Source organism: Serinibacter arcticus (assembly GCF_003121705.1).
Lineage (GTDB): Bacteria > Actinomycetota > Actinomycetes > Actinomycetales > Beutenbergiaceae > Litorihabitans.
Window position 1 is genome coordinate 2,473,345 of record NZ_PYHR01000002.1, and the last position, 114,169, is coordinate 2,587,513.

Annotated in this window: 105 protein-coding genes, 3 tRNA genes and 1 pseudogene (2 of these 109 running past the window's edge); 55 read left to right on the forward strand and 54 right to left on the reverse strand. The window is 72.7% G+C overall.

Annotated features, from left to right (window positions below; genetic code table 11):
• The 5 genes from trxB to C8046_RS11180 all read left to right on the forward strand — a co-directional run.
• Nucleotides 1-70, forward strand: the end of a protein-coding gene (gene trxB / locus C8046_RS11160) for a thioredoxin-disulfide reductase (RefSeq protein ID WP_109229499.1). 938 nt of this gene lie to the left of the window's left edge; 70 of the gene's 1,008 nt are visible here — the last part of the coding sequence; its start codon lies beyond the left edge, outside the window; its stop codon occupies nt 68-70.
• An 84-nt stretch (nt 71-154) separates the two neighbouring features.
• The gene (locus C8046_RS11165; RefSeq protein ID WP_109229500.1) at nt 155-1,645 is read left to right on the forward strand and encodes a hypothetical protein; all 1,491 of its coding nucleotides are present in this window, start codon (nt 155-157) and stop codon (nt 1,643-1,645) included.
• A gap of 60 nt (nt 1,646-1,705) precedes the next feature.
• Entirely contained in the window at nt 1,706-2,035 is a 330-nt protein-coding gene (gene trxA / locus C8046_RS11170) for a thioredoxin (protein ID WP_109229501.1), read from the forward strand.
• 10 nt (nt 2,036-2,045) lie between these two features.
• Nucleotides 2,046-3,344 (forward strand): PLP-dependent aminotransferase family protein, encoded by a 1,299-nt coding sequence (locus C8046_RS11175; protein ID WP_235866294.1) that lies wholly within the window; start codon nt 2,046-2,048, stop codon nt 3,342-3,344.
• A 5-nt stretch (nt 3,345-3,349) separates the two neighbouring features.
• A complete protein-coding gene (locus C8046_RS11180; RefSeq protein WP_109229502.1) occupies nt 3,350-4,303 on the forward strand; it encodes a D-alanine--D-alanine ligase family protein in 954 nt (317 codons plus the stop codon).
• 98 nt (nt 4,304-4,401) lie between these two features.
• Here C8046_RS11180 and C8046_RS11185 read toward each other — a convergent pair whose 3' ends face one another.
• The 8 genes from C8046_RS11185 to rpmH all read right to left on the reverse strand — a co-directional run bounded on the left by C8046_RS11185 (nt 4,402) and on the right by rpmH (nt 12,254).
• On the reverse strand, nt 4,402-5,517 hold the full coding sequence (locus C8046_RS11185; RefSeq protein ID WP_109229503.1) for a ParB/RepB/Spo0J family partition protein: 1,116 nt from the start codon (nt 5,515-5,517) through the stop codon (nt 4,402-4,404).
• Nucleotides 5,514-6,512 (reverse strand): AAA family ATPase, encoded by a 999-nt coding sequence (locus tag C8046_RS11190; protein ID WP_328587593.1) that lies wholly within the window; start codon nt 6,510-6,512, stop codon nt 5,514-5,516. Before C8046_RS11190 ends, C8046_RS11185 begins: the two co-directional genes overlap by 4 nt.
• Before the next feature lie 2,347 nt (nt 6,513-8,859).
• On the reverse strand, nt 8,860-9,573 hold the full coding sequence (gene rsmG, locus C8046_RS11195; RefSeq protein ID WP_235866295.1) for a 16S rRNA (guanine(527)-N(7))-methyltransferase RsmG: 714 nt from the start codon (nt 9,571-9,573) through the stop codon (nt 8,860-8,862).
• 11 nt (nt 9,574-9,584) lie between these two features.
• A complete protein-coding gene (locus C8046_RS11200; RefSeq protein ID WP_109229505.1) occupies nt 9,585-10,100 on the reverse strand; it encodes a protein jag in 516 nt (171 codons plus the stop codon).
• Between the two features lie 70 nt (nt 10,101-10,170).
• Nucleotides 10,171-11,283: a membrane protein insertase YidC gene (yidC, locus tag C8046_RS11205; protein ID WP_109229506.1), complete on the reverse strand. Its 1,113-nt coding sequence runs from the start codon at nt 11,281-11,283 to the stop codon at nt 10,171-10,173.
• Nucleotides 11,284-11,370: 87 nt separating this feature from the next.
• The gene (gene yidD / locus C8046_RS11210; protein WP_235866296.1) at nt 11,371-11,757 is read right to left on the reverse strand and encodes a membrane protein insertion efficiency factor YidD; all 387 of its coding nucleotides are present in this window, start codon (nt 11,755-11,757) and stop codon (nt 11,371-11,373) included.
• Complete coding sequence (gene rnpA / locus C8046_RS11215; RefSeq protein WP_109229508.1) at nt 11,754-12,113, reverse strand: ribonuclease P protein component; 360 nt, start codon at nt 12,111-12,113, stop codon at nt 11,754-11,756. The genes yidD and rnpA overlap by 4 nt, the downstream gene beginning before the upstream one ends.
• Before the next feature lie 3 nt (nt 12,114-12,116).
• Nucleotides 12,117-12,254, reverse strand: coding sequence for a 50S ribosomal protein L34 (rpmH, locus tag C8046_RS11220; protein ID WP_199224450.1), 138 nt, complete (start codon nt 12,252-12,254; stop codon nt 12,117-12,119).
• 329 nt (nt 12,255-12,583) lie between these two features.
• Between rpmH and dnaA the strand changes: the two genes are divergently transcribed.
• The 10 genes from dnaA (at nt 12,584) to C8046_RS11265 (ending at nt 23,658) form a co-directional block, all read left to right on the forward strand.
• On the forward strand, nt 12,584-14,089 hold the full coding sequence (gene dnaA / locus C8046_RS11225) for a chromosomal replication initiator protein DnaA (protein WP_109229510.1): 1,506 nt from the start codon (nt 12,584-12,586) through the stop codon (nt 14,087-14,089).
• 442 nt (nt 14,090-14,531) lie between these two features.
• On the forward strand, nt 14,532-15,662 hold the full coding sequence (gene dnaN, locus C8046_RS11230) for a DNA polymerase III subunit beta (protein WP_109229511.1): 1,131 nt from the start codon (nt 14,532-14,534) through the stop codon (nt 15,660-15,662).
• 12 nt (nt 15,663-15,674) lie between these two features.
• Nucleotides 15,675-16,928 (forward strand): DNA replication/repair protein RecF, encoded by a 1,254-nt coding sequence (recF, locus tag C8046_RS11235; protein ID WP_109229512.1) that lies wholly within the window; start codon nt 15,675-15,677, stop codon nt 16,926-16,928.
• Complete coding sequence (locus C8046_RS11240) at nt 16,918-17,484, forward strand: DUF721 domain-containing protein (RefSeq protein WP_235866297.1); 567 nt, start codon at nt 16,918-16,920, stop codon at nt 17,482-17,484. Before recF ends, C8046_RS11240 begins: the two co-directional genes overlap by 11 nt.
• 273 nt (nt 17,485-17,757) lie before the next feature.
• Nucleotides 17,758-19,809 carry a DNA topoisomerase (ATP-hydrolyzing) subunit B gene (gene gyrB / locus C8046_RS11245; RefSeq protein ID WP_109229513.1) on the forward strand — a complete coding sequence of 684 codons (2,052 nt, stop codon included), beginning with the start codon at nt 17,758-17,760 and terminating at the stop codon, nt 19,807-19,809.
• A 111-nt stretch (nt 19,810-19,920) separates the two neighbouring features.
• A complete protein-coding gene (gyrA, locus tag C8046_RS11250) occupies nt 19,921-22,605 on the forward strand; it encodes a DNA gyrase subunit A (protein WP_235866463.1) in 2,685 nt (894 codons plus the stop codon).
• Nucleotides 22,602-23,225: a DUF3566 domain-containing protein gene (locus tag C8046_RS11255; protein ID WP_109229515.1), complete on the forward strand. Its 624-nt coding sequence runs from the start codon at nt 22,602-22,604 to the stop codon at nt 23,223-23,225. The genes gyrA and C8046_RS11255 overlap by 4 nt, the downstream gene beginning before the upstream one ends.
• Nucleotides 23,226-23,326: 101 nt before the next feature.
• Nucleotides 23,327-23,400: transfer RNA gene (locus tag C8046_RS11260), tRNA-Ile, on the forward strand.
• A 23-nt stretch (nt 23,401-23,423) separates the two neighbouring features.
• Nucleotides 23,424-23,546, forward strand: coding sequence for a DLW-39 family protein (locus tag C8046_RS18950; protein WP_216628975.1), 123 nt, complete (start codon nt 23,424-23,426; stop codon nt 23,544-23,546).
• 36 nt (nt 23,547-23,582) lie between these two features.
• Nucleotides 23,583-23,658 (forward strand) — tRNA-Ala (locus C8046_RS11265).
• 46 nt (nt 23,659-23,704) lie between these two features.
• On the opposite strand, the gene C8046_RS11270 is transcribed toward C8046_RS11265, so the two are convergent.
• A complete protein-coding gene (locus C8046_RS11270) occupies nt 23,705-24,262 on the reverse strand; it encodes a YaeQ family protein (RefSeq protein WP_109229516.1) in 558 nt (185 codons plus the stop codon).
• A gap of 112 nt (nt 24,263-24,374) precedes the next feature.
• Here C8046_RS11270 and C8046_RS11275 point away from each other — a divergent pair, with 112 nt between their 5' ends.
• On the forward strand, nt 24,375-24,788 hold the full coding sequence (locus C8046_RS11275; protein WP_109229517.1) for a VOC family protein: 414 nt from the start codon (nt 24,375-24,377) through the stop codon (nt 24,786-24,788).
• An 81-nt stretch (nt 24,789-24,869) separates the two neighbouring features.
• On the forward strand, nt 24,870-26,219 hold the full coding sequence (locus C8046_RS11280; RefSeq protein ID WP_109229518.1) for a TY-Chap domain-containing protein: 1,350 nt from the start codon (nt 24,870-24,872) through the stop codon (nt 26,217-26,219).
• A gap of 15 nt (nt 26,220-26,234) precedes the next feature.
• Here the strand turns inward: C8046_RS11280 and C8046_RS11285 are convergent, their stop codons facing one another.
• The 4 genes from C8046_RS11285 to C8046_RS11300 all read right to left on the reverse strand — a co-directional run bounded on the left by C8046_RS11285 (nt 26,235) and on the right by C8046_RS11300 (nt 28,809).
• A complete protein-coding gene (locus tag C8046_RS11285) occupies nt 26,235-26,678 on the reverse strand; it encodes a hypothetical protein (protein WP_109229519.1) in 444 nt (147 codons plus the stop codon).
• The gene (locus C8046_RS11290; protein WP_109229520.1) at nt 26,668-26,859 is read right to left on the reverse strand and encodes a helix-turn-helix transcriptional regulator; all 192 of its coding nucleotides are present in this window, start codon (nt 26,857-26,859) and stop codon (nt 26,668-26,670) included. Before C8046_RS11290 ends, C8046_RS11285 begins: the two co-directional genes overlap by 11 nt.
• Nucleotides 26,856-27,692, reverse strand: a complete 837-nt coding sequence (locus tag C8046_RS11295) for a CPBP family intramembrane glutamic endopeptidase (protein ID WP_109229521.1) — start codon at nt 27,690-27,692, stop codon at nt 26,856-26,858. The genes C8046_RS11290 and C8046_RS11295 overlap by 4 nt, the downstream gene beginning before the upstream one ends.
• A 172-nt stretch (nt 27,693-27,864) precedes the next feature.
• On the reverse strand, nt 27,865-28,809 hold the full coding sequence (locus C8046_RS11300; RefSeq protein WP_109229522.1) for a hypothetical protein: 945 nt from the start codon (nt 28,807-28,809) through the stop codon (nt 27,865-27,867).
• Nucleotides 28,810-28,942: 133 nt separating this feature from the next.
• On the opposite strand from C8046_RS11300, the gene C8046_RS11305 reads away from it, so the two are divergent.
• Together C8046_RS11305 and C8046_RS11310 are read left to right on the forward strand one after the other, a co-directional pair.
• Entirely contained in the window at nt 28,943-29,464 is a 522-nt protein-coding gene (locus C8046_RS11305; protein WP_109229523.1) for a peptidylprolyl isomerase, read from the forward strand.
• A gap of 351 nt (nt 29,465-29,815) precedes the next feature.
• On the forward strand, nt 29,816-30,514 hold the full coding sequence (locus C8046_RS11310; RefSeq protein WP_328587594.1) for a rhomboid family intramembrane serine protease: 699 nt from the start codon (nt 29,816-29,818) through the stop codon (nt 30,512-30,514).
• A 364-nt stretch (nt 30,515-30,878) separates the two neighbouring features.
• On the opposite strand, the gene C8046_RS11315 is transcribed toward C8046_RS11310, so the two are convergent.
• A complete protein-coding gene (locus tag C8046_RS11315) occupies nt 30,879-31,130 on the reverse strand; it encodes a cell division protein CrgA (RefSeq protein WP_109229525.1) in 252 nt (83 codons plus the stop codon).
• 249 nt (nt 31,131-31,379) lie between these two features.
• Between C8046_RS11315 and C8046_RS11320 the strand changes: the two genes are divergently transcribed.
• From C8046_RS11320 to C8046_RS11330, 4 genes are read left to right on the forward strand one after another with little or no spacing between them, the layout of a single operon-like run.
• Nucleotides 31,380-32,021 carry a DUF881 domain-containing protein gene (locus C8046_RS11320; RefSeq protein WP_109230905.1) on the forward strand — a complete coding sequence of 214 codons (642 nt, stop codon included), beginning with the start codon at nt 31,380-31,382 and terminating at the stop codon, nt 32,019-32,021.
• On the forward strand, nt 32,008-32,769 hold the full coding sequence (locus C8046_RS11325; RefSeq protein WP_109229526.1) for a class E sortase: 762 nt from the start codon (nt 32,008-32,010) through the stop codon (nt 32,767-32,769). The genes C8046_RS11320 and C8046_RS11325 overlap by 14 nt, the downstream gene beginning before the upstream one ends.
• Before the next feature lies 1 nt (nt 32,770).
• Nucleotides 32,771-32,932 carry a hypothetical protein gene (locus tag C8046_RS18785; protein WP_199224451.1) on the forward strand — a complete coding sequence of 54 codons (162 nt, stop codon included), beginning with the start codon at nt 32,771-32,773 and terminating at the stop codon, nt 32,930-32,932.
• Entirely contained in the window at nt 32,929-33,591 is a 663-nt protein-coding gene (locus C8046_RS11330) for an anthranilate synthase component II (RefSeq protein WP_109229527.1), read from the forward strand. Before C8046_RS18785 ends, C8046_RS11330 begins: the two co-directional genes overlap by 4 nt.
• A 274-nt stretch (nt 33,592-33,865) precedes the next feature.
• On the opposite strand, the gene pknB is transcribed toward C8046_RS11330, so the two are convergent.
• From pknB to C8046_RS11365, 7 genes are read right to left on the reverse strand one after another with little or no spacing between them, the layout of a single operon-like run.
• Nucleotides 33,866-35,899: a Stk1 family PASTA domain-containing Ser/Thr kinase gene (gene pknB / locus C8046_RS11335; protein ID WP_109229528.1), complete on the reverse strand. Its 2,034-nt coding sequence runs from the start codon at nt 35,897-35,899 to the stop codon at nt 33,866-33,868.
• Entirely contained in the window at nt 35,893-37,137 is a 1,245-nt protein-coding gene (locus tag C8046_RS11340; RefSeq protein WP_109229529.1) for a serine/threonine-protein kinase, read from the reverse strand. The genes pknB and C8046_RS11340 overlap by 7 nt, the downstream gene beginning before the upstream one ends.
• Nucleotides 37,134-38,603: a peptidoglycan D,D-transpeptidase FtsI family protein gene (locus tag C8046_RS11345; protein ID WP_109229530.1), complete on the reverse strand. Its 1,470-nt coding sequence runs from the start codon at nt 38,601-38,603 to the stop codon at nt 37,134-37,136. The genes C8046_RS11340 and C8046_RS11345 overlap by 4 nt, the downstream gene beginning before the upstream one ends.
• Nucleotides 38,600-40,150: an FtsW/RodA/SpoVE family cell cycle protein gene (locus C8046_RS11350; protein ID WP_109229531.1), complete on the reverse strand. Its 1,551-nt coding sequence runs from the start codon at nt 40,148-40,150 to the stop codon at nt 38,600-38,602. Before C8046_RS11350 ends, C8046_RS11345 begins: the two co-directional genes overlap by 4 nt.
• Nucleotides 40,150-41,505: a PP2C family protein-serine/threonine phosphatase gene (locus tag C8046_RS11355; RefSeq protein WP_109229532.1), complete on the reverse strand. Its 1,356-nt coding sequence runs from the start codon at nt 41,503-41,505 to the stop codon at nt 40,150-40,152. Before C8046_RS11355 ends, C8046_RS11350 begins: the two co-directional genes overlap by 1 nt.
• Before the next feature lie 4 nt (nt 41,506-41,509).
• The gene (locus tag C8046_RS11360; protein WP_109229533.1) at nt 41,510-42,010 is read right to left on the reverse strand and encodes an FHA domain-containing protein FhaB/FipA; all 501 of its coding nucleotides are present in this window, start codon (nt 42,008-42,010) and stop codon (nt 41,510-41,512) included.
• Nucleotides 42,007-42,795: an FhaA domain-containing protein gene (locus C8046_RS11365; protein WP_109229534.1), complete on the reverse strand. Its 789-nt coding sequence runs from the start codon at nt 42,793-42,795 to the stop codon at nt 42,007-42,009. The genes C8046_RS11360 and C8046_RS11365 overlap by 4 nt, the downstream gene beginning before the upstream one ends.
• A 603-nt stretch (nt 42,796-43,398) precedes the next feature.
• Between C8046_RS11365 and C8046_RS11370 the strand changes: the two genes are divergently transcribed.
• A tRNA-Leu gene (locus tag C8046_RS11370) sits at nt 43,399-43,482 on the forward strand.
• A gap of 67 nt (nt 43,483-43,549) precedes the next feature.
• Here the strand turns inward: C8046_RS11370 and C8046_RS11375 are convergent.
• From C8046_RS11375 to C8046_RS11395, 5 genes are all read right to left on the reverse strand, one after another.
• Nucleotides 43,550-43,861, reverse strand: a complete 312-nt coding sequence (locus tag C8046_RS11375; protein WP_146197134.1) for a hypothetical protein — start codon at nt 43,859-43,861, stop codon at nt 43,550-43,552.
• A gap of 48 nt (nt 43,862-43,909) precedes the next feature.
• A complete protein-coding gene (locus tag C8046_RS11380) occupies nt 43,910-44,140 on the reverse strand; it encodes a hypothetical protein (RefSeq protein WP_109229536.1) in 231 nt (76 codons plus the stop codon).
• A gap of 48 nt (nt 44,141-44,188) precedes the next feature.
• Nucleotides 44,189-44,593 (reverse strand): DUF1801 domain-containing protein, encoded by a 405-nt coding sequence (locus C8046_RS11385; protein ID WP_109229537.1) that lies wholly within the window; start codon nt 44,591-44,593, stop codon nt 44,189-44,191.
• Complete coding sequence (locus C8046_RS11390) at nt 44,590-44,979, reverse strand: thiamine-binding protein (protein ID WP_109230906.1); 390 nt, start codon at nt 44,977-44,979, stop codon at nt 44,590-44,592. The genes C8046_RS11385 and C8046_RS11390 overlap by 4 nt, the downstream gene beginning before the upstream one ends.
• 460 nt (nt 44,980-45,439) lie before the next feature.
• Nucleotides 45,440-46,312, reverse strand: a complete 873-nt coding sequence (locus C8046_RS11395; RefSeq protein WP_109229538.1) for a helix-turn-helix domain-containing protein — start codon at nt 46,310-46,312, stop codon at nt 45,440-45,442.
• Between the two features lie 38 nt (nt 46,313-46,350).
• Here C8046_RS11395 and C8046_RS11400 point away from each other — a divergent pair, with 38 nt between their 5' ends.
• The gene (locus tag C8046_RS11400; protein ID WP_109229539.1) at nt 46,351-46,923 is read left to right on the forward strand and encodes a TIGR03086 family metal-binding protein; all 573 of its coding nucleotides are present in this window, start codon (nt 46,351-46,353) and stop codon (nt 46,921-46,923) included.
• A 45-nt stretch (nt 46,924-46,968) separates the two neighbouring features.
• The gene (locus tag C8046_RS11405; RefSeq protein ID WP_109229540.1) at nt 46,969-48,852 is read left to right on the forward strand and encodes an FAD/NAD(P)-binding protein; all 1,884 of its coding nucleotides are present in this window, start codon (nt 46,969-46,971) and stop codon (nt 48,850-48,852) included.
• Nucleotides 48,853-48,953: 101 nt separating this feature from the next.
• Here C8046_RS11405 and C8046_RS11410 read toward each other — a convergent pair whose 3' ends face one another.
• The 3 genes from C8046_RS11410 to C8046_RS11420 all read right to left on the reverse strand — a co-directional run bounded on the left by C8046_RS11410 (nt 48,954) and on the right by C8046_RS11420 (nt 54,671).
• On the reverse strand, nt 48,954-51,434 hold the full coding sequence (locus tag C8046_RS11410; protein ID WP_109229541.1) for a glycoside hydrolase family 31 protein: 2,481 nt from the start codon (nt 51,432-51,434) through the stop codon (nt 48,954-48,956).
• A gap of 102 nt (nt 51,435-51,536) precedes the next feature.
• Nucleotides 51,537-54,281 carry an NB-ARC domain-containing protein gene (locus C8046_RS11415; RefSeq protein WP_109229542.1) on the reverse strand — a complete coding sequence of 915 codons (2,745 nt, stop codon included), beginning with the start codon at nt 54,279-54,281 and terminating at the stop codon, nt 51,537-51,539.
• 69 nt (nt 54,282-54,350) lie between these two features.
• On the reverse strand, nt 54,351-54,671 hold the full coding sequence (locus C8046_RS11420; protein ID WP_109229543.1) for a hypothetical protein: 321 nt from the start codon (nt 54,669-54,671) through the stop codon (nt 54,351-54,353).
• 143 nt (nt 54,672-54,814) lie between these two features.
• On the opposite strand from C8046_RS11420, the gene C8046_RS11425 reads away from it, so the two are divergent.
• The 5 genes from C8046_RS11425 to C8046_RS11445 all read left to right on the forward strand — a co-directional run bounded on the left by C8046_RS11425 (nt 54,815) and on the right by C8046_RS11445 (nt 59,776).
• Nucleotides 54,815-55,165, forward strand: coding sequence for a hypothetical protein (locus C8046_RS11425; protein ID WP_146197135.1), 351 nt, complete (start codon nt 54,815-54,817; stop codon nt 55,163-55,165).
• A gap of 383 nt (nt 55,166-55,548) precedes the next feature.
• Nucleotides 55,549-56,373 carry an ABC transporter permease gene (locus C8046_RS11430; RefSeq protein ID WP_158277201.1) on the forward strand — a complete coding sequence of 275 codons (825 nt, stop codon included), beginning with the start codon at nt 55,549-55,551 and terminating at the stop codon, nt 56,371-56,373.
• On the forward strand, nt 56,370-57,113 hold the full coding sequence (locus C8046_RS11435; protein WP_109229546.1) for an ABC transporter ATP-binding protein: 744 nt from the start codon (nt 56,370-56,372) through the stop codon (nt 57,111-57,113). Before C8046_RS11430 ends, C8046_RS11435 begins: the two co-directional genes overlap by 4 nt.
• 76 nt (nt 57,114-57,189) lie before the next feature.
• Complete coding sequence (locus tag C8046_RS11440) at nt 57,190-58,200, forward strand: ABC transporter substrate-binding protein (protein ID WP_109229547.1); 1,011 nt, start codon at nt 57,190-57,192, stop codon at nt 58,198-58,200.
• 43 nt (nt 58,201-58,243) lie between these two features.
• Complete coding sequence (locus C8046_RS11445) at nt 58,244-59,776, forward strand: SidA/IucD/PvdA family monooxygenase (RefSeq protein ID WP_109229548.1); 1,533 nt, start codon at nt 58,244-58,246, stop codon at nt 59,774-59,776.
• Nucleotides 59,777-59,890: 114 nt separating this feature from the next.
• On the opposite strand, the gene C8046_RS11450 is transcribed toward C8046_RS11445, so the two are convergent.
• Together C8046_RS11450 and C8046_RS11455 are read right to left on the reverse strand one after the other, a co-directional pair.
• Complete coding sequence (locus tag C8046_RS11450) at nt 59,891-60,232, reverse strand: hypothetical protein (protein WP_146197136.1); 342 nt, start codon at nt 60,230-60,232, stop codon at nt 59,891-59,893.
• A 320-nt stretch (nt 60,233-60,552) separates the two neighbouring features.
• Nucleotides 60,553-61,524, reverse strand: coding sequence for a LacI family DNA-binding transcriptional regulator (locus tag C8046_RS11455; protein ID WP_235866298.1), 972 nt, complete (start codon nt 61,522-61,524; stop codon nt 60,553-60,555).
• 265 nt (nt 61,525-61,789) lie between these two features.
• On the opposite strand from C8046_RS11455, the gene C8046_RS11460 reads away from it, so the two are divergent.
• The 6 genes from C8046_RS11460 (at nt 61,790) to C8046_RS11485 (ending at nt 70,931) form a co-directional block, all read left to right on the forward strand.
• A complete protein-coding gene (locus tag C8046_RS11460; RefSeq protein ID WP_235866299.1) occupies nt 61,790-63,916 on the forward strand; it encodes a beta-galactosidase in 2,127 nt (708 codons plus the stop codon).
• A 91-nt stretch (nt 63,917-64,007) separates the two neighbouring features.
• The gene (locus C8046_RS11465) at nt 64,008-65,282 is read left to right on the forward strand and encodes a sugar ABC transporter substrate-binding protein (RefSeq protein WP_109229552.1); all 1,275 of its coding nucleotides are present in this window, start codon (nt 64,008-64,010) and stop codon (nt 65,280-65,282) included.
• 70 nt (nt 65,283-65,352) lie between these two features.
• Nucleotides 65,353-66,969 (forward strand): ABC transporter permease subunit, encoded by a 1,617-nt coding sequence (locus C8046_RS11470; protein WP_109229553.1) that lies wholly within the window; start codon nt 65,353-65,355, stop codon nt 66,967-66,969.
• Nucleotides 66,969-67,886: a sugar ABC transporter permease gene (locus C8046_RS11475; protein WP_109229554.1), complete on the forward strand. Its 918-nt coding sequence runs from the start codon at nt 66,969-66,971 to the stop codon at nt 67,884-67,886. Before C8046_RS11470 ends, C8046_RS11475 begins: the two co-directional genes overlap by 1 nt.
• 259 nt (nt 67,887-68,145) lie before the next feature.
• A complete protein-coding gene (locus tag C8046_RS11480) occupies nt 68,146-69,594 on the forward strand; it encodes a glycoside hydrolase family 53 protein (RefSeq protein WP_109229555.1) in 1,449 nt (482 codons plus the stop codon).
• A complete protein-coding gene (locus C8046_RS11485; RefSeq protein WP_235866300.1) occupies nt 69,507-70,931 on the forward strand; it encodes an Ig-like domain-containing protein in 1,425 nt (474 codons plus the stop codon). Before C8046_RS11480 ends, C8046_RS11485 begins: the two co-directional genes overlap by 88 nt.
• A gap of 187 nt (nt 70,932-71,118) precedes the next feature.
• Here the strand turns inward: C8046_RS11485 and C8046_RS11490 are convergent, their stop codons facing one another.
• From C8046_RS11490 to C8046_RS11505, 4 genes are read right to left on the reverse strand one after another with little or no spacing between them, the layout of a single operon-like run.
• Nucleotides 71,119-71,859, reverse strand: a complete 741-nt coding sequence (locus C8046_RS11490; protein ID WP_109229557.1) for an anti-sigma factor — start codon at nt 71,857-71,859, stop codon at nt 71,119-71,121.
• A complete protein-coding gene (locus C8046_RS11495; protein ID WP_235866301.1) occupies nt 71,846-72,391 on the reverse strand; it encodes an RNA polymerase sigma factor in 546 nt (181 codons plus the stop codon). The genes C8046_RS11490 and C8046_RS11495 overlap by 14 nt, the downstream gene beginning before the upstream one ends.
• Before the next feature lie 57 nt (nt 72,392-72,448).
• Nucleotides 72,449-73,186, reverse strand: a complete 738-nt coding sequence (locus C8046_RS11500; protein ID WP_109229559.1) for a class F sortase — start codon at nt 73,184-73,186, stop codon at nt 72,449-72,451.
• A 5-nt stretch (nt 73,187-73,191) separates the two neighbouring features.
• Nucleotides 73,192-74,007 carry a DUF4397 domain-containing protein gene (locus tag C8046_RS11505; protein WP_109229560.1) on the reverse strand — a complete coding sequence of 272 codons (816 nt, stop codon included), beginning with the start codon at nt 74,005-74,007 and terminating at the stop codon, nt 73,192-73,194.
• Between the two features lie 210 nt (nt 74,008-74,217).
• Between C8046_RS11505 and C8046_RS20215 the strand changes: the two are divergent.
• Nucleotides 74,218-74,502, forward strand: a pseudogene (locus C8046_RS20215) (sugar diacid recognition domain-containing protein); the annotation flags it as partial.
• A gap of 259 nt (nt 74,503-74,761) precedes the next feature.
• Nucleotides 74,762-75,238, forward strand: coding sequence for a helix-turn-helix domain-containing protein (locus C8046_RS19460; RefSeq protein ID WP_235866303.1), 477 nt, complete (start codon nt 74,762-74,764; stop codon nt 75,236-75,238).
• 15 nt (nt 75,239-75,253) lie between these two features.
• Here C8046_RS19460 and C8046_RS11515 read toward each other — a convergent pair whose 3' ends face one another.
• Genes C8046_RS11515 through C8046_RS11525 form a run of 3 tightly spaced genes read right to left on the reverse strand, consistent with a single transcriptional unit; the run spans nt 75,254 to nt 77,852 of the window.
• Nucleotides 75,254-75,811, reverse strand: coding sequence for a hypothetical protein (locus C8046_RS11515; protein WP_109229561.1), 558 nt, complete (start codon nt 75,809-75,811; stop codon nt 75,254-75,256).
• 2 nt (nt 75,812-75,813) lie between these two features.
• Nucleotides 75,814-76,467, reverse strand: a complete 654-nt coding sequence (locus tag C8046_RS11520; RefSeq protein WP_109229562.1) for a tetratricopeptide repeat protein — start codon at nt 76,465-76,467, stop codon at nt 75,814-75,816.
• Nucleotides 76,467-77,852 (reverse strand): hypothetical protein, encoded by a 1,386-nt coding sequence (locus C8046_RS11525; protein ID WP_109229563.1) that lies wholly within the window; start codon nt 77,850-77,852, stop codon nt 76,467-76,469. Before C8046_RS11525 ends, C8046_RS11520 begins: the two co-directional genes overlap by 1 nt.
• A 203-nt stretch (nt 77,853-78,055) precedes the next feature.
• Between C8046_RS11525 and C8046_RS11530 the strand changes: the two genes are divergently transcribed.
• Together C8046_RS11530 and C8046_RS11535 are read left to right on the forward strand one after the other, a co-directional pair.
• Nucleotides 78,056-79,213 carry a glycerate kinase gene (locus C8046_RS11530; protein WP_109229564.1) on the forward strand — a complete coding sequence of 386 codons (1,158 nt, stop codon included), beginning with the start codon at nt 78,056-78,058 and terminating at the stop codon, nt 79,211-79,213.
• Nucleotides 79,214-79,270: 57 nt separating this feature from the next.
• Nucleotides 79,271-80,626 carry a GntP family permease gene (locus C8046_RS11535; protein ID WP_109229565.1) on the forward strand — a complete coding sequence of 452 codons (1,356 nt, stop codon included), beginning with the start codon at nt 79,271-79,273 and terminating at the stop codon, nt 80,624-80,626.
• A 44-nt stretch (nt 80,627-80,670) separates the two neighbouring features.
• On the opposite strand, the gene C8046_RS11540 is transcribed toward C8046_RS11535, so the two are convergent.
• Nucleotides 80,671-81,714, reverse strand: coding sequence for an ImmA/IrrE family metallo-endopeptidase (locus tag C8046_RS11540; RefSeq protein WP_109229566.1), 1,044 nt, complete (start codon nt 81,712-81,714; stop codon nt 80,671-80,673).
• A 105-nt stretch (nt 81,715-81,819) separates the two neighbouring features.
• Between C8046_RS11540 and C8046_RS11545 the strand changes: the two genes are divergently transcribed.
• The 3 genes from C8046_RS11545 (at nt 81,820) to C8046_RS11555 (ending at nt 83,776) form a co-directional block, all read left to right on the forward strand.
• A complete protein-coding gene (locus tag C8046_RS11545; RefSeq protein WP_109229567.1) occupies nt 81,820-82,572 on the forward strand; it encodes a hypothetical protein in 753 nt (250 codons plus the stop codon).
• Nucleotides 82,573-82,635: 63 nt separating this feature from the next.
• Nucleotides 82,636-82,947, forward strand: a complete 312-nt coding sequence (locus tag C8046_RS11550) for a hypothetical protein (protein ID WP_109229568.1) — start codon at nt 82,636-82,638, stop codon at nt 82,945-82,947.
• A gap of 4 nt (nt 82,948-82,951) precedes the next feature.
• Nucleotides 82,952-83,776 (forward strand): hypothetical protein, encoded by an 825-nt coding sequence (locus C8046_RS11555; RefSeq protein ID WP_109229569.1) that lies wholly within the window; start codon nt 82,952-82,954, stop codon nt 83,774-83,776.
• 13 nt (nt 83,777-83,789) lie between these two features.
• On the opposite strand, the gene C8046_RS11560 is transcribed toward C8046_RS11555, so the two are convergent.
• Entirely contained in the window at nt 83,790-84,077 is a 288-nt protein-coding gene (locus C8046_RS11560) for a hypothetical protein (RefSeq protein WP_199224454.1), read from the reverse strand.
• A gap of 39 nt (nt 84,078-84,116) precedes the next feature.
• Between C8046_RS11560 and C8046_RS20005 the strand changes: the two genes are divergently transcribed.
• From C8046_RS20005 to C8046_RS11580, 3 genes are read left to right on the forward strand one after another with little or no spacing between them, the layout of a single operon-like run.
• Entirely contained in the window at nt 84,117-85,016 is a 900-nt protein-coding gene (locus tag C8046_RS20005) for a cupin domain-containing protein (protein ID WP_328587595.1), read from the forward strand.
• A 32-nt stretch (nt 85,017-85,048) separates the two neighbouring features.
• Nucleotides 85,049-86,101 carry an RDD family protein gene (locus C8046_RS11575; RefSeq protein ID WP_158277202.1) on the forward strand — a complete coding sequence of 351 codons (1,053 nt, stop codon included), beginning with the start codon at nt 85,049-85,051 and terminating at the stop codon, nt 86,099-86,101.
• Between the two features lie 48 nt (nt 86,102-86,149).
• The gene (locus tag C8046_RS11580; RefSeq protein WP_109229571.1) at nt 86,150-86,506 is read left to right on the forward strand and encodes a hypothetical protein; all 357 of its coding nucleotides are present in this window, start codon (nt 86,150-86,152) and stop codon (nt 86,504-86,506) included.
• Nucleotides 86,507-86,516: 10 nt separating this feature from the next.
• Here C8046_RS11580 and C8046_RS11585 read toward each other — a convergent pair whose 3' ends face one another.
• From C8046_RS11585 to C8046_RS11645, 13 genes are all read right to left on the reverse strand, one after another.
• Entirely contained in the window at nt 86,517-87,419 is a 903-nt protein-coding gene (locus C8046_RS11585; protein ID WP_109229572.1) for a T3SS (YopN, CesT) and YbjN peptide-binding chaperone 1, read from the reverse strand.
• Between the two features lie 63 nt (nt 87,420-87,482).
• On the reverse strand, nt 87,483-88,046 hold the full coding sequence (locus C8046_RS11590) for a DUF7010 family protein (protein ID WP_109229573.1): 564 nt from the start codon (nt 88,044-88,046) through the stop codon (nt 87,483-87,485).
• Between the two features lie 5 nt (nt 88,047-88,051).
• Nucleotides 88,052-88,525, reverse strand: a complete 474-nt coding sequence (locus C8046_RS11595) for a cupin domain-containing protein (RefSeq protein WP_109229574.1) — start codon at nt 88,523-88,525, stop codon at nt 88,052-88,054.
• 56 nt (nt 88,526-88,581) lie between these two features.
• Nucleotides 88,582-89,043, reverse strand: coding sequence for a hypothetical protein (locus tag C8046_RS11600; RefSeq protein ID WP_146197137.1), 462 nt, complete (start codon nt 89,041-89,043; stop codon nt 88,582-88,584).
• 224 nt (nt 89,044-89,267) lie between these two features.
• Nucleotides 89,268-90,218, reverse strand: a complete 951-nt coding sequence (locus tag C8046_RS11605; RefSeq protein WP_109229576.1) for a 3-hydroxyacyl-CoA dehydrogenase family protein — start codon at nt 90,216-90,218, stop codon at nt 89,268-89,270.
• Nucleotides 90,215-90,727, reverse strand: a complete 513-nt coding sequence (locus tag C8046_RS11610; protein ID WP_109229577.1) for a ribose-5-phosphate isomerase — start codon at nt 90,725-90,727, stop codon at nt 90,215-90,217. Before C8046_RS11610 ends, C8046_RS11605 begins: the two co-directional genes overlap by 4 nt.
• A complete protein-coding gene (locus C8046_RS11615; RefSeq protein ID WP_109229578.1) occupies nt 90,720-92,462 on the reverse strand; it encodes a dihydroxyacetone kinase family protein in 1,743 nt (580 codons plus the stop codon). Before C8046_RS11615 ends, C8046_RS11610 begins: the two co-directional genes overlap by 8 nt.
• Complete coding sequence (locus C8046_RS11620) at nt 92,459-93,508, reverse strand: sugar phosphate isomerase/epimerase family protein (RefSeq protein ID WP_109229579.1); 1,050 nt, start codon at nt 93,506-93,508, stop codon at nt 92,459-92,461. The genes C8046_RS11615 and C8046_RS11620 overlap by 4 nt, the downstream gene beginning before the upstream one ends.
• Nucleotides 93,495-95,864: a glycoside hydrolase family 3 N-terminal domain-containing protein gene (locus C8046_RS11625; RefSeq protein ID WP_109229580.1), complete on the reverse strand. Its 2,370-nt coding sequence runs from the start codon at nt 95,862-95,864 to the stop codon at nt 93,495-93,497. Before C8046_RS11625 ends, C8046_RS11620 begins: the two co-directional genes overlap by 14 nt.
• Before the next feature lie 35 nt (nt 95,865-95,899).
• Nucleotides 95,900-96,970 (reverse strand): LacI family DNA-binding transcriptional regulator, encoded by a 1,071-nt coding sequence (locus tag C8046_RS11630; protein ID WP_109229581.1) that lies wholly within the window; start codon nt 96,968-96,970, stop codon nt 95,900-95,902.
• 193 nt (nt 96,971-97,163) lie between these two features.
• Nucleotides 97,164-98,123 carry a trypsin-like serine peptidase gene (locus tag C8046_RS11635; RefSeq protein ID WP_109229582.1) on the reverse strand — a complete coding sequence of 320 codons (960 nt, stop codon included), beginning with the start codon at nt 98,121-98,123 and terminating at the stop codon, nt 97,164-97,166.
• Between the two features lie 100 nt (nt 98,124-98,223).
• A complete protein-coding gene (locus C8046_RS11640) occupies nt 98,224-99,039 on the reverse strand; it encodes an excalibur calcium-binding domain-containing protein (RefSeq protein WP_109229583.1) in 816 nt (271 codons plus the stop codon).
• A 173-nt stretch (nt 99,040-99,212) separates the two neighbouring features.
• Nucleotides 99,213-99,632, reverse strand: coding sequence for a helix-turn-helix domain-containing protein (locus tag C8046_RS11645; RefSeq protein ID WP_158277203.1), 420 nt, complete (start codon nt 99,630-99,632; stop codon nt 99,213-99,215).
• Nucleotides 99,633-99,765: 133 nt separating this feature from the next.
• Between C8046_RS11645 and C8046_RS11650 the strand changes: the two genes are divergently transcribed.
• Nucleotides 99,766-101,229 (forward strand): ADP-ribosylglycohydrolase family protein, encoded by a 1,464-nt coding sequence (locus tag C8046_RS11650; protein WP_109229585.1) that lies wholly within the window; start codon nt 99,766-99,768, stop codon nt 101,227-101,229.
• Nucleotides 101,222-102,028, forward strand: a complete 807-nt coding sequence (locus C8046_RS11655; protein WP_199224455.1) for an N-formylglutamate amidohydrolase — start codon at nt 101,222-101,224, stop codon at nt 102,026-102,028. The genes C8046_RS11650 and C8046_RS11655 overlap by 8 nt, the downstream gene beginning before the upstream one ends.
• 12 nt (nt 102,029-102,040) lie before the next feature.
• Here C8046_RS11655 and C8046_RS11660 read toward each other — a convergent pair whose 3' ends face one another.
• Nucleotides 102,041-104,680 (reverse strand): SIR2 family protein, encoded by a 2,640-nt coding sequence (locus C8046_RS11660; protein ID WP_109229587.1) that lies wholly within the window; start codon nt 104,678-104,680, stop codon nt 102,041-102,043.
• 281 nt (nt 104,681-104,961) lie between these two features.
• Here C8046_RS11660 and C8046_RS11665 point away from each other — a divergent pair, with 281 nt between their 5' ends.
• From C8046_RS11665 to C8046_RS11695, 6 genes are all read left to right on the forward strand, one after another.
• The gene (locus C8046_RS11665) at nt 104,962-105,393 is read left to right on the forward strand and encodes a hypothetical protein (RefSeq protein WP_109229588.1); all 432 of its coding nucleotides are present in this window, start codon (nt 104,962-104,964) and stop codon (nt 105,391-105,393) included.
• Nucleotides 105,390-108,062: a VWA domain-containing protein gene (locus C8046_RS11670; RefSeq protein ID WP_146197138.1), complete on the forward strand. Its 2,673-nt coding sequence runs from the start codon at nt 105,390-105,392 to the stop codon at nt 108,060-108,062. Before C8046_RS11665 ends, C8046_RS11670 begins: the two co-directional genes overlap by 4 nt.
• 14 nt (nt 108,063-108,076) lie before the next feature.
• Entirely contained in the window at nt 108,077-108,649 is a 573-nt protein-coding gene (locus tag C8046_RS19780; RefSeq protein ID WP_268921393.1) for a tubulin-like doman-containing protein, read from the forward strand.
• The gene (locus tag C8046_RS11680; protein ID WP_109229591.1) at nt 108,577-111,594 is read left to right on the forward strand and encodes a tubulin-like doman-containing protein; all 3,018 of its coding nucleotides are present in this window, start codon (nt 108,577-108,579) and stop codon (nt 111,592-111,594) included. Before C8046_RS19780 ends, C8046_RS11680 begins: the two co-directional genes overlap by 73 nt.
• Before the next feature lie 475 nt (nt 111,595-112,069).
• Nucleotides 112,070-112,798, forward strand: a complete 729-nt coding sequence (locus C8046_RS11690) for a hypothetical protein (protein WP_146197139.1) — start codon at nt 112,070-112,072, stop codon at nt 112,796-112,798.
• Between the two features lie 80 nt (nt 112,799-112,878).
• Nucleotides 112,879-114,169 carry the 5' portion of a hypothetical protein gene (locus C8046_RS11695; protein ID WP_146197140.1) on the forward strand. Its footprint extends 77 nt past the window's final position, so only the first 1,291 of its 1,368 coding nucleotides appear in the window; its start codon is at nt 112,879-112,881; the stop codon falls past the right edge of the window.

The window sequence follows — 114,169 nt, forward strand, 5'->3', positions numbered from 1 at the left end:
GGCAGCCGAGGCGCCCGAGGGCAGCGTCGGCACGGTCGCCGTCGAGGAGACGGCCCCGCTGCCCGCCTGACGCCGCACCCGCACCACCACGAGACCGACCCGCCGACCCGGTGGGTCGGTCTCGCCGTCTCCGACACCCGTCCCCGGGGGACCGATGCGATACGCCGACCAGATCGTCCGCTTCCAGGAGTTCCTCCGGGCGACGGAGTCCGAGACAGATGACGCCCCTCCCGTGGCGCCGGAGCGCGCCGCCGAGGTGCTGCGCGATCTTCTGACGCGATCGGACCGCGCCGGGGCGGACCTCCGCGACCCGACGCCGGAGCTCGTGCGGTGGGTGCTGCGCGACGTCTCGGGCGAGGAGGCGGTCTCCGACGAGGACTACGACGCCGCCGTGACGGTGCTCGCGCAGTGGCTGCTGTTCCTCCGTCGCGACCTCGGGTGGCGGCGCAGCGAGCGCAACGTCGACCTGTGCTGGGACCTCGTCCAGCGCTACACGACGCGGCCGATCCCGCTCGGTGCCGTGGCCCGGATCGTCGACTCGACCCTGGCCACCGTCCTCGCGTCCTCGCCCGCCGCCGCCGAGGTGTCCCGGGCACTCCTGGTCCTGCCCGTCGTGCGGGCGCTGGAGCTCACGTGCCGGACGGTGGTCTCGCGGGAGGCGCTCTCGGCGGACCACGTCGTCTCCCTCGCGCAGCTGCCGCAGGACTCCGCGACGGCTGACGTCTGGCTGCTGGCCCTGGAGCTGTCCAGGCTCCTGGAGACCGACGACGACGGTTTCCTCCGCGCGGGCGACACCGTGGCGGACGCCGGCCGCATGCCCCGGGTGTCGGACCGCCTCGCCCGCAACCTCGTGGCGGGCCTCGTGCAGGCGGCGGTGATCCACCAGCCGCCCGACGACGCCCCGCGCGAGATCGGCGATGCCGCGTGGGTCCTCACCACGGTCGCCCTCGTGACCGCGTGCGACCCCACGCTCCTCGAGGCCGTCCCTGACGACCCCGACGACGAGGAGGAGTCGCTCCTCGAGCCGGTCACGGACCTGGCCACGGCGCTGCTCGGCGAGCGGGGGGACCTGGTCGAGCCGACCGTCGTGCACGTCGCCTCGGCGCTCGACGCGCTGACGTGGTCCGGGCTCCTCCAGCCCCTGACGCTGCCGCGCGGAGGCGAGACCCTCGCGGTCCCGACGGCGCTGCGACACGCCGTGGCCCAGGCCCTCGGCGACCTGTTCGGCACCGGCGATGACCACGAGACGGGGGTGAGGACGCTCGCCCCGGTCGAGATCGTCTCGACCCTCCCGGCCGGCACGTGGCTCGAGATCGCCGTCGAGGAGGCGGGAACGGTCCGCGTGGCTGCCGACGCCGACCTCGAGACCGTCAGGCGCGAGGTGACGACGGTGCTCGGGGTGGACCCCGTCGCCGCCGTGCTCTCGGGGGCGAGCGACGTCCCCGCCTACCGCTTCGCCCACCCCTCGATCCTCGACGCCTTCGACGACGACGGCGACGAGGTCGTCACCGACTCGACCGCCGCGCAGGTCGGTGGCGTGCTCGCGGTCGGCGACACGTTCTGGCTGCAGTACGTCGCCCAGGACGGCGACGAGCAGCACCGGACGGTCCGGCTGCGGGTGACGGGCTCGGGCGCGCCGTCGTGAGCACCCGGATCGCGGGCGTACGCTGGGAACTTCGCGAACCCGCAGCGATGGAGTGAACTGGTGACCACCATCAACGACGTGACCGACGAGACGTTCGCCTCCGAGGTCCTCGACGCCCCCGGCGTCGTCCTCGTGGACTTCTGGGCCTCGTGGTGCCGTCCGTGCACCCAGGTCGAGCCGGTCCTGGCCGAGCTCGCCACCGAGCTGGAGGGCCGCGTCCGCGTGGTCAAGCTGGACGCCGACGAGAACCCGCTGACCGTGCAGCGGTTCGGGATCACGTCGCTGCCCACGCTGATGATCGTGGCCGACGGCCAGGTCGTCACCCAGCTCATCGGCGCCCGTCCCAAGGCAGCCATCCGAGAGGCCCTGACCTCCCACGTCGCCGCCTGAGGGGCGTGACGTGAGCGCTCAGCCGCAGGTGGGCACCCGCCTCGACCCCTGGTACGGGTCGTACTCCCAGCGCACGCACGGCATGAAGGCGTCGGAGATCCGCGCCCTCTTCGCCGTCGCGAACCGGCCCGAGGTCGTCTCGCTCGCCGGCGGCATGCCGAACATCGCCGACCTCCCGATGGACTCGATCGCCGACGCCGTCGCCGATCTCCTGCGCCGCGACGGCTCGCGCGCCCTGCAGTACGGCTCGGGCCAGGGCGACCCGGTGCTGCGCGAGCAGATCACCGACGTGATGGCCCTCGAGCACGTCAACGCCCACCCGGACGACGTCGTCGTCACCACCGGCTCCCAGCAGGCCCTGGACCTGGTCGCGCGGATCTTCCTCGACCCCGGCGACGTCGTCGTGGCCGAGGCTCCGAGCTACGTGGGGGCGCTCGGCGTCTTCCGCGCGTACGAGGCCGAGGTCGTCCACACCCCGATGGACGCGCACGGGCTGATCCCGGAGGCGCTCGACGAGGTCCTCACCGCCCTCGCGGCCCGCGGCCGCCGCGCGAAGTTCCTCTACACGGTGCCGAACTTCCACAACCCGGGCGGCGTCACGCTGTCGCTCGAGCGTCGACCGCGCGTCATCGAGGTGGCGCGCAAGCACGGCGTCCTCATCCTCGAGGACAACCCGTACGGCCTGCTCGGGTTCGACGGCGAGCCGCTGCCCGCCCTGGCCTCGATGGCGCCCGACGACGTCGTCTACCTCGGCTCGTTCTCCAAGACCTTCGCGCCCGGCTACCGCATCGGGTGGGCGCTCGCGCCGCACGCGGTGCGCGAGAAGCTGGTGCTCGCCAGCGAGTCGGCGATCCTGTGCCCCTCCAACGCCGGCCAGCTCGCCGTCTCGACGTACCTGTCGCAGTTCGACTGGCGCGGCCAGGTCAAGGAGTACCGGCGGATGTACGCCGAGCGTCGCGACGCGATGGTCGGGGCGCTGCACGAGCACCTGCCCGCGGCCTCGTGGACGACGCCGGAGGGCGGCTTCTACGTGTGGCTGAAGCTCCCCGAGGGTCTGGACGCCCGGGAGATGCTGCCGCGCGCCGTCACGTCGCTGGTCGCCTACGTGCCCGGGACAGCGTTCTACGCCGACGGCTCGGGCGCCGGCCACCTGCGGCTGTCCTACTGCTACCCGACGCCGGAGCGCATCGTCGAGGGCGTGCGTCGCCTCGCGGGCGTCGTGAACGCGGAGTCCGACCTCGTCGCGATGTTCGGCACCGCGCCGTCGCGCGCCGGCGGCGTCGAGCAGCCCGGTCCGGGCACGCTGTGAGTGCCGTGGATCCCGGGCAGCCGCTCGAGGTGCTCGTCCTCGCCGGCGGGCTCTCTCACGAGCGCGACGTGTCGCTGCGGTCCGGGCGTCGGGTCGCCGAGGCGCTCGAGGACGCCGGCGCGACGGCGACCGTGCACGACGTCGACGCCGATCTCCTGGCCACGATCGACGCCCACCGTCCCGACGTCGTGTGGCCGCTGCTGCACGGGTCGACGGGCGAGGACGGCTCCATCCGCGACCTTCTCGAGCTGCTCGGCGTGCCGGCCGTGGGTACCGGCGCGGCCGGCTCACGGATCTCGTGGAGCAAGCCAGTGAGCAAGACGATTCTGGCGCGTGCCGGCGTCGCCACGCCCGCGTCCGTGACGCTGCCGGAGTCGATCTTCCGCGAGGTGGGGGCACGAGCCGTGCTGGACCGTGTCGTCGACCGCCTGGGGCTACCGCTCGTGGTGAAGCCGTCCAAGGGCGGCTCGGCGCTCGGCGTCTCCCTCGTGACGACGGCGGAGCAGCTGCCCCGCGCGATGGTCTCGTGCTTCTCCTACGGCGATGTCGCGCTGATCGAGCAGGCCGTGACCGGCGTCGAGCTCGGTGTGTCCGTGGTTGACCTCGGCGAGGGTCCGCGCGCTCTGCCGCCCGTGGAGATCGTGGTCGACGACGGGCTGTACGACTACGACGCGCGCTACAACGCCGGCCGCACCGAGTTCTTCGTGCCGGCACGGCTCGGCGCCGAGGCGCTCGAGGCCGCGCGGACGACGGCGGAGACGGCCCACCGGGTGCTCGGCCTGCGCGGGCTGTCGCGGACCGACATGATCGTCGACGCCGACGGCGTGCCGTGGTTCCTCGAGGTCAACAGCGCCCCCGGGATGACCGAGACGTCGCTGTTCCCGCTCGCCGCCGAGGCGGACGGCCTCGGCCTGCCGGAGCTGTACCTGCAGGTCGCCCGCGCCGCCGCGCACGCCTGAGGGCGACGCCTCGGTACCGCAGGGTTCGGGCCTCCCGGCGGCGGTGACATCACGAGAGCCACGCTGACGGGTCGCTGAGGGCCCGCCGACGGGCCGGGCTACCCGGGGGTGGCTGTGGTCGCGGCCGCGCCGGCCCCGGCTGCCCCGGCGAGCGGCGTCGCCTCCTGCGGAGCCAGAGCCTCGATGATGCGGTTGAGGTCATCCACGTTGGCGAACTCGATGGCGATGCGTCCCTTGCGCTGACCGAGGGCGATCTTCACCTTCGTGTCCCAGCGGTCGGAAAGACGGCGGCTCAGGTCGTCCAGCTCGGCCGCGTGCGCGCCGGTGCGGGGACGACGGCGGAGCTCGGGTCGCAGCGGGTCGTCGTCGTCGCCGAGGGCGACGATCTCCTCGGTGGCGCGGACACTCAGGCCCTCGGCGACGATGCGGTGCGCCAGGCGCTCCATCGCGGCCGGCTCGGTGAGACCCAGCAGGGCCCGGGCATGCCCGGCGGACAGCACCCCGGCGGCGACGCGGCGCTGCACGGCCGGCGGGAGGCGGAGCAGACGAAGCATGTTGGAGATCTGCGGACGTGACCTCGCGATGCGAGTGGCGAGCTCCTCGTGCGTGCACCCGAAGTCCTCGAGGAGCTGCTGGTAGGCGGCCGCCTCCTCGAGCGGGTTCAGCTGGGCGCGGTGGAGGTTCTCGAGCAGCGCGTCCCGGAGGAGGTCGGTGTCGGACGTCTCCCGGACGATCGCCGGGACGGTCTCGAGTCCGGCGAGACGGGTGGCGCGCCACCGGCGCTCACCCATGACGATCTCGAAGCGGTCGCCGACCGGCCGGACGACGATCGGCTGGAGGACGCCCACCTCGCGGATCGACGCCGCGAGCTCGGCGAGGTCGTCCTCGTCGAAGACCTGGCGGGGCTGGTTGGCGTTGGCGTGGACGTCGTCGACGGGAATCTCGGCGAAGTAGGCCCCGCTCACAGGAACGAGATCGTTCGTACTGACGTTCGAGTCCGAGTCCTGAGAGGCGGCGGTGTGGCTCGCGTGCGACTCCGCGATCCGAGTCTCCGAGTCGACGCCGTTGCGGATCTCGATCGACGAGGCGTCGTCGTGGGACGTGGTCGGGAGACCGGCGGGGAAGAAGACGTCGACCGGCCGCGAGGCTGTCGGCGCCGTGGGGATGAGAGCACCCAGTCCCTTGCCGAGTCCTGTCCGTCGCTTCTCGCTCATGCTGTGCCGTCCTCGCTGGTGGTGCTGGTCGTGGGGCCGGGGCGCCGGCTGATCTCGCGGGCTGCTTCGGCGTAGGCCAGGGCGCCGGACGACGAGGGGTCGTACTGGATCACCGACTGGCCGTAGCTCGGGGCCTCGGAGATGCGCACCGAGCGTGGGATCACCGTGCGGAGCGTCTGTTCCGCGAAGTGCTCGCGCACCTCGGCCGCGACCTCCCGGGCGAGATTCGTGCGGACATCGCTCATGGTGAGGAGGATGGTCGACACCGTGAGCGCCGGGTTCAGGTGCGCCCGGATGAGCTCGATGTTCTTGAGAAGCTGGCTCAGGCCCTCGAGCGCGTAGTACTCGCACTGGATCGGGATGAGCACCTCGGCCGCGGCGCTGAAGGCGTTCACCGTGAGAAGTCCGAGGCTCGGGGGGCAGTCGATGAAGACGTAGTCGATACGCCCCAGCCCTTCGGCCGTCCGATGCACGAGGTAGGACCGCAGCGCCTCGCGGAGGCGTGTTTCACGTGAATCCACGGTCACGAGCTCGATCTCGGCGCCAGAGAGGTCGATCGTGGAGGGGACGCAGAGCAGCTTGTCGTTGTAGGGCGAGGTCTGAACCACCTCGGCCATCGACGAGTCGCCGAGGAGGACGTCGTACGTCGACGGCGTTCCGGACCCGTGCTCGATGCCGAGGGCCGTCGAGGCGTTGCCCTGCGGGTCGTTGTCGATCACCAGCACGGTCAGGCCGGCCCGGGTCATCGCGGCCGCGATGTTCACGGCCGTTGTCGTCTTACCGACCCCGCCCTTCTGGTTCGCCACCGTGAAGACGCGGGTCTGAGACGGGGTCTCGAAGGTCGAACCGGAGATCACGGCGTGCCGTCGCTGGTCGGTCGCCACCTGGGCGCCCAGGGGGGTGTCGATCCCGACGTCCGGGATGGACTCCAGGAGCGCCGCCCGCCGCGCGGCGTCGTCGAGCGAGTCCTCGCCGGTAGGTCGTACATCGGTCACGTGGTTCGCCAGCCCTTCGTTTTGGTGTCGCCCTAGCCTACGGGGTGAACGCCCGTCGGGGCCGTGTTTCACGTGAAACTGTGGACGGCGTTGCGTCTGCACAGACCGGTGCATACAGATGTGGATGCCGATTCGAAAACCGCAGAATCTAGCGGATCGTACTGTGGACAGCTTGCCAGAAACTGTGGATGACAGTTGGGCCGTCCTCTCGTGTCGTGGCCTGGGCTCGCCACCAGCGAAGGGGGTTTCGTTGCTCCTGCTGGGTCTACCTCGGAACCTCCCGGGTCTCGCGAGCAGAGGCGAGTGGCCACCCAGGTGTTTCACGTGAAACGGGAACGTGCACCGTGACTGTCGACACGATTCGAGCTCGGAGGTCGCGATCAGTCTCTTAGCAATGCGCGTACTCCGGCGGACGGTGACTCGGCTCGTTGTGGGACGTACATCATCGCTGACGGGGGACGCGTGGACACGACGTACGGCCGCCATCGTCTGCGGACGGCATCATGCCGGCGCGGTGCGCTCGCTGGCGTGGCCGTACCCCCTGGCACAGTGACGATCGGATCGGGCTGCGGCGCGACGCCGGATCGGGTGCCGATGGTGTGCCCGCCAGCCGTTCGGTTGCTGCATTTGCGGCGCAGGTTCGGAAGGTCGGTACCAATCGTCGGTTCTATAGAGTTCGGGATCGGGGCCTCGGGCCGTTTCACGTGAAACCGGGATCAGGGACGACCGGATTCGCAGCAAGCGGTCAGTGCGACGGGTTGTCTGCGGACACGCGCCCGTTCAGGCATGGCTTAGACGGACCGCCGACAGGGCGACAAAGGTAGCCATGATGGTGCGCGACCAGGGCAGGCGATCACGCTCGGCAATGACCTCCCAAGCGAACCGATACGGAGCGGGGCACTGACATTACGCCCCACGCCAGGCAACGGAGATCCGCCACGTCGAAGGCGAGCACGTCACCCCGGTGCGACCCCCCCCCACCTAGGGGGCGTGAGGCAAGCCGGACGAGCGCTCGGCGCAGCACGCTAGATCCCTCATCCTTCGAGCGTGCTGAACGGCAACTGCCGTCGCTGCACAACATCTCGCGGCGCTACGGAGAAGGTCGGATTCCAGTTGTACGTGAACTGTTCCACGTGAAACGCCTGCCGCCGCTCGAGCTCCAGCCGTTGTATCCGTGGTCCACGCTGCAAACGGTGCGGCAGGCGTCGATAGCGGGCGTTGCGACGTCTTCGGGACGGTCCCGGTGGAGCACGTCATCGTGATGCGACGCTGTCCGAGGGCGAAAGAGCGGTGCGCACTTCCCGACAGCTAGCCCCAACTATGGGCATTCCTACCGCGTCTGGTTCCACGTGAAACGTCGGGCCTCCAGAGCAATTGTTGCGGGCGTAGCGGTGTATCAACCTACGGCCGTGGCGCACCACCAGGCCATCGGATCTTCGCCTTTGCGTGGACCGAGTCTTACGACTGCCCCAGATCCGTCGTGGTACGCCGTCACAGACCCACGATGTCCAGCTGATCACCGATGGGCGGCGACACAGTCAGGTCTCGGCCGTGGCTGGGCTCTCTGAGTTCCACTTCTCGGATGGGAACCGTCGGCCACGCCGACCACGACGCGCGATCGCAGACACGCTGCATCGCTCGCGTGCAGTGCAATGCGGTGAGGGCTGGGAGCTAGGTCCAGTTCCAGGACAAGATCCAGGACAAGGGCCAGGACAAGGGCCGGCGATGCGCCTTTGTCTCCAGAATGACCGGGAGGTCGGGCGTCACCAGCGGATCGTTTCACGTGGAACAGGCGATCTCGGAACCCACGTCTCCGGAGGACCCTGTCGGAGGTCACGCCTCCGAACGAGGCCGCAACCGTAACGAGCCACGTCGCAGAGCGTGGCCGGGGTGCCTGTTCCTGTCTCGTAGGCCAGTCTGGATGAATGACTCGACGGAACATTCTCGGACAGGAAATCTCGCCACGACTTCAGCTCGTAGGTGGGCTCGTGCTCATGGCAATCGGAGTGACGTGGCTCGCCGTCGTCGCCTCCTCCGCCAACACTGACTGGCGGCTCCTGATCGGTCTTGGGTGGCTCGGCGTCGGGATACTCACCGTGGTGCAGTACCGACGCGACAAGAACACGGACAGTGACCGATCTGCCGGGCCGACAGGAGAGTAGCAACGAGCCGGTCTGACTGATCTCACGATCGCCGGAGCGGTGAGCTCGAACTTCGTGCGAGAACATGCCGGCCGGGCCCAGGTAGCCGTTCCACGTGAAACGGAGCTCACCCGTCGTCCGGGCGACCAGACGTCACCGCTCAGCCCGACGGCGACGATGGCAACGCTGTCCCGGCGACGCCGACCTCAGGCCCGCCGGATCTCCACCACGCGAGTCACGTCACCGTCACCGAGCACATCGACCTCATGAACCACGCCGACGCCCGCACCCGGCAGCTTCTTCAGCACCGGCTGCGCTGCCGCCAGCTCCTCCGACGCCCGGGCACCCTTCATCGCGACGAGGGCGCCGCCGCGGGCGACGAGCGGCCAGGTCCAGCGAGCCAGCTTGTCGAGCGCGGCCACGGCCCTGGCAGTCACGGCTTGGCAGACCAGCTTTCCGTGGAGCTCCTGGGCCTGGTTCTGGTGCAGCACGACGTTGTCGAGGGATAAGGTTGTCGCTACAAGTTTCAACCACTCGACCCGGCGCTCCATCGGCTCGACGAGGTGGAACTCCAGGTCGGGTCGCATCGCCGCGAGAACGATGCCGGGGAGACCTGCTCCCGATCCGACGTCCGCCACGACACCGGACTCCGGCAGGTACGGCGCGACGGCCGCCGAGTTCACGATGTGCCGCGTCCACAGACGGTCGATCTCGCGGGGGCCGATCAGGCCCCGCTCCTCACCGTGCGTCCGGAGCAGCTCGGCGAACCCCACGGCGTCGTCGAATCCGAGCCCGAGCGCCCGGCGGCTACCGACCTCGTCGACGACGAGAACCCCGCCGTCGTTCGTCTCGATCGCCGGGCTCTCGCCGGGAGCTGCCTCAGAAGCCGTCACCGCGGCGTCACCATCCCTCGTCGTCACGCGCACCGGCCTCAGGAGGGCCGGATGACCACGCGGCGGTTGGGCTCGACACCCTCGGAGTCTGACGTCAGTCCGGCGGCGGCCACGGCATCGTGGACCACCTTGCGCTCGAACGGGTTCATCGCGTCGAGGGCGACGGACTCACCGGACGACTTCACGTCGGCGATCGCCTCGGTCGCGAGGGCCTCGAGGTCGCGACGCTGCGCCGCGCGGTGTCCGGCGACGTCGAGCATCAGCCGGCTGCGCTCGCCCGTCCGGGCCTGCACGGCGAGACGGGTGAGCTCCTGGAGGGCGTCCAGCACCTCGCCCTCGGCACCCACGAGACGCGTCAGCGCACCCGGGTCCTCGTCGGAGACGATCTCCACGGCGGCGCGACCGTGCTCCACGCCGATGTCGATGTCCCCGTCGAGGTCGGCGATGTCGAGCAGCTCCTCCAGGTAGTCCGCCGCGACCTCACCCTCCTCCTCGAGGCGGGTCGGAGCGGGCGGTGTCTCCACCGCGGCGACGCCGGTGTCGTCGTTCGTCATGCGCTTCCTTCCGATCACGGCGCGTGGCCGATGGGGTGCTGGGTGGGCGTGCGGACGCCAGGCGTCCGAGCTACTTCTTCTTCCGCTTGCGCGGATTCGAGAGCGTCGCCGACGGCTTGTCCTCGAGCACCGCGTCCTCCACGGGCTCGGCGACCGGAGCATCCTCGACGACCTCGTCCTCGAGCGGGGACGGACCGGCCGTCTCCGAAGGGCGAAGACCCTTGCGCTTGGCGCGGTCCTTGCCCACGGGCTGCTGCCGCTGGCCGCGGACGGGGGCGTCGGTGATGACGTCGACGCCACCCTCGGCGTGAGCCTCGTCCTCGAGCGTCGTGCCTCGACGCGCAGCCTTGCGCGCCTTCCGCTCGAGCATGGCCGTCTCGGCCTCGGACCCGGGCGCCGGGTTGCGGCGGATGACGTAGAACTGCTGCCCCATGGACCACAGGTTGGTGGTGGTCCAGTAGATGAGCACACCGATCGGGAAGTTCACGCCCGTGACGGCGAAGATCAGCGGGAAGATGTACATCAGCATCTTCTGCTGACGGGCCATCGGGTTGTCGAGCGCGGACGCCGGCATGTTCTTCATCGTCAGCTGACGCTGCGTGAGGAACTGCGTGGCGCACATCGCGAGGATGAGGATGACCGTGACGACGCGGACCTGCGCCGTCGCCCCCTGCATGAGGAAGGTCGAGGAGAGCGGCGCACCGAAGAGCGTGGAGTTCTCGGCCTCGTTGGCGAGAGCGGCCGTCATCGGGCCGATGGGGCCCCGGGTCTCGTTGGCGATCTGCGGCAGCTGGTACAGCACGCGGAACAGCGCGAAGAAGATCGGCGACTGCGCCAGGATCGGCAGGCAGGAGGCGAACGGGTTGGTGCCCGCGCCCCGGTAGATCGCCATCATCTCCTGCTGCATGGCCTGGCGGGAGGCGGGGTCGGTCTTCCCCTTGTACTTCTTCTGCAGCTTCTGGATCTCCGGCTGAACGATCTGCATGCCTCGGGAGGCACGGATCTGCCGCACGAACAGCGGGATCAGCAGGATGCGGATGATGATCACCAGCACGACGATCGACAGGATCCAGGACCACCCGGAGGCGTCCATACCGAGCGAGACGAACACGCTGTGCGCGTTCACCATGATCCAGGCGACCACCCACATGATGGGGGTGAGGATCGTGTCGAACCAGTCCATCGTCCGCCTTACTCCTTCTGGGGCTGTGGTCCGAGCAGTCGGACCGGGATCGAGCGTACGGCGTTCGCCGCTCGGGCAAGCAATCGTTCAGTGCGAGTGGGACGGTGGTGCGGTCGCGTCACGTTCGACGACGCCGTCCCACCCGGGCCACCGCTCCCCGCGCCGGGGCGGGAAGTCGACGCCACCGCGCGCCCACGGGTTGCACCGCAGCACGCGGTACACCGCGAGCACCGTCCCGACACCGGCCCCGCGCTCGCGGAGCGACATCACCGCGTACGCCGAACAGCTCGGGTAGAACCGGCACCGGGGCCCGAGCAGCGGCGAGATCGCGAGCTGGTAGCCGCGCACCGCCGCAACGAGCACCCGAGAGACGAACGACGGCGAGCGGTCGTCGGTTCCTTCGGCCGGCGGAGCCGGCACGGAACCCGACTCCGACGAGCCGACGCCGGCGGGATCCTCCCCGCGCGCACTCACGCGCGAGCCGCCGTCCGGCGCTGGGCCCGCTGCCATGCGCTGTCGAGCTCGGTGGCGAGAAGGTCACCCTCCGCCGTCGCGCTCGGCGGCAGCGCGCGCACCACGAGCCGCGACCCGGGCTCGAGCCGGTCGAGCCGGTCGGCGACGAGGTGCCGCAGCCGGCGCTTCACGCGGTTACGGACGACGGCGGTGCCCACGGCTTTCGATACGACGAAACCCACCAGGGCGCTGGGCACTGGTGGGTCGTCGGGCCGGAGCAGGTGCACGACGAGGGTGGAGTTCCCACTTCGGACACCACGGCGCATCGTGACGGAGAAGTCGCTTCCTTCACGCATCCGGTGCGCCGCGCTCAGCACGGTTCAGGCAGAGAGCTCCGTGCGGCCCTTGCGACGGCGCGCCGCGAGGATCGCGCGGCCGGCGCGGGTACGCATCCGGAGACGGAAGCCGTGCACCTTGGCACGACGCCGGTTGTTCGGCTGAAAAGTCCGCTTGGTCACGGCTGATCTCACATTCGTTCGGGCGGTGGCGCGGTCTCGGTCATCGCAGGGGCGGCGCCGACCTGGAGCCCCACACAATCTGAGCACACCGCCGGACGTGCCCCACGGGTGGCAGGCAGCATCGACGGCGCGCGTTTGCGCGACTGAAGAACGATACGCGCCAGCCCGCCCCAGGTCAAAGCGCGGGCCGGTCGGGCAGGGCCCGGCCCCTATCATCGAGGTCGCCGGTGCACCGGGTACGCGGCCGCACCAGCAACTTTACGAGGACGTTGCCCACACAGTTGTCCACAGGCTGTGGGTGACGGGCTCGCGCAAGGGACACTAGAACCATGACCACTGACGACGCACTCTCCGACCTCGACCAGAGCTGGGCTCACGTGGTCGATCGGCTGCGCAGCATGCTGCCGCCGTCGCAGCACGCCTTCGTCAGGCTCACCAAGCCGCTCGGCGTGCTGAACGGCACCCTCCTCATCGCCGCGCCGAGCGACTTCGCCAAGGAGTTCCTCGAGACGCGGGCCCGTGAGGAGATCATCGCAGCCCTGTTCGACCAGCTCGGCGAGCGGCTGTCCCTCGCCGTGACGATCGACCCGTCGCTGCTCGACGCCGATCCCGCCGTCGAGGCCGAGCCGGAGCCGGCCCCCGAGCCGGAGCCCGCGCCCGAACCCGTGCGGGCACCGGCCCACCGCGAGCCGTCGTCTCCCCGGCACGACGACGAGAACCTGTCCTCGTACCGCGCAGCCGAGCGGGCCGCCGAGCGCCGCGGCCTCACGTCGGCCGACCCGGCCACGTCGGGCGTCGACCAGGCCCGTCTCAACCAGGCCTACACGTTCGACACCTTCGTCACCGGATCGAGCAACCGTTTCGCGAACGCCGCCGCGTTCGCCGTCGCCGAGGCGCCGGCCAAGGCCTACAACCCGCTGTTCATCTACGGGGACTCCGGTCTGGGCAAGACCCACCTGCTGCACGCGATCGGTCACTACGCCCAGCGGCTCTACCCCGGGGTGCGCGTGCGCTACGTGAACTCAGAGGAGTTCACCAACGACTTCATCAACTCCATCCGCGACGACAAGGCCGAGTCCTTCCAGCGTCGCTACCGCAGCGTGGACGTCCTCCTCATCGACGACATCCAGTTCCTGCAGGGCAAGAAGGAGACGATGGAGGAGTTCTTCCACACCTTCAACTCCCTCCACAACGCCAACAAGCAGGTCGTGATCACGTCCGACGTCGCGCCCAAGTACCTGGACGGGTTCGCCGACCGGATGCGCAGCCGCTTCGAGTGGGGCCTCATCACGGACATCCAGCCGCCGGACCTGGAGACCCGCATCGCGATCCTTCGCAAGAAGGCGGGCCGGGAGCAGCTGTCCGCGCCCGACGACGTGCTGAGCTACATCGGGTCGCGCATCTCCACCAACATCCGCGAGCTCGAGGGCGCGCTCATCCGAGTGACGGCGTTCGCCAACCTCAACGGGCAGCCGGTCGACCTGCCGCTGGCCGAGATGGTGCTGAAGGACCTCATCACCGAGGACGGCGACGCCGAGATCACGCCCGCGGTGATCATGGCCCAGACCGCCACCTACTTCGGCGTCACGATGGACGCGCTGTGCAGCGCGGACCGCACCCGCGTGCTCGTCAACGCCCGTCAGATCGCGATGTACCTGTGCCGCGAGCTCACCGACCTCTCGCTCCCGAAGATCGGCCAGATCTTCGGCGGCCGCGACCACACGACGGTGATGCACGCCGATCGGAAGATCCGTGAGCTCATGCAGAAGAACCGCTCGACCTTCACCCAGGTGACCGAGCTGACGAACCGGATCAAGCAGCAGAACAAGGCCTGAGCAGCCGAACTCTCAAGTTCCACCTGAAGATGTGCACAGGTGTGGACAAAGCTGGGGATCACCGTGGATAAGGATGACAAGTTCGTGGACAGGGACCTCGCGACCGGTGGACTCCACGTCATGTCATTCACCTCGATCCACGCACACCCCCGCTCCACCCACAGCTGGCTCCCGGCGTCGTCCCCATGGAGTTTCGGCTCCTGACCTGCGCGGACGAGGGTTGTCCCCAGGATCCACACCCCCTACTACTACGACGACACCTAGATGGATGAGATGGATGTGGACAGCCAATGCCGGACCTCGAGCCCCTGCCGGCCGGACCGAGCGATCTGGGGACGACGCCGAGGCGGCCAGGTCTTCCAGGCTCCGTTAGGGTGAGCCACAGGTTTGACTACCGGTCATCGACGCCTGCCCGCAGGCGAGCAAGGAATGGTGCAAAGACGTGAAGTTCACCGTCGAGCGTGACGTGCTGGCCGAGGCCGTCACGTGGACAGCGCGCTCCCTGCCGTCCCGTCCGAGCATCCCCGTCCTGGCCGGTGTGCGCCTCGAGGCCTCCACCGCCGGAACCCTGGCGCTGTCGAGCTTCGACTACGAGGTCTCCGCGGTCTCCGAGATCACGGCCGACGTCTCCGAGGCGGGCACGGTCCTGGTCTCCGGGCGTCTGCTCGCCGAGATCTCCCGCTCCCTGCCGTCCAAGCCGGTCGAGATCGTGGTCGAGGGCACGCGCGCCGTCGTCACCTGCGGGTCCAGCCGCTTCACGCTGCTGACGATGCCGCTCGAGGACTACCCCGCGCTGCCGACCCTCCCGCCGGCGTCGGGCACGATCGACGCCCACGCCTTTGCCGAGGCCGTCTCCCAGGTCACGATCGCCGCGAGCCGCGACGAGACGCTGCCGCTGCTCACCGGCGTCCGGCTGGAGATCGAGGGCGACACGCTCACGCTGCTCGCCACCGACCGGTACCGCCTCGCCATGCGCGAGGTCGCCTGGAACCCCTCGACCCCGGGCCTCTCGGCCACGGCGCTCGTCCGGGCCCGCACGCTGTCCGAGGTCGCGAAGTCGCTCACCAGCGCCGGTTCGCTGAGCATCTCCCTCCCGGGCGGTGCGGGCAGCGAGATCGTCGGCTTCGAGGCCGGCGGCCGTCGCACGACGTCGCTGCTCGTCGACGGCGACTACCCGCCCGTCCGTCGCCTGTTCCCCGAGGCCACCACCTCGCACGCCGTCGTCGCGACGCAGAGCCTCGTCGAGGCCGCCCGCCGCGTGGCGCTCGTGGCCGAGCGCAACACCCCGATCCGCCTGGAGTTCTCCGAGGGTCAGGTCGTCCTCGAGGCCGGCCAGGGCGAGGACGCGCAGGCGTCCGAGGCCATCGAGTCGAGCTTCGACGGTGAGACGATCACCACCGCCTACAACCCGGGCTACCTTCTGGACGCGCTCGGCGCCGTCGGCAAGGAGTTCACGCGGATCTCGTTCACGCACGGCACCAAGCCGTCGGTGATCACGGGCCAGACCGCGATCGACTCGACCGAGGACTCGGGCTTCCGGTACCTGATCCAGCCCATCCGCTTCGCGGGCTGAGCTCCTGCCGCGGTGCACGTCTCCGACCTCGCGCTGACGGACTTCCGGTCCTACCCGGAGGTGGTGCTCGCGATCCCTGCGGGCATCACCGCGTTCGTCGGCCCGAACGGCCAGGGCAAGACGAACCTGGTGGAGTCGATCGGCTACCTCGGGGCGTTCTCGAGCCACCGCGTCTCCTCCGACGCCCCGCTGGTGCGTCAGGGCTGCGAGCGGGCGGTCATCCGGGCACGGGTGCAGCGCGGTGAGCGGCCGAGCGTCGTGGAGATCGAGCTCAACGCCGGTCGGGCGAACAAGGCGCGCGTCGATCGCGCCCCCGTTCCCCGGATCCGCGACGCAGCCGGCATCGTCCGGTCGGTGATCTTCGCGCCCGAGGACCTCGCACTGGTCAAGGGCGATCCCGACGTGCGACGGCGGTTCCTCGACGACCTGCTGGTCCAGCTCACGCCGCGCCTGGCCTCCGTCCGCTCCGACTACGACCGGGTGCTGCGTCAGCGCACCACCCTGCTGAAGTCCGCCGGTGCCGTGCGCGGCGGGCGTCGCGCCGTCGCCGCGGCCGCCGAGGACGAGGCCACCTCGGGGGGTGGTGCCCGTTCCGCCGCGCTGCGCACGCTCGACGTGTGGGACGCGCAGCTCGCGGCGGCCGGGTCGCAGCTGATCGCGGCCCGCGTCGACCTCGTTCGTCGGCTCCGTCCGCACCTCGCCTCCGCCTACGAGCAGGTGTCCTCCGCGCAGGGCGAGCTCGCCGTCACCTACCGGGCGAGCGTGACCCAGGCCCGTCCCGACGACGCCCCGGACGCGACCCTGCCCGGCGAGGCTCCGGCGTCCACGCTGGAGCTGGAGGAGGAGCTGCTCAGCCCCGACCTCGTCGAGGCGCGTCTCCTGGAGGCGATGTCCCGGCTGCGTCCCAAGGAGCTCGAGCGCGGTGTCTCCCTCGTGGGACCGCACCGCGACGACGCCGACCTCGTCCTCGGCGGACTCCCCGTGAAGGGCTACGCCTCGCACGGCGAGTCGTGGTCGGTGTCGCTCGCGCTGCGCCTGGCGAGCTTCGAGCTGCTGCGCGGCGACGACTGGGGCGGCGGCGACCCGGTGCTCATCCTCGACGACGTGTTCGCCGAGCTCGACTCCCGCCGTCGTCAGCGCCTCGCCGCCCTGGTGGCGCCGGCCGAGCAGGTGCTGCTCACCGCGGCCGTCGCCGAGGAAGTGCCGGCCGAGCTGGACGGGGCGCGCTTCGACGTCATGGCCGGTGAGGTCACCCGTGTCCGCTGACGAGCCCCGCCCGGCCGCCGGCCGGACGCCCGCCATCGCTCCGCCGTCGCCACCCGTCCCCACCCCCGCCACCGATGCGGCCGCCGCGGCCCTCGGCCGCGCCCGCGAGGCCGCCCGCTCCAAGGGGCTCCACCCCGGGAGCCCGCGTCCCCGCCGTCGCGGGATCATCCCGGGCACCGGTCCCGGCTTCCCCGAGCAGCGCAGCCGCGATCCGCAGATGATGGGCGACCAGCTGAGCCGGCTGATGGCCGAGCACGGCTGGAACGCGCCGGTCTCGGTCGGGTCGGTGATGGGGCGGTGGCGCGAGATCGTCGGCGACGTCGCCGACCACGCGACGCCCGAGACGTTCACCGACGGCAAGCTCGTCGTCCGCGCCGACTCCACGGCCTGGGCGACCCAGCTCGGGCTGCTCGTGCCGCAGCTGCAGCGCCGCATGGACGAGGAGATCGGCGAGGGCGTGATCGCCGAGATCGTCGTCCTCGGTCCGGGGGCGCCCTCCTGGATCCGGGGTCCGCGCGTCGTCCCGGGACGGGGTCCGCGCGACACCTACGGCTGACGGCGCGGACGCGGCGGCTGGGCACAGTCGGTACGGCGACGAGATGCCGGTCGAGAGGCCGCGGGAGACGTCGACCTACGCGGGGACGCCCCGTCGTCCACAAAAGTGCGTGTGAGGCCGGATTTCGTGCGTCTGAGGGGTAGAATCAGGGGCAGGAGTCCGGCAGGCGTGAAACGGCGTGTCTCGAACACCCGCGAAGGTTCGGCCAGACCTTGCATGCGTCCGCGACCCCCGGGTCCACCGGCGTGTGCCCCCAGCTGATACGAGGACACGTTGACACAGCCGCAGCAGCCCGCCGAGACCGCCGCGCCCCAGACCGGGTACGACGCCCAGAACATCACCGTTCTGGAGGGTCTCGAGGCCGTCCGCAAGCGCCCCGGCATGTACATCGGCTCCACCGGTGAGCGCGGTCTGCACCACCTGGTCTACGAGATCGTCGACAACTCCGTCGACGAGGCGCTCGCCGGCTACTGCGACCACATCGAGGTGACGCTGCTGGCCGACGGCGGGGTCCGCGTCGTCGACAACGGCCGCGGCATCCCCGTGGCGATCCACCCGACCGAGGGCAAGCCCACGCTCGAGGTCGTCATGACGATCCTGCATGCCGGCGGCAAGTTCGGGGGTGGCGGCTACGCCGTCTCCGGCGGCCTGCACGGCGTCGGCATGTCCGTGGTGAACGCGCTGTCCCACCGCATGGACTCGGTCGTCAAGCGCGACGGGTACACGTGGTCGCTGAGCTTCTCCGACGGCGGCAAGCCGATCGACGAGATCAAGCGCGGCGAGCCCACGAGCGAGACGGGGACCCAGCAGACGTTCTGGGCCGACCCGACGATCTTCGAGACCACGACCTACGACTTCGAGACGCTGCGCTCGCGGTTCCAACAGATGGCGTTCCTCAACAAGGGTCTTCAGATCTCACTGACGGACGAGCGCGCGAACGCGGTCGACGTCGACGACGAGGTGGCGGACTCCGGGACCGACAACACGGCCGACAAGGCCGGCGACGTCGACACGACCCACCACCGCACGGTCACCTACCGCTACGACGGCGGCCTGGTGGACTATGTGCGCCACCTGAACAAGGCCAAGAAGGCCGACCTCGTGCACGAGGAGATCATCGATTTCGAGGCGGAGGACACCGTCCGCACGATCTCGCTCGAGATCGCGATGCAGTGGACGACGGCGTACACGGACTCCGTCCACACCTACGCCAACACGATCAACACCTCCGAGGGCGGCACCCACGAGGAGGGCTTCCGCGCCGCGCTGACCACGCTGGTCAACCGCTACGCGCGCGAGAAGAACATCCTCAAGGAGAAGGAGGAGAACCTCACGGGCGAGGACATCCGCGAGGGCCTCACCTGCGTCATCTCCATCAAGCTCGGCGAGCCCCAGTTCGAGGGCCAGACGAAGACGAAGCTGGGCAACACCGAGGCGCGCACGTTCACGCAGAAGGTCGTGTTCGAGCAGCTGGGCGACTGGTTCGACTCCCACCCGGCCGAGGCCAAGGAGATCATCCGGAAGTCCATCCAGGCCTCCGCGGCCCGGATGGCCGCCCGCAAGGCGCGCGAGGCGACCCGACGCAAGGGCCTGCTCGAGGGCGTCGGCATGCCCGGCAAGCTCCGCGACTGCTCCAGCCGCGACGCCTCGATCTCCGAGGTGTTCATCGTCGAGGGTGACTCCGCCGGCGGCTCCGCCGTCCAGGGCCGCAACCCCGAGACGCAGGCGATCATGCCGATCCGCGGCAAGATCCTGAACGTCGAGAAGGCCCGGCTCGACCGCGCGCTCGGCAACCAGGAGATCCAGGGCCTCATCTCGGCGTTCGGCACCGGCATCGGTGAGGACTTCAACATCGAGAAGCTCCGGTACCACAAGATCGTGCTGATGGCCGATGCCGACGTCGACGGCCAGCACATCGCGACGCTGCTGCTCACGCTGCTCTTCCGCTACATGCGCGGGCTGCTGGAGCACGGCCACGTCTACCTGGCCGCGCCGCCGCTCTACAAGCTGAAGTGGACCAACGCCCCGCACGGCTACGCCTACTCCGACCGCGAGCGCGACGCGCTGCTCAAGGTCGGCCGCGACGCCGGTCACCGCCTCCCCAAGGAGGGCGGGATCCAGCGCTACAAGGGTCTGGGCGAGATGAACTACAACGAACTGTGGGAGACCACGATGGACCCGGAGTCACGGATCCTCAAGCAGGTCACGATCGGCGAGGCCGCCATGGCCGACGAGATCTTCTCCATCCTCATGGGCGAGGACGTTGAGTCGCGCCGCTCCTTCATCCAGCGCAACGCGCGGGACGTGAGATTCCTCGACATCTGATCGAGCACTCCCACCCCGCAGGCCGGTGCGCGAGCGCGCGCCACGTAGAACAGGACCACAGTGACCCAGCCTCCCGACGACACCAACGGCCCCGACGACGGCACCGACGGCATCGAGCTCCCCGAGAGCGCGATCGCCGAGCTCGCGCTGCACAACCACGGCCGCATCGAGCAGGTCGACCTCCAGCTGGAGATGCAGCGCAGCTACCTCGACTACGCGATGAGCGTCATCGTGGGCCGCGCGCTGCCCGAGGTCCGCGACGGCCTCAAGCCGGTGCACCGCCGCGTGCTGTACGCGATGTACGACGGCGGCTACCGCCCCGAGTCGGCGTTCTCCAAGTGCACCCGCGTCGTCGGCGAGGTGATGGGTAACTACCACCCCCACGGCGACTCCCCGATCTACGACACCCTCGTCCGCCTCGTACAGCCGTGGACCATGCGCTACCCGCTGGTCTGGGGCCAGGGCAACTTCGGCTCGGCCGGCGACGACTCCGCCGCCGCCCCGCGGTACACGGAGTGCAAGCTCGCCCCCCTGGCCATGGAGATGGTCCGCGACATCGACAAGAACACCGTCGAGTTCGGCGACAACTACGACGGCCGCACGCGCGAGCCGCTCGTGCTCCCGGCCCGCTACCCCAACCTGCTGGTCAACGGCAGCGCGGGCATCGCCGTCGGCATGGCCACCAACATCCCGCCGCACAACCTGCGCGAGGTCGCCTCCGGCGCCCAGTGGTTCCTCGAGAACCCGGACGCGAGCAACAACGAGCTGCTCGCCGCGCTGCTGCAGCGCGTCAAGGGCCCCGACTTCCCCACGGGTGCGACGATCCTCGGCATCAAGGGCATCGAGGACGCCTACCGGACCGGCCGCGGCTCGATCACGATGCGCGCCGTCGTGGAGGTCGAGGAGCTCCAGGGCCGGCAGTGCCTCGTGGTCTCGGAGCTGCCCTACCAGGTCAACCCCGACCGCCTCGCCGCCAAGATCGCCGAGCTGGTGCGCGACGGCAAGGTCTCCGGGATCGCCGACCTCCGTGACGAGACCTCCGGTCGCGCGGGCCAGCGCCTCGTCGTCGTGCTCAAGCGCGACGCCGTCGCGAAGGTCGTGCTGAACAACCTCTACAAGCACACGCAGCTGCAGGAGACCTTCGGCGCGAACATGCTCGCGCTGGTCGACGGCGTGCCGCGCACGCTCAGCCTCGACGCGTTCATCCGGCACTGGGTGGACCACCAGATCGAGGTCATCGTCCGCCGCACGCAGTACCTGCTGGACGCCGCCGAGAAGCGCATCCACATCCTGCGCGGTCTGCTCAAGGCGCTCGACGCCCTGGACGAGGTCATCGCGCTCATCCGTCGTTCGCCGTCGGCCGAGGAGGCCCGCACGGGCCTGATGGACCTGCTGACGATCGACGAGATCCAGGCGACGGCGATCCTCGACATGCAGCTGCGCCGTCTCGCCGCGCTCGAGCGGGCCCGCATCCTGTCGGACTTCCAGGCCATCGAGGCCGAGATCCTCGACTACCAGAGCATCCTGGCGAGCCCGCAGCGCCAGCGCACGATCATCTCGACCGAGCTCGCGGCCATCGTCGACAAGTACGGCGACGACCGCCGGTCGACGATCCTCCCCTACGACGGCGACATGAACGTCGAGGACCTCATCCCCGTCGAGGACATCGTCGTGACGATCACGCGCGGCGGCTACGCCAAGCGGACGCGGACCGACGCCTACCGGGCCCAGCGCCGCGGCGGCAAGGGCGTCAAGGGAGCCCAGCTGCGGGGCGACGACGTCGTGAACCACTTCTTCGTGACGACGACGCACAACTGGCTGCTGTTCTTCACCAACCTCGGCCGGGTCTACCGCGCGAAGGGCTACGAGCTGCCGGAGGGCGGTCGTGACGCCAAGGGTCAGCACGTGGCGAACATGCTCGCGTTCCAGCCGGGCGAGGAGATCGCCCAGGTCCTGACGATCAAGGACTACGCCTCGGCGGACTACCTGGTCCTCGCGACCAAGCGGGGCCTCGTGAAGAAGACGCGCCTGGCGGAGTACAACTCCACCCGGTCCGGCGGCGTCATCGCGATCAACCTGCGCTCCGACGGCGAGGGCGAGGTCGACGAGGTCGTGGCGGCACGCCTGGCGAACGCCGACGACGACCTGCTGCTCGTCTCGCGCGGCGGCCAGTCGATCCGCTTCACCGCGAGCGACGACGCGCTGCGGCCGATGTCGCGCGCCACGTCCGGCGTCACGGGCATGAAGTTCCGCGAGGAGGACGAGCTGCTCTCGATGGACGTCGTCCGCGAGGGCTCCGCGCTGTTCACCGTGACGGACGGCGGCTTCGCCAAGCGCACGCTGCTCGGCGAGTACCGCGTCCAGGGCCGCGGTGGGCTCGGCATCAAGGTCGCCAACGTCGTGGAGTCGCGCGGCCACCTCGTCGGCGCGCTCGTCACGGACGAGCTCGACGAGGTGCTGGTCATCATGGAGCGCGGCAAGGTCGTGCGCTCCGCCGTCTCCGGCGTCAACCTCACGGGTCGCAACACCCAGGGCGTCACGTTCGCCAAGCCCGACAAGGGCGATCGCATCATCGCGGTCGCGCTCGGGGAGCGTTCGGACGGCGTCGTGGCCGAGGCGGACGACGCGGGTGGCGACGGTGAGGATTCCGTGGAGGGTGCCGCCGTCGGGACGGATCGGCTTCCGCCCGCGGACGGCGATGCCGTAGCGTCGCCTGCGGCCGAGGACGGTGCGCGGGAGTCTGCGCGCGCCGACGTCGAGCCCGACGCCGATGAGCACGAGGAAGAGACCAGATGAGTCAGCCGAAGTCGTCCCGCCCCACCACCGGCGCCGGTAAGTCCGGCGGCACCGGTGGCGGCAAGGGACCGGTGCGCACGTCCGCCATCAAGGCGGTGCGCCAGAACGGTCCCGCGACGATGACGGTCGAGGAGGACTCCGCGGCCGGCGGCCACGACGTCCCGGCCTCGATCCGGCCCGCGTCCTCGTCCCGGGCGAGCAGCACCTCCGGCTCGACCTCGACGGACTCCGCGCCGTCGGCACCGGTGCGTCCCGCCGGTCCGCGCCGGGTGCGCCTGTCGGTCTCGCGCATCGACCCGTGGTCCGTGATGAAGCTCGGCTTCCTCCTCTCGGTGGCCGCCGGCATCATGACCGTCGTCGCGGCCGCCGTGTCGTGGCAGGTGCTGGACTCGATGGGCGTCTTCGCCGATCTCCAGTCGCTCGTGACCGATCTCGGCGCGACCACCCAGTTCGGCCCGATCCTCGAGTACCTCAAGCTGAACAACATCATGTCGATGGCGGTCATCGTCGCCGTCGTGAACGTCGCGCTCATCACGGCCATCTCGACGCTGTTCGCCTTCCTGTACAACATCGTGGCGGCGCTGGTCGGCGGCCTCCACATGACGCTGACGGACGACTGAGCCCCACGTCGACCGCAGCTCCTCGTTTTGGTCGGGAGCCCCTTCGTGGGGTAACCTCGACCGGCGCGTGAGGGGGACTCCAGTCCCCGGAACCGCGCCTCGGGCCTATAGCTCAGTTGGTTAGAGCGCTTCACTGATAATGAAGAGGTCCCGCGTTCAAGTCGCGGTAGGCCCACAGAACACCCCAGGAGGACCACGATGAAGAAGCTCCTCGTCCTTGGCGTCATCGCCGGACTCGGATACCTCGTCTGGCGCGAGATCGCTGCCGAGAAGGCCGAGCGCGACCTCTGGGAAGAGATCACCGATCCGCTGGAGGGGTGACTCCCACCCGGTCCCGGAGTAGGTTCTCGGGATCACGGGGCCTTGGCGCAATTGGTAGCGCACCTGCTTTGCAAGCAGGGGGTTAGGGGTTCGAGTCCCCTAGGCTCCACCACCGTTCGACGCGGCTGAGGCCGCGCACGCCGCACAGCGGCCCGGGACTAGCCCTGCAGCAGCACCGGCACGAGCTGCACCGGGTCGTTCTCCCCCACCGTCACCGTGATCTCTCCCTCGAGCACGGTCACCTGGACCGCCATGCGCCGGGAGACCTGCGCGCCCAGCTCCTTGATCTGGGCCGAAGGGAGCTGCACGACGGTCAGCGTCTCGAAGCCGCCGACGCGCGGGGCGATCGTGCGCCACCACTGCTCGACCGCGGTCCCGAACGGGTGGACGACGACGGACTCGGCCCGGCGGACCGCCTTCGTCACCGTCTTCTCGTCCGGCTGACCCACCATGATCGCCTCGAGCTCGCGGCCCGTGAGGTCGGCCAGCAGCAGGTCGGAGGTGTCCGGCGTCGGGAGGCCGGCGCTGAAGGTCAGCGACGCGTCGACCTCCGCCAGGCGGTGGGCTCGCAGGGCGAAGGCGATCAGGCGCACCATCATCCGGTCCTCCGTCTCGCTCGGGTGTCGAGCGAGCGTGAGGGTGTGGTCCTCGTAGCAGCCGTGGTCGATGTCGGAGACGGACAGCTCGATCTTCACGATCGTTGCGGAGAGGGCCATGGGGTCAGTCTGCCCGCCCGACGGGAGCCTGTGGCGCCGTGATGGGCCCGGAGGGCGGATGGTCCGCCCGAGAGCCTTCCGCTGGTCACGGGCACAGGTCTAGCGTCTCGGCATGAGCCTCCGCGGATTCGCCACCCTGAACTTCTACGCCGACGACGTCCCGGCCGCCGTCGCCTGGTACACCGAGCTGCTCGGGATCGAGCCGTACTTCGAGCGTCAGGGCCCCGACGGCGCGACGGCGTACGTCGAGTTCAGGGTCGGCGACCTCGAGGCGGAGCTCGGGATCATCTCGAGCGCCTGGCGTCGGCCCGACGCCTCGAGCACTCCCGGGGGCGCCGTCATGCACTGGGCGGTGGACGACCTCGAGGCCACGGTCGCGCGGCTGCTCGAGCTGGGCGCCACCGAGTGGGAGCCGATCACGCCCCGCGGCGAGGGGTTCGTCACCGCCTCGGTGCTCGATCCGTTCGGGAACGTGCTCGGGGTGATGACGAACCCGCACTACCTGGAGAAGCTCCCGGCGGAGTGAGGTCGCGGACTCGGTCGGTGCGGAGGGCCACCTAGGCTCGACGCGCGGGACGCCACCCGCGCCCACGACCTCGGAGGCACGATGACGGTACTGCTCAAGGCGGTCACGCCCGCCCGCGGAACGGCCTGGCTGAGCCAGGGGCTCGGCTGGATCTCGGGCTACGTCGTGAGGGGCGGCGACGTCGCGGCCGCACGCACGCCGTCGGCGCTGCACGCCGAGCTCGGGCTCGGCTACCCGGGGTCACCGCACCCCGCCGGCGCCGCACACCTCGACACGCTGCGGCTGCCCGGCGCGACCCACCTCGCGGTCGCGGCGCCCGGGACCAGCGACGTCGTTCCGCCGTTCCGCGACCACTCACCGATGAGCGGTCACGGGTTCGTCGAGAGCGCCGCGAACGTCGTCCCCTACTGGTGGATCGCGCCGAGCGCGCTGCCCGCGGGGACGGAGCTGTGGCGGACCCACGCCGACGGGCGGGACAAGCTGCTGGCGCGCTACCCGCACGTCGCCGCGGGCTGGGAGTCCGCCCAGCCCGGCGTGACGTATCCGCGCGTTCCGCCGCGGCACCCGGAGCTGGTGGGGATCTGGGCAGAGATCGCCGGCGAGCGGCTGCTGGCCGACGTGCTTCCCGACGGCACCGTGATCGTCTGCTCCCCGGTGCCGCGCGACGGCATGGAGCAGTCCGCCCGCGGCATCTGGTGGCGCCGCGCCGAGCTGGGCGAGCTCGACGACCTGTCCGTCGTTCGCGTCCTGGGCACCTGGCGGGGTCGGCCCGTGCAGCTCGTGGGCCTCGAGCGCGGCCCGTCCGGTGACCGCGCGCACGTCGTCGACCTCGGGCACGACGCCCTGGAGGCGGAGGCACTGGGCCTGACGAAGACGGACGCCGGTGTCTACGAGGCCGTCGTCCCCGTGGCCGAGCTGGCGGGTCTGAGCGAGGAGCGCCGGTCCGTCGTGGGCGGTCGCTCGGCGGACGGAGGCCGTCCGCCGGCCGAACCCGATCCGGTCCAGGCGGCGTGGCAGGACTTCGAGGTCCGGCTGGCGTCCGCGCTGACGGACGTCACCGACCGGGCGATCCTCATCATCTCCTCGCGCAAGGAGCCGGCGCGGTACGTGCAGTTCGCCGGCGGACCCGACCGCCTCGACGCGGAGGCGCCGGGCGTCGACGTCGTCGCGGACGCGGCCGAGGACGTGCTGCTCGCGGCCGGCTGGGCGCGGCCGGACCGGTGGCAGCCGAACTGGTCCAGTCCCCTCGAGCACCCGGCCCCCGAGGCGGCCCGCGTCGACCTCGCGCGCCGGTGCGTGGCGGCGCTGCGCGATGCCTACCGGGTGACGAACCCGGGCGAGCTGGGCTACACCGCCTGGCGGGAACCCGCGGGCGGGGACCCGGGTGAGGCGGCTCTCGAGGTGTCGGCGCTCGGGCTGCCGCGCAGCTGAACGCCCTCGCACGCCTCAGGTCCGCCGGTTCACCACCACGAACGTGATGGCGACGGTCACCAGCAGCGCGAACGGCAGGGCCGAGACGATCGTGGCGGCATCGACGCCGAAGGAGACCGCGAGCGAGCCTGCTGCCGCGAACGCCAGGGCGGCCACGCCCGTGACGGCGGCGGTGCGCGTGAAGACCGCGCTGTCCCGCTCGTCGGGGGTGCCACCGAGCACCCGGGTGGCGGTGCCGGCGCGGTCGGCCCGCCGTCGCGACCACCACGTGGCCGCGAGCCCGGCCGCCACCACGAGTCCGCCGCCGGTCAGCACGCCGGCGGCGGTGTCGCCGTCGCCGTTCGCCAGCAGCGGGGCGGCGACGGCGATCAGCACGACGACGGCCAGCCCGGTCCAGACGAGCTGCCGGCGCAGGCCCGTCCGGTCGGCGGTGCGGGTGCGGGAGGTGTCACTCGGCATCGAAGATCTCCTCGATCGGGGCCCCGAAGTAGCGGGCGATGGTGAAGGCCAGGGGCAGCGACGGGTCGTACCTGCCGGTCTCGAGCGAGTTCACCGTCTGGCGCGAGACCCCGAGGGCAGCGCCGAGGGCGGCCTGGCTGAGCCCGGCCGCCTCCCGTCGTTCGCGGACGTCGTTCCTCACGCGGCGTTCGCCCCCGCGGGGGTGGTGGTCGACGCGGGAGCCGCGTCCGCCGTCGTCGAGCGGTGGGCGGGTGCCTTGATCATCAGGGCGCGGAGGTCGACGAGCACGTGGATGATCATGCCGGGAATCACGCTGCCCGTGGCGAGGTACAGGGCGCCGAAGGTAAAGCCCATCGCGCCGGTGCCGAGCACGCCCCACACCCCCTGGTACCAGTGCGCGGCGCCGAAGATCACCGCGGCGGCGACGAGCACCTGGAGGCGGGAGGCGCTCGGGGCGACGGCGACGACGGCGAGGATCACCACGGCGCGGTAGGTGACCTCCTCGGTGACGCCGGCCATGACGGACAGGCCCGCCCAGCCGCGACGGCCGCGGGACGTGGACGGGAGCATCGGGGAGACCGCCCGCTGGCCCGGCAGGACGGGTGCGCTGCTGCGGCGCGAGATGATCGCGAGCCCGACGCCGACCAGGGCGAGCCCGACCACGGCGCCCGTGACGAGTCCCGCGATGCTGGAGGAGTCCTCGACGGTGAGGTAGCCGCTCAGGTCGGGCAGTCGGAGGCCGAGCGAGGCGGGGCTGACGCCCGCGATCAGCACGACGCCGAGGATCGCCGCCGACTGCAGCCAGCCGCTGCGGGTCCAGCGGCGGTAGAGGGAGAGTCGGACGCCCTCCGCCTGCTCGGCGGTGTCGGCCTGGGCCACGCCGGCTAGCAGCGAACGGTGGTCGCGGCGGCCGAGAACGGCGTCGGCGACGACCATCCCGACGACGATGACGACGAGGAGCACCACCAGGAGCACGTGGTGGTCGAGGCTGCGGAGCTGGTCCAGCGTGGTCATGACGTCTCCCCTTCGTCGATGTCAAGGTGCCTTGACATGACAAGGGTGCTTGACTTCCTCGGTCGTGTCAAGGGTGCTTGACACCATCGAAGTCGTCGGACGACGGACGAACGGGCGGGGCGGCCGCAGCCACCCCGCCCGTTCGGCGGTCGTTCGTCAGACGAGCAGCGTGCTACTGCTGCGTCGTGTCCTCGCGCGAGTCGACCTCGCCACCCTCGTCGTCGGCGTTGCCGCCGGTGGACGGGCCGGACGTGCGACGACGGGTGCGCGGGCTCGGCTTGGGGGCCGCGCCGGACTCGTCGGTGTCGCCGGCGTTCTGACCCTCGGCGTTCACGGGCTTCTCGGACTCGTCGTCGGACGCGGCCTCCTCGAGGGCGGCCTCGGCCTCCTCGACGACGGCGGTGCCGGCGACGTCCTCGTCCGAGTCGGCGACGGCCTCGACGAGCGCCTCGACGACCTCCTCGTCGGAGGCGTCCGGAGCGGAGGCGACCGCGGCGGCGGGCGACGCGTCGCCGTCGCTCTCGACGTCCTCCCAGTACTCCTCGGCCCACGGGTCGTCCAGCGGCTGCGTCCGGCGCCACACGAGGTAGCCGGCCGCAGCAGCGGCGGCACCGGCGGCGATCCACCCGAGCGTCTTGCCGACGCCCGAGGACTTCGGGGCGACGCTGGGCACGGAGTCCGCAACCTTCGCCGCGACCTTGTCGGTGGCGTGGACGAGCTTGTTTGCGGCGGAGTCGACACCCTTCGAGGCAGCCTCGCCGGCGGACTCGCTGGCCTCGGCGGCCGCACGAGCGGCGTCCTGCATGGCCGAGACGACGCGCGGGATGATGATGTCGACAAGCGCGTCGTGCGCCGAGTCGGTGGCGGACTTGGCCTTGACGGCGGCGACGTCGGTGAGGTCGGACGCCTTGCCTGCGAGCTCCTCGACCTTGGGCCCGGCGGCCTTCACACCGGCCTTCCACGCCTGTTCGATCTTGGGCGAGGCCCAGTCGACGGCGGCCTCGACGTGCGGGGTCGCCCACTCCTTGCCGTGCTCGGCGAGGGCCCTGGCCTGCTTTCCTGCCTCGACGACCTGCTCGCGGATCTCGTCAGGCTCGATGTTGACCTTGCGTCCCATGGATGCTCCCTCGCGTGCCCGGGCGGCGCGTGCCCCGGATCGGTTGCCGTTCGTTCTATGGTGCCACCCTCAGCGGCCGAGTGCAGCAAGCCATGTCCCCCGGTGTGTGACGGATCGGTGGGAGAATGGCTGCATGAACGCTGTCATCCACACGTCCGTCGGCGACATCACCGTCGAGCTGTTCCCCAACCACGCCCCCAAGACCGTGGCCAACTTCGTCGGCCTGGCCGACGGTTCCCAGGAGTGGACCGACCCGGCAACGGGCCAGAAGGCCGACCGTCCGCTCTACGACGGCACGATCTTCCACCGCGTCATCCCGAACTTCATGATCCAGGGCGGCGACCCCCTCGGCAGCGGACGCGGTGGCCCCGGCTACCAGTTCGACGACGAGATCCACCCCGAGCTCACCTTCCGCGACACGTACCTGCTCGCGATGGCGAACGCCGGCAAGATCGCGGGCCGCGGCACCAACGGCTCGCAGTTCTTCATCACGACGGTGGCGACGACCCACCTCCAGGGCAAGCACACGATCTTCGGCAAGGTCGCGGACGACGCGAGCCGCGCCGTCGTCGACACGATCTCCGCCGCCCGCACCCGTCCGGGTGACCGTCCGGTCGAGGACATCACCATCACGAGCATCGACATCACCGAGTAGCACGACGGCGACGCCGACGTCCGCCCCGACCCTCCCCTCGCGAGAACCGAAGGACACAGCTGCGTCATGAGCGGATTCGGCGGCTACGGCCCCAGCCCCCAGCCCGGCCAGGAACCTGATCCCGGCGGGGCTGGGGGCGGTGCTGTTCCCGGGGGCGGTGGGTACGGAGCCCCGGGTTCGTACGGGGCCTCCGGGTACGGCGCCTCCGGGTACGGCGGTCCGACGGGCCAGCCCGGACCTGCAGGCGGACCGCCGGTGTGTCCGCGGCACCCGGACCGCGTCTCCTACGTCTCCTGCCAGCGCTGCCGCCGGCCGGTGTGCCACGAGTGCCAGCGCCCCGCGACGGTCGGCGTGCACTGCGTCGACTGCGCCCGCACGGCCGCGCGCTCACGCCCCACGGTCCGCACCGTCACCGGTGGCGTCGACCGCGGCGGCCCGCCCGTCATCACGTACACGATCATGGCGATCTGCGTGGCGATCGAGCTGCTGCGCTACCTGGCGCCGCCCCTGTACGGACAGATCTTCAGCGAGCTCGTCTTCTGGCCAGCCTATGGCGCTGCCGAGCCGTACCGCTTCCTGACCTCCACGCTCCTGCACGGCGGGATCTGGCACCTGGCGTTCAACATGTACGCGCTGTACCTGGTGGGGGGCCAGCTCGAGCGGATGCTCGGACGCAGCCGCTACCTCGCCCTCTACCTGCTGGCCGCGGTCGGCGGCTCCGTGGCCTACCTCCTGATCGCCGGCGTCGACGCCGTCGGGGCGGTCGGGGCGTCGGGCGGCGTGTTCGGCCTGTTCGGGGCGTTCGCCGTGCTGATGCGGAAGTTCGGCGGCGACACCCGGCAGATCCTCGTCATCATCGGGATCAACGCCGTGCTCGGCTTCGTCATCGGCGGGATCGCCTGGCAGGCGCACCTCGGCGGCCTGGTCGTCGGCGCCGCGCTTGCGGCCCTGTACGCCTACGCCCCGCGCGAGCGGGAGTGGCTGCAGTGGGTGGGCAGCGGCGCCGTGCTCGTCCTGCTGGCCGGCGTCAGCGCAGCCGTGCTGGCCTGACGGCCCTCTCATCCGCCGCGAATGACACGGGTGTGACTCCGTCCCCAGGGTTGTCCACACCTGGGGACAGATGTGCGCAGCGTGCGGCCTGACCTGCGTCGAGATCGAATGACAACCGTGTAGTTCTCCACAGGGATACCCACACCTGGGGACAACTGGGCGTCCCGATGTGGACGACGCGCACCGTCGGCGGCCTCGCCATCCACACCCCGTCCACAGCCCGGGACGGGCCGGACGGCGGGACGGGCGCCGCGCCGTCGTCCTCATCGCGTGTGCCCGGGAACGACGACGGGCCGGCGCCCCAGCAGGAGCACCGGCCCGTCGCAGCCGTCGAGGTCGCGGCCGGAGCCGCGGAGCGTGGGGCTCAGCGCCACCGCATCGTCATGCCGAAGCCGACGAGGATGAAACCGAAGCCGACGGCGAGGTTCCAGCTGCCCAGCGGCGGGATCGGAAAGCGGCCCTGGCTGATGTAGGTCACGACGACCCAGACCAGTCCGAGGACGAGCAGACCCACGAACGTCGGCACGAACCAGGGAGGGTTCGGAGCGTCCTCGCGGGGGACGGCGGGCGTGGTGGGCTGGGCGGCCGGCTTCTTGCGGGACCGGGACTCGGGCACGACTACTCCTCGATCGGCGTGAATGCAACGATCCAGACTATCCGGCGGCGCACGTAAACTCGGTCACGTCACGCGGGAGGGAGGCAGAGTGGGTCGTTCTACGTCCGAGGACCCCTCCGGGGGGCACCCGATCCCGTCACGGCACCTCGCGCTGCGCCTCGCCGCCCGGCCCCGTCCCGCCGCCGGGCGCTCACCCGGCCCTCGGTCGCCGTCGCCGTCGTGGCCTTCACCGCCGGGATCCTCTTCGCGATGAGCGCCACGCTGTTCGCGGGCCTCGACGACGGTCGCCCCCGTGACCTGCGCTCGCTCGTCCGCGAGGAGAGCGAACGCCTCACCGAGCGCAACGAGGCGGTGGCCGAGCTCCGCGCGGAGGTCGTGACGCTCGAGGAGAGCTTCGACGTCGTCGTGGACGAGCCGGATCCGGCCGTGCTGCTCGCCGTCGGCCAGGAGCCGGTGCGCGGCGGGGGGATCAGCGTGTCGCTGTCGGACGCGCCGTCGACCTCGTCCTCCGACAACCTCGACGACCTCGTCGTCCACCAGCAGGACCTGCAGTCGGTCATCAACGCGATGTGGCTCGGCGGCGCCGACGCCGTCTCGGTCCAGGGTCAGCGGATCGTGGCGACCAGCGCGGTGCGCTGCGTGGGCAACGTGCTGCTGCTGCACGGCCGCACCTACTCCCCGCCGTACGTCATCGAGGCGATCGGCGACCCCGAGTCGCTGGTCGACGCCGTCGAGAGTGATCCCGGGGTCCAGCTGTACCTGCGGTACGTCGACGCGTACGGCCTCGGCTGGTCGCTGGCCGAGGAGGACGAGCTCGACCTGCCCGCGTACACCGGGACGCGTACGCTCACGTACGCCACCCCTGTGAAGGAGAACGATGACTACCGCTGAGACGATGCTGCCCGTGCGGCACCAGCGCCGACGACGCCGCGGCGGCGTCGGGTCGATGATCCTGGGTGTCGTCGGCGAGCTCCTCATCACGGCCGGGCTGCTGCTCGGCCTGTTCGTCGCCTGGCAGCTGTGGTGGACCGACGTCGAGGCCGGCCAGCTCCAGAACCAGCTCTCCGAGACGCTCGACACCGAGCTGCCCACCTCGCCCGACGTCGTGGCCGACCCCCAGGTCGAGGCCCCGCCGGTGGCGCTCGCGCCGCTGGACGCGACGACGTTCGGCCGGCTCTGGGTGCCGCGCTGGGACAACGGCGACAACCCGTACAACAAGACGATCTCCCAGGGCACCGACCGCGCCACGGTGCTCGACGTGCTCGGCATCGGGCACTACGAGGACACGGCCATGCCGGGCGAGATCGGCAACTTCGCGCTCGCGGGTCACCGGCAGAGCCACGGCAAGCCGTTCTACGACGTCACGTCCCTGCAGATCGGCGACGACCTCGTCGTCGAGACGGCGGAGGCCTGGTACGTCTACAAGGTCACCACCACCGACATCGTGGCGCCGACGCAGGTCGACGTGATCGCGCCGAACCCCACGGACCCGGCCACGCAGCCGACCGTCGCCAGCATCACTCTGACCACCTGTCACCCGCTGTTCTCCACGAGGGAGCGCTTCATCGTGCACGGCGAGCTGTCCAGCTGGGTCCCGCGTGACGCGGGCCGTCCCGCCGAGCTCGGAACGGGGGTCTGACGTGTACGGAGCGATCTGGCGAATCCTTCCCGGGCCGGCCTGGGTGAAGGCGATCCTCGCGCTGATCCTGATCCTCGCCGTCGTGGCCGCGCTGTTCCTGTGGGTCTTCCCGGCGGTGGCGCCGCTGCTGCCGTTCGACCAGCAGACGGTGGAGACGCCGTGACGACGGCGCTCGCGCGTGCGCCGCGCATCCTCGTCGTCGACAACTACGACAGCTTCGTCTACACGATCGTCGGCTACCTGCAGCAGCTCGGGGCCGAGACGACGGTCCTGCGCAACGACGCCCTCGCCGGCACCCCCGACGAGCTCGCGGAGTTCGACGGCGTGCTCGTCTCGCCCGGTCCCGGCACCCCCGCGGAGGCGGGCGCGTCGCTCGACGTGATCGCCGCGTGCGCCGTCACCGGCACGCCGATGCTCGGCGTCTGCCTCGGGCACCAGGCGCTCGCGGAGGCGTTCGGTGGGGTCGTCACGCACGCCGAGGAGCTCATGCACGGCAAGACGTCCGCCGTCACGCACGACGACGCCGGGCTGTTCGCCGGGCTCGGCGCCCCGTTCACCGCGACCCGGTACCACTCGCTCGCCGTCGTGACCTCCACGGTGCCTGACGAGCTCGAGGTGACCGCGTGGACCGGGGGCGACGACACCCCCCGCATCGTCATGGGGCTCTCGCACCGCGAGCTGCCGCTGCACGGTGTCCAGTTCCACCCCGAGTCGGTGCTCACCGAGGGCGGTCACCGCCTGTTCGCGAACTGGCTCGCGGTGGTGGGCGACGACGGTGCCGTCGCGCGCAGCGAGGGCATGCGGCCGCTCGCGGCGCTGTAGCTCGGATCCTTCGGCCGGCCCGGGGGCTCGCGCCGGTTCGCGCGCTCGAGCGCCCGACGGCGACGGCGACGGCGTGGCCGCGCCCTTGTGGTCGCTGGGGCTTGACGACCGCGCCCTTGTGGTCGCTCTGACGCCCTCGTAGCGACCACAGGGGCGCGGTCGGCGCAGTCCCATGACCGGAAGGGCCTCGCGAGTGGACCCGAAGGGCCTCGCGAACGGCGGACGGCCCCGGGCTGGTGCCCGGGGCCGTCTGCTGCTCGTGGTGAGTCAGGCGTCAGTCGTCGTTGCCGCCGCCGCCGCCGCCACCGCCGCCGCCGCCGCCACCGGGCGGCGGGGTCGTCGGAGACGCCGTCTCGGTCGGCTCCGTGGCGATCCAGACGGTGATGCTCGAGCCGCGCTCGACCGTGCCCTTCGGGTCCCACTCGACGACGATGCCGGCGTCGACGTCACCGCTCGGCTGCATCATGAACGTCGGCGTCAGACCCGCCTCGGTGAGCGCCGTCTCCGCCTCGGCCTGGGTCAGACCCTCGAGGTCGGGGACCTCCGCCGTCGTCGGCTCGGCCGCGATCTGGACCGTGATGCGCGGCGCGAGGCGGTCCACCTCACCCTTCGGGTTCCAGTCGATGACCAGGCCGGGCTCGACGTCCGTCGACTCCGTGGGCACGAACTCGTAGGAGTTCAGCCCCGCCTCGACGAGGCGCTGCTCGGCGTCCACCTGCGAGAGGCCGGTGAGGTCGGGGACGTCGGCGAAGCCGGACGCCGTGACGAGCGTGAACTCGGCGTCGGGCGCCGCGTCGCTCCCGACCCCGGGCGTCACCTCGAAGATCTGGCCCTGGCTGTACTCCGCGGTGTTGCCCTCGCGGACCGTGAAGTTGCTGTCGAAGCCCGCCTGCCTGATCGCGTTCCGCGCCTGCTCCTCGGTCATGCCGATGACGTCAGGCACCTGCAGCGCGTCGGGTCCGCTCGAGATCGTCACGGTGACGGTCTGCCCCGGGGCGATCGACTGGCCGGCGGTCGGGTTGCTGCTGATCGCGAGACCGGCCTCGACGTCGACGCTCGCCGCCGTCGTGGACGCGAAGACGAGCTGCTCGGCCTCGATCAGGCGCTGGGCCTCGGCCTCGGTCTCGCCGACGACGTCGGGGACCTCGACGTTGACCGGGGTGGTCTCGCTCGGCGTCGGTTCCGGCTCGTTGCGGTTGTTGGTCACCGCGAACACGACGATCGCGCCGACGAGCAGGACGGCGAGGATCGAGAGCACCCAGATCCAGGCGCGCCCCTTCCTCTCCTCCTCGTCCTCCGGCGGCACGGGCGGGAGGTTGGTCGAGGTCGGTGCGGTCGGCGGTCCGCTCAGCACCTGGGTGGCGGCGTTGCGCGCGGCGGCCGACCCGGTCGCCGCGGCGGCCGCGTTGGCGGCGGCGATGACGCCGACGGCGGGCGCCCCGACGATCCCGCCGCGCTGGGCGGCCTCGAGGTCGGCGCGGAACTCCTCGGCGCTCTGGTAGCGGACGTTGCGGTCCTTCGCCAGCGCCTTGAGCGTGATGCGGTCGAGCTCGTTGGGCACGTCGGGCGCGAGCGAGCTCGGCGTCGGCGGCTCCTCCCGCACGTGCTGGTAGGCGACGGCGACGGGCGAGTCGCCCACGAACGGCGGCCGCCCGGTGAGCAGCTCGAACAGGAGCGCGCCCGTGGAGTAGACGTCGGAGCGCGCGTCGACGACCTCGCCGCGCGCCTGCTCCGGGGACAGGTACTGCGCGGTGCCGACCACGGCCTGCGTCTGCGTCATGGTGGCGGCCGAGTCGGCCATCGCCCGCGCGATGCCGAAGTCCATGACCTTGACGTCGCCCGCCGTCGTGATCATCACGTTGGCCGGCTTGATGTCGCGGTGCACGATGCCCGCGTGGTGGGAGTACTCCAGCGCCGAGAGCACGCCGGAGGTGATCTCCACGGCCTCGTCGATCGGGAGGGCGGCGCCGTCGCGGATCAGCTCGCGGACCGTGTGGCCCTCGACGTACTCCATGACGATGAACGGCAGGTGGTGCGGGACGCCGTCGCCACCGGTGTGCGTGTCCTCGCCCGTGTCGTAGACCGACACGATCGCGGGGTGGTTGAGCGCGGCCGCGGACTGCGCCTCGCGGCGGAAGCGGGCCTGGAACGTGGAGTCCTGCGCCAGGTCGGAGCGGAGGAGCTTGATGGCGACGCGACGGGAGAGCCGGTTGTCACGACCGATGTGCACCTCGGCCATGCCTCCGCGACCGATGAGCTCACCGACCTCGTACCGCCCGGCCAGAACCCGGGGAACCTGATCTACCACTGGAGAACCTCTCGACTCTTGAACGGGGCGAGTTCGCCCTGCTCGTACGCCACCCGCGCCGCGGGAGCTGTGACCGGACCGCTGGGGTCCGCGTGTTCGACGGCTGCGGCGGCGTGTGCTGCCGGTGAGCCCAGGTTAGCGACCGTGAGGATCGCGAGCGTGATCAGAGCCGCGAGGACCACGATCCCGACGGCGGCGATCACCTCCCGCGCCCGGCTCGGCCGACGTGCTCGGTTGCGTCGGGCACCCGGCTGGTGCGTGCCCGGGGGCCGCTCGCCGGGCGGCGTCGTGGAGCGCGGGCCGTCGGTGCGGCCCCGACGGGAGGTCGACGGCGAACCCTCGCCCGCCGTCGTCGTCCGCCCCTTGCGGGGGCTGCGCCACGCGCCGATCGCCCGCCGCGGGTCCCACGCCCCTGACTCGAGCTCGGCGAGCAGCGACCGGGCGCGCTCGGCCACGACGGCGGCCGAGGCGGGCCGGCGCTCGGGGTCCTTCTCGAGCATCGAGGTGACGAGCTCGCGCAGCGGCTCGTCGACGGTGCCCGGCAGCGGCGGCAGCTTCTCGGTGACGTGCGCGAACGCGATGTCGACCTGGGTCGCGCCGGTGAAGGGACGCCGGCCGGCCAACGCCTCGTAGGCGATGATCCCGAGCGCGTAGACGTCGCCGGCGCCGGTCGCGGGCTTGCCCATCGCCTGCTCGGGCGGCAGGTACTGCGCCGTCCCCATGACCATCCCGGCGTCGGTCATCGGCGCCTGGTTCTCGCCGATGGAGATGCCGAAGTCGGTCAGCTTGACCTTGCCGTCGGCCGTGAGGAGCAGGTTGCCGGGCTTGATGTCGCGGTGCACGACGCCCTGCGCGTGCGCGGCCGCCAGGGCGTCGGCCGTCTGCGCCAGGACGTCGAGGATCGTGCGCGGGGTGAGCGTGCGCTCGCGCCGCAGGACGGTCGCGAGCGTCTCGCCCTCGACGAGCTCCATCACGAGGTAGCCGAGCCCGCCGATCACGCCCGAGTCGTACGTGCGCGCGATGCCCGGGTGCTCCAGCCGCAGCGAGTTGCGGGCCTCGGCGGCGATCCGGTCGAGGAAGAGCTGCTCACCGGCGAACTCCGGCCGCATCACCTTGGCCGCGAATCGCTGTCCGCTGCCGATCTCGACGGCGGACCACACCTCTCCCATGCCACCGATGGCGATGCGTTCGGTGAGCTCGTACCGGCCGTCGAGCACGACTCCTGCGCGCGGCGTCATCGGAGCACCGCCTCGATGACGGCCTTCGCGATCGGCGCGGCGAGCTGCCCGCCCGAGAACTCGGCGTTGTTCGGGTCCGCGCCGTTGACCAGCACGACGGCGACGGCCACCTGCGGGTCCTCGGCCGGCGCGAACGAGGTGAACCACGCGTGCGGGTAGTCGCGGACCGTGCCCTCGTCGAACCCGGACTCGGCCGTGCCGGTCTTGCCCGCGACGTCGACGCCGTCGATCCGTGCGCGCGAGCCGGTGCCGTTCGCGACGACGTTGACCATCATCTCCGTCATCGTCCGGGCGACCTCGGGGGTCACGGGCTCGGAGAACAGGTCGGGGCTGGTCTCGGCGACGACGGACAGGTCCGCCGCCCGCTCGGTGGCCACGAGGTAGGGGGTCATCAGCTCGCCGTCGTTCGCGATCCCGGCCGCGACCATCGCCATCTGCATGGGGGTGGTGCGCACGTCGAGCTGGCCGATCGCCGTCTGGCCCAGCGCGGCCTCGCTCTCGATCTCACCGAGGCGGCTCGGTGTCACCGTGAGCGGCACCGACAGCTCGGCGCCCCAGCCGAAGGCCTCGGCCTGGTCGCGGATCGCCTGCTCGCCGAGCGTGATCGCCAGCTGCGAGAACGGGGTGTTGCAGGACTTCTGCAGGGCCAGCATGAGGGTGGCGGTCTCGCCGTCGTCGCAGCGCGCACCGCCCGGGTTGGAGATCGTCGCGTTCGAGCCGGGCAGCTCCAGGACGTCGAGGGCCGGGACGCGCGTCTCGGCGTCGTAGTCCCCGGTCGACAGCGCGGCGGCGAGGTCGATGAGCTTGAAGGTCGAGCCGGGGGCGTAGGTGTCGCCGGCGATCGCGCGGTTGACCAGGGGCCGGCCCGGGTCGTTGATCAGGGTCTGCCACGCCTCGTTGACCGCGGCCGTGTCGTGGCCCGCGAGCAGGTTCGGGTCGAAGCTCGGTGTGGAGACGAGCGCGAGGATGGCGCCGGTGCTCGGATCGAGCGCGACGACGGCGCCCTCGCGGCCGTCGAGGGCGTCCCACGCCGCCTGCTGCGCCTCGGGGTCGAGCGTCAGCTCCACGCTGCCGCCCTGGGGCTGACGGCCGGTGACGAGGGCGCCGAGCCGCTGCCGCCACAGCGACGGCGCCGTGCCGTTGAGGACCGTGTTCGCCGCCGTCTCGATCTGGGTCTGGCCGAAGACGATCGAGCTGTAGCCGGTGACCGGGGCGTAGAGCGGGCCGTTGGCGTACGTGCGCTGGAACGCGTACGGGGTGTCGACGGGCACGGACGTGGCGATCGGCGTACCGGCCACGACGATCGGACCGCGCTCGCGGCCCTGCTCGCGGTAGGTGGCGCGACGGTTGCGGTCGTCGGCGTTGAGGTCGCCTGCCTGGAAGACCTGGATCGACGTCAGCGCGACCATGAGGGTGACGAACATCGCCATCACGACGAGGCTGATGCGGCGCAGGGGCGTGTTCACGCGGGACCCACCCCCGGCGGGGGGTCGAGACGGCCGGTGGCGTCGTCGTCGTACGTCTGGCCGTCGTCGCGCTCGGAGGAGGCCGGCGCGGCCGGCTCCTCGCGGTCGGCGATCGAGGCCCGGACGGGGCCGGCGGACCCTCCGGCCGCGGCGACCGCGGGCGCGCGCGGGGCGGAGACGACGGCGATCGGGGTCGCCTCGACGTTGGCGCCGGGGCGACGGGCGCCGTCGGACAGCCGCAGCAGCAGCGCCAGGATGATCCAGTTCGCGAGCAGCGAGGAGCCACCGGCCGCAAGAAACGGCATCGTCAGGCCGGACAGCGGGATGACGCGCGTCGCGCCGCCGACGACGATGAAGCACTGCAGCGCCATCGTGAAGGACAGGCCGCAGGCGAGCAGCTTGCCGAAACCGTCGCGGATGCCGATCGCGGTGCGCAGCCCGCGCTGCACGAGCAGCACGTACATGAGGAGGACGGCGACGATGCCGGTCAGCCCGAGCTCTTCCGCCAGCGACGGCATGATCATGTCGGCGTTGGCCGAGTAGGTGAGCTGCGGGTAGCCCTCGCCCCAGCCGGTGCCGAACAGGCCGCCGTTGGCCATGCCGAACAGGCCCGAGACGATCTGACCCGAACCGCCGGGGTTGCGGTTGTAGATCTCGGGGTCGAGCGCGTGCAGCCAGACGTCGAACCGCGCCTGGACGTAGCCGACGTTCGCGGCGACCAGGGCGACACCGCCGAGGGTCAGCAGCAGGCCGATGATCACCCAGGACAGCCGCTCGGTGGCCACGTAGAGCATCGCGATGAACAGGCCGAACAGCAGGATCGAGGTGCCGAGCTCGCGCTGGGAGAGCAGCACGCCGACGCTCACGGCCCACGCCAGGATGATCGGGCCGAGGTCGCGCAGGCGCGGCAGCGCGACGCCGAGGACCTTCCTACCGGCGAGCGTGAGGGTGTCGCGGTGCGTCACGAGGTAGCCGGCGAAGAACACGGCGAAGCAGAGCTTGGCGAGCTCGGCCGGCTGCAGCGTCAGCGGTCCGACACGCACCCACAGCTGTGAGCCGTTGATGGTCATGCCGATCCCGGGCAGCATCGGCAGCAGGAGAAGCACGAGTCCGGCCACGAGGGCGGTCCAGGTGTAGCGGCGCAGCGTGCGGTGGTCGCGGAGCGCGACGAGCACCGTCAGCGCGGCCGCGGCGCCGACGGCGACCCACATCATCTGTCGCGACGGGTCGACGTCCCACGAGACGTCGCGCCCCTCGAGCGCGATGTGGACGCGCGCGATCATCGCCAGGCCGATGCCGTTGAGCGCGACCACGAGCGGGAGCATCACCTGGTCCGCGTACGGCGCGCGCCACCGGAGCACGAGGTGCACCGCCAGGGCGACGCCGCCGAGCAGGCCGGCGAACGCGAGGAGGTCCTCGGGCACGGCGCCGCGGGTCGCGAGCCCCACCTGCAGGTACGCGTACACCCCGATCCCGACGGCGGGGACCAGGAGGGCGAGCTCTCGCCAGCGGCTGCGGGACGGGGTGAGCGCCTCGATCGTGACCATCAGGGGGTCGCCGTCGTCCCGGTGGCCGGCGGGGTGGTCGACGGCGTCGTCGAGGTGGATGCCGGGTCGGTGGGCGACGTGGTGGGGGTGGCCGGGTCGGTCGGGTCGGTGGCGTCGGTCTCGTCGTCGGACGCGGCCGTGCTCTGGGCGCGCAGGCTCGTCACGAGCTCCTCGGCGTCCTGGAGCGACCCGCTCTCGGGCGTGATGTTCTGCGCCAGCCGGTCCTGGGCGAACGGGGGCAGGTCGTCCACGCGCAGGTCGGTCGTCTCCACGGCGGTGCTGAGGTGGAGCGGTCCGAGGTTCTGCGGGATGCCGCGGTAGATCGCCACGAACTCGCCGGAGGCGGCGACGTAGTGCTGGGTCTGGGTCCACCGGTAGCCCGAGACGCCGGCCGCGACGAGCGCGAGCAGCAGCGCGAGCACCGTGATGATCGCGCCCGTGCGGCGCTTCTTCCGCTTCGGGGCGGCAGCGTCGTCGCCGTCCTCCGCCTCGCCGTCACCGGCGGCCGAGGTGAGGGCCGCCGCGCGAGCCGCGGCCCCGGACCCGCCGCGCGTCGGCTTCTTCCAGTGGGCCGCGGCCGAGCCGACGACCTGCGGGGTCGTGTCGGGGGCGGCGCCGTCGGGCAGCGTGTCGAGCTCGACGACGTCGGCGATGACCGCCGTGATGTTGTCGGGACCCCCGGCGCGCAGGGCGAGGTCGACGAGCCGGTCGGCGCACTCGCCGGCGTCGGTGACGCTCGTGAGCGTCTCGACGATGGTGTCGTGGCTGACGAAGGAGGAGACGCCGTCGGAGCACAGCAGGAACCGCTCGCCGGCGTGCAGCTCGCGGACGGACTCGTCCAGGTCGACGCCGAGATCGTGGTCGCCGAGCACGCGCAGGATCACGGAGCGGTGCGGGTGGTTCTCCGCCTCCTCCGGGTCGAGCTGGCCCTGGTCGACGAGGTGCTGGACGTAGGTGTGGTCCGTCGTGAGGCGGCTGACCTGGCCGTCGCGCACCAGGTAGGCGCGCGAGTCGCCGATGTGGATCATCGCGAGCTTGCGGCCCGAGCGCAGGGCGGCGATGAGCGTCGTGCCCAGGCCGGCGAGGTCGGGGTTGTCCAGCGCGCGCGTGCGGAGCTCGGTGTGCGCCTCGACGACGGCGTCGCGCAGCAGGGTGAGCATGTCGCCCGCGTGGGACTCGCCGTCGAGCGGCGCGAGGTGCGCGATCGCGATCGAGGAGGCGATGTCGCCGCCGGCGGGGCCGCCCATGCCGTCGGCGAGGACGAGCAGGTGGGGCCCGGCGTAGCCCGAGTCCTGGTTGCTGCTGCGGATGAGGCCGACGTCGGAGCGCGCGGCGTAGCGGAAGGCGAGGGTCACGGGTCTACCTCCGCAGCTCGATGACGGTCTGGCCGATCTTCAGCTGGCGCCCCGGGTCCATCGGCTCGGGCTCACCGACGCGGTGGCCGTCGAGCGAGGAGCCGTTGGTGGAGCCGAGGTCCTCGACGAACCAGCGACCGTCGTGCGGGAAGATCCGCGCGTGCCGCCCGGAGGCGTAGTCGTCGTCGAGCACCAGGGTGCAGGACGGCGCGCGGCCGATGAGGACGGCGGAGGAGTGCAGGTTGAGCGTGGTCCCCGACAGCGGGCCGGCCAGCACGACGAGCGTGACGGGGGCCGAGCGGTGCTGGGCCGGGGAGTCCTCGGGGTCGTCCGGGGAGAGGTCGGAGCGCTTGCCGCCGAGGCGACGACGCGCGGTCGGGGTGCTGCGGGCGCCGACGCGGGTGCCGTAGATGTCGCGGCGCAGCGTGCGCAGGCACCACAGGACCATCAGCCAGAGCAGGACCAGGAAGGACAGCCGCAGGACCGTGAGGACGAGTTCGCTCACGCGTCGGCGCCCTCACCCGAGTAGTACAGGAGCCGCGTGCGGCCCATCGTGATGGTGTTGCCGTCCACGAGCGTGGCGGCGGTGATGCGGTTGCCCTCGACGAACGTGCCGTTCGTGGAGCCGAGGTCGGTGACGACGACGCCGCGGGGCGTGCGTCGGATCTCGAGGTGGCGGCGCGAGACGCCCGTGTCGTCGACGACGATGTCCGACTCCGTGCCGCGGCCCAGGACCGTGCTCTCGCTGGTGAGGAGGTAGCGCTTGCCGTCGATGTCGATGAGCGGGTGACGCGGCGGCTCGGGGACGGCGCCGGTCCAGGCGTGCGCGGCGGCCGGCTGGTTCGAGGCGGCGCCGGGCGTGCCGGGCGTGCCGGAGGCGGAGGGCGTGCCGGGCGCGGCGTCCGAGGTGCCGGCGGCGCGGACGGTGGAGGAGTGGACGCGGAACCGGCCGGTCTCCAGGTCGGGCTTGGCGGTGAACGTGACGGCGAGCGGGCCGACCAGGGAGAAGCCCTGCTCGCGGGCGTACTCGGCGGCCGAGGCGATGACCTCGTCGGCCAGGGCGTCCTCGCCCCACTCGACGATGCGCTCGTGGTCGCTCTCGCCGAGCTCGACGTCGAACGCGTTCGGCACGACGGTGCGGCCGCGCGAGAACGAGGCGGCGCGGTCGTCCATGTCCTTGCGGATGGCGCTCGCGATCTCGACGGGCTTGACCTCGGAGCGGAACGCCTTGGCGAAGGCAGAGCTCACCACGCGTTCGACGCCCTTCTCGAACCTGTCGAGAACGCCCATCGTGCACCTCCGGCGTTGCTTGGTCCCGGCTCCGGATGAGTCGAGGCGTGGTCGTGCGGGTCACTGCGGCTCGCGCCCGGTCGAGCTGGGTCGGGCTGAGGGTCGAGCTGGGTCGGGCGGGCGGGAGTCCGGAGCCTGGCGAGCTTGCGCTGCACGGCACGGATCCGCCGTCGTTCATCGTAACGGGGGCGGTGGGTTCGAGGGCGGCAACCCGGGGGCGGGGTGGGGGAACTCCCGTGGGGAGGGTGTGAAGGCGCGGGCCGTGCCGGGCCGCGCCGCGGGCGGCGGACGGTCGCCGTCGGACGGAACCGGTCGAGCGGCACTGGGAACCGCTGCAGCGGCACCCGGAACCGCTGCAGCGGAGATCGGGGTCCGGAAGCGGAGGTCGGCCGGCGTCGTCGCAGGTCAGGGGCCCGACCGGTGCGCGACGGCGGAGGGTTGCCGCTGGTGCGGTTCGGGGTGCCGCTGGAGTGGCGGCACGGGGGGCCGCGGCCGGCGGTGTCGTCCGCACCACGGGCGTGTTCGAGACGCCGATCGGAGGGTGGTAGTCTCGTCTGCGCTGATCCCGTGGGAAACCGCTGGTGGACGACGGGCAGGCACCACGCGCAAGTGGCGGAATAGGCAGACGCGCACGGTTCAGGTCCGTGTGTCCGAAAGGACGTGGGGGTTCAACTCCCCCCTTGCGCACGTCGTTCGAAGGCGGGATCCCGGTGAGTCGGGGTCCCGCCTTCGGCGTTTCTCGGGCGCTCCGCGGTCAGCGCGTCGCGATCTGGACGACTCCCTGCGCGATCACGAAGATCGCGATCGCGCCGCCGACGAGCAGCAGCGTCCAGGTCTGTCGGCTCTGCCGACGCTTCGTCTCGGTCTCGTGGGCGGCCTTCGCCGCCTCGGCGGCCACCTCCGGATCGACGTCGGACGACGTCGCGGCGGGCGCGTCGTCGTCGACCCACAGCTCCCAGCCCGCGGGCAGCGGCGGGAAGTCGGCGGGCGGGGTCCAGTCCGGCGTCGGGGTCCAGCCGCGCGGCGGCGTCGGCCAGCTGGGCGGCGGGTTGTAGCGAAGGGCCATGTCCAGCACCGTATCCCGGTCCGGCGACCACCCGATGGACGCGACCGCTCAGTCCCCGACCACGAACGCGTACCTGCCCTTGGTCTCGTCGGACGCGCCGTCGGTGAGGCCCAGGAACCAGCCCGCGTACTCCGACCAGGAGTGGCGCGCGAGGTAGGTGTTCTCGCGCTCGGCGTCGGGCTGCGCGTCACCCCAGTCGCTGTCGATCACGTAGCGCCCCGCGGCGATGAGCTCGCGGCAGTGCGCGACGGCGTCGTCGTTCACCTCGTACCTGGCCATGCCCGATGGTGCTCCCGGGCGGGGGTGGTTGGCCAGGGGCACGCCCGTTCAGTGCGGCCGGCGTGCCCAGGACTCGGCCGCCAGGGTGCGGAGCAGTCCGGCGTCGACGGCGTCGAGCTTCTTCACGTACAGGCAGGACCTGCCGAGGGTGTGGGGCCCGAGCTCCGCGAGGCGGGGGTCAGGGTCCTCGCCGTCGGTGAGGCCGTAGATCGTCAGGGCGGTGCTGCGCGGGGAAAAGCCCAGCCAGAACCAGTCGTTGGTGCCGCTGGAGGTCGTCACGGGGTAGGAGCCGAAGCCGACCATGGTCGGCCCCCACATCCGCGGCTCCTCGCCCGTGACCTCGCGCAGCAGGGCGAGCAGCGACCGGGCGTCGGCCCGGCGTCGGTCGTTGGGGACGGCGGCGACGAACGCGTCGACGTCGACGTCGGACGGCCGCGTCCTCGGGCCGCTCACCCCGCTCGCCCCGCGCCGCCGGACGGCGGCGCCTCGTCGGCCGTCGGGGTGAACGGCACCGACTCGCCGTCGGCGTCCAGGATGCTCTCCACCCGCTCGACCTTGGCGGTGAGCTGGCCGGTGTGCCCGGGGCGGATGTCGGCCTTCATCACGAGGCTCACCCGCGAGCCGTAGGCGGCGACGGCGTCGGTCGCGGCCTTGATGACGGCGAGGCACTCGTCCCACTCGCCCTCGAGCGTGGTGAACATCGACTCGAGGCGGTACGGAAGGCCGGAGGCCCGGACCACCCGGAGGGCGGCGGCGACCGCGGGCGCGACCGACCCGTCCTCGCCGTCGAGCGGCACCTCGCCTGAACCGGACGGGGCCACGGAGAACGCGATCAGCATGGCGCCCACGGTAGCCCCGACCACCGACACCGGTGGCGCCCGGGTGGGGGGCGCCGCTCCGTGCCGGCGGGGGAGACGACGCGGCCCCCGCATCGCTCGAGGAGCGCGGCGGGGGCCTTGTCCGTGCCTGCGCCGTGAGGGCGGCTGCGAGGCACGCCGTCGGTCACCGGCAGGGGGGCGTCACGGGACCGACGGTGCACCACCGGGCGGTCGGGGGACCGCCGTCGGTGGTACGTGGTTCAGTTTAGAACTACCGATCGGTCGGTGTGTTGTGGCGGTCCCGGTGTGAGGTCGGCGCGCGAGCCTCTCCGCGAAGGGTCGAACACCCGACCAGCCGCGCAACTCCGCGGAGTTCGCGACCGAACCCCGCGCTCGGGTGTGACCAGGACCTCACGCAACTTTGAGCAAAAGAGAGGACGTATGCGCCGCCCCGCCGCCACGACAGCCCCTGATGCACCGGTCAGACGCGGTAGCGCGCGGCCAGCTGCCCCGGCGTCATCCCGGTCGCGGCGCGGAGGTCGCGGGTGAAGTGGGCCTGGTCGGCGTACCCCAGCGAGGAGGCGACGTCCGCGAGCGACGGCGGAGCCTCGCCGTCCGGCGTCCCCGTCCGCGTCCCCGTCCCCGTCGCCCCGCCGCGCAGGACCCCGACCGCCTCGTGCAGCCGACGTCGCTGGATCAGCCACTTCGGCCCGAGCCCGATCCGCCGCTGGCAGAGCCGCTGCAACCCTCGCTCGGTGAGGTCGAACCGCTCGCGGATCTGCTCGACGCGCAGCACCTCGGGCGTCGTCTCGACCCACTCCACCAGCGCGTTGACCAGGCGCCCCTCCTCGTCCACGGGCAGCGCCGGGGCGAGCAGCTCGCGCGCGGCCTCCGCCGCCTCCCGGTGCACCGCCGGGTCGGTGGCGGCCGCGCCGGACGCACCCAGCAGCGCGCGCACCCGGGCGGTGAACACCGCCCCGCGGGAGCCGAGGATGTCGGCGAGCTCCGCCGTCGTGCCCCGCCACGCGTCCATCGGCGCGCCCGTGAGCAACGAGCCGGCCGCGGGCTGGAGCGCGAGGCCGAACGCCCAGCCGTCGCCGGTCAGCGTGGTGCGGGAGAGCCCGGGGTCGACGCCGTAGAAGCGGGCGTAGTGGGGCGCCACCACCACGAGGCAGACCGGGTAGCGCAGCACCTCCTGGACGCGCGCCTCGCCGTCGGGCACGGACCAGACCGGGATCCAGAACCAGCGCACGAGGTCCGCGAGGTCGGGCTGGGCGGGCAGACGCGCGATCGCGTGCGACGTGTCGGCGGGGTCGACGAGGTGCGCGCGGGCGATCGGGCTGTCGGGTTTCATCAAGACCATCGTGGCGCAGCGGTCCTAGCGTGGCGGCCATGGAGACCACCGAGACCGATGTGACCACCGCCTACGCCCAGGCCGACGAGCGGCTGCGTGCCGTGCTCGCCGAGGTGCCCGACTGGAGCGCAGCCTCGCCGTGCGAGGGCTGGGAGGCGCGCGACGTCGTCGCGCACCTCGTCGAGACCCAGCGCCAGTTCCTGGGCTCCCACCTGGACCTCGGGGACGACGGTGGGGTGGCCGACGGCGAGGGCGCGCCGCTCACCGACCCGGCCGCCGCGTGGGCGGCGCACGCCGACCGCGTGCGGGAGGCGCTCGCCGAGCCGTCCTTCGCCGCGACCACCTATGACGGGTTCTTCGGCCCGACGACGGTCGGCGAGACCCTGCTGACGTTCTACGTCTTCGACATGGTGGCGCACCGCTGGGACGTCGCGCGCGCGGCGGGGATCGAGGCGCCGTTCAGCGACGCCGAGCTCGACCTGCTCGAGCGGTCCACCGCCGTGATGGGGGAGAGCATCCGGATGGAGGGGATCTGCGGGCCGGCGGTGGAGGTGGCCGCGGGGGCCGACCGCGCGACGCGGGTCCTGGGGTACCTGGGGCGGCGGGCCTGACGGTCCGGGCGGGCGGGTCACTCGCGGTGGCGCGAGAATGATGGCGTGACCTCCCATCCGCCGACGCCGCAGGACGCCGGCGGAGCTCCCGCCGGGACGACCCTGGCCGTCGTCGGCACGGGGGTCCGCGGGACCCAGCTGCTGCTGCGTCTCGGGCGCCTCCTCGCGGACGAGGGTGCGCCGCTCGAGCTGCACGTCGTCGACCCGTTCGGGTTCGGCGCCGGCCGCACCTGGCGCACCGACCAGCCCGACGAGCTGCTGATGAACGGCCCGACCGAGTCGGTCTCGGCCTTCCGGCTCGGCGAGGGGCCCGATCTGGTCACCTGGCTCGACGACGACGCGCCCGGTGAGCCCAGCCGTCGCGGCGAGTTCCCCTCCCGCAACGTCTACGGCCGCTACCTCGCGTGGGTGTTCGAACAGGCGCTCGCGGCGCTGCCCGCGCGCGTCGCGGTCCACCGCCACCGCGCGTGGGTGCGCTCGCTGCGGCCGACCGGCACCGGTGCCTACCGGCTCGGCCTCGAGGGCGGCGCGACGGCGGAGGTGCGGGCCGACGTCGTCGTCCTCGCCCTGGGGTGGCTCGAGGCCGAGTCGCGCGACGGTGTCGTGGGCGGGCTGCCCCACGGCGCCACCTGGATCGCGCCCGGCCACCCCGCCGAGCAGGACCTCGCGGCGATCCCCGACGGCGCCACGGTGCTCGCGCGCGGGCTGGGGATGAGCTTCTTCGACGCGCTGTCGCTGCTGACGATCGGTCGCGGCGGCCGGTTCGTGCCGCGGGCCGACGGCGAGGGCGAGGGCCTGGCCTACGAGGCGTCCGGACGTGAGCCGGTCGTGCACGTCGGGACGCGGCGGGGAGTGCCGTTCCGGGCGAAGATCGGCGTCGCCGGGCCGCCTCCGGGCGACGGCGGGGCCCCGGCGCTCCCGCGACCCGGACCGCACCCGGCGCTGGAGGCGGTGCTCGGCGGCAGCGCCGCCCCGCTCACCGCGACCGACCGCCTGCTGGACGCCGTCCTCGCGGACGCCCGGGCCGCCGTCGCGACGGCCGGGGGAGACCCGGACGGCCTGACGTTCGAGGGGCTGGAGGCGCCCCTCGCCGGGCGGACCTGGGCGACCTGGGACGACGTCCACGCCGCGACGCTGGACGAGCTCGAGCGCGACGTCGTCGAGACCCGGCGCGCCGCGACGTCACCGCTCAAGGCGGCCCACCGCTCGATCGGGGAGTCGCGCAAGCTCATCGCGCCGGTGCTCGAGCGGCGCGGCATCGACGCGTCGGCGTGGCCGGAGTACCAGCGGATCCTGCGCCTCGGCGCGATGCTCGCCGGCGGGCCGCCGCTCGAGCGTGCCGAGCAGCTGCTGGCGCTGGTGCGGGCCGGGGTGGTGCGGTTCACGGGGCCGGAGGTGGCGGTGGCGGCGGTGGCTGCGGTGGTGGAGGTGCCCGACGGCGGGGCGCCGGGTGTGCGCAACCCCCTCGCCGGTGGTGCAGAAACCCCTCGCCGGTGGTTGGCGGGCGACGGCGGGGGCGGGGTGCTCGAGGCTCGGTCGGCCCACGTGGTGGCCGCGGCCGGGGCGCCGCGCGCGTCGGTCCTGCTGGATGCCTGGATGCACGCGCCCAACCTCGCCACCACGGTCGACCCGCTGCTGCGGAGCCTGCTCGACGGCGGACTCGTGCGGGTGCACCGGGTCGTCGGCGTCGCCGGCACGGGGGACGCGGCGGGGGCGAGCGGTCCGCCGTCGGGCGCGATCGACGTCGACCCGCGCACCGGTGAGGTCCTCGACGCCGACGGCGCCCCTCAGCCGCGCCTGGTCGCGCTCGGCATCCCGACCGAGGGCGCCCGCGCCTTCACGATCCTCAGCCCGTATCCGGGCGTCGACGAGCGCGCGATCGACGAGTGCGAGCGCGCCGCGGCCCACGTGGCGGCCCTCCTGCCGTGACCCCGCGGCGCCGTTGCGCGCACCGGTGGTCGCCTGGCGCCGGCTGAAGCGACCACCGGTGCGCGCAACGCGGGCGCCACCGAGCCGGCGTCACCAGGCCGTCACCAGGCGGAGCGGGCCGCCGCCACCTCCACCAGGGCGTCGCGCAGCGGGACAGGCAACGGCACCGTCGCCAGCTCCTGCACCAGCGCCAGCCCCTCCAGCGTCCGGACGGCGTGCCACGCGCGCTCCTTGTCGACGAACGCGATCTCCGCGGCCTCGAGCAGCCCGAACGCGTCGGCGACGACGTCGCGCTCGATCGCCCGCGCGCCCGTCACCGTCAGCACGAACCCGGCGTCGAGGTCGAGCCGCCCGAGGTCGAGGCGGAGCGCCGGCGCGAGCAGCTCGCCGGCCACGGGCCCGGCCACGGCCTCCCCGCCGACCGGGTCCTGCACGACGGCGCGCACCTCGCCGTCGACCTCGAGCTCCACGCCGCCGACCGACGCGACGCCGGCCAGGTCGACCAGAACGCCGCGCGGGCCCGCCCCCGTGGCCGGACCACCGACCCGGGTGAGCGTCAGCTCGAGGCGCGCTCCGCCGTCGTCGTCGGTGGACAGCGTCTGCCGGATCTCGGTCACCTCCGCCTCGGGGGCGGCCGAGCCGTCGTCCTCCACGAGCCGCGAGACACCCGTCCCCGGGATCACGCGCAGCGCGAGCGTGTCGGGCCGCGCAGCGGCGTCGGCCAGCGGGTCCGCGGCGAGCGGCAGCACGGCGCCGCCGCGCGCGAGCACCGGGTACCGCTCGAGGGGGCGGTGCAGGCGAACGGTGCGGCCGCCGTCGTACCGGGCACCGGTGACCAGGTCGGTCCACGACCCCTCCGGCAGCCACGCGTCCACGGACGCGAGGTGCGAGGTGGGCTCCTCCGGCGTCGTGATCGGCGCGAGCAGCAGGTGCTCGCCGATCATCGCCTGGTTGGGGACGCGGAAGGCCTCGGGGGTGCGCGGGTGGTCGTGGTACATCGGGCGCACGACGGCGATCGCGTCCGTGTGCGCGGCCCAGGCGGCCGTGTAGAGGACCGGGATCAGGGCGTGGCGCAGCCGGAGGTAGCGGCCCATGATCGCCTCGGCGCGCGGCCCGAAGGTCCACGGCTCCTTCGACGTGAAGGCGCTCGCGGAGGAGTGCAGGCGGTTGATCGGTGAGAAGACGCCGAGCTGCACCCAGCGCGTGGCCAGCTCGACGTCGCGCGCGCCGAACATGTGACCGCCGACGTCGTGGCTCCACCACGTGTAACCGACGTTGGCCGCCGTCGCGGTGAAGTAGGGCTGGAAGTCGAGCGAGGCCCACGTGATGATCGTGTCGCCCGAGAAGCCGACCGGGTAGCGGTGGCTGCCGAGGCCCGCGTAGCGCGAGAACGTCAGCGGGCGGCGGCCCTGGCGCGCGGAGTCGGTGAAGTGGATGTGGTTGAGCATCCAGAGCGGGTCGAGGCCGGGGATCGCCGTCGTGCCGCCCGACTGCCAGTCGAGCCACCAGAAGTCGACCCCCTCCTCCTCGAGCGGGTGGTGCAGCAGGCGCAGGTAGGCGTCCACGAACTCGCGGGAGGCGACGTCGAACGCGACGCCGACGCCCGAGGCCGGGTCGATCCCCAGCGCCTGGGCCATCGCGGGGTAGGCGTCCTCGTGGCGACGCACGCCGTCGGCCGGGTGGGTGTTGAGCGTGACGGCGAGCCCGCGCTCGTGCAGCGCGTCGAGGAAGCGCGACGGCTCGGGGAACAGGTCGCGGTTCCACGTGTAGCCGGTCCAGCCGGTGCCGATCTCGGGGTCGACGTCCGTGAGGTGCCAGTCCATGTCGATGACGGCGACCGACAGCGGGATCGCCTCGTCGCGGAAGCGGTCCATCAGCTCGAGGTAGGTGGTCTCGGTGTAGGGCCAGTAGCGGCTCCACCAGTTGCCGAGGGTGTACCGGGGGATCAGCGGGGTCGGGCCGGTGAGGTGGTGGTAGTCGCGCAGCGCGGCGGCGAAGTCGCGGCCGTGGGCGAAGAGGTAGAGGTCGTGGGAGGCGTGGTCTGCCTGGGCGGGCGAGGCGGGGCGCGGGGCGACCCAGCCGTCCGCGTCCAGGAGCACGGAGGAGGAGTCGTCGAGGACGGCGAACCCGTAGGTCGCGAGGATGCCCTGCTCCAGCTCGGTGGCGCCGTCGACCTCGTCGAGCGTGCGCGCGGTGCCCAGCAGGTTGCCCCGGTGCGGGAGGTCCTGCGGATAGGTCTGGCCGAAGCGCCACGCGGAGTAGTGCGCGTCGGAGGCGTCCTTGAGCAGCGTGACCGACAGGCTCGAGGAGGTGAACGGGCCGCCGGCGTAGTGGAGGTGCAGGTGCTCGGTGACGATCTCGAGGCGCTCGTCGGCACCCTCGCCCGACCGCGTCACCGTGAAGGGCGGCACCTCGAAGGCCCGGTCGACGACGGCCTGCGTGCGCTCGTCGACGAACTCGCCGGTGGGGGAGTGCTCGAGGCGCAGCAGGCGGCTGGTCAGCACCGTGAAGCGGACGTGGTGACCGGTGACGACGGCGGAGGGGTCGGCGGGCGCGGGACGCCCGTCGGAGAGGCTGAACACGAGGGACTCCCTGGGGGACGACGGCGATGGCGCGGGCTCCACGCTAGTCGTCGCGGAGGGGTGGGCGGGAGGCGGCCGGGACGCCGGGGAGCGGTGGGGGCGTCAGGCGTGCGTCAGATGGTCGAGCCGCGCCAGCCGCTCGGCCGCGAGCCGGTGCCCGTAGGGGGTCGTGGCCGGGTCCGCCAGCACGGCCGTCCACACCTCCCGCGCGGCGGGAGCCTCGCCGTCGGCCAGCTCGAGGTCGCCGAGCGCGAGCCTGGCGTCGTTCTCGTGGATCCGCAGCCCCGAACGGCCGGCGATCACGAGCGCCCGCTGGAGTGTCCGCCGTCCCTCGGTCGCCCGGTGGGTCCGCGCCGCGAGACGCCCGCGCGCGACCAGGTAGTCGATCTCGATCGCCGGGTAGGAGAACGCGCGGAGCGTGAGCCCGACGCCGTCCACCACGTCGGCGGCGCGGGCGTCGTCGTGGCCCGTCAGGCAGAGGTGCTTCGCCAGCGCGCAGCCCGTGACTGCCGCGATGGCCGTGTCATCGAGCGCGACCGCTTCGGCGTGGGCCGCCTCGGCGACGGCGAGCGCGTCGCTCGCGCGGCCCTGGGCGTCCAGGGCGTCGGCCAGCACCGTCTCCGCGAGCAGGGCGAAGCGCCGCGTGCCGGGGTCGGTGCCGTCCAGGCACGTCCGTGCGATGCGCTCGGAGCCGATCGGGTCGTCCAGCTCCCGCAGCGCCCGCGCCAGATTCGAGCGGACGACGATCGTCCAGGCCGTCACCGAGGTGTCCTCCAACCGGGCGATGACCTCTTCCGCGAGCTGCCGCGCGTCCTCCGCGCGTCCCACCAGCAGCAGCATCTGCGGCAGCTTGTAGGCGACGGCGCCCCAGAGAGGATCGGCGGGGGTGGTCTCGGCGAGGACCGACTCGAGGTCGGCGACCGCCTGCTCCATCGACCCCACCATCGCCTCGCTCTCGCCGAGCTCCATGCGCAGCTCGAGCGTCGCGTGCCCCGCGGCCGCGAGGCGGTCGTGGACGGCGCGCGCCTCGTCGAACCGGCCCACCAGCCGAGCCGCGCGAGCGAGCATCAGCAGGTCCTCGACCTCGGCGGTCCGGTCGTGGTGCCCGTCGGCGCTCGAGGCGACCAGATAGGCGTCCGAGAACCGCTCGCTGCGCACGAGGTACGGCAGGATCGCTCGCCCGAGGGCGGCTGTCGCCCCGGGGAGGTCGAGCTCGGCGGCGAGCTGCGTCGTCGTCACCGTCACCTCCACGTGGCGCTCGAGCCAGGCGATCGGGTCCTCGGTGGCCGGACCGGCGCTCCCCTCCGGCGCCTGTGTCGATGCGGAGCGGCGCCAGGCGAGCGCCGCCCGGTGGGCGAGGTCGCGCGCGAGTGCGGTCGTCTGGCGCGCGTGCTCGGAGCGGCTGACCTGCTCGAGCGCGCGGCGCGCGGCGATCTCGCGGACGGCGTCGTGCAGGTCGTGGCGACCGTCGTCGTCGCGTCGCACGAGGTTGTCGGCACGCAGGGACTCGAGCGCGGCGGCGGCGTCGGCCAGCGGGTCGGCCGCTGGGTCGGCCACGGGGTCGGTCGCCGGGTCGGTTCCGCCGCCCGTGGTCTCGTGCTGCAGCGCGACGGCGACCTCGCGCACGTCGAGTCGCCCCGGATGGCGCGCGAGCAGGTGCAGCACCTCGCGACCGGCCGCCGGGAGACCGTCGTAGGCGTCCTCGAGCGCAGGCAGGAGGCCGCTCGCGACGGAGTCGAGTCGCTGTGCGTGGTCGCTGAGGTACCAGCCGGGCAGCTTGGACGCCTGGCCCGCCAGCACGGCGATCGCCAGCGGCAGGGCCCCGGTGCGCACGGCGAGTGCCTCGAGTGCCGCCGCGTCCTCGGCCGGGCCCTCCGGCGTCGTGCACGGACCCAGGAGCCGACTCACGAGCGCCGTCGTGTCGGCGGGGGTGAGTCCCTCCACCTCGTGGTGGGCGACGGCCCGTGGCCAGGTGAGGCGCCGCCGCGACGTGACCACGACGATCGTCCCGCCAGGGAGTCGGTCGAGGACGCCGGCGAGATCGGCGTCGGTGGGCACGTCGTCCAGCAGCACGACCGGGTGGGTGCGCCGGACGGCGGTGGTGGTGGACCCGGACGGGGACGATCCCCCCGGTGCCGCGGCCGTGGCGCGGAGCGCCGTGGTGATCTCGCGGGCGAGGTCGTGGGGCGGCAGGGGGACGTGGCCGTCGTCGTCCCCGGACGCCGTGCGCAGCCCCACCTCCAGAACGCTCGGTGCGCCGGACCCCGCAGCGGCGCAACGCGCCACCTCGCGCGCGAGCGTCGTCTTCCCGACGCCCGGCATCCCGGTGAGGATCACGACGGCGAGGCCCTCGCCCGGCGCGGCCGCCCCCGTGTGGGAGGGGGCCGAGGAGGACGCCTCGTCGTCGGGCAGCAGGGTGTCGAGCAGCAGGGCGGCGAGACGCGCGGCGTCCGCGGACCTGTCGGCCAGGGAGATCGGCTCGTGCGGGAGGGGCGCGCCGAGGCCCACGACCGTCAGGCGCGGCCGGGCGTGCGCGACGATCCGGTGGCGGAGGACCCGCGTGTGGGCCTCGCGGACGGGTCCGACGAGATCGGGCCGACCGAGAACGGCGACGATGTCGAGCAGGAGCTCGGGGTCCAGGCGCCGGCGCCCGGTGCGGAAGGCGTCGTAGATCGTCACGCGCCCGGGCCTCGCGGCGGGCACGGCCGGACGGCGATCGGCCCGGAGCCGGGTGACGGCGGTCGCGATGGTGGCGAAGCTCGGCTCCCCGGCGTCCGTGCGCAGCGACTGGAGAACGCGGACGAGATCGTCCAACGTCCTCACCTGCTCGAGCTCCCCCTGGTGCACGGGACCAGAGTAGGACGCCCCTCCGACGTCGCGCCGGTCGCCGCCGGTGGGGCGGCGTCGGAGGCGGTGTCAGCGGTGGGTGAGCACCCGGTCGGCGACGGCGTGCGAGACGATCCCTGCTGCGGTTGCGACCGTGAGCACCGAGGGCCACGCGCCGATCGACCTCGCCAGCGGGTGCGACAGCCCGAACGCCGCGACGTAGAGGACCGAGAGTCCGACCGTCTGCGGGACGCCGGCGCGCAGCCAGGTGCGGCCCGCGAGCACCCCGCCCGCGAGCAGGACGGCGCCTCCCAGCTCGCGCCGCTTCGTCGCCCTGGCGACCGCGAACCCCCCGATCAGCGAGGCGGCGACGACGGTTCCGGAGCTGGTGAGGGCGGCGCGAGGAGTCATGGGTCCACGGTAGAGAATCGGAGGCAGATCGAGCGTCTCCTGACGCGCGGGTGCCTCGACCCCCGTTGCCGCGAGCGAGCCGCAAGATCTGGCGCGCGTCAGACACACTCCTGCCGAGTGAACGTCGAGGAGGGATCTGAGCGATGAACAGGCGAGCACGTTTTGCCGCCGTGAGTGCCGGGCTTCTGCTGGCGACTGCCGGATGTAGCAGTGCGACGAGCGAACCAGAGGCGTCTGCGCCGGCCCCACAACCGATCACCCCCGAAGAGTTCAACGGGGAGTCGTCGCGGCTCGGGGATGCACTCTTTGAGCACCTGGGCGAGAGTGCTGACTTCGGAGTCTCTGCCAGTCCGAACATGGACTCGTTCGACGTAGAGATCTACGGCGACGCCCTGGAAGCCAGCGAGGTGCCAGCGCTCTCGGAAGAGCTCAGCGACCTGATGGGCCGAGAGGTGAGCATCACCATCATGCCGGGCTCCTCCCTCTACCCCTGATCCGAGGCTGTCAGGCCAGGCATCGCCCGTCTGGCCCACCACGTGCGCGCGATCGTGCCGCTGGATCGACTCGCTCAGTGCCGCCAGGGTCGAGCGCCGCGACGGCAGCCCGGCGTGGCTGACGGTGTCCGGCGGGCAGGACGTTCAGCCGCAGCGTTGCGTCCACGCGGTCGTTGATCCACTCCGGTGCCAGCGCCAGGTCGCCAGGCCGGCCGACCGAGCGCGCCATGGCGGCCGACCGACATCCCGCCCCACACGCCCCGTCGCCCCTCCCTCACCCACCGATCCCGCCCTGCCGCCACCGTCGGGACGCAGGTCTCAGTTACTGAGACGAATCGTCGTGTTCACGACCGCGTCACGATCGCGTCCTACCGTCAGTCATCGTGACCACCACGCTGAGCCCCGAGCCCGTCGTGGCTGCCGCGCCCGTGCGAACCCGGCGACGTCGGGTCCCGATCGGCTGGATCGTGCCGGTCGTCCTCGTGCTGGTGTGGTGGCTGTCCTTCGAGACCGGGCTGATCGATCCCGGCCTGATCTCCTCGCCGTGGGAGGTCGCCGCCACGCTCGGCGAGGCCGTCGTGAACGGCACGTTCTGGGCGAACCTCGGCGCGAGCCTGGGCCGCTGGCTGCTCGGCTTCGCGATCGGCGGCCTGCTGGGGCTCCTCGCGGGAGCCGCGACCGGCCTCTCGCGCCCCGCGGAGCGCCTCCTCGACCCGACGCTGCAGATGTTCCGGACCGTCCCGATCATGGGTCTGGTCCCGCTCTTCATCATCTGGTTCGGCCTGGGCGAGGTGCCGAAGGTCATCCTCATCGCGTTTGCGACGTTCTTCCAGATGTACATCCAGGTGTACTCCGGGATCCGCAACATCGACCGCAAGCTCATCGAGGTCGGGCGGATGTACGACCTCTCCACCGCCGCGATGATCCGCCGCATCATGATCCCCGCCGCGCTGCCGAGCATCCTGCAGGGCGTGCGCCTCGGCCTCGGGATCGCCTGGCTCGCGCTGGTCATCGCCGAGCTCACCGGCGCCAACTCGGGCATCGGGTTCTGGATGCAGCAGGGCCGGGAGTTCTTCCGGGTCGACATCGTCCTCGCCGCGCTGGTGGTCTTCGCCGCCGTCGGCAAGCTCGTGGACTCCCTCGTCCGGCTCCTGGAACGGCGACTGCTCGGCTGGCGCGACAACATCGAGAAGGACATGGACGCATGAGCAAGGACGTCACTCTCTCCGGCGTCGGCCGGACGTTCTCCACCCGCCAGGGCGACGTCGTCGCGATCGACGGCGTGGACCTCCACGTCGACGCCGGCGAGTTCGTCGCGCTGATCGGCCCCTCGGGCTGCGGCAAGTCGACGGTGCTGCGCTGCGTCGCCGGCCTCGACACCCACCACACCGGCAGCGTGCGGGTGGGCGAGCGCGAGGTCGTCCGGCCGAGCACGGAGACCGGCATGGTCTTCCAGGAGCACCGCCTGCTGCCGTGGCTGACGGTCGAGCAGAACATCCTGTTCGGCTTCGAGGGCAGCGCCGCCGAGCGCGCGGGTCGCGCCGAGGAGCTCCTCGCCCTCATGCACCTCGAGGCGTTCGCGAAGGCCTACCCGCCCGCGCTGTCGGGCGGCATGGCCCAGCGCGCCTCGATCGCGCGCGCGCTCGCGCCGCGCCCCGACGTCCTGCTGCTCGACGAGCCGTTCGGTGCGCTCGACGCGTTCACCCGCATCGAGATGCAGGACGCGCTCCGCGAGGTCTGGCGTGCCCACGGCACGACGGCGATCCTCGTCACCCACGACATCGACGAGGCCGTGGTCCTGGCCAACCGCGTCGTCGTGATGGCCCCGCGTCCCGGGCGGATCAAGCACGTCCAGGACGTCCCGCTCGACTTCCCGCGCAACCGCGGGTCCGACGAGTTCGCGCACTACCGCACCGAGCTGCTGGCGCAGTTCGACCTCGTGCACTGACCCCCTCCGACTCTCTTCCGCGGCGCCCCTGGCCGCACCCCCTCCACCAGGCACCACCCACCCAAGGAGCTCCACCGTGTCCCGCACCCCCTGGTTCCGACGCTCGGCCGCCCTCGTCGGCGTCGTCGGCCTGCTCTCCGTCGCCGCGTGCAGCGGCCCCTCCGACGACTCCGCCGAGGGGCCCACCGGCGAGGGCACCTCCGGTTCGATCGAGCTGCCCCGCGTCTCCACGCTCGTCGCCTACCCCGCGCTGCCCTCGGGCCTGGAGGAGGGACTGTTCGACGAGCCCTTCGGCGCCGACGCGAGCGGCATGTCGGTCGACTTCGTCTCCTCCGGGAACGACGGCGTGCTGGCCCTGGTGGCCGGCCACACCGACATCGTCATCGGCGGCTTCGACCCGACCACGATCGAGGCCAACCCCGGCCTGCGCATCGTCGCGGTCACCGAGCAGAGCCCGGACACGCACGCCGTCCTGGTGTCCCCCGACTCCGACATCGAGTCCATCGCGGACCTCGAGGGCAAGACGGTCGGCGGCTTCTCGACGTCGCTCGCGCCGTTCCTCGCGATGATGCTGCAGCGCGAGGACATGCCGGCCGACTCGATCAACTACATCCAGGTCGCACCCGACGGCGGCCTCTCGGCCCTCTCCTCCGGAGCGATCGACGCCTGGTACACCTGGGACCCGTTCTTCGCCCAGGCCGAGCTGACCGACCGCGGCCGCGCGATCGTCACTGGTGAGGACTTCTTCCTCAACCCGATCGTCATGGTCACCACCGAGGACTACATCGCCGAGCACGGCGACTCGCTCGCGGCCTTCATCCAGGGCTACGACGCCTCGACCACCTGGGTCAATGAGAACACCGACGCCGCCGAGGCGTACCTCGTCTCCGAGACCGGCATGACCGCCGAGGCCGCCGCCGTCACGATCGAGCGCCGCGTCTACGAGGTCCAGGAGCCGTCGGACGAGACGATCACCTGGATGGAGACCAGCACCCAGACGCTCGTCGACCTCGGCGTGCTGCCCGACCTGCCCGACATCCGCGCCGCGCTCGACCCCGAGCCGCTGCGCGCCGCTCTCGAGGGCTGAGCCGGATCGTTCCGGCAGCCGAGACAGGAGCAGCCCTCACGCCATGACCGACGACGCCGCGTCCACCGCCCTCGCCGCCCTCGAGGCGCGGCTGCGGCTCGAGCAGGAGCAGCTCGCCTACCCCGACCGTCCCTGGGTGACGGTCGGGGTGGGGGCTGAGGCGGGCGGTGAGGCGCACGGCCACGCGGCCGGCGAGGCGCACGACGGCGGGGTCCCCGCCGTCGTCGACGTCCTGGTCGTGGGTGGGGGACAGGCCGGCCTGACGGTCGCGGGCAAGCTGCTCCGCGAGGGTGTCCCGCGCGTCCTCGTGGTCGACGCCGGGACCGCCGGGGCCGAGGGCCCGTGGGTGACGTGGGCGCGGATGCCGACGCTCCGCACCGTCAAGGAGCTGCACGGGCCCGACCTCGGCTACCCGAGCGCGACCTTCCGGTCGTGGTTCACCGCGCGCCGCGGCGAGCGGGCGTGGGAGGACCTGACGCTGATCCCGCGGCAGGAGTGGATGGCGTACCTGCGCTGGATCCGACAGGTGTTCGCGGTGCCGTACCTCAACGACGCGCGCGTCGTCGGGCTGACGCCGGACGGCGAGGACGGGTGGGCCGTCGCGCTCGAGGTACGGGACGCGGGTGCGCCGTCGCCCGCCTCAGCGCCGCGATCGACGACGGTCCGCGCCCGCCGCGTGGTCGTCTCCACCGGGATCGACGGTGCCGGCGGCCCGACGGTGCCGGCCGCCGTCGCCGCCCTCCCGCGCGCGCGGTGGTCCCACTCGAGCGACGCGATCGATCTCGCGGCGCTGGCCGGCCGACGGGTGGCCGTGCTCGGCGTCGGCGCCTCGGCCTTCGACAACGCGGCCGCTGCGCTGGAGGCCGGCGCGCGCGAGGTCGTGCAGTTCGCGCGGCGCCCCGAGCTGCCGACCGTGAACTCGGGCCGGCTGGTCGAGTCGCGGGCGCTGTACCGCCACTTCGCGACGCTCGACGACGACGTCCGCGTCGCCGTCACGCGCAGCATCCTGTCGCTCCCGATGCCGCCGCCGGACCACTCGGTCGAGCGGTGCAGGCGCCACCCGGGCTACGACCTCCGGCTGGGCAGCCCGTGGCTCGCGGTCGCGGCGACCGACGACGGCGGCGTGCTCCTGTCGACGCCCGCCGGCGACGAGCGGTTCGACCACCTGATCCTCGGGACGGGCTTCACCGTGGACCTCACGCGGGTGCCGTGGCTCGCGGGCGTCGCGGACGACGTCGTCCTCTGGGGGGAGCGGTACCCGCTCGACGCGGGTGACGCCGTCGACGTCGCCCTCGCGCGCTACCCCTACCTCGATGCGGGCCTCGCGTGCCGCGGACGCACGCCGGAGACGGACCGGCACCTGCGGCACCTGCACCTGCTCGGCTCGGCGGCGCTCGCGAGCGCGGGGACAGCGAGCTCGGGGATCAACGCGCTGCCGTGGGGGACCGACCGGGTGGCTGACGCCGTCGTGCGCTCGCTGCTGGTGGAGGAGATGCCGCGGGTGGTCGCGGGCCTCGAGGAGATGGTCGACGAGGTGCAGGCGCTGGCGCCGCTCCCGGTGCCGCCCGCGCGCTGACGGCCTCCGCTCCGCCGAGACCGATGCGTGGCAGGTCAGACCGATGCCGGGGGGCTCGGTCCCGCCTGCCACGCATCGGTCTCGTGGGCGGTGGGACGTGTTCGGGTTCCGGGGTCAGCCCGGGTTGATGATCTCGCGGTGGTAGCTGTTCATGAAGTTGCCCAGGTCGCCGTTGAAGCAGCCGGTGGTCGAGTACTCACCCGGCGCCGCCCACTCCCCGTAGACCCAGTGGGTCGGGCCGCCGACGTACTCCCGGCAGACGAGCGCGATGCGGTGGAAGCCGACACCGCCGGCGCAGTAGGAGACCTTGCCCTCCATGTTCGGGATCGGGTGGTCGATGAACTCGCAGCCGGTGGGGACGGCGCTCGCGGGTGGGGCCGCGGCGACCTGCACGCCACCCAGTGCGGCTGTGGCCAGCAGACCGGTCGCCAGCAGTGCTCGCAGACTCTTCGTCACGATCATCACGCTCCGTTCGGTAGTCCGGACGGGCCTCTCGTCATTGAGACCGTTACCGAAACGTTATACAGACATAACGCAAGGAGTCAACGGTCGCGGAGCGTCCAGGGCCACCCGGGGCCGCCCCTCCCAACCACTGGCGAGGGGTTTCTGCACACGGTCCGGCGGCCCGGTCGGCGTTGCGCGCACCGGTGGTCGCTTCGCGACGGCGGAAGCGGCCGTTCGTGCGCGCAACGTGGGGCGGGGGGGCGGCGCCTACGGCCGCCGGAACTCCATGGCGACGGCGCCCGCCCGCCCGGGCCGCGCCCCGCCGTCGCCCGTCAGGTGCTCTCGCGCACCACGAGCGTCGCCGGCAGCGTGACCGACCGCGTCCCGCCGCCCTCCACCAGCCCGACCAGCGTGTTCACCATCTCGACGCTGATCGCGTCGAACGGCTGACGCATCGTCGTCAGGGGCGGGTCGAGCGCCTGCGCGAGGCCGGAGTCGTCGAAGCCGACGACCGCCACGTCGTCGGGGATCGACCTCCCGGCCCGGCCGAGCGCGATGATCGCGCCGGCGGCCATGAGGTCCGATCCGGCGAACACGGCGTCGAGGTCGGGGTGGCGCGCGAGGAGCTCCTCCATGCCGGCCGTCCCGGAGTCCTGCGACCAGTCGCCGTGCACCACGAGGGAGTCGTCGAAGTCGTCGCCGAGCTCGTCGCGGTAGCCCTCGAGCCGGTAGCGACCGCCGGGGGTGTCCATCGGTCCGGTGATCATCGCGATCCGGCGCCGCCCGCGCTCGCGGAGATGGGCGACGACGGTGCGCGCGCTCCCGGCCTCCTCCACCGACACCGAGGGCACCCGGCCCGCGAAGCCGAGCGGCATGCCGCACGCGACGGTCGGGATGTCCTGCTCGAGGAGCAGCTGGACCATGGGGTCGCTCTCGTGCGAGGAGATGAGCAGCACGCCGTCGACGTGACCGGCCCCGATGTACTGCGCGGCGTTCTCGCGCTCGCTCGGCGTGCCGGCCACCAGCACCACGAGCGCCATCGACCGGGCCGACACGGCCTCGGCCGCGCCGCGCAGCAGCATGGAGAACACGGGGTCGGCGAACAAGCGCGACTGCGGCTCGGTGATGAGGAAGGCGAGGGAGTTGCTCCGCCCGGTCACGAGCGACCGGGCGTGCTGGTTGGCGCGGTAGCCGGTGGTGGCGATCGCCTGCTCGACGGCCTCGCGGGCCGGGGGCGAGACCCAGTGCCCGCCGTTGATGACGCGCGAGACGGTGCCGCGCGAGACGCCGGCGGCCGCCGCCACGTCACGGATGGTCGGGCGACGTCGGGGGGCGCCGTCGCCACCTCAGTAGTGTCCACGCGGGAACTCTAACCGCAGCGGTCGGGCCCCGCCCCCGACCGCCGTCGCACGACTGGGCACGGTCACAGTTGCGTCACGGTCGGCGATCAGGGCCCGAGGGGGCTAGCGCTCGCGTCCACGATGTGGTTAACCTGTGCACGGTCACAGGCTGTGACCGTGCACAGTATCGATGACGCTGCCGATGTGCAGCGCGACTCAACGGAGTGTCATGCCGGAGCTTTCCGGGCCCACCAGCAGGCCCATCGTCTGGCCCCTTGCCGGGTCCATCGCCTACGGGGGCGACTACAACCCCGAGCAGTGGCCGCGCGAGGTCTGGGACGAGGACGTCACCCTGATGCGTCAGGCCGGGGTCAACCTGGTCAGCGTCGGCATCTTCTCCTGGGCGATGCTCGAGACCGAGGAGGGCGTGTTCGACTTCGCCTGGCTCGACGAGCTGCTCGACCTGCTGCACAGCAACGGGATCGCCGTCGACCTCGGCACCCCCACCGTCTCCCCGCCGGCCTGGTTCTTCGCCGCGTACCCCGACTCCCGCGTGATCGACGCCGACGGCGTCGTCAAGGGCTTCGGCTCCCGCGGCATGGCCTCGCACGCCTCGCCCGAGTACCGCGACGCGATCGTCCGCATCGCCGGCGTGCTCGCGGCCCGCTACGCCGACCACCCCGCCGTCGTCCTGTGGCACGTCCACAACGAGTACGGCGTCCCGGTCGCCGAGGACTTCTCGCCCCGCGCCGTCGCCTCCTGGCAGGCCTGGCTGCAGGAGCGCTACGGCTCGCTCGACGCGCTGAACGCCGCCTGGGGCACCGCCTTCTGGGGTCAGCGGTTCGCCCGCTGGGAGCACGTCGTCGCGCCCGCCGCCACGCCGTCGACCGGCAACCCGTCCATGAAGCTCGACTGGGCCCGGTTCACCGACGACCAGCTGCGCGAGTGCTTCCGCCTCGAGCGCGACGCCATCCGCGCCCGCGCCCCGCAGCCGATCACCACGAACTTCATGGCGCACCAGTCGTGGAACACGGACCTGTGGAAGTGGGCGCAGGAGGTCGACATCGTCTCCGACGACCACTACCTCTGGTCGCCCGACCCCGAGGCGCACGTCGCCCTCGCCCTCTCCGCCGACCTCACCCGGTCCGTCGCCCGCGGTCGCCCGTGGATGCTCCTGGAGCACTCCACCTCGGCCGTGAACTGGCAGGGCCGCAACATCGCCAAGCGTCCGGGCGAGATGCAGCGCAACGCGCTCACGCACCTCGGCCGCGGCGCCGACGCGATCATGTTCTTCCAGTGGCGCGCCTCCCGCTCCGGCGCGGAGAAGTTCCACTCGGCGATGCTCCCGCACGCCGGTACGTCCAGCCGCGTCTTCCGCGAGGTCACCGAGCTCGGCGCGCACCTCGCGCTGCTGGGCGAGGTCCAGGACTCCCGCGTGCAGGCCGACGTCGCCGTCCTCTACGACTGGGAGTCGATGTGGGCGCAGGACCTGGAGTGGCGGCCGTCAGACGCGCTGACCTTCCGGGAGCGCATGCGCACCTACTACGAGCGGCTGTGGCGCGACGGCGTCCCCGTCGACTTCGCCCACCCGGCTGACGACCTGTCGGGCTACAAGCTCGTCGTCGCCCCCGCGTCGTACCTCCTCACCGAGGAGGCCGGCGCCAACCTCACCGCGTTCGTCGCGGGCGGCGGGACGCTCCTGGTGTCCTGCTTCGCCGCAGCCGTCGACGAGCACGACACCGTCCACGCGGGCGGCTTCGGCGCCCCGCTGAAGGACGGGCTCGGGCTCACGGTCGAGGAGTACCGGCCGCTGCGCGAGGGCGACGTCGTCGCCGTCGTGAGCGCCGACGGCGAGGAGCTCACCTCCCGCGACTGGACCGAGGACCTCGCCCTCGCCGGCGCGCAGCCGTGGGCCACCTACGGCGCCGCCCCCGCGGGCGGTCCGCTGGAGGGCACCCCCGCCGTCACGCGTCACACGCACGGCGCCGGCACGGGCTGGTACGTCGGCACGACGCTCGACGTCGCGGCCCTCGCCCCGGTGCTGGCCGCGGTCTACGCGGACGCCGGCGTCACCCCGGCCCCGACGCCCGACGGCGTGGAGGTCATGGTGCGCCACGGCGCGAGCGCGAGCTACGTCGTCGCGGTCAACCACAACGAGACCGACGCGATCGTGCCCGTCACCGGCACCGACCTCCTCACCGAGCAGGCCGTCGACGGCGAGCTCACCCTCCCGGCCGGAGCGGTCGCCGTCGTGCGCACCGCGCCGGTCCGCCCCGGGACCGCCGAGAACTTCGGTGGACCCCTGTCCTCGGAGGAGCTCGCGGGCCTCTCCGACGCCGCCCTCGCGGGCAGCTAGCAGAACCAGAACCAGAACCAGCAGGACGTCGCCCGCAAGGATGTGGACGACGACGACGACGCCGATCGTGCGTCGACGGAAAGGAAGAGCAATGCGCAAGTCCATCGTTCTCGGTGCACCGCTCGCGGTCGCCGTCCTGGCCCTGACCGCCTGCGGCGGCGGCGACCCCGCCCCGGCGGAGACCGCCTCGGGCACCTCATCGGCCACCGAGACGGCCACCGGCGGCGGTGACGCCGAGGGTGCCGAGCTCGTCATCTGGTCCGACGCCGAGCGTGAGCAGGCGATCAACGACGCCGCCGCCGACTTCGAGGCCGACACCGGCGCCACCGTCACGGTCGTCCAGAAGAACTTCGAGGACCTCCGGGCCGACTTCCTCGCCCAGGTCCCCACGGGTGAGGGCCCCGACATCACGATCGGCGCGCACGACTGGCTGGGCGAGTTCGTCGAGTCCGGCGTCGTCGACACGATCGACCTCGGCGAGCGGGTGTCCGACTTCGAGCCCGTCACCGTCGAGGCGCTGACCTACGACGGCCAGCTCTACGCCCTCCCGTACGCCCAGGAGAGCGTCGCGCTCATCCAGAACACCGCCCTCGTCGGCGAGGAGACGCCCGCCACCTGGGACGAGATGATCCAGATGGCGACGGACGCCGGCTTCGGCGACCGCCCGTTCATCCTCTACACGAGCGGCACCAAGGGCGACATGTACACGTCCTACGGCTTCCAGACGTCCTTCGGCGCCCCGGTCTTCGTGCAGGCCGAGGACGGCTCGTACACCAACGAGGTCGGCCTGGGCGGCGAGAGCGGTCTCGCGTTCGCGCAGTTCCTGTTCGACAACGGCTCCGCCGGCACCGGCTACTTCACCGACACGGTCGACTACGACATCGGCAACGAGCTCTTCGCCACGGGCCAGTCGCCGTTCATCGTCCAGGGCCCCTGGACGATCCCGACCTTCACCGACGCCGGTGTCGACGTCGCCGTGGGTCCGATCCCGGCCGCCGGCGCCGAGAGCGCCGCGCCGTTCGTCGGCGTCCAGGGCTTCTACCTCTCCGCGCAGTCGTCCAACGCGCTGCTCGCGAACGACTTCCTGACGAACTACATGTCGACCGACGAGGCGCAGGCCGCGCTCTACGAGGCCGACCCGCGCATCCCGGCGCTGACCTCCGTGGCCGACGACGTCGCCTCCGACCCGGTCATCGCCGGCTTCCTCTCGGCCGCGCAGAACGGCGTCCCGATGCCGAACATCCCCGAGATGGGCGCCGTCTGGGACTTCTGGAACGCCGCGCAGATCGCGCTGATCAACGGCCAGGACCCGGCGTCGATCTGGCCGGGCATGGTCACCAACATCGAGACGGCCATCGCCAACTGACTGAGTCGTCCGGGGTGCCGCCGCTGGTCGGCGGCACCCCGGACGGGCCACATCGAACCAAGGAGTGAGCATGTCAGTCGGTACCGACAGCGAGGTTCGCCCGCCCCGTGCGGACGCGCCCAGGGAGTCGCACGCACGCGGCTGGCGGGGCCCGGGGTGGGGCTTCCTCGTGAAGCTCGCCCTCATGATGGTCGTCAACGCCATCGGCATCCTGGCGATCGTCGCCGCCTACAACGTCGAGTCGTGGTTCATCCTCGGCGTCCTGGCCGTGCTGCTCCTGGTGGCCGACTGGATCTACTTCGCCCGCCGCGCGGTGCCGATGAAGTACCTCTACCCGGGGCTCATCTTCCTCGCGGTGTTCCAGATCTTCACGCTCTTCTACACCGGCTACGTCGCCTTCACGAACTACGGCACGGGCCACCTGGGCAGCCAGCAGCAGGCGGTCGACGCCGCGCTGATCCAGGACGAGAAGCGCCTCGAGGACTCGCCGTCGTACCCGCTCAGCGTGGTGCGCGACGGCGACGTGCTCGGCTTCGCGATCTCCGACGCCGACGGCGTCGTCTCCCTCGGCACCCCCGAGCAGCCGCTCGAGCCGATCGGCGGGGTCGTCGTCGACGAGAGCGGCCGTCCGGTCGAGGTCCCGGGCTGGGAGGTCGTCCCGCGCGCCCAGGTGCTCGGCAACCCGACCCTCGCCGCCGAGGTCACCTCGCTGCGCGTGCCCGTCTCCGACGACGCCGAGGAGGGTTCGATCCGCACCCGCGAGGGTTCGACGGGGGCGATCTACACCTCCAGCCTCGAGTGGGACCCGGCCGCGCAGACGCTGACGAACACGGAGACCGGAGTGGTCTTCTCGCCGGACGACCGCGGCAACTTCGTCAGTCCCGACGGCGACCGGCTCGCCGCCGGCTGGTACGTCGGCGTCGGCTTCGAGAACTTCCAGCGCGCGTTCACGGACGCCGCCTACGCCGGCCCGCTGCTCAAGGTGACCGCCTGGACCTTCGCGTTCGCGGCGCTCACCGTGCTGACGAGCTTCGGACTCGGCCTCCTGTTCGCCCTCATCTACAACGACGAGCGGCTGCGGGGCCGCAAGATCCTGCGGACGATCTTCATCCTCCCGTACGCGTTCCCGGCGTTCATGTCCGCCCTGCTGTGGCGCGGCATGCTCAACTCCGAGTTCGGCGTCATCAACGACTGGTTCTTCTTCGGCGCCGACATCGGCTGGCTGAGCGACCCGTGGTTGGCGAAGTTCGCCGTGCTCTGGGTCAACCTCTGGCTGAGCTACCCGTACTGGATGCTCGTGACGACCGGGGCGCTGCAGTCGCTCCCTGGCGACGTCGCTGAGGCGGCCCGGATCGACGGCGCGGGCCGGTGGCGGATGTTCCGCTCCATCACCCTCCCGCTGCTGATGGTCTCGACGGCGCCGCTCGCGATCGCGTCGTTCGCCTTCAACTTCAACAACTTCACGATCATCTACATGCTCACCGGCGGTGGTCCCGCATTCCCAGGGGCCTCGGTGCCGCTCGGATCGACCGACATCCTCATCTCCGCGATCTACCAGATCTCCGGGGTCGCGGGCGGTCGGGCCGACTACGGCCTGGCGAGTGCGCTGTCGATCATCGTCTTCATCGTCATCGGGGTCATCTCGGCGCTCGCGTTCCGTCAGACCCGCAAGCTGGAGGAGATCTGATGTCGAGCGTCAGCAGCACCACGAGCGCCCAGGCGCCGGCGACCGCGACGGTCGAGCGGCGCACCCCCGGACGACGCCGTCGCTGGTGGGCCGAGGTCGGGTGGAAGTACCCCCTCGCGGCCATCATCGTGTTCTACGCCGCGTTCCCGCTGGTCTACGCGCTGTCCGCGGCGCTCAACCCGCGCGGCTCGCTCGCCGGCTCGTCGTCGCTGTTCTCCGATGTGGGCCTGGCCAACTTCGCCGCGCTCGGCGGCACCGCGTACTGGACCTGGGTGACCAACACCCTGGTGGTGTGCGGGGCGTCGGCGATCGGCGCCGTCGCGATGGGCGGTGCGGCCGCGTACGCGTTCTCGCGGTTCCGCTTCCGCGGCCGGCGCGCGTCGCTCACGACGCTCCTGATCGTGCAGATGTTCCCGCAGACGGTCGCGTTCGTGGCGGTGTTCCTGCTGCTCAACGCCCTCGGTGAGGTCGTGCCGTCGCTCGGGATCAACTCCAAGATCGCCCTGATCTGCGTCTACCTCGGCGGCGCGCTCGGCGCGAACACGTTCCTCATGTACGGGTACTTCAACACGATCCCGATGGAGATCGACGAGGCCGCCCGGATCGACGGCGCGAGCCACGCCCAGGTGTTCTGGCAGCTGATCATGCCGCTCGTCGTCCCGATCCTCGCGGTGGTGGGGCTGCTGGCCTTCATCTCCTCGTTCGGCGACTTCATCCTGGCCCGGATCGTGCTGACGTCCGAGGACAACTGGACGCTCGCCGTCGGGATGTACCAGTGGGTCTCCAACCAGCTCACCTCCCGCTGGGGGCTCTTCGCCGCCGGCTCGATGATCGCCGCGCTGCCGGTGCTCGTCCTGTTCCTGTCGCTGCAGCGCTTCATCGTCGGCGGCCTGTCCGCGGGCTCCGTGAAGGGCTGACGCGGCCGCACCAACCATTCGCGAGGCCCTTCGGGTCTGGTCGCGAGGCCGTTCCGGTCTGGTCGCGAGGCCGTTCGGTCGCCAGCTCGGGTTGCGCCGCGCCGCAACGGCCTCGCGACTGCACCACAACGGCCTCGCGAACGCACCACAACGGCCTCGCGATGAGACCCGAAGGGCCTCGCGAAAGCAGGGGGAACGAACGTCCGGCCGTCGCGCACCCGCGCGGCGGCAGATCAACGACGATCCACGAGAGGAAGTCATGTCCAGACGCAGCACCACCGCCGCCGTCACCACGTTCGCGACCGCGGCGCTCGTCGCCGCCGGTCTCGCGGTCCCGGCCTCGGCCGACACCGCACCGCCCGACGCCGGAGGTCCCGTCGAGGCCGGCATCACCGTCCCCAAGGTGGAGGGGATGGGTGAGGACTGGATCAACGGAGCCGACTTCTCCTCGATCCTCTCGCTCGAGGAGAGCGGGGTGACCTTCTCCGACTTCGAGGGCAACGACGCGGACCTGTTCGAGGTCCTCGCCGACTCCGGCGTGAACTGGGCCCGCATCCGGGTCTGGAACGAGCCGTTCCTCGACTCCGACCCGACCAAGGGCTACGGCGCCGGCAACGTGGACGCCGACCGCGCCACGATCATCGGCCAGCGCGCCACCGAGGCCGGCATGCGGGTGCTGGTCAACTTCCACTACTCCGACTTCTGGGCGCACCCCGGCCAGCAGTACACGCCCCGCTCCTGGGCCGGCACCACCACCGCGGAGCGTGCCGAGGCGCTGTACGACTACACGGTCGAGACGCTGACGCAGATGAAGGACGCCGGCGTCGACATCGGCATGGTCCAGATCGGCAACGAGACCACGGGCGGCGAGATCGCCGGCACGCGGGGCTGGGCCAACACGGCCGACCTGTTCTCCGCCGGCTCCCGCGCGGTGCGCGACACCCTCGGCGACGACGTGAAGGTTGCCGTCCACTTCACCAACCCGGAGCGGGCGAACCAGTACGCGACCATCGCGCGCGAGCTCGACCAGCGCGGCGTCGACTACGACGTCTTCCTCAGCTCCTACTACGCCTTCTGGCACGGGACGCCGGAGAACCTCACCAACGTCCTGTCGCAGATCGCGACGACGTACGACAAGGAGGTCGCGGTCGCCGAGACGTCCTGGACGTACACGCTCGAGGACGGCGACGGCACCCCCAACTCGGTCCAGACGGCCAACCCCGCCTACTCGGCCACGCCGCAGGGCCAGGCGCTCGCCGTCCGTGACGTCATGCAGGCGATCGCCGACGTGCCGAACGGCAAGGGCCTCGGTACGTTCTACTGGGAGCCGGCCTGGCTGCCCGTCGGTCCGCCGACGCAGTTCGCCGAGAACTTCGCGCTCTGGGAGCGCGACGGTTCGGGCTGGGCGAGCACCTACGCGCAGGACTTCTACAAGCCGACGCCCGGCTGGTACGAGGGCATGCCCGAGAGCGAGTGGGCCGACGTCTACGGCGGCTCCGGCTGGGACAACCAGGCGCTCTTCGACTTCACCGGCAAGCCGCTGGAGTCGCTGCGCGTCTACGAGTACGCGGTCACCGGCTCCGTCGCCCCCGCGAGGTCGAGTCGGTCGAGCAGCCGCGCGTGTCTGTCGTCGCGGGCGCCGCGATCACGCTGCCCACGACCCTCGAGGTCTCCTTCAACGACGGCACCAGCGAGCGTCAGGACGTGACCTGGTCCGACGACGTCTCGTGGATCACCGACGCCGGCACCTACACGGTGCGGGGCACGACGACGGGCGGTCACGCCGCGACGGCCACCGTGGTGGTCCGGGCGAGCGACGCCGAGGGCACCAACCTCGTCGTGAACCCGGGCTTCGAGTCGGGCGTGGCGCCGTGGGTCGGCACCGGCACCGGCTACACGATCAGCAAGGCCGAGAACCCGTTCGCGGGTTCGCGCTCCACGCACTTCTGGGCGGCCAACGCCTACTCCTTCGCGATCGAGCAGCGCATCGAGAACGTTCCCCCGGGCCGCTACCAGCTCTCCGCCAAGGCGCAGGGCGGCGACGCCGGACCGAACGACACGCTCTCCATCTCGGCGCAGTCCGGCATCTCGACGGTCCGCGCACCGTTCACGCTCGCGGGCTTCAACGTGTGGCAGACGCCCACGACCGAGCCGCTGAACGTCGGGGCCGACGGCGTCGTCGTCGTGCGCGCCGACCTGTCCCTCAGCCGCAACGCGTGGGGCAGCCTGGACCAGTTCCAGCTCGTCGCCGTCGCCGACGAGGTGCCGGTCGACACGGCCGCGCTCGCCGCCCTGGTGACCGAGGCCGAGGCGCTCGACCGTCCGACGTACACGCCGGAGTCGATCGCGACGCTCGACGCCGCCCTGGCGCGGGCCTCGTTCGTGCTCGGCTCCACGGCCCCCGGGCAGGAGAGCGTGGACGGCGCCGCCGCGGCGCTCACCGCCGCGCTCGCGGGCCTCGAGAAGAACGCGTTCACCGACGTGCTCGCCGACACGAAGTTCCGCACCGAGATCACGTGGCTCGCGAAGGCCGGCATCTCCACCGGCTGGGTCGACCCGGCCACGGGGGCGGCCGAGTTCCGTCCGCTCGCCCCGATCGCGCGCGACGCGATGGCGGCGTTCCTCTACCGTCTCGCCGGTTCGCCCGAGTTCGAGGAGCCGGAGGTGTCGCCGTTCGTCGACGTGTCGAAGGACAACCAGTTCTTCACCGAGATCGCGTGGCTCGCGCACGAGGGCATCTCGACCGGGTGGGTGACGCCGTCGGGCGCCGAGTTCCGCCCGCTCGAGCCGATCGCGCGCGACGCGATGGCCGCGTTCCTCTACCGGGCCGCGGACTCGCCGGAGTACACGGCTCCCGCGACGCCGTACTTCACGGACGTCCCCGCGACGAGCCAGTTCGCCACGGAGATCGCGTGGATGGTCGACGCGAAGGTCGCCACGGGCTGGGTCGGCAACGACGGCACGTCGCACTACCTGCCGCTGGCACCGGTGGCGCGCGACGCGATGGCGGCGTTCCTGTACCGGTTCCACCACGAGGGGTTCTGAGGCCGGGATCCCTGACGCGGTGACCTGAGGTCGCGACGTCGGGCGGAGCGGGGCGGTGGGCGAGAGCCCGCCGCCCCGCTCCGTCGTTCCCGCGGGGTCCGTTCGGGGGCGACGGCGGAGATCACCCCCGCGGGGGGCTGGAAGTACCCCCTGGTGGGGCTGGAAGTACCCCCTGGTGGGGCGGCGGTCAGGCGAGCTGGCCGCGGACGATGCTCGCGCCCGAGTGGGCCGGGTCGCCGTTGACAGGCTCGTCGGAGATGTCGACGATCGCGAAGTCCGCGACGTCGATGCCCGGCGGCAGGTCGAACGAGCCCGCGTCGCCCGTGAGCACCCCGAGGCTGACGAGGCGCTGGAGGTCGGTCGAGATGAGCCACACCTCGCGGTAGCCCTCGTTCGGGACGTCGTCGGGGAGGTCGACGCGCAGCACCGGACCGCCGTCGACCTCCTCGAGCACGGCGGAGCCGGAGGCGTCCCAGCCCGGCAGTGGCTCCAGCGAGGCGCTCGCCAGCTGCACGACGGCGGGGGTCGGGTCCGGCAGCACGGCCTGCACCCCGAGCACGACGGCGGCGCCCGCTGCCGCCGAGGCGGCGACCAGCAGCGGGAGGCGGGCGCGGCGCCGTCGGGCGTCGAGCGGGACCGGGGCGGGAAGGGGGCGCGCGTCGTCGGGCCGGGCCACGGGGGCCGCGGGCGCCGGGGACAACTCCGGCGCCCCGTCGGACTCGTCCGCGATCTGCGCCGCGATCCGGTCCCACACCCGCGCGGGCGGGGCGACGAGCGGCGCGACGACGCGGGCGCCGTCGACGACGTCCGTCAGCGAGGCCAGCTCCGCGCGGCACAGCTCGCAGATGTCGAGGTGCTCGGCGTCGGTCGGGGACGGCGCCTCGCCGAGGGCGACGAGGGCGAGGTCCTCGGGGTCAGAGTGCGGCATCGGGCACCTCCCATCTCTCACGCAGACGTAGCAGGCTACGTCGGATGTGGCTCTTGACCGTGCCGAGCGGGATCCCGGTCCGCGCGGCGATCTGGTGGTGGGTGAGGTCCTCGTAGAACGCGAGCGCGACGATCGCGCCCTGCGGTTCGCCGAGGCTGGCGATCGCGTCGGCCACGACGACGGTCCGCACCACCGCGTCCGCGGTGTCCCGGTCGGGGGCCGGGGAGGTGAGGGCGTCGGCCGCGAGAGTCCGGACCCCCTCGCGCTGCCGGGTGCGGCGCGTGAGTGCGTCGGCGACGGCGTGCCGGGTGATGCCGACGATCCAGGCGGGCAGTGCGCCGCGCTCCGGGTCGAACTTCGCCCGCGTCCGCCACGCCTCGACGAACACGTGCTGGGTGAGGTCCTCGGCGTCGCCGGCGTTGCCGAGCGCACGCAGCGCGAGCGTGTGCACCAGGGGCGACCAGCGGTCGTAGACCTCGCGCACGGCCTCGGCGTCGCCCCGGCGGAAGGCGGCGGTGAGCGGATCCTCCACTGCACTCACCTCCGGGGCCGGACGCGCTCGTCCTCGAGCTGGCTGCGTCATCGGCCCCTACACCGGAACCGCGGTGACGACGACGTTCGAACGATAGCTGTTCGCGGCCTCGTCCCACACGCCTCCGCACGTGATGAGGACCAGGTGCGGCTCGCCGTCGCGCACGAAGTACGGGGTGAGGTCGAGCGTCTGCTTCTCCAGCACCTCCACGGAGGTGACGCGGTAGGGGTGCTCGGTGCCGTCGGCGCCGGTCACGACGACGATCTCGTCGCCGCCCAGCGCCTTGAGGCGGCTGAAGGGTCCGCGGGGGGTGATCTCCGAGCCGGCGTGCGCCAGGATCACGGTCGCGCCGCGGTCAGCGCCGACGCCGGGACCGAAGCGGTACCAGCCGGCGTCGTTCGCGTCGGGCGGCACCTCGGTCTGGCCGTCGGGTGCGATGCCGACCGGGATGACGGGCACGTCGACGTCGGCCGCCTCGACCCTGACCTCGGTCGGGGGAGTGCCGAGCGCGGTGGCGGCGAGCGGGGCGGTCGCGTCGAGCATCGGGACGTCGGTGGGGGCGGGCGCTGCTGGGGCCGGCGACGCGGGGGCGGCGGGCGCCGGGGGCGCAGGGGTGGGCCCCGCCGTCGTCGCCCCCGAGGAGGACGACGACGGCGAGGCCTCGCTCCCGCCGTCGCTCCCGGCGCTGCTCGCCCCACCGCACGCGGTGAGGGAGAGCGCCAGGGCGACGACGAGAGCGGTGGGGCCGGCCGCGCGGCAGGGGGTCCGCGCGGCCGACGTGGGACGAGGGCTCATCCGACCTAGCGGCCCTCGGTGGTGGTGGTGCGGCGCGCGAGCACGACGCCGGCACCGGCGACGGCCAGCAGGCCCGCGCCGATCAGGAGCGCCGGGGAGACGCCGCCGTCGGGCACGCGTACCTCACCGGTGGGCACGCCGCCGGGGGCGGAGTGGCCGGCGGCGACGGTCTGGGTGGCGAGGGCGAGGCTGTCGCCCTCGAGGCTGCCCCACGCGTAGACGATCGTGAGCGTGCCGTCGGTGACCGGCACGTCGGCCGGGCCGATCAGCGGCTCGGTCGTCCCGGCCGCGGCGACGGCGGCCGACACGGTCGAGGCGGGCAGGTTCAGCGTGGCCTCGTCGGGGTTCTCGAGACCGGAGACGACGGCGGCGCCACCGGCCAGGACGTCGACGGCGGGGGCGGCCGCGACGTGGCGGACGGTCAGGCGGCCCTCGCCCGCGGCGGTGGCCGAGGTGTCGTTGGTGAACAGCGTCGCGGTGGGGGTGCCGGCCGCGTCGAGGTGCGCGACGGCGGTGTAGCTGGTGCCGCCGGTCAGGGGCAGGTCGATCGGGCCGATGACCGGCGCGGACGCGTCGGCGGCGTCGGCGGCCGTGATCGCCACGCTGTAGATGCCCGCGGGCAGCTCGAGCGGGCCGGCGAGGGTGCCGGGGGCGAAGTCGTCGAGGGTGAGGGCACCGTTGACGTACACGTCGACGGTGGTGTCCGGCACGGCGTGCAGGACGGACAGCTGGGCGTCGCCGGGTGCTGCGAGGGCGGGGGAGGCGGAGACCGCCAGGATCACGGCACCGAGGCCGAGGGTGAGGGGAGTGCGCAGACGCATTTCAGTGCTCCTTCGTCGCTGACGCCGGGTGAGGGCGCGATCGGTCTGACGTGGAGTACTTCCCTGGACGGGACGGGTTTGGATGCAGCGCGGCACCACCGATCGAGATCGGGGTCGAGGCGGTAGCGTCGCGGCGTGACCAGCGCCGAGGTGAGCGAGCCGCTCAGCAGCGAGCTCGCGCAGCGCGTCGTCGACACCGTCACCACCCGGATGGACCGTCACGTCAACGTGATGGACTCCCACGGCGTCATCATCGCCTCGTCCGATCCGGAGCGGATCGGCACCCTGCACCACGGTGCGACGCGCGTGATCGCCGAGGCCCGCGCCGTCACCGTGACGGTGCCCGAAGCGGGCTCGTCCGACCGTCCCGGGGTCAACGAGCCGCTGGTCGTGGACGGTCGGCTGGTCGGTGTCGTCGGGGTGACCGGGGATCCGCGCGAGGTCGGCCAGCTCGCGACCGTCGTCGCGCTCGGGGTGCAGCTGCTCATCGTTCAGGAGCGCTCCTACGACGCCGCGACGAGGCGCGCGACGGCGGCCCGGGAGCTCCTCGCCGCGCTCACCTCCGGCCAGCTCGAGGCCGCGGAGGTCGGCTCGCTGCTGCGCGTCGCGGGCCTGGGCACGGGGCCGTGGACGCTGAGCGTCTGGGCCGAGGCCGACCTCGACGCCGGTGCCGGCGGTGGCCGCCGGAGCGCGCCCCCCGCGAACTCGTCGGCCCTCGTCGCCGACCTCAACGCGCGCGAACACCACCGCCGCCGTGCTGCACGGCCTGCTCTGGATCCTCACCCGCGCGCCGCACGCGCCCGACGTGCCCGGCGCGCGCGGGCTGCGCGTCGCCGCCGTCCCGGGGGCCGGCGCGCTCCTGGCGCACGCCCTCGACCTGCGCGCGCTGGCGCCGTACCCGCGCCTGCTTCCTGTCGGGGGTGCGGACGTCGACGGCGGGGCGGCGCTCCTGCTCGGGCTCGGTCACCTCCCGCTCGCGTCGCTGCAGCGGCGGGCCGACGACGTCGCGCGCCTGTCGCCGTCGGACGCCGAGACGGTCGTGGCGATGGCCGGGGCGACGACGCTCGCCGCCGCGGCCGCCGCGCTGTTCGTCCACCGCAACACGCTGGTGCAGCGCCTGGCGCGGATCGGTGAGCGGACCGGGCTCGACCCGCGGGTGCCGACCGACCTCGCGGCGCTCCGGCTCGGGCTGCTGGCGCGCGAGGCGCTGGGGGAGGGCGCGGCGGGCTGAGTCCCGCCGGCGCGGTCAGGCCAGCGGGGAACCAGCCGCGGCGGACCGCGGTTGCGGCACGGTCTCGGCCGCCACCTGGTCCCAGTACGCCGCGATCTCGCTGCCCCGGCGGATCACGGCCTCCGCGCCCGGCGGAGCCGGCCACAGCTGGAGGAGGTAGCGGTCGATATCCTCCGAGCCGTCCGAGACGTCCGTCTCGCGGGCGGCGTCCATCCCGCGCGCGAGCCACCGGGCGCGGTGCGGCCCGGCCGGGAGGTCGAGGGGGTGGAGGGCGTCGAACGACGTCAGCGCGTAGTCGGCGTCGGCGAGATCGACGGACACCTCGACGACGTCCTCCCAGTCCTCCGCGGGCACCGGTGCCGGGGGTTCGGCGAGCAGCTCGACGCGCACGGGCACGCGTCCGGTGTGGAGCCCGGTGATCATCGCGAGGACGCCGGGGTGGGCCGCGCCGCAGAGCCCGTTGGCCTGGCCGGCCCGGGCGTCGATCAGGTCGATCTCCGCGTCGGCCTCGGAGGGCTGGAGGTAGAGGAACCCGTAGTGCACCTCGACGCCCCCGTCGAACAGCACGTCCATGCTCAGCCCCTGCCGTCGAGCGCTGCGACGACCCGCTGCCGCAGGGCGTCGGGCAGCGCGGCGGTGGCGCCCTCGAGGTCGAAGCCGAGGTCCCGCGCCTCCAGCAGCAGATGACCTGCGCGATCGGCGTCGGGCCGTGTGCCCTCGCCGGTGAGCGTCATGACGCCGGCGGTCCAGGCGGCACGAGCGTGCCCCTGCTCGGCCGCGCGCACGTACAGCTCGAGGGCGCGCGCAGAGTCCTGCGGCCGCCCACGGCCCGTCGCGTGCTCGGCGGCCACGTTGTACAGCGCCCGCGGGTGCCCGACGGCCGCCGCGCGGTCGAGGTGGTCGCGGGAGCGGGCGTCGTCCTGGGGCATCCCGCGGCCGGTGGCCGCCAGCACCGACAGCTCGAACAGGGCGTCGGCGTTGCCGGCGGCGGCCGAGGTCTCGAGGTCGGCCGCCGAGGCCGCCCAGTCCTGCGGGTAGCCGTAGCCCTGGCCCCGTATCCAGCCGCGCAGGAGGTGGGCGGCGCCGTCGGGATCGTCGACGACGAGCTCCTCGAGACGCGCGACGGCGGGGCCCGCGGGCTCGACGCGCGCGAAGTAGTCGCGGCGGACCCAGATCAGCGCCGCGAGGCGCGAGCCCTTCCGGTCGGCGGCGAGATAGGCGTCCTTCATCACGGACTCGGCATCCGGCGGCAGGATCCCGAGCAGGTGCTCGTTGCGCGCGAACGCGCCCTGGATCCCGTGCGCCGCCTCGAGGAGCTGCTCGGCGCTCGCGGACCGGTCCGCGAGGGTGGCGCGGGCGTGCTCGTAGTCGGTGAGGCGGCGGGGCGGGGTCGTGGGGCGGTGGCCGGAGCGGGCGCGCTCAGCGGCGTCACCGTCCCGTCCGCCGCCACCTCGAGGAGCGTCCCGACCGGGTGCGAGAGGAACGGCGTGACCCACGGTGCCACGCGGTGCACCTCGTGCGCCGCGACGAGGGGGAGGTCCGCGCCGTCGTCGTCCACCGAGGTGGTGAGCAGCCAGCCCGTGTCGCCGTCGGCGCGCGAACGGCGACGGAGCACCGCGCGACCGCGCTCGACGATCTCGGGACGCCACCGCAGGTGGTCGACCAGGTGGATGGGGTCGCGCCGGACGCCGGCCGCCACGCGCATCTCGGCCTCGCGCAGCTCGAGCATCGGATCGACGTCCCAGGTGAGCGCCTTGATGCCGGGCTTGGTCAGGTCGGTCGTGGCGAGCCGGAGGTCGCTGCCCGACGACGCGACGGCGGCCCACGAGAAGCTGTTCCACACCGCGCTGCGGGCGTGCAGGTCCTCGCTCCGGGCGAAGTACTCGAGGATCTCCAGCGCCCGTCCCTGCAGCTCGGGCCGTGTCTCGGTCCAGATGCGGACCCCGCGCGGCGAGCGGACGTCGACGACCACCCGGGCCGGGGGCGTGCTCGGCGGCCCGTCCGTCCACCACCGGATCGCGCCGATCTCCGGGGGCCAGGCGAAGTTCCGCCCGATCAGCGGGTCGACGGCCTGGATCCCCTCGGCGGTGACGGCCGCCATGAACCAGTGGCCGGGGCCGTGGGCCCGGTCGATGCCGACGAAGACCCACGACCCGACCCCGCCGCGCGACAGCCGGGCCTCGATCTCCTCGGGCGTGGTCTGCTGGAACGGGCCGCGTCCCAGGGCGCCGATCGCGTCCGCGCCGGGGTCCTCCCGGGGGACCTTCGTGGGTGTGCGGCCGGTCGTGGCGGCGGCGTAGGCCATGAGGTTCGACCCGGCGTGGATCAGGCGCGCCGCCTCGGCGTCGTCGGTGCGCATGCCGCGGTTGAAGGCGGTCAGCATCAGCTCCTGCGAGAGGGCCGAGTCGGCGACCATCGCGTTCCCGGCGAAGTCCATCAGCAGCTGCGGTCCGCCCCGGCCCGGGGTCCAGACGTGGACGGCTCCGGGCAGGATCGCCGAGTGGCGGGCCGCGGTCTCGCGGTCGATCCGCAGCAGGCGCGTGGCGGTGTCAGCGAGTCCGGGCAGCTCGGTCCAGTGCTTCATGGCGGACGGATCGGAGGGAGGCGTCGTCATTCGTCGACTCTACGAAAGGAGCGTGGGCCGGGTCGGAACGGATGTGCGTCGGGTGTCGCCGGACCCCGGCCGCCGGGGTGACCACCGACGCGGCAGCACCGGCCGTAATTGGGCAGAACGCCCTGCCCCGCCCCGATCGACGGAGGAACATCGGTGCATCCTGCCGTAGTCCTGTGGCCCACCTCACGCCTAGCGTTCCCGTCATGCCCAATGACGAGCTGTCCGGCCGTGGTGTCCGCATCGCCATCGTCCCCGACTCCTTCAAGGGGAGCCTCTCGGCCCTCGAGGTCGCCACGGCGATGGCGCGCGGGGTCCAGCAGGCCTCCCGCGCAGGAGATCTCGACATCCGCCTGAGCCCGCTGGCCGACGGCGGCGAGGGCACGCTCGACGCCCTGCTCGACGCCTGGGGCGAGCGCGCCCGCACCGTGCGCACGACGGACGCCCTCGGGCGGCCGGCGACGGCGCGGTTCGGTCTCTCGCCGTCGGGCACCGGAGTGATCGAGGCCGCGGAGGCCAACGGTCTGCCGCAGGTCTCCGACACCGAGCTCCTGCCGCTGACGGCCTGCTCGCGCGGCGTCGGCACCATCGCCGCGACCCTGATCGAGCAGGGCGCGACCGAGATCATCCTGTGCATCGGCGGTTCGGCCACGACCGACGGCGGCATCGGCCTGCTGTCGGCCCTCGGCGCCCGCTTCCTGGACGCCGACGGCGAGCCCCTGCCCCCCGGCGGCGGGGCGCTCGCCTCCCTCGAGCGCATCGACCTCGGCGGACTCGACCCCCGCGCCCGAGCCGTCACGTGGCGCGTGGCGTGCGACGTCACCAACCCGCTCGTCGGCCCGCACGGGGCCGCCGCGATCTTCGGGCCGCAGAAGGGGGCGACGGCCGACGACGTCGCCGTCCTGGACGCCGGCCTCGCGCGGCTCGCGGACGTCGTCGCGCGGGAGACCGGTCAGGACCTGCGGGACCGACCGGGCATGGGTGCGGCCGGCGGGATCGCGCTGACGCTCCAGGCGTTCCTCGGCGCCGAGCTCGTCGCCGGGTCCGCCCTGGTGGCGCAGACGCTCGGGCTGCGGGAGATCCTCGACGGCGTCGACCTCGTCCTGACGGGCGAGGGCCGGTTCGACGAGCAGTCGCTGCACGGGAAGGTGGTCGACGCCGTCGCCGCGCACGCCCCCGCGGGCGTCCCCGTCGTCGTGATCGCGGGGGAGGTGATGGTGAGCCCCGAGGACATGTGGGCCCACGGCGTCACCACCGCCCTCGCCGCCGCGCGCGGCCCCCGCACCCTCGCCGACCTCACCCGCACCACCGCGGACGACATCACCTACTCGGCGGCCGTGATCACGCGGCTGCTCGGCCTGTAACCCCCACCCCGTGCGCGTCGCCGCTGACGCGCCTCCGAGGCGAAGGAGCCTTCCCCCATGCTCGACATCCTCATCCTGATCGCGCTCGTGGCGGGCATCGTGCTCGTCACCGCGCGCTGGAAGGTCAGCCCCGTGCTGGCGCTGCTCGGCGCCGCGCTGATCGGTGCGTTCGCGTACCGCATCCCGGTGGCCGACATCATCTCGACGATCACGACGGCGTTCGGGGGGACGCTCGGCAACATCGGCCTCGTGATCCTGTTCGGCACGATGATCGGCGTCATCCTCGAGCGCTCCGGCGCCGCGATCGCGATGGCCGACTGGCTGATCAAGATCATCGGCACGCGGTTCCCGAACCTCACGATGACCGTGATCGGCTACATCGTCTCGATCCCGGTGTTCTGCGACTCCGGCTACGTGATCCTGAACTCGCTGCGCAAGGCCGTCACGCTCCGCACCGGAGTCTCCACGCTCGCGACGTCGATCGCGCTGATGACCGGCCTGTACGCCACGCACACCCTTGTGCCCCCGACGCCCGGCCCGCTCGCGGCCGCGTCCAACCTCGGCGTGGAGAACCTCGGCCTGCTGATCGCGATCGGTCTGCCCGTCGCGGCCGTGGCGGCGCTCGCGGCGATGCTGTTCGCCAACCGCTTCCTGCACACGCCGGTCGACCTGCTGCCGGCCGAGGACGACGACGAGATGGACCACACGTACGAGGAGCTGCGCGCCAGCTACGGCGTGCTGCCGAAGGCGTTCCCCGCGTTCCTGCCGATCCTGCTGCCGCTGCTGCTCATCTGCGGCGCGTCGATCGCGAAGATCCCCAGCCGTCCGATCGGTGAGGGCGTGGCGTTCGAGATCCTGGCGTTCGTCGGGACCCCCGTCATCGCGCTGATCATCGGACTGCTCGCCGCGGCGGCGCTGCTGCGCGGCAACGGCAAGCTCGTGGCCTTCAACAGCCAGATCGACGACGCGATCCGCGTCTCCGCGCCGATCCTGCTCATCACGGCGGCCGGCGCCTCCTTCGGTGCCGTGCTCGCGGCCTCGCCTCTCATGGACGTGCTCGGCGGGAGCCTCTCGGGCCTCGGCATCGGTCTGGCGGTCCCGTTCCTCATCGCGGCTGCGCTGAAGACGGCGCAGGGCTCCTCGACGGTCTCGATGGTGACGACGTCGGCGCTCGTCGCCCCGCTGCTCGGCGAGATCGGACTGGGCACCGAGATGGGCGCGGCGCTCGCCGTGCTCGCGGTCGGTGCCGGCGCGATGGTCGTCTCGCACGCCAACGACTCCTACTTCTGGGTCGTCTCGCGGCTGGGCCGTATCCCGGTCGCGACGGCGTACCGCACGCTCAGCGTGGCGACGGCGATCGAGGGCACCGCGGCGTTCGCGACGATCTGGGTGATCGGGTTCTTCGTCCTGTAGGCGCGGACCGGTCCGTAGCAGGCCGGTCCACAGCCGCGGGCCGGTCACAGCGCGGCCGCCTGGATCGTATCGAGCACGAGCTCGACGGCCAGCGCGGCGACGACGGCGCTGCCGTGGTCGGGGAGCTCGGGGGTGTCCAGGAGCTCGGGGGTCTCCCGGGGCCGCAGGCGCGTAGCCCCGGGCGCCACGAACCGCATCACGGCGTCGGAGACGAACTCGGCCTCGGCCTCCTTCTGCTCCGCGTCGAGGTCGAGGCGCTCGAGCCACAGCCCCTCGCCGGTCTGCAGGAGGGCGGGGTCGGGCCCCAGGTGCCCGCAGTAGAGGTGGCCGAGCTCGTGCGCGAGCACGGCGAGCTTCTCGGTCGGGGACAGGTCGGCGTTCAGCGCCAGCTCGAACCGCACGGGCACCGGGGCGACGACGAGTGGCCGCCTGCTCGTGACGACGTCCTGGGTGGCGCCGGTGCGCGACGTCGTGAGGTGACCGCCCCGGGACTGACCGAGGCGGTGGTCGACCACCCTGACGCCGTGGACCTTGATCGACTCGATCATCGTCGCGAGCACCTGCGGCGCCGCGTCGAAGGTGCGGCGGGCGAACGGCTGGTGCGGCTCGTAGGCGTGGCTGCCGGGATCGGGGCCCGGCTCGACCTGGGACGCGTCGAGGACGAAGTGGAGCGGCCCGCCCGGGTTCAGCACGAGCAGCGGCTGCTCGTTCGGGAGGGCGACCATCCCGTACCGGTGCTGCCACGTCGACGGGGTCTCGACGTGGGTGGCGCTCGGGCGCTGGCACAGCAGGAGCAGCCCGTTGTAGGTCGAGAACCGCGGCCAGAACTGCCACGCCGCCCGGAGCGCCGAGCTGACCGACGGCTCCTTGCCGAACTCCACGGCGTCGAGGGTGAGCTCGAGCAACCGCCGTCGCTTGCGCTCGAGCTTCTCGCGGGTCAGGTGCTCGCGCGGGCCGGGCCCGATCCCGCCGGCCGGCAGGGCGAACCCGGCCAGCAGGTCCTCCTGGATCGGTCGTCCGTGCGGCGCGGGGCGCTCACCCCGGGGGTGCGGGGCGAGGGTCTCGGTCGGGGCGGGTGGCGCCGTCATGCCAGGGACGGTAGAGCCGGGCACCGACATCGCCGCCGCCCGGCCGTGCGCCGCGGGGACTTCTCCCCATCGCGCCGCGCTGCGGCTGCGCCTAGGTTCGAGATCATGAGCCAGCTGCCGAGCCTGTCCGCCACGGCCTCCGACGCCGATCGCACGCTCGCCGACCTGCGCGCCAGTGCGGCCCTGCTGTCGGCCACGGGGATCGACGAGACCCGCAACGTCGAGGTCCGGATGGTCGAGGGACGGCTGACCGAGGCCGTCGTGCACGACGTCTGGCGGTCCGCCCTCGAGCCGCGCGAGCTCGGCGACGCCGTGCTGGAGGCCGCGCGCGACGCCGGCGCCCGCGCCCACCGTCGACTCGCGGAGCACGCCGAGCGCGCCGAGCACGCGGGGACGCACGCCCCGCCGTCGCCGTCCACCCCGCCGCTCGAGCACCCCACCGCCGTCGCCCTCCCGGCCGTCTCCCCGCACGCGCCCGCCACGGCGTCGCTGCACGCGTTCGCCGACGTGCTCGACGAGCTGCGCGACGGGATGGACGTGATGATCCGCGCGATGGAGAGCCAGGTGACGGGCCAGTCCGACGACCAGCCGACACCCGCGCCGTCGCAGCGGCGCACCGAGCACGTCACCCTGACGTTCGCCGGACAGGCGCTCGACGGCGTGCGGATCGACCCCCAGTGGGCCGAGCTGGCCGATGCCGGGGCCCTCTCCCGCGAGATCACCGCCGCGCTCCGCCGACCGGCGCCCGCGTCCGGCTTCCCGGGGGTCGACGACGCCGACCTCGCCCCGCTGCGCGCCCTGACGGCGCTCGCCGCCGATCCGACCCAGCTCGCCGCGCGGCTGCGGCTCACCGAGTAGCCGCGCCCCCGATCGCCTCCAGCCCGCACCTCCCCGCCCCACCCGCCCCACCCGAGGAGTCCGATGTCCATCCGCGTCGCCGTCGAGGCGCTCAGCACCGACGCCACCCACTGGGAGGGGACCGGCAGGGATCTCGGGGCCCAGGGCCATGCCGTCGCGGCCATCGCCCCGCCCGCCCTGGCCTTCGGCACCCTCGGGGCCGACGTCGCGGCGGCGTACGACCGGGCCCGCCAGCACCTGTCCCAGGCGCTGGCGAGCGGGTCGATCGAGCAGGTCGGGGCGGCGTTCACGCTGCGCGAGGTCGCGCTGGCCTACCTGACCTCGGACGAGCAGGCCGCCATCGACTTCAACAACACCTGGGAAATCGAGGACTGACGCCATGATCTGGACGATCATCACGAGGATCCGCGACGCGGTCAGGGACGTCGAGCGCATGCTGGGGCTCTTCCAGGCGCGCCTGGACTGGGCCGCGGCCCGCGCCGCCCAGGCGGGCCAGGGGCCTGTGGTCGCTCCGGTCCTCGCCGCGATGGCGGAGCTCGTGCGGCACTGGCAGGCGGCCGCCGACTGGATCGCGGACGCCCTCGACGGGCTGGGTGACCCCGAGGCGCTCGAGACCGCGTCGGACTCCTGGGTCACCATCGGTCCGGTGCTGCGCGACATCGAGGACCGCGTGCGCGACCTCTACTCCAGCGTCGGGGCGAACTGGGAGGGCTCGGCGGCCGATGCCTACGCCCAGCGCATCCCGCTGCAGAAGGATGCGATCGAGGAGGCGCGGACCGCGTCGACGGGCATGTCGGGGCCGCTCCTGGACATGAAGGCCGCGATCCTCGCGATGGCCGGCGCCGTGCTCCTCGCGATCCTCACCCTGGTGGGGGCCCTCATGGCGGCGTGGGCCGGCCTCGTGGCCGGGACGATCGAGATCGCTGTCGGGTCGTCGACGCTCATCGCCGGCGCCATCGTCTCCGCGACGGGCGTCGGCGCTCCCGTCGGCGTGCCGGCGATGATCCTGGCCGGGCTCGGCGTCGCCGCGGGGGTCGCCACGGTCCTCGGGGCGCTGGGGGCCGCCGCGATCGGCGTCACGATCGCCGTCGTCACGCTCGACACCGCTGCGTCCACCTTCGCGAGCGACGCCGACGGCGCGGAGTCGACCCTGGCCAGGGTCGAGAGCACCGTCGGGACGTGGCCCTGGCTGGCGGCGCAGTAGCCGGGACCGGTTGCTACACCTGACCGCCCACGAACAGCTCGAGGTGGCGGCACCGCCGGCACATCAGCGCGACGATCTCGAACCGAGGCTTGCCCATCCGCGCCGCGCCGCCGAAGATCCCTCGCTCGAGCGGACCGGGGATCCAGCGGCTGTAGCCGTGGGAGCTCTCGCCGCCGTCCTCGACGAAGCCGGGCTCGAGGTCCTCGGAACCGCAGGTCGAGCACCGCGGGACGGGGGCCTGCTGCGGTGTGCCGAGGTCCTGCGGGCCGGGGTCGTCCGGGGGTGTTCCGTAGAGGCTCATGACGAAAGGTCTATCGCACGGGCGTGCTGTGATGGGGGAATGACCTCCGACGTCCGCAACCTCCACGCCGCGCTCGACAGCCTCACGGCGCCCTGGCAGCCGCACCGCCTCGCCAGCGTCAACGACTACGACGTCAAGGTGGTCGCGCTCGAGGGCGAGTTCGTCTGGCACAGCCACCCCGACACCGACGAGCTGTTCCTGGTGGTCAGCGGCGAGCTGACGATCCAGCTGCGCGACGGCGATGTGGTGCTCCGGGAGGGCGACGTGTACGTCGTGCCACGCGGCGTCGAGCACTGCCCACGGGCCGACGGCGAGGTGCGGGCCCTGCTCGTCGAGCCGGCCGGGACCGTCAACACCGGCGACGCCGGCGGGCCGCGGACGTCGGCGCTGCGGGAGCTGGAGGGCGACGGCGGAGGCGCCGCCGCGGCTCTCGCGCCCGACGGCGAGGGCGCGACGCCCGAGCGCCGCGGCCCCCGCCCGACGACGTCGAACGAGGGCCCCCACCGCCAGGTCGACCAGCTCGCGTCGCCGGCGCTGTGGGGCGAGATGGTGGCGCGGGTGTACGCGCTCGACGGGGTGGTCGAGGGCACGAGCCAGGTGTCGCCGGCGTCGTCGCGGGCGGTGTTCCTGGTCGACCAGCGCGACGAGCGGGCCCCGGAGACCTCGCTCGCGCCGGGTGAGCGCCTGGAGCCCGTTCACCTGCACGGGGTCGACGACACGAGCCTCCACCTGACCCTCCCGGCCGAGCGCGCCGCTGAGCTGATCAGCCTGGGGTGGGCCGAGGAGCACCAGTACGCCGACTTCGGCACCGAGGTGATGATCTACGGCCCGCGCGACGCGGCCGAGCTCGAGCTCGTGCTCGGCGTCGTGACCGAGAGCCTGGCCTTCGCGCGCGGGACGCGGGCGGGGGGCGAGGCGGGGGCCCAGCCCCGACCATGACCACCGACGACCCGACGTGGAAGGATCGTCCGATGGTGGCCCTGCAGCCGGACGTGTCGACGACGACGCGCGAGACCCGATCCTCGGACGACTGGTTCCGCCGTGTCGCCGCCGTCCTGCTGGACGGTTCCCTGCTCGGTGGGGTGACCTGGCTCGCCGTCGGTGCGGGATCCGTGGTGCCCTCGCTGCAGCCGCCGTTCTCCGGCGGCCTCGTGAACCCGGGTGCCGGGGAGACGATGGAGTGGACCCGCAGCGGTTGGGTGCTCGCGACGATCGCGGCGCTCGTGCTGCTCCAGGCCGTCACCGGTGCGACGCCGGGCAAGCGCCTGGTCGGCGTGATGGTGGTGCGCGAGGGCACGCTGCGTCCGGCGGGTCTGGGGCGCACGCTCGCCCGGCCCTTCCTGCACGTGCTCGACTCGCTCCTCCTCATCGGCTACCTGCGGCCGCTGTGGAACCCGCGTCGCCAGACCTTCGCCGACTCGATCCTGCGCACGAACGTCGTCTCGCGGACGCCTGAGCTCCCCGCGTGGCTCGCGAACCGGGTCGGGCCGGGATCGCGACGGCGCTCGCGGCTCGTGACGGCGGCCGCCGGGCTGGTGTGCGCGCTGGGGGTCGGGCTGTCGTTCCCCATCGGGAGGGTGGCGCCGGTGCCGGCGGTGCCACCGACGGCGTGCGGCGACCTGACCGTGCTCGACGCCGGTGACGCGGCTCAGGCCCAGGCCACCGTGCGGCAGGAGGGGTCGCGACAGTACGAGCGGCGCCTGTGGATCGAGCGTCCCGTGGTGACCGTGGCGCCGGCGGCGATCATCACCTGGGCGTGGGACGCCGACGCGGTCAGCGGGATGCGGTCCGAGCAGGAGGCGTGGCTGCGGACGTCGATCGATCCCGCCGCGCCGGACGGGTCCCTCACCTGGGGACTTGCCCCGGGGGCGCCGAACCAGGGCCGGCTGGCCGCCGACCAGCAGCTCGGGTCCGACGAGGTCGGCCGCGTGGGCGAGGACGGCTGGATCGAGTCGACCCTCGTGCTCGACGGCGTGCCGGTCGCCACGTGCACCGTGACCGGCGAGGAGCTGGGGCTGGGGTGAGGGCGACGTGGCCGTGGTGAGGTTTGGACCCACCCCTGGAGGATCGTCGTGAACCGGGTTCCGCTCCGCGCCGAGGGGCTCTCCGACGACACCGTCGATGGGCTGTCGCGGAAGCACAAGCGTCGAGTCCTGACGTACCTCCGGGCCGGGCGGCTGGTCGTCGCCTCCCGGATGACCGTTCCCGACCGGTACGACGGCGGTGCCCCGCCGATCGGCGTCAGCTTCCGGACCGACGGTGCGTGGGTGTGGTCGGAGGAGACGATCGCCTACCTCGAACGCCACGACCACCGGGTCCCGCACGACCTGGAGCAGCGGGCGCGGCAGTGGTCCGGCGCCCCGCTCCAGGTGAGTGACGACTCCGTGGCTGAGGCCGCCGAGCTTCTCCGGTCGCCGGGCTCGGCCTGACGGGTGACCGTCAGCGAGCAGCGCCCTCCAGTCGCGTCGCGATCGCCGGCCCCTGCTCGATGACGAGGTCGCAGAGGTTGGCCAGCTCGTTGACCAGCAGCGCGCCGTCGAACCGGCTCGCGGGGAAGTCGAGACGCGCGACGACGGCCCGGCCGTGGAGCACGAACGTGACGCCCTGGTGGAACCGGTTGAGGTCGTTGACGACGGCGAGCGCGTGGCCGACGTCGTCCACCGCCGTCGTGATCAGCGCCGTCATCGGGACGATGAGCCGGGCGGTGCTCCACTCGATGTCGACGCTGGCGTCGCCGGCCTCGATCTCGATCTCCCCGCACTCGCCGCGGCGGACCTCCCGGCCCAGGACGGCGCCCAGCGTCTCCTCGACGAGACGGTCGAGGTGACGGGCGTCGGTGGGACGCACGCCGCTGGCGAGTGGGGTCGGACCGCGCCGGGGGCGGGGCGCGACGGGCTCCGGGGCCACCGACCGCGGGGTCTCCGGCAGGTCGTCGACGGTCAGGAACGCGGGGTGCAGCACGCCGAGCACCTCGACCAGCGCGGTGGTGACCGCGTCGGCGGCCTCCGCGGCGGCGTCGGCCCGGAAGTAGCGGGCGTAGTGCTTGCTGGCGACGGCGGCGCGCATCCAGCCACGCCGTCGGGCCTGCGCCATCGCCGCGCGGGAGAGGCGAAGCGCGGGTGGGAGCCCGATGTTGCCGCGGAGGAGGACGAAGACGTCGTCGCCCTCGCAGTCGATCCGGAGCCGGTTGACGGTGGCGGCGCCCTCCTCGACGAAGATCCCGATCGACCGCGACCCGTTCTCGTCGATGAGCTCCACGAGCTCCTCGGTGAACTGCGACCACGCGGTGGCGGTGGACGCGTCGAGGTCCGTCTCCGAGCTGTGGGGCGAAGGATCTGTCATGCCGGGGACGCTAGAGGAGGGGTCTGACATCGGGAATCCCGTTCGCCACCGTCGGCCCGGGCCTCAGCCGGAGAGCACCACCGCCGCCACCCCGGTCGCGAGCAGCGCCACGCCGGTCAGCGCGCAGACGCGCCCAGCCCCGGACGCGCTCAGCACGTCGTCGCGCTCCGGATCGCGGTCGATCCCGGCTACGATCGCGAGCCCGACGGCGACCACCACCGGCATCACCAGGTACAGCACGCTCTGGTACAGCCAGGCGTAGGGCACGAAGTGGATCGCCGCGGTGATCGCGAACACGAGCGGGACGGCGGTGTACCGCCGCTGGGTGACGAGCACGATCAGCAGCGGCAGCACGAGCAGCTGCGACATCGAGACGAGCACGCCGAGCTGTGCCAGGAGCGGGCCGCCGGGGCGCTCGTCGAACATGCCGAGGGCGGCGGAGATCCCGAGCGCGACAGGCAGCGCGACCGTGCCCTGGAAGAGCGTCGCGAAGGCGGCAACCCGAGGCGTTCGCGTGTGCCACAGCAGCGCGCACACCAGCCACGTCACCCCGTAGGCCCCGAGAAAGGGGGCACCGGAGTAGTTGGCGTCGGCGAGCTCGGCGAGCGCCGACCCGAGGTCCTCCATCGTCGTCAGGCCGACTCCTCCCCCTTGGTGTCGACCTCCTCGACCCACGCGGGCGGCTCGTCGCGGCCGGCCTCCTCGTCCTTGTCGGCGTCGTCGGCGGTGGCCTGGACGATGCCCTGGGCGTGGTGGGTGGGGGCGTAGACGGTGTAGAGGCGAAGGGGCTCGTCACCGGTGTTCTCGACGTCGTGCCAGGTGCCGGCGGGGACCTGGATGCTCCAGCCGTCGGAGACGTCCTGGGTGAAGGAGAGGTCGTCCTTGTCGGGGCCCATCTTGACGCGGCCCTTCCCGGCGTCGATGCGCAGGAACTGGTCGGTCCCGTGGTGCACCTCGAGGCCGATGGCGTTGCCGGGCTCGATCGACATGAGCACGACCTGCAGGTGCTTGCCGGTCCACGCGACGCGGCGGTAGTCACCGTTCTCCTGCGTGGCGGTCTCGATGTCGAAGGCGTTGGGGTGGGGGCCGTTGTCGGTGATGTCCATGCTGGTCATCCTGACCGAGTCAGGACGGCGGGGCCAGGGTGGCGTTGGCAGGTCGATCAGGTCGACGCCGGGAGGTCCGGCTTCCACGCCTCGACCTCGAGGTCCCCGTAGGGCCACCACAGGATCTCGTACCCGTCGAGGGCGTCGGTCGGGTCTGCCTGGTCAGGGTTGAGACCGCCGGAGTACGACGCGACCCATCCCTCGACCTCCAGAGTCGGAATCGCGTTCACGAGGTAGTCGTCCCCGTACTCCTCGATGAAGTCGAGCACCGTCGACGGCGACTCGGCCTCGGCGATCTTTCGATCCGTCACCACAGTGACAATGACGTCAGCTGACTGCTCGCCTGCAGCGACGTCGGAGACCACCTCTTTGACGGCGTCGCGATAGGCGGTGCTCGAGACGTCGAGGTTCTCGATGGTCACCCAGTACTGGCTCAGGCCCGCGGGACCGATGTTCTCGTCGGTGATGACGACCTCGTACGGGGGTCCGGCGTACGGCGGCGCCCCAGCGGGTGCCACCGGAGCTTCCGGCGATCGGCTCGGTTCGCCGGTTTCACGAGGGCCGCCGACGTCGTCGGTCACGACGGGGGGCTCGCTGTCCGAACACCCCGTCACCACGAGGACGGACAGCATCGCCGCCGCTGCGAGTGTCGAGAACGAGCGGGGGTGAGGGCGGGGCACGAGCGCGAGATTACCGCAGCGAATCGCGCGGGGCTCGGGCTCGGGCGACCCCGCCCCCACTCTCACCGCGCGTCGAACGGCGACGGCCCCAGCTCGTCCAGCAGCGCCTGCATCGCCACGTACGCCTTGTTCCGGTAGGCCACGAGCTCGGCGGTGCGCTCGGCGTCGAGCTCCCGGAACCCGCCGCCCGCCTTCACGCCCAGGCGCCCCGCGGCGACCAGGTCCGTCAGCGCCGCCGGGGTGGCGAAGCGCTCCGGGAAGCCGCCCTGGAGCGAGCCGTAGCAGAAGTTGTAGACGTCGAGCCCCGCCATGTCCGCGATGGCGAACGGCCCGAAGAACGGCAGCCGGTAGCCGAACGTCGTGCGCACCACGGTGTCGATGTCCTCGACCGAGGCGACCCCCTCCTCCACGAGCTGGGTGGCCTCGTGGAACAGCGCGTACTGCAGCCGGTTGAGCACGAAGCCGGTGACGTCGCCGACGCGCGCCGTCGTCTTGCCGATGCCGCGCACGAGCTCCTCGGCCTGCACGATCCGCTCCTCCTGCGTCCCCGCGTGCGGGATGACCTCGACGCCAGGGATGAACGGCGCGGGGTTGGAGAAGTGGACCCCCAGGAACCGCTCCGGCAGGTGCACCCCCTCGGCGATGGCGGCGATCGAGATCGTCGAGGTGTTGCTGGCGATCGTCGCGGTCTCGTTGGCGCGGCTGGCCCGTCCGAGCACGTCGTGCTTGACCGCCAGCACCTCGATCACGGCCTCCTCGACCAGGTCGGCGCCCGCCACGGCCTCCTCCAGGGAGCCGGCCGCGTGCACGCGCGCCTCGACGGCCGCCGTCGAACCCGCGGGCAGGAGACCCTCGGCCTCGAACGCCGCCGCCTCCTGCCGGATCCGCACCAGGTTGGTCGCGGTCACGTCCGCGGAGACGTCGGCGATGCGGACCTCGTGGCCGCCGATCGCGAAGAGCTGGGCGATGCCGCCGCCCATGTAGCCGGAGCCGATGATGGCGATGGTGCTCATGCGTGGTCCTCACTGTCGGCGCTGTCGTGCTGGGTGCTGTCGTGATGCTCGGTCCTGCCCGGCTCGGGGATCGCCGCCACCTTCGCGGCCGACGCCGAGGCGCTGTCGAAGCGGTAGTCGAGCCACTCACCCACGAGCCGCTTGGCGAGCTCGAGCCCGATGACGCGCTGGCCCATGGTCAGCACCTGGGCGTCGTTGCTCAGCACCGAGCGCTCCACGGAGTAGCTGTCGTGAGCGGTCACCGCCCGCACGCCCGGCACCTTGTTGGCCGCGATGGCGACGCCGAGCCCGGTCCCGCAGATCAGCAGCGCCCGGTCGACGTCCCCCGAGGCGACGCGGCGGGCCGCCTCGACGGCGACCTCGGGGTAGATCGTGTGGTCGTCGGGGCCGACGCCGACGTCGACCACGCTCGCCACGCGGGGGTCCGCGCGCAGCATCGCGGCGAGCTCCTCCTTGTAGGCGAAGCCGGCGTCGTCGGCGCCGACGATCAGGCGCAGCGGTTCACTCATCGTGACTCCTCGTGCTCGTGACGGTCTCGGCGATCGTCGTGACGATCAGGGCCAGGGACGTCGCCCCGGCATCGGGGTGGCCGACGCTGCGCTCGGCGAGCGGCCGGGCGCGGCCCAGCCGGGGGCTGAGCTCCGACGTCGACTCCGCGGCCCGGGTGGCGGCCGCGGCGGCGCTCGCGACGGCGTCGCCCACCCCGTCCCCGCGCCCCGCCGCCGCGTCGAGCTCGTCCACGTACGGCACCAGCGCGTCGACCATCGTCTTGTCGCCGACCTCGGCCCGGCCGAGCGCGACGATGCGGTCCAGGGCCGCGTGCGCGGCGTCGGCGACGGTGGCCGTCGTGAGCTCCACGCCGTCGAGACTCCGGCCCGCGGCCCGGAGCGCGGCGCCCCACAGCGCGCCCGAGGTTCCGCCGGCGCGCTCGCTCCACGCGTCCCCGGCGGCGCCGAGCACGGCGGCCACGCCGCCCGACGTGCGCGAGGCGCCGTCGAGCGCCGCGTCGATGCCGCGCGACATCCCGACGCCGTGGTCGCCGTCGCCCGCGATCGCGTCGATGCGGCCGAGCTCGTCGGCGTGGGCGTGCAGCGTCTCGCGCACCGCGGCGAGCAGCTCCAGCGCGACGGCGGCCTCCGGCGTCGTCGTCACCGGGCCGTCGTCGGCGGAGGCTGCGACGTCGGCGCGCGCCCCGCCGTCGTGCGACTCGCCCTCATCCCCGGTCCGCGGGTCCGCGCCCCCCTCCGCCGTCGTCCCCTTGCGGTACGCGGGGGTGTGCGCGGGCGCGCGCCACAGCTCCTCGAGCTCGGGCGTCAGCCACACGAGCGTCACGGACGCCCCGGCCATGTCGAGGCTGGTGACGAGCTCGCCGCACTCGGGCTCGACGATGCTCAGGCCCTCGGCGTCGAGCAGCCGTGCGACGGCGCGGTAGAGGATGAACAGCTCCTCGTACTTCACCCGTCCGAGCCCGTTCACGACGACGGCGACGCGCTCGCCCCGGTCGTCGGGGACGTCCGCGAGGAGCGCGGTGACGAGCTCGTCGGCGAGCGCGTCGGCGCTCTGGCGCGGCACGTCGCGGATGCCGGGCTCGCCGTGGATCCCGAGGCCGAGCGACGCGCGGCCCTCGGGCACGGTGAACAGGGGCTCGTCGGCGCCGGGGAAGGTGCAGCCGCCGAACGCGACGCCCAGCGTGCGGGTGCGGTAGTTGGCCAGGCGGGCCAGGCGCTCCACCTCGTCGAGGTCGGCGCCCGCGGCGGCCGCGGCCCCCGCGACCTTGAAGACGACGAAGTCCCCGGCGATGCCGCGGCGCTTCTCCCAGTCCTCCTGCGGGGCGGACGCGATGTCGTCGGTCACCAGGACGGTGCGGACGTCGACGCCCTCGCCGCGCAGGCGCTCCTGCGCCTCGCCGAAGTGGATGACGTCGCCCGCGTAGTTGCCGTAGCTGTACAGGACGCCGGCGCCCGCGTGGGCGGCCGCGGCGACGCGGTAGGCCTGGCCGGCCGAGGGCGAGGTGAAGACGTTGCCGCACACGGCGCCGGCCGCCAGCCCCTCCCCGACGACGCCGGCGAAGGCCGGGTAGTGCCCGGACCCGCCACCGACGACGACGGCGACCTGGCCGTCGGGCGTCCCGGTCCGGCGCACGACACCGCCGTCGACGGCGCGCACGAGGCCGGAGTGCACCGCGACGAACCCCTCGAGGGCCTCGGCGACGAACGCGTCGGGATCGTTGACGAGGAAGCTCATGACGCCACCCCCGCGCGGTCGTGGGTCGGCGTCGTGAGCCGCGGCTGGAGCACGCGGCTGACGCCGAGCTCGACGTCGCCCTCCTCCGGCAGCACGCGCCGCAGGTAGTCACGGTTGGACGCGCTCACGCTGAGCCCGTCGCCGCCGTAGTGCTCGGTGCAGATGACGCCCTGGAACCCGAGCTCGACGGCGCGCTGCACGGCCCACCGGTAGTTGATCAGGCCGGTCTCCATGAGGGCGGGGACGGCGGTGTACGCATCCCGGGCGACGTCCTCGTCGCGCGAGTAGTTCTTGACGTGCCAGAAGTTCGTCCACGGGAGGGTGAGCTCGAACGCCTCCCTCCAGTCCTCGATCGGGCGGTGGAGCCGGACGAGGTTGCCGATGTCCGGGTTGAGCCCGACCTCGGGCAGCCCGATCTCCTCGACCAGGCGCACGGAGGAGGCCGCGGTGCCGAGGAAGGTGTCCTCGTACATCTCCAGCGAGAGCACGACGCCGACGTCGGCCGCGTGCCGGCCGAGCTCCCGCAGGCGCTCGACGGCGAGGTCCCAGTGCGCCGGGTCGTCCTCGTGGCCGGTCACGGTCCAGAACCACAGCTCGCGCTGCTGCGCCGGCGTGAGCGCCTGGTGGAGCCCGACGGAGACGGTCCCGATCCCGAGGCCCGCCGCGGCGTCGATGGTCCGGTGGGAGTAGGCGAGGTTCTCCTCGCCGTCGCTGGCGTGGATCACGCTGCGGCGGATCGCGGAGATGGAGGCGAGCGCGACGCCGTGCTCGGCCGCGACGTCCAGGAGCTCCGGGCGGCGCGACGGCGCGAGGTCGCCCGGGCGGAGCCACGCGTCGGTGAGGTCGACGTGGTCGAAGCCCGCGCGGGCGACGGCGCGCAGCACCCGCCCCCACTCGGCGGCCGGGGCGTCGTGCACCTCCCCGCCGTCGCGCGCCGGGCCGCCGAAGGCCAGGGTCGCGGCCGCGATGGGCCAGGTGGTGGCGGTCAGGGGCGTGGTGCTCCGGGGAGCGGTGGTCGGGGGAGTGGTCGTGTCATGCGATGTCATCGTTCACCTCCGTGACGAGGACGCGTCGCGCTGCGACCCGTCGCTCGGGGCCGGTGAGGGTGACCTGCGCCGACGCAGGCCTCTCACCGCTGGACAGTCCTGCACTGAGCTCGACGCGGCCCGGCTCCACCACGCGGTGGCCGGCGGCCCCGGTGAAGGAGAGACGGTCGGTGTGGAGCACGAGCTCCACCCGTCGGGTCGCGCCGGGGTCGAGGTCGAGCCGGCGGTAGCCGAGGAGCTCGAGCACGGGGCGCGTGACGCTGGCCGCCAGGTCGCGCCCGTAGAGCTGCACCACCGTGGAGCCGGCGCGCGTCCCGGTGTTCGTCACGCGCACGCTCGCGCGCACCGTGCCGTCGGTGGGCACCGTGGCGGCCTCGAGCTCGAGGTCGCCGACGGCGAAGGTCGTGTACGCGAGGCCGTGGCCGAACGGGAAGGCCGGGGCGACGGAGACGTTGCTGATGCGGTCGCCGTCGTGCGCGAGCGCGGGCCCGAGGTAGGTGTGCGGGGCGCCGCCCGACGTCGCCGGCACCGAGACCGGCAGGTGGCCGGACGGGTTGACGCGCCCGGAGAGCACGCCCGCGATCGCGGCGGCGCCCTCGACACCGGGCATGAACGTCTGGACGATCGCGGCGGCGCGATCGCGGTAGCGCCCGACGGCGTAGGGCCGGCCCGAGGCCACCACGAGCACCACGGGGACCCCGGTCTCCGTCCCGACGTCCAGCAGCGCCTCGACGAGCTCGCCCTGGAGGCCGGGCAGCTCGAGGTCGGGGGCGTCGCAGCCCTCCCCGGAGGTGCCCTTGCCGAACATCCCGGCGCGGTCGCCCACGACGGCGACGACGACGTCGCTCTCCCGCGCCGCCGCCACGGCCGCGGCGATCCCGGAGCGGTCGTGCTCCAGGAGCGGGACCCCCTCCAGGGCGACGACGGCGGTGTCGGCCAGCTCGGCGTCGAGCGCCTGCGCGATGCTCGCGACGGGCAGCCCGAGGCCGTGCTCCGGGTGCCGCGGCAGCACGTGGATCGGGTAGGAGTAGCAGCCCAGGAGGCCGCGGGCGTCGTCGGCGCACGGGCCGATGACGGCCACCCGGTTCGGGGAGTCGAGCGGCAGCAGCCCCGAGTCGTTGGCCAGCAGCACGACGGCGCGCTCCGCCACCTCCCCCGCGAGGGCGCGGTTGTCGGCCGAGTCGAGGTCGACGTCGCCGCGGGTCGGGGCCAGCGGGTCCCAGTCGGGGTCGAGCAGGCCCAGCTCGACCTTCTGCCGCAGCACGCGCAGCACGGCCCGGTCGACGAGGTCCTCGCGGATGACGCCCGCGCGCACGAGCCGGGGGAGCGCGCCGTACGCGCCGGTGTCGGGCAGCTCGACGTCGATCCCCGCGGTGAGTGCGAGGCGCCCGGCGTCGGCGACGTCCTCGGCGACGGCGTGCTTGGACAGCAGGAACGCGATCGACCAGTAGTCCGACACGACCGTGCCCTCGAAGCCCAGCTGGTCGCGCAGCACGGTGGTCAGGAGGCCGGCGTCGGCGCCGACCGGCACGCCGTCGATCTCGGAGTAGGAGTTCATCACCGACCGCGCGCCGCCCACCGCGAGGGCCATCTCGAACGGCGGCAGCAGCACGTCGGCAACCTCGCGCGGCCCGGCGGAGACGGGGGCGTGGTTGCGGCCGCCGCGCGAGGCGGAGTAGCCGAGGAAGTGCTTGAGGGTGGCGACGACGCCGGCGCTCTCCACGCCCTGCACGTACGCGGCGCCGATCGTGCCGACGAGGTAGGGGTCCTCGCCGATCGTCTCCTCGACGCGGCCCCAGCGGTAGTCGCGGGTGACGTCCAGGACGGGCGCGAGGCCCTGGTGGACCCCGACGGCGCGCAGGTCCTCGCCAATCGCGCGGCCGACCCGGGCGATCAGCTCGGGGTCGAAGGTGGCGCCCCAGGACAGGGGCGAGGGGTAGACGGTGGCGCCGAGGGTGGTGAAGCCGGTGAGGCACTCCTCGTGGGCGATGGCCGGGATTCCCAGGCGGCTGGCGTCGGTGACGACGCGCTGCGCGTCCGCGACCTTCCGGGCCCCGGTCGCGGAGTCGACCGGGGTGGTGCCGAGCACGCGGGTGAGGTGGCCGATGCCGTGGGCGACGGCGTCGGCGAATGGCGGGCGGCCGGCGCCGAGCACGTCCTGCATCGGGGCGATGACCTCGTCGGAGCCGCGGGTGTCGGCCCAGTAGCTGCCGAGCTGGGCGACCTTCTCCTCCAGCGTCAGCTCGGCGAGGAGGGCGGCGGCGCGGTCGGCGGCCGGGTGGGCGGGGTCGCGCCAGAGGGGTGTCGGCGGTGCGGTGATGGGGCTGACATCGTTATCGACATCGTTGTCGGTCATGCGGAGGTGCTCCTCGGGCCTGGTGGGCGGGGGTCTCAGATCTGGCGGGGGGCGGCGGTGGAGTCGCGGACGACGAGCGTCGTGGCCACCTCGACGTGGCGTGCGCGGAGGCCGGGTCGGGCGGCGACCTCGAGGAGGTCGCGCAGGGCGAGGCGGCCCATTTCGTGCAGCGGCTGGCGGACGGCGGTGAGTGGCGGCGCGGCCCACTGGGCGGCCTCGGTGTCGTCGTAGGCGACGACGCTCAGGTCCCCCGGGACGTCGACGCCGGCCCGGCGGGCCGCCTCGAGGACGCCGAGCGCCTGCAGGTCGCACGCGCTGAAGATGGCGGTAGGGGCGTCGTCGCCCGCGAGCCACTCCGAGGCGACGGCGAGGCCGGACGCGTAGTCCCAGCCCGTGTGCTCCACGAAGCGGGGGTCGACGGCGACGCCCGCCGACTCGCACGCGGCCCGGAAGCCGTGCACCCGCTCGCGGGCGACGCGCGCCCCCGACGGTCCGGCGATCACGCCGATCCGGCGGTGGCCGAGCCCGAGCAGGTGCTCGGTGGCGGAGTACCCGCCGGCCCAGTTGGTGGAGCCGATGCTGACGACGGAGTCGCCGGTGACGTCCATCGGGTCGATGGCGACGACGGGCAGGTGCTTCTGCGCGAGCTGCACCGCGTGCTCGACCGAGAGGTCGGCGGTCACGACGATGGCGCCGGTGCGTCCGGCGAGGGAGAGGCGCTGCGCCCACTCGCTCGGCTCCAGCACGCCCGTCTCGGGGTCCTCGAGCTGGAACCGGCTCACGACCATGTCGACGCCCTGGGCCTCGGCCTCGAGCGAGATGCCGGCGAGGATCTCCATCGCGTACGGGGTGCCGAGGCGGTCGAGCATCACCTGGATGCTGCGCTGCGGTCGGGGCGTGCGGGGGGCGCGGGGGGTGCGCCTGACGTAGCCGAGCTCGTCGATGGCCTGCTGGACGCGGAGGCGGGTCGCGGCCGAGATGCCGGCGTGCTCGTTGAGGACCTTCGAGACGGTGGGGGGCGAGACCTGCGCGAGGGCGGCGATGTCTTCGAGGCGGGGTCGACGCGTTCCTGATTCCTCGGTGCGGACGGCACCCTGCCGGCTCATCGGCGGAAACATTCCTGGAACATGCCACGACAGTAGGGGTGGTCGGGGCGGATGGCAAGGGCTCCGGGCGGTGATGACAAGCGTCCCGGCCGATGGGCTCATCCAAGGAAAGTCGCGAAAGTTTCCATGGGGGTAGGGCAGTGCGCCCGGGCCCGCGTTTCGCGCGAACCCGGGCGCGACCTCGGGTGGGTGGTTACGGCGACCCCTGCCGCGCCGTGTTGACCAGTCGGGTCAGGTCGTTGCCGCCGGAGCACCAGTTCGCGGAGCCCTCGGCCGAGACGACGGCCACGATCGAGGGGCCCGCGTCCCACCAGGCCCAGACGCCGCTGCCGGACTGGCCGTCGAACGTGTCGGCGTCGGTGGAGATCGCCCGGCCGCCGCCGAAGTCGAGAGCCGACTCGTCCAGCCACTTGCTGTTCTGCCAGTGGGGGATGACGCCGCCACCGACGTCGTCCGGGTAGCCGGCGGTGGTCCAGAACCGCTGGCCGTCCCAGCCGCTGTCGTAGGTGCGCACGCCGAACCAGCCGTAGGAGTCGCCGATCCGGTCCGCGGTGACGAGCACGACGTAGTCCTCGTCGAGCTTGGAGAACGGGATCGTGTCACCGAGCCGGACGCCCGGGTAGGACCAGACGTTGGTGATGCGCGAGGTGCGCACCGAGGTGGAGCCGTGTCGCAGCACCTCCACGACGCCGGCGCCGTTGGACGCCCAGTCGACGACGTGGTTGGCCGTGAGCACGTGGCGGGGGCCGACGATCGCGCCCGAGCCGAAACCACCGTTGTCCATCTGGATCCGGCACACGTTGATCCAGGGGTAGGACGTGTCGTAGTACGGGTGCCGGTCGTCGGGACGGTAGACGGTGAGCGGGTGGAGGTCCTCGCCCTGATGCACCACGCGGGGGCGGGACTGGACCGCCGGGGAGTGGCGGGGCCGGACGACCTCGCCGAGCCAGCCCGGCCGGAACGGCTCGAGCGGCGCGAGCTCCTCGGCCGTCGTGGGGGCGTCGCGGTTCACGATGTGCACCTCGTAGGGCGTCGGCTTCGACGCCTCCAGCTCCGCCGCGAACTCGGCCGGCGGTTCGGAGACGTCGAGCTGCGCCAGACGCTCGGCGAGCTCGGATTCAGACAGTGGGGGTGTGTCGTCGTAGGTATCCATGCCCAGGAAGAGTGAGGCGGGGGCGTGGTGATACCTGGCGGTTCAGCCGCGGTTTGGCGGGCGCCGTCCTCCATGGGTCCCCGCTCGACGGCGTCGCCCGCTACTTGTCGCAGCCGATCCCGTCGTCGTCACGGTCGAGGTGCTTGGCATATCCGGGCTCGCCGCGGTGGATGGGGTCGGCGCCCGCTGCCCGGACCGCGTCACAGTTGGCGTAGCTGACGGAGGTGCCGCTGCCCGAGCCGGCGGACGAACCGCTGGAGGAGCCGCCGCTGCCGGCGAACGGCGCGATCGTGGTGCTCGGGGCGCTGGGCGTGGCGGGGACGGCTGCCTCGCGGGTGGTGACGGTGTTCTCGCGGTCGGTCACGGTCGTCTCCCGTCCGGCGACGGCGGCCTCGCGGGCGGCCAGGTCGGCGTCGCGGGTGTCCAGCTCGGTCGAACGGGCGTCGAGCTCGGTGGTACGGGTCGCCGTCGCTGCCTCGCGGTCGGCGACGGCTTGCTCGGCCGCGACGGCGGCAGCGGCGTCGGCCTCGAGCTGCGTGATGGTGGCGTTGGCGGTCTCGAGGCTGGTCTGCGTGTCCGCCAGGGTGGTCTGCTCCGCGACGAGGTCCTCGTTGACCGAGGCGAGCTCGGCGATGGTCTCCTCCAGCTCGGCTGCGGTGCCGGCGCCGGGGGCGACGCCGACGAGGATGCCGACGAGCAGGCCCGCGACGCCCGCGATGGAGCCGACGGCCCAGCGGGGGAGCGTGCGCTTCTTGCGCTTCTCGGTCGCAGGGGTCGGAACGACGCCGATGACGGCGGTGTCGCGGCGGTCCTCCTCGGCGGAGCGGGTGCGCTCGGTCGAGCCGGGAACGTCCCAGGTGGGGTAGGCCTCGGTCTCGTCGGGGAACCAGTTGCCGGGGGTCTGGGGTGCAGGCATGACGTCACTTCACTTCACAGGGGGGCGATTACCCGGGACACCCGCGGGCCTGGAAGAACGTAACGCCCCGGGGCGAGGTGCGCGCGGCGAGCCAAGTGGCGCCGATTCGAAGCGTCGATGAGTTGGCTAACTGTGTGGCTGCGCGAGGCTGAGCGTCGCTCCCCGGTCGCCGCTCAGATCGACCGACGGCGAGCCTGCTCCTCGGCAACGCCCGTCACCACACGAAGCTGGAGCTGCGACAGCGCCTCCAGTCGCACCGAGGCGGGCAACGACTCGAGCGCGGCGACTGCGGCATCCACGGCCTGGGGGACCGAGGGCCGTCGGAGGCCCCGCTCTGTGCCGGTCCCGGCCGACGTGATCCCATCGGGCGCTTCCTCGCCGAACAGCTCATCCAGCGACAAGCCCAGAACCCGAGCGATCGGACCTTGGTGCCGACTCGACGGCATCCGATAGCCCGTCTCGATCTGAGCGATGTACGGGTAGGACAGGCCTGTCGCCTCGGCGAGGGCCCTTCGGCTGAGGCCCAGCTGCTCGCGCCGTGACGCGATCCGACGCCCGACGCCGAGGTCGCCGGTCTTAGGTGAGGTCACCATCGCGGCACCTCCTCTCGCGCTCATCTTATGCGCCGCGCATATCCAAGAGGTTGCATTCCGCGCATTCGGAGAGTACGTTCAGCATCAGTTGAGCTATGCGGAGCGCATAGCCCCGACTTCGCCAGGAGGTTTCATGCTTCACCTCGCCCACGCCCAGACCGACCGAGCCTGTGGCGTCCTTCTCGGCTCTGCTGCCGGTGACGCCCTTGGCGCCGGTTACGAGTTCGCCCGCGTCAGTCCGGACCTCGTCCCCGAGATGATCGGTGGCGGGCTCGGAAACTTCGCACCGGGGGAGTGGACCGACGACACGGCGCAGGCCGTCGCCATCGCCCAGGTGGTCGCTACCGGCCGCGATCTCCGCGACGGCGAGTCCATGGACGAGATCGCTCGAGGGTTCGCCCGCTGGTACGCGGGCGATCCTCCCGACGTCGGGATCCAGACCGGCGCTGTGCTGTCCCGAGCGGGGGCCACCCCCTCGGCCGCCGCGATGACCGCCGCCGCCCGCGAGGTCCACGACCGCTCGGGGCGGAGCGCTGGCAACGGCTCACTCATGCGGACCGGGCCGGTCGCCCTCGCCTACCTCGACGACCCCGAGGGTTGCGTTGAGACAGCGATGGCGATCAGCGCGCTCACGCACTTCCAGGACCACGCGCAGGAGGCGTGCGCACTCTGGTCGTTGATGATTCGTCACGCGGTGCTGACCGGTGAGATCCCGGTCTTCGACGACGTCGCCCGCTGGATGCCCAACGCCGCCGTCTGGCGCGAGCGTCTGCGCAACGCCGAGTCGCGTCCGCCGTCGGACTTCGCGACGAACGGATGGGCCGTCGGCGCGCTTCAGGCAGCTTGGTCGGCGATCGCTCACACGCCCGTGCCCGAGGCCGATCCGTCGCGTCACCTCGCGGACGCGCTCACCACCGCCATCCGCATCGGGCACGACACCGACACCGTCGCTGCGATCGCCGGCGCCCTGCTCGGCGCTCGCTGGGGCATGACGGCGGTCCCGGCCCGGTGGCGTCGCATCCTGCACGGCTGGCCGGTCATCGACTCGCGGGAGCTCGAGCGCCTCGCGGTCCTCGGTGTGACCCGGGGGGAGGGAACCAAGTACGGGTGGCCCGCCGTCGAGCACATCGACTACGTCCCGCTCCAGTACGGACGTCCCGCGCTCGCACGCCACCCCCACGACGACGGCGTGTGGCTCGCGGGAGCGACCGCGCTCGACCGCCTGCCCGAGGACGTCGACGCCGTCGTCACCCTCTGCCTCACCGGACGGACGCAGGTGCCCGACGGCATCGAGCAGATCACCTTCCGCCTCCAAGACGTCGCAGACCCCGAGAGCAACCCGAACCTCGACGCGGTGCTGCTCGACGCCGCCCGAACCGTGCGAGACCTCCGGCGGGAGGGTAGGACGGTTCTCGTGCACTGCGTCGCCGCTCACTCGAGAACCCCCACGGTTGGGATCGCCTACGCGATGCTTCGCGATGTCCCGCTGGCGGAGGCCACCGCGGCCGTCTGCCGAGTCCTTCCCGCTGCCTCGCCGAACGCCGGCTTCCGCGCCGCACTCGCCCGCTTCGACAACCGCTGGAGGAACGTTGCCTGACACCGACCCGGGTTCACGCGAGACCGGCGGGCGCGGCACCGGCGTCGTCCTCCACGTCCCGCACGCCTCGCGCCTGATCCCCGCCGATGCGCGCGCGAGCATCGTGCTCGACGACGCCGCTCTCGAGGCCGAACTCGATCTCATGACGGATTCGTTCACGGACGTGCTCGCAGAGCGAGCTGTCGCGGCGCTCGGCGGTCGCGTCGACATCGAGGTTCTCGCGGCACCGGTCTCGCGACTGGCGGTCGACGTCGAGCGCTTCCCCGACGAGCGGGAAGAGATGAACGCCGTCGGGATGGGGGCGGTCTACACCCGCACCCACGACGGCTCACTCCTTCGAGATGCCGGCGATCCCAGCCTCGTGACGCGCTACGCGGACCCGCACGCCCGGGCGGTGCGCGACGCCGTCGCTCACCACCTCGAGCGCGACGGCGCGGCGGTGCTCCTCGACCTGCACTCCTACCCGTTGTGCCAGCTGCCGTACGAGATCGTTCCCGAGGGTTCGCCGCGTCCCGAGATCTGTCTCGGCGTCGACGAGGTGCACACGCCGCCGGAGCTCGTGGCGCTCGCGCGGGGAGCGTTCGCGGGATTCGACATCGAGATCAACTCGCCGTTCGCCGGGACGTACGTGCCGCTGGACTTCTACGGCATCGATCGCCGCGTGTCGTCGCTGATGATCGAGATTCGCCGCGATGTGTACATGGACGAGGCATCGGTCGAGATGCACGACGGTTCGTCGCGGGTCGTCCGAGCGATCGCTGCCCTCAACGAGGCGGTCGCCCCGCGCAGGTTCCGCTGACGGCGCCGAGCCTCACCTCGGCCGGCGCGCCGCCATCACCGCGTAAGCGGCTTGGCCGGAGGTGACCCCGAGAACCCGGGCGCTGCGCAGGGTGATCTCGGCGGCCTCCTCGAGCGAGACGAGGCCGTCGCCGGGTATGGCGGAGGCGACCAGCCAGCAATTGCGGAAGTGGCGGTCGGGTCGCCTCCAGCCGAATGCGACGAGCCGGTCGACGATCTCGGGAGGCATGGGCTCGTCGTACGGGCCACCCTCGCTGATCTCGATGTGGACGCCCGGTCTGCGCTCGTCGGCCCGGGTCCACTGCACGTAGCCCTCGCCGAACGTCACGGAGTCGTTCTCCTCCGGCCGACCACGTTCGGTCGAGCGAAGTCGGCCGGACAGCGCGTGGTGGGCTCCGTCGAGCGAAGGTCGGACGCTGAGGCCGGAGTCTTGAGTGGACCCGTCGGCATCCTCCGCAGCCCCGAACCCCGCCAGCGACCTGGCCAGCGCACCCCACGCCTCGTCGTCGTGCCCGAGCCGGAACGCCTCGGCGTACGCCTCGCGCAGCAGCGCCACGAGCCGCGAGTCCCCGACCTGGTAGCGCGCATCGAGCAGATGGTTCGCGTCGTGGGCCGCGTACATCGCGACCGCGTCGAGGAAGAGGGAGAGCGCACGGCTGAGCGACGGACGGCCGCGGGTGGCGACGCTCGGTGCGCCACCGGCCACGACGACGTCGAGCTGGTTGCTCCACAGTCGTCCGAACGCGCGATCCGGGTCGAGCGTGATGACGGTCCCGATGTCGGCGCCCTCGGCGTGGTCCCCGCCGTCCTGGGCGAGCGCCACCCGCAGGCCGGCAACCTCGTGGGCGAACCGGATGAGGTTGTCGTCGGTCAGGGAGGCGCCGACGATCACCAGGTGCTTCGTCATCATCAGCGATTGGACCACCGCTCCGACGGGCTTCCACCGGGAGTCGTAGTGAACGAACGCGCCACGGGTGAGCACGATCGAGCTGGGGTGGTCGACGTCCCCGTGCATCTTCAGTACCCACGGGCCTTCGGCCTCGACCCGCTGCCACGGCAGGACCGCGATCGCCCGGGTGCCGTCCACCCCTCCGGTGGACTCGACGGCTCGTTCGTACAGCTGGTCGTAGTTCGTCGTGACCGCGTTCGGAACCTGCATCCCGGCGAGCAGCACGTGCCCGAGACCGGATCGGCGGTCGCTCCGGATGATGCGGGTGACGCGCTCCCCGAGTGACTCGCCGTCCTCGTCGGCGAGCCGGCGGAGCTCGTGCTCGATGACCTCACCCTGGTCGAGCACGGGGAGGCTGGAGATCTCCTCCCACGTCAGGTCGGACTCGGCGTCGTCGAGGAGCCGTTGCAGCAGGCCGCCCCACGACGGCAGCCCTGCGCCCATGCTCAGGCCCGCACCGAAGAACAGGGCCGCCTCCTTGTTGGCGACCTTGGTTCCGAGCCCCCTCGCCTTGTCGAGAAGCTTGCTGCCCAGGAGGTCGGCGAAGGATCCTCGTCGGGCACGCGCGCGACGCAGGTGCTGCAGCACGGCGTAGTCCGAGCGCGAGGCGGTGACGAGCACGACGTCGACCCCGTGCGTCGCGGCGGCCTCGCTGAGGTGGGTGATGAGGGCGTCGGCGAGGCGTCCGCGGTCGTCCGTGTGGCCCCCGTGGCCGGACCCCAGCATCGGGAACGCCAGGAGAGGGAGCCGCAGGCCCGCCTCTTCCGCGGCCTTGCGCAGCTCTGGTCCGGACTTGCGCATCATGCTCGCGACGACGCGGGCCGCCAGCTCGCCGACCGCCTCCGGCGTCGGCGCGATCGAGTCGATGATCCAGGCGTCGGGGTGGGTGCTGGCCGGTGCCGTCTCGGGATGGACGCGCTCGACGGCGCCCGGTCCCCACGCTCGAGGCCGAAGTTCGGGCCACGCGACGTGCTCGGGCACGCCGGCCGCCGACTTCCACTTCGGATTGACGGAGAACCAGGCGTCGGACGGGATGACGACGGCGGTGCACCCCACCGTCTCCAGCCGGCTGTGCGCGACGAACAGGTGGCCGTACCGGGTCAGCGCTTCCACGAGCGCGGGGAGTTTCCGACCCACCTCGTTGTACAGATCGGAGAGGTCGTGCGACCCGCGGACGGTCTCGGCACGGCCGACCGTGCTGATGGTGACGGTGCCGATGTCGAGGTGGATCTCGGCGAAGCCGTCAGAGGTGTCTCCGACGGCGACGGCGGTCGGGTTGATCTCACCCGGGCGGCCGGGGTGCTGCCGGAGCAGCTCGGAGGCGGCCTTGTAGGCGAGGGCGCGGGGGGTGGCCAGCGGCGTCTGGGCCGGGCTCGCGAGACCGAGGCGGGACTCGAGGAGGAGCGAGGCCGCCCGGGAGGTTTCGGCGGCGGCGAGGTCGGTCCAGCGCAGCTCGGTCCCGTTGTCGACTCCGCTCGCGCCGACAGCGATGGCCTCGTCCTCGAATCGGAGCGCTGCAGCCGGGCCGCGCCGCTCCCCGGCGCTTCGAGCGCGGAGAGTCCAGACGTCCGGTTCGGGGTGGAGATCCAGCCCGTGCCCCCAACGCATGAGGTCACCGAGAAGCGCGACCGCGATCTCTCGTCTGCCGGCGGAGGTGCTCATACGGCGCTTGGTGAAGTCGGACCAGTCGAAGGAGGCGGTCATGGGTCCTCGTTCAGATCGAGTTGGGGCGGGCCTGGGTCGAGGGTAGCGACAGCTCGACTCAGCGCGACCGGGTACGCCTCGGTCCTGAGGCGGGGGTGTCCCGTTCCCCGTGCGAAACCTCTACGTATGGGTGAGACTCGATCGTCCCCGGTGGGCGGCCCTCGATCGGGTCCATGTCGTACCCCCTTGCTACGTTCTCGTTGAGACTCGGTAAGGGATCGGTTTTCTACTATCTGTGATGTGCTAGGGCAGGACCCGTTGGCGTCACGAAAGGGGTTGGGGTGGCGCACGGCTTCGACGACTGGAGCGACTGGAGCGCGGGGGCCTCGTCGACGCCGTCGAGCGCGTCCTCATCTCCCGATCCCGGCTGGTCGGGTGACCCTCAGGCCGCCGCCCGTCCCACCCTCGCGGCGGCTCGACCGCCCGTCCTGTGGCTCTGGCTCGCGCTCGCGTCGGGACTGCTGGGTGGCGCCCTCGCTCTCGCCCTCGGTCAATCCATCGTGATCGCGGTGGCGACGTGGGTCGTGGCGGGTCCGACGGCATTCGCCCTCCTGTCCCAGTTCACCTCACGGGACACCCGGCTGCGGTCAGCCCCTCTCTACGTGGCGCCCACCTGGGTCCCGCTGCTGTACCGGGCGACCGTCGTCGTCGCCCTGCTGGGCATCGCGTGCGCGGCCTGGCGCATCGCCGACTGGGCCGGTCGGACGTGGTGACCCGCTGGCAGCGCCTGCGAGGCGCGACGACGACCCTTGCCCTCGGGACCCTGGTCGCGGGCGCGTTCGTGGCCATGACGCCGGCGACCGCCTCCGCCGAGCCCACCGAGGGTGGGGCGCTCGGCGACTTCGGCGCCTGCCTGGGAAGCGCCGGAGCGGGCGATGTGCTCGTGCTCGTCGACGCGTCCGGCAGCCTCGCCGAGACGGATCCTGAGAACGACCGCGTGTCGGCCGCCACCTACCTCGTGGAGCGGATGGCCGCCACCGCCGCCAAGGCTGGATTCACGATCGACGCCGCCGTCGCCGAGTTCTCCAGCAGCCTCGATCTCATCCACGACTGGACCCCCCTCGACCCGGCGGGTACCGAGCGGGTGAGCACCGCCGTCGCCTCTCTGTCCGAGAGCAACACCGGGCGCGACACCGACTACTGGACGGCCCTCGAAGGCGCTCGCGCCGTGATGGCGGACCGCACCTCGGCCCTCGGCGGAGGCGATCGCTGCCAGGCCGTCGTCTGGTTCTCCGACGGCGCGTTCGAGATCGAGCCGGGCAGGGAGCGCCGGGGCGACGGAGCCCCTCCGTACGCCGCCGGGATCGATCTGGGAACGGCCGACGGACTGCAGGAGGCGTCCGACGCCGCAGCCGTCGACCTCTGTCGGCCGGGCGGGGTGGCCGACCAGCTCCGATCGTCGGAGGTCAAGCTCTTCGCCGTCGGGCTCTCGCCCGACGGGTCTGCCGAGCCGTTCGACCTGATGTCGGGGCTGGCGACCGGCGTCTCGGCGGGTGGCGTCGCCTGCGGAGCGGTCACGTCCCCGACGCCGGGGGAGTTCTTCCTGGCGTCGAACATCGACGACCTGATCTTCGCCTTCGACCGCTTCGCTGCGCCGGGGGAGAGCCCGCTCTCGAGCGAGGCCGGCATCTGCCAGGGGCAGGTCTGCGCGGAGCTTCGCCACACGTTCGTCCTTGACGACTCGATCACCAGCGTCGACATCCTCGCGGCGTCTGGGATCGACGGCGTGGAGGTCTACCTTCAGCCGCCCGGCGGCGACCCCGTCATGCTTCCGCGGGAGGCGACGAGCCAGCCCATCGCCGGAGCCGCGTCGACGTCGGAATGGGTGGCCGATCGCACGGTCGCCGTGGAGATGCTTCGATCTGCCGAGGGCTGGACCGGGCAGTGGGGTCTGATCTTCGTCGACCCGACCGGGACGAGCGCCGACCAGCTCTCGCGTGCGCAGATCCGGGTGGCCTCGGACCTGCGGCCGACGTGGACGGCGCCGTCCGACGCCGTGGTCCACGTGGGCGAGGTCCTCGCCGGGACCACCGTCGGCCTGGCGACGGCCGACGGCACCCCGGTCGACCCGGCCGGACTTCTCGGCCCAACCTCGGTGACGGCCAGGCTCGTGGCACCCGACGGCAGCGAGACCGTCGTGCTCGAGAACGCGAGCCCCGACCAGCTCGGACAGCCGCTCGATCTCGATCTGACCGCGGTGTCCCCGGGGCGGGCGACCGTGCGACTGGACCTCCAGGTTCGGACGGCTGACGCCACCCTCCCCGACGGCTCGGTCGCACCCGGGACCGACCTGACCCCGGTCCGCGTGGACGTGCCCCTGTATCTCGCGCCCCCGGTCGACATCCCGGTGGTGGCGACCACCCTGAGCTTCGGCACCGCCGAGGGACCCATGGACGCGACCCGGACGGTGCCGATCACAGGCGCCGGCTGCGTGTGGCTGGACCCGGCGTCGACCGCGGTGGTCGGATCGCCGTCCACGGTCGGGGAGGTGGCCGTCGGGTCGGAGCACGTCTCGCCGGAGACCTGTCTCGAGGCCGACGGCGAGGCGGGACTGCCCCTTAGCCTGACCACGGCCGAGGCGGGGAACGGATCCGTGAACGGCGCCGTCGTCGTCATGGCGGCGCCGGTCGGCGAGCCCGACCGGGCGGTCGCCACGGAGGTCACCTTCTCCGGCGACATGCGCCGCCCGCTCAACCGGCCACTCACCCTGGCCGTGTTCCTCGCCGCGCTGGCGCTGGGCCCGGCGATCCCGCTGGCGCTGCTGTGGGTGCTGAAGGCGCGCGGCGCCCGTATCCCGCGTCGAGGACTGCACGCCCAGCGCTACCGCGTGACGGTCGACGAGTCTGGTGTGCGTCGCGACGGCGCGGCACTCGCCTTCGGGTCGCGCGAGCTCGTCGAGCTCGTCCCGCGCAGCGGCGCCCGGGTGGTCGAGGCCGCCGGCGTCCGGCTGCGGCCCCGGACGGGCTGGTCGCCGTTCGGCGCTCCGGACGTCACCGTGGAGGCACCTGGCCTCATCGGTGTCACGTCCAGCCACCCCTCGCCCGGGAAGCGGATCGTTCTGCCCCTGGCGGTGCACAACACGTGGATCCTGCTGATCGATCCCGCGCGGGCGACGACGACGGACGCCGACGTGATCGTCCTGGTCGGGGCCGACGCGTCGGAGGACGTTCGCGCCCGGCTGCTGCAGGACCTGCAGGAGCGGGCACCTCGCGCGGCCGAGGCCCTGCGGTCCAGGGCGGCCGGCGCAGCCGACGGGAGCCCCGGGGCTCCGCCGTCGGGCACACGCGGTCGCGAGACGGCGACGGAACGGACGGAGGCACCCCCGCGAGCGGTGGTGCGCATGGTTATGACGACTGGAACTAGAGGGGTGGCAGGGCTGTGAAGCGAGTGCTCGTGGTGGGATGCGGCGGATCTGGCGGCGCAACGCTCACGTACATGATGGATCACCTCCGAGCGGAGCTGGCGGCCGTCGGGGTCGACGAGCTGCCGGCCGGCTGGGAGTTCGTCCACGTCGACGTCCCGGTCGCGACCGACTCGGCGACCACCGGGATCGGAACCGTCGCGGGCTACGGCGGCACCTACGTGCCCACCGGGCCGGCACAGGGCAACTACGGCGACGTCGACGCGAAGGTGTCGAACCTGCTCGCGGGCAAGGGTCACCTCGAGGAGCTCGAGTCCTGGACCCCGCTCGACGTCGACAACGTCCCGGTCGTGGTGACCCTCGGCGCGGGCCAGTACCGGTCGGTCGGTCGGATGATCACGCTCAGCAGCGCACCGCACGTCCTCGACAGGCTCCGGGAGGTCTGGCAGCGGCTCTCCCAGCCCGAGGTTTCGGGCGCGATGCAGGGAGCCGCCCGTGCGCTGGGAACCGGTGACTACCAGCCCGAAGTTCCCCGGTGGTGCTCGTGGTCGCCTCGATGGCCGGCGGCGCCGGTGCCTCGATGGCGCTGGACGTCTGCCGACTCCTGACCTTCCTTCCCGGGTACGACCCGGACATGGTCGGGGTGTTCATGTGCGGTGCCGACGTGTTCGACGGTCTCCCCAAGAGCCAGCGCGTCGGCGTCCGACCCAACTCGCTCGCCATGATGGGCGAGCTCGTCGCGGCCCAGAACGGCTCCGCGACGCCCCACGACAACGCGATGATCGAGGCACTGACCGGTCAGACGGCTCCCTCCACCCAGGTGTCCCGGACGTTCGCCCGGGTCTTCCCCGTCGGGGCCACGATCGGGGGATCGGGGGCCAAGCTCGGCGACGGTTCGCAGTCGACCGTCTACCGCGCTCTCGGCCGCGGACTCGGAGCTCTGGTGACGAGCGGGAAGGCGTTCGACGAGTTCGTGCAGTTCGACCTCCCGAATCCGAACCCGGCGGTCCTGGACTGGCAGACGTTCGGATGGGACCTGCCGACCTCGAAGTACGCCACCTGGATGGGCTTCGGCTACGCCAGCGTCAGCATGGGCCGTGACCGGTACGCCGAGTACGCGGCCCAGCGTCTCGCCCGCTCCGCCGTCGACCGCCTCGACGTCGGCCACCGCCGGCCCTCGGAGAGCAAGCCCGACTCGGAGGTGCTCGCCGGACTGGTCGAGCACCAGCGCTCGTCGGTGTTCGAGGCCGCGGGTCTCCCGCCGGGCGACGACTCGGGCGCGCTCGCGCAGCGCGACGTGATGGCGTGGTTCGACTCGACGCTGCTCCCGGCCGCCGAGCTTCGCGCGGGCGCCCAGGTCGTCGTGCGCTCGGCCACCGACGGGCGGCTCCCGTCGGGGTCGAGCTCGGCGGGAGAGCTCCAGCAGGCCGTGCAGTCCACGCTCGCCCGCATCCGCCCGGAGCTCGACGCCGGCGCGAAGGACCGCGCTGACGCCCGGATCTGGCAGTGGCAGAAGGAGCTGGCGGCAGCCACGGTCGCCGTCGTCGACGACGCCGTGGCTCGCCTCGGCATCAGGTACGCGCGCCGCCTCCTCGCCGAGATCGCGGCGCACAGCTCGCGCCTCGTCACGGCGGTCCAGCCGGTGACGGGACTCGCGACGATCGACCCGACCCGGGAGGCTGCCTCGGCCATCCCCTCGGTCGGTGTTATCAGCAACACCGCGGCGCTGACGGACGACGTCAGGGAGAAGCTCGTCCAGAACGTCGTGAAGTCGGTGCGCGGACGCGCTGCCGCCCGGGCGCTCGAGGTGCTCACCGACTATCAGGCGGGCATCGTCGAGCCCCTCGACAAGGCTCTCGCCAACCAGCTCGAGACCATCGTCAAGGCGCGCAGCACGCCGGCCGGCGCGGTCGGGGTGGCGCAGGTCGCGACCAGCGACTACGCCGCCTGGCCCGTCGAGGGCGCGGAGCCGCCGAAGCGGTTCGCCCGGGCGGTCACCGAGGTCCTGGTGACGAGCACGGAGACCTACGACCCGCAGTTCCGGGCCGACCTCGCGGCCTCCAACGTCGCGCAGGGGACGTACACCGACGTCAGCAGCGCGGTGGTCACCTCGTTGCTGCGCGGAGCCTGGTCCACCACGGCCTCGCGTCCGCTGCCGGGCGGCGTCATCGGAACGACGCGCGACTGGGTCTCGCCCGCGTTCAAGGTGGACCCGGACGGCAACCCGCTCGTTCCCACCGCCGCTGCGTTCGCGCTGGCGGCCTCGCCGGCCGACGTCGTGGGCCGCGCTCGCGACTTCGTCTCCCGTCCCAACGAGTCCTTCGCCCAGTTCGTCGAGCAGGGGCTCGGGGCCTACGTGACTGATGCCACGGTCCGCGACGCCGAGAGGGCGGACCGCGCCCGGCAGGTTCTCGACTGCTTCGACCGCGCGCTCAAGCTGGCGCGCCCCCTGGTCGGCGCTGACCCGGCCCTGGTCAAGCTGTTCCACCCCGGGCAGGAGATGAGCTTCCGCTACAAGTTCTCGCCGATCCCCCTCGCCGGGGTGCTGGAGAAGGATCTGGCCGGACTGCTGCAGGGTGGCCAGGTCGACCGCACCTCGGTGGCGCTGCTCGCTCGGGCGATGGAGCCGACGGACGCGGTCTTCCGCTCCGTCAGCATCTTCGGGAGCTTCGGGCACCACTACGCCCCGGTCTGCTACGACTCGCTCTGGGAGCCGCTGGTGGCGGACTGGAACACCACGGCGGCCGAGGGCCGACACGACTGGTGGCAGTGGCGCCGCAGCCGGCCGCTTCCCGCCGCGCTCCCCGTCACCGAGTCCGAGCGTCGCGCGCTCGTCGGCGGCTACCTCGTCGCCCGGATCTGCGGCGCGCTGCAGATCCCGGAGCGGGAGTCCCGCTTCCACGAGGTGCCGAACGTGCCGGTGCGGATCTACCAGCCTGCCGGCTCGGCGAGCCGTGGCTGGCTCGAGTTCCCCCACCCCCTGCTCACGCCGCCGCGCGCGGCCAACTTCGGGGCCAACGGCTGGCTCGCCGCGCTGCTGGAGTCGGTCCTGCTCGCCTATGCCACGGCCTCGCAGAGCGTCTCCACCGCGCCCATCGAGCCCTACCGCGCCCTGCGGCGGTGGTGGGACGACTCCGAGCAGTTCGCGAGCCCGACACCGATCGCCGCCGGGCGGGCGTTGGTCGAGTGGGCGAGGGGAGCCGACGTGCCCGACGGCCGTCCGGCCGTCACGGGTGCGGACCCGATCGCGCGGATCGACGCCGCTCGCACGTGGCTGTCCGAGGTGCGCGACGCGTTCGGGACGCACTTCATGCGGACGGGTCAGCAGGGTGCCCCGGGCGGGGGCCGTTACTCGTCCGTGGCCACCCGGGAGGACGTCATGACCCTGCCGTTCATCCGCGACCTGGCGGCGGACCACTACTGGGCCACGGGCGTGCTCCTGAACCTCCTGGACCAGGTCGAGGACGAGCTCAGGTCGAGTGCCCCGGCCGCCACTCCCGACCAGAAGTCCGAGACCCGAGGCTCCGCTCCGCTCGAGATCCCGGGCCTGTGAGCGTCCAGGCGGTCCTGCTCGGAGGCAGCGGGGCGTCGGAGGGTCTGCGGGACGTGCTCGTGGACTACTCGGCGGCCGGTCTGCTCGAGGACTTCATCTGGGTTCCGCTGACGAGCGTCGGTCCGGACACGCGGTGTCTCGTCGTCTCGGCCGGCACGGTCACGACGGCGCGACTCGTGGACGTCGTCGCCGACGGTCTCGGCCAGGAGGTGCGCTTCGCGGCGATCACCGCGCTCACGACGGGTTCTCGGTCGCCCGGGTCGGCAGAGATCAACACGGTCGAACGGTTGCTTCCGCTCGGAGCCGGGCGCCGCTACCGCGTCCTCCTGACGGGAAGCGAGGGTGTCGACGGTGACGTCCGGGACGCCGTGCTGGGCGGGTGGCACAACGTGCTGCTCGCGCCCGAGGACTCGGACGCGCCCGGGGCGGGACAGGTGCTGCTCGGGCGGAGCCGTCCCCCGCCGAGATCGGGCGCGTGCTCGCGCCCCGGCTCGCGGCACTCCTGGGCCTGTGGGTGGGTCAGGACCGGGCTCCCCTCGACGACGAGCAGCCGTCGCCGGGTCCGCAGGTGCGCTTCTTCCGTTCGTTCACGCGATTCCTGGACGGTGCCGACCTCGAGCGACAGCTCAAGGTGGCCGTCCTGCCCGCGCCGGGGCGCCTCCACGCCCCGATGATCGGCGGCCAGCCGGCGCAGGACGTGCCCAACCCGCGCGCCGCCTCGGGCGAGATGGCCGACCGCATCTGGGCCCGGCACCGCCGGGTGCTGGACGGCGAGCGCTCACCCCGAGGGGTCGCCAGACCGGAGCCGCGATCGTGGCGGCTCGCGGTCCGGCTGTTCGCCTCGTTCGTCCTCGCCAGCCTCCGCAACGCCCCCGGCGCCTGGCTCGCCAAGGCCAAGGCCGCGGTGGCGTCCTCCGCGGCCGCGGCCGTCCACGACGTCGTCTACGGCTCCGGCTCTGCGTACGACGTCGTGGTCGCCGGCCGGTTGCCGGACGGTCGCCCGGCCCAGTGGCACGAGGTTGCCGACGCGGTCGGCGACCTCTCCTCCGCACTCACCTCGAGCGGCCACCTCACGCAGCAGCCCGCGCCGAGTCCGCTCGGCGAGCTGTGGAAGGACGTCGTCAACGGCGCCCTCACGCTCGGCGATGCGGGACGTCGCGATCCGGCCCTCCCGCCCGTGACGGTCGGGGCGGCCTCGCCGTGATCTCCGACCCGTCCGCGATCGTGCCTGACCCGACCGACCGCTTTCAGGTGTCGAGCGGCCCGGTCGAGGCGCGGCTCGGCGTGAGCTCCATCCCGGCGGCGGACGTGCTCGCCGCCAAGCGCCTGAGGTCCGAGCTCCAGCAGCTCGAGACGACCGACGTAGCGACGGACGCCGCACGGGTGCGCGAGCGGCTCGAGAGCTGGTACCCCCGCCGCTCGTCCTCGTTCTCGACCGCGTTCGCGAACCCGCTCGCCCAGCGACTCAGCGAGGTCACTGACGAGATCGCCCGCCTGCTGGCGGTGCTCAAGCGGCTGTCGGGGTCGGCAGCCGTCGGTGTGGACGAGGTCCGTCACCAGCGCGCCCTCGGCCGCCGGGTGCTGCTGACCGGGGTCGTCGGTGTCCTCCTGACGGGGCTGGGCTACTACCTGGTCAACCGCCTCGCCGACGGCGCCTGGGAGGCCTGGGTCGCCGTCGTGCTCCTGCTCGTGGCCACCGTGGCGGCGATGCTCGTGGTGTTCACGCACGGCCAGGCCGCGTTGTTCCGCGCGTTGAACTCGATGGAGACGGCGCAGTCCGAGCTCGAGCTCACGCGGGCCGACCTGGGCTTCGCGATCTCCCACCACCGGCAGCTCGTCTCCGCCTACCGGCAGTTCCAGTCGTGGTCCGCCATCCTCGGTGAGGTGCTCGCCCGCCCGTTCGGCGGTGCGGACGCGACGGACGAGGCCGCCGACCACTCGCTCGAGGGACTGCCGCGCTCGGTGCGGCGCGGTGCTGCCGCGGGTTCGCCGTCGGGACTCGGCTACGTGAGCGTCGACCTCCGCCGCCGGCACCTGCAGCAGGGCTGGCTGACCCGTCCGCTCGAGGCGGTGCAGGAGGACGGCGTGCGTCGTCTCGGACCCGAGGCCCAGCACCTCCGCGAGGTTCCGGACGCGATGTACACGGCCTCCGGTCTGGCGTTCCTGCCCGCCTGGACGCGGGTGGTCCTCGAGCGCGGTGTGGGAGAGGCACCCGCCGAGGTGGTCTGGCAGGAGGTGCGCGACGAGCTGCGCGACAACCCCACCGGTGCGCGTAGCACCCTCGTGGAGACCGTCCGCGACCACGGACGGGAGGAGTCGCTGGACGCCTTCCTCGGGGCCCTGGCCGGGCCGCAGAGCGCCCGGCCCTTCCCCCACGCGGTGCTGGTGCCCGGCGCCCGCGTCGGAGTGGCCCCCGTGCCCCAGGCGCCGATCGTCACACGGGCGTCCATCGGCCTCAGCTCGTGGGTCACCGTCAGCGAGCTGTCGGAGGGCTTCAACAGCTGGGACCTGCTCCAGCGCGGGGCGACGGCGACCACGGTCGCCGAGCCGCGGACCGCACCCGAGCCGGGTGCCG

What these genes read in the sequence shown, in the direction of transcription:
- C8046_RS11460 (WP_235866299.1), top strand. Translation starts at nt 61,790, where the DNA reads ATGCCGGAGCTTTCCGGGCCCACCAGCAGGCCCATCGTCTGGCCCCTT.
- C8046_RS11280 (WP_109229518.1), top strand. Translation starts at nt 24,870, where the DNA reads ATGACGGTACTGCTCAAGGCGGTCACGCCCGCCCGCGGAACGGCCTGG.
- yidC (WP_109229506.1), bottom strand. Translation starts at nt 11,283, where the DNA reads ATGGACTGGTTCGACACGATCCTCACCCCCATCATGTGGGTGGTCGCC.
- C8046_RS11400 (WP_109229539.1), top strand. Translation starts at nt 46,351, where the DNA reads ATGGAGACCACCGAGACCGATGTGACCACCGCCTACGCCCAGGCCGAC.
- C8046_RS11420 (WP_109229543.1), bottom strand. Translation starts at nt 54,671, where the DNA reads ATGACTCCTCGCGCCGCCCTCACCAGCTCCGGAACCGTCGTCGCCGCC.
- C8046_RS11425 (WP_146197135.1), top strand. Translation starts at nt 54,815, where the DNA reads ATGAACAGGCGAGCACGTTTTGCCGCCGTGAGTGCCGGGCTTCTGCTG.
- C8046_RS11660 (WP_109229587.1), bottom strand. Translation starts at nt 104,680, where the DNA reads ATGACCGCCTCCTTCGACTGGTCCGACTTCACCAAGCGCCGTATGAGC.
- C8046_RS11300 (WP_109229522.1), bottom strand. Translation starts at nt 28,809, where the DNA reads ATGGGACGCAAGGTCAACATCGAGCCTGACGAGATCCGCGAGCAGGTC.
- C8046_RS11285 (WP_109229519.1), bottom strand. Translation starts at nt 26,678, where the DNA reads ATGCCGAGTGACACCTCCCGCACCCGCACCGCCGACCGGACGGGCCTG.
- C8046_RS11520 (WP_109229562.1), bottom strand. Translation starts at nt 76,467, where the DNA reads ATGAAGGACGCCTATCTCGCCGCCGACCGGAAGGGCTCGCGCCTCGCG.
- C8046_RS11435 (WP_109229546.1), top strand. Translation starts at nt 56,370, where the DNA reads ATGAGCAAGGACGTCACTCTCTCCGGCGTCGGCCGGACGTTCTCCACC.
- C8046_RS11640 (WP_109229583.1), bottom strand. Translation starts at nt 99,039, where the DNA reads ATGCCTGCACCCCAGACCCCCGGCAACTGGTTCCCCGACGAGACCGAG.
- C8046_RS11525 (WP_109229563.1), bottom strand. Translation starts at nt 77,852, where the DNA reads ATGACGACGCCTCCCTCCGATCCGTCCGCCATGAAGCACTGGACCGAG.
- C8046_RS11200 (WP_109229505.1), bottom strand. Translation starts at nt 10,100, where the DNA reads ATGACGAACGACGACACCGGCGTCGCCGCGGTGGAGACACCGCCCGCT.
- C8046_RS11325 (WP_109229526.1), top strand. Translation starts at nt 32,008, where the DNA reads ATGACTACCGCTGAGACGATGCTGCCCGTGCGGCACCAGCGCCGACGA.
- C8046_RS11165 (WP_109229500.1), top strand. Translation starts at nt 155, where the DNA reads ATGCGATACGCCGACCAGATCGTCCGCTTCCAGGAGTTCCTCCGGGCG.
- C8046_RS11340 (WP_109229529.1), bottom strand. Translation starts at nt 37,137, where the DNA reads ATGACGCCGCGCGCAGGAGTCGTGCTCGACGGCCGGTACGAGCTCACC.
- C8046_RS11305 (WP_109229523.1), top strand. Translation starts at nt 28,943, where the DNA reads ATGAACGCTGTCATCCACACGTCCGTCGGCGACATCACCGTCGAGCTG.
- C8046_RS11275 (WP_109229517.1), top strand. Translation starts at nt 24,375, where the DNA reads ATGAGCCTCCGCGGATTCGCCACCCTGAACTTCTACGCCGACGACGTC.
- C8046_RS11550 (WP_109229568.1), top strand. Translation starts at nt 82,636, where the DNA reads ATGTCCATCCGCGTCGCCGTCGAGGCGCTCAGCACCGACGCCACCCAC.
- C8046_RS11615 (WP_109229578.1), bottom strand. Translation starts at nt 92,462, where the DNA reads ATGAGCTTCCTCGTCAACGATCCCGACGCGTTCGTCGCCGAGGCCCTC.
- C8046_RS11535 (WP_109229565.1), top strand. Translation starts at nt 79,271, where the DNA reads ATGCTCGACATCCTCATCCTGATCGCGCTCGTGGCGGGCATCGTGCTC.
- dnaA (WP_109229510.1), top strand. Translation starts at nt 12,584, where the DNA reads ATGACCACTGACGACGCACTCTCCGACCTCGACCAGAGCTGGGCTCAC.
- C8046_RS11390 (WP_109230906.1), bottom strand. Translation starts at nt 44,979, where the DNA reads ATGCTGATCGCGTTCTCCGTGGCCCCGTCCGGTTCAGGCGAGGTGCCG.
- C8046_RS11630 (WP_109229581.1), bottom strand. Translation starts at nt 96,970, where the DNA reads ATGAGCCGGCAGGGTGCCGTCCGCACCGAGGAATCAGGAACGCGTCGA.
- C8046_RS11500 (WP_109229559.1), bottom strand. Translation starts at nt 73,186, where the DNA reads ATGAGCCCTCGTCCCACGTCGGCCGCGCGGACCCCCTGCCGCGCGGCC.
- C8046_RS20005 (WP_328587595.1), top strand. Translation starts at nt 84,117, where the DNA reads ATGACCTCCGACGTCCGCAACCTCCACGCCGCGCTCGACAGCCTCACG.
- C8046_RS11515 (WP_109229561.1), bottom strand. Translation starts at nt 75,811, where the DNA reads ATGGACGTGCTGTTCGACGGGGGCGTCGAGGTGCACTACGGGTTCCTC.
- C8046_RS11505 (WP_109229560.1), bottom strand. Translation starts at nt 74,007, where the DNA reads ATGCGTCTGCGCACTCCCCTCACCCTCGGCCTCGGTGCCGTGATCCTG.
- C8046_RS11380 (WP_109229536.1), bottom strand. Translation starts at nt 44,140, where the DNA reads ATGGCCAGGTACGAGGTGAACGACGACGCCGTCGCGCACTGCCGCGAG.
- C8046_RS11610 (WP_109229577.1), bottom strand. Translation starts at nt 90,727, where the DNA reads ATGAGTGAACCGCTGCGCCTGATCGTCGGCGCCGACGACGCCGGCTTC.
- C8046_RS11295 (WP_109229521.1), bottom strand. Translation starts at nt 27,692, where the DNA reads ATGACCACGCTGGACCAGCTCCGCAGCCTCGACCACCACGTGCTCCTG.
- C8046_RS11595 (WP_109229574.1), bottom strand. Translation starts at nt 88,525, where the DNA reads ATGGACATCACCGACAACGGCCCCCACCCCAACGCCTTCGACATCGAG.
- C8046_RS11555 (WP_109229569.1), top strand. Translation starts at nt 82,952, where the DNA reads ATGATCTGGACGATCATCACGAGGATCCGCGACGCGGTCAGGGACGTC.
- C8046_RS11255 (WP_109229515.1), top strand. Translation starts at nt 22,602, where the DNA reads ATGAGTCAGCCGAAGTCGTCCCGCCCCACCACCGGCGCCGGTAAGTCC.
- C8046_RS11585 (WP_109229572.1), bottom strand. Translation starts at nt 87,419, where the DNA reads ATGACAGATCCTTCGCCCCACAGCTCGGAGACGGACCTCGACGCGTCC.
- C8046_RS11395 (WP_109229538.1), bottom strand. Translation starts at nt 46,312, where the DNA reads ATGAAACCCGACAGCCCGATCGCCCGCGCGCACCTCGTCGACCCCGCC.
- C8046_RS11540 (WP_109229566.1), bottom strand. Translation starts at nt 81,714, where the DNA reads ATGACGGCGCCACCCGCCCCGACCGAGACCCTCGCCCCGCACCCCCGG.
- C8046_RS11350 (WP_109229531.1), bottom strand. Translation starts at nt 40,150, where the DNA reads ATGGTCACGATCGAGGCGCTCACCCCGTCCCGCAGCCGCTGGCGAGAG.
- C8046_RS11625 (WP_109229580.1), bottom strand. Translation starts at nt 95,864, where the DNA reads ATGACCGACAACGATGTCGATAACGATGTCAGCCCCATCACCGCACCG.
- C8046_RS11480 (WP_109229555.1), top strand. Translation starts at nt 68,146, where the DNA reads ATGTCCAGACGCAGCACCACCGCCGCCGTCACCACGTTCGCGACCGCG.
- C8046_RS18950 (WP_216628975.1), top strand. Translation starts at nt 23,424, where the DNA reads ATGAAGAAGCTCCTCGTCCTTGGCGTCATCGCCGGACTCGGATACCTC.
- C8046_RS11490 (WP_109229557.1), bottom strand. Translation starts at nt 71,859, where the DNA reads ATGCCGCACTCTGACCCCGAGGACCTCGCCCTCGTCGCCCTCGGCGAG.
- C8046_RS11560 (WP_199224454.1), bottom strand. Translation starts at nt 84,077, where the DNA reads ATGAGCCTCTACGGAACACCCCCGGACGACCCCGGCCCGCAGGACCTC.
- C8046_RS11545 (WP_109229567.1), top strand. Translation starts at nt 81,820, where the DNA reads ATGAGCCAGCTGCCGAGCCTGTCCGCCACGGCCTCCGACGCCGATCGC.
- C8046_RS11645 (WP_158277203.1), bottom strand. Translation starts at nt 99,632, where the DNA reads ATGGTGACCTCACCTAAGACCGGCGACCTCGGCGTCGGGCGTCGGATC.
- C8046_RS11365 (WP_109229534.1), bottom strand. Translation starts at nt 42,795, where the DNA reads ATGGGCGTTCTCGACAGGTTCGAGAAGGGCGTCGAACGCGTGGTGAGC.
- C8046_RS11320 (WP_109230905.1), top strand. Translation starts at nt 31,380, where the DNA reads ATGAGCGCCACGCTGTTCGCGGGCCTCGACGACGGTCGCCCCCGTGAC.
- C8046_RS11575 (WP_158277202.1), top strand. Translation starts at nt 85,049, where the DNA reads ATGGTGGCCCTGCAGCCGGACGTGTCGACGACGACGCGCGAGACCCGA.
- C8046_RS11375 (WP_146197134.1), bottom strand. Translation starts at nt 43,861, where the DNA reads ATGGCCCTTCGCTACAACCCGCCGCCCAGCTGGCCGACGCCGCCGCGC.
- C8046_RS11445 (WP_109229548.1), top strand. Translation starts at nt 58,244, where the DNA reads ATGACCGACGACGCCGCGTCCACCGCCCTCGCCGCCCTCGAGGCGCGG.
- C8046_RS11620 (WP_109229579.1), bottom strand. Translation starts at nt 93,508, where the DNA reads ATGACATCGCATGACACGACCACTCCCCCGACCACCGCTCCCCGGAGC.
- C8046_RS11465 (WP_109229552.1), top strand. Translation starts at nt 64,008, where the DNA reads ATGCGCAAGTCCATCGTTCTCGGTGCACCGCTCGCGGTCGCCGTCCTG.
- C8046_RS11590 (WP_109229573.1), bottom strand. Translation starts at nt 88,046, where the DNA reads ATGGAGGACCTCGGGTCGGCGCTCGCCGAGCTCGCCGACGCCAACTAC.
- C8046_RS11605 (WP_109229576.1), bottom strand. Translation starts at nt 90,218, where the DNA reads ATGAGCACCATCGCCATCATCGGCTCCGGCTACATGGGCGGCGGCATC.
- C8046_RS11635 (WP_109229582.1), bottom strand. Translation starts at nt 98,123, where the DNA reads ATGGATACCTACGACGACACACCCCCACTGTCTGAATCCGAGCTCGCC.
- C8046_RS11470 (WP_109229553.1), top strand. Translation starts at nt 65,353, where the DNA reads ATGTCAGTCGGTACCGACAGCGAGGTTCGCCCGCCCCGTGCGGACGCG.
- C8046_RS11270 (WP_109229516.1), bottom strand. Translation starts at nt 24,262, where the DNA reads ATGGCCCTCTCCGCAACGATCGTGAAGATCGAGCTGTCCGTCTCCGAC.
- C8046_RS11475 (WP_109229554.1), top strand. Translation starts at nt 66,969, where the DNA reads ATGTCGAGCGTCAGCAGCACCACGAGCGCCCAGGCGCCGGCGACCGCG.
- C8046_RS11185 (WP_109229503.1), bottom strand. Translation starts at nt 5,517, where the DNA reads ATGAGCGAGAAGCGACGGACAGGACTCGGCAAGGGACTGGGTGCTCTC.
- C8046_RS11530 (WP_109229564.1), top strand. Translation starts at nt 78,056, where the DNA reads ATGCCCAATGACGAGCTGTCCGGCCGTGGTGTCCGCATCGCCATCGTC.
- C8046_RS11650 (WP_109229585.1), top strand. Translation starts at nt 99,766, where the DNA reads ATGCTTCACCTCGCCCACGCCCAGACCGACCGAGCCTGTGGCGTCCTT.